Origin of the sequence: Cedecea neteri, assembly GCF_000758325.1 — a bacterium.
GTDB lineage: Bacteria > Pseudomonadota > Gammaproteobacteria > Enterobacterales > Enterobacteriaceae > Cedecea > Cedecea neteri_B.
Genome location: NZ_CP009459.1, coordinates 858069 through 973411, shown reverse-complemented (window position 1 = coordinate 973411; position 115343 = coordinate 858069). Strand labels below are relative to the sequence as shown.

Annotated in this window: 106 protein-coding genes, 1 tRNA gene and 1 pseudogene (2 of these 108 cut by a window edge); 55 read left to right on the top strand and 53 right to left on the bottom strand. The window is 56.6% G+C overall.

What is annotated here, in order from left to right; all coding sequences use genetic code 11:
* Positions 1-799 carry the final stretch of an AsmA family protein gene (locus LH86_RS04645; RefSeq protein ID WP_039298789.1) on the top strand. 1268 nt of this gene lie to the left of the window's left edge, so the window shows 799 of its 2067 coding nt (coding positions 1269-2067); its start codon lies off the left edge, out of view; it ends in the stop codon at positions 797-799.
* A 138-nt stretch (positions 800-937) separates the two neighbouring features.
* Here LH86_RS04645 and LH86_RS04640 read toward each other — a convergent pair whose 3' ends face one another.
* The 4 genes from LH86_RS04640 to LH86_RS04625 form a co-directional block, all read right to left on the bottom strand.
* Complete coding sequence (locus LH86_RS04640) at positions 938-2263, bottom strand: MFS transporter (RefSeq protein WP_039288941.1); 1326 nt, start codon at positions 2261-2263, stop codon at positions 938-940.
* Between the two features lie 196 nt (positions 2264-2459).
* Complete coding sequence (locus tag LH86_RS04635) at positions 2460-3116, bottom strand: DapH/DapD/GlmU-related protein (protein WP_039298786.1); 657 nt, start codon at positions 3114-3116, stop codon at positions 2460-2462.
* A gap of 89 nt (positions 3117-3205) precedes the next feature.
* Positions 3206-4264 (bottom strand): inner membrane protein YhjD, encoded by a 1059-nt coding sequence (yhjD, locus tag LH86_RS04630; RefSeq protein ID WP_039298783.1) that lies wholly within the window; start codon positions 4262-4264, stop codon positions 3206-3208.
* 55 nt (positions 4265-4319) lie between these two features.
* Complete coding sequence (locus tag LH86_RS04625; RefSeq protein ID WP_039298780.1) at positions 4320-5219, bottom strand: LysR family transcriptional regulator; 900 nt, start codon at positions 5217-5219, stop codon at positions 4320-4322.
* Between the two features lie 119 nt (positions 5220-5338).
* Here LH86_RS04625 and LH86_RS04620 point away from each other — a divergent pair, with 119 nt between their 5' ends.
* Positions 5339-6097: an SDR family NAD(P)-dependent oxidoreductase gene (locus tag LH86_RS04620; RefSeq protein WP_039298778.1), complete on the top strand. Its 759-nt coding sequence runs from the start codon at positions 5339-5341 to the stop codon at positions 6095-6097.
* Positions 6098-6174: 77 nt separating this feature from the next.
* Here LH86_RS04620 and yieH read toward each other — a convergent pair whose 3' ends face one another.
* Positions 6175-6840 (bottom strand): 6-phosphogluconate phosphatase, encoded by a 666-nt coding sequence (gene yieH / locus LH86_RS04615; protein ID WP_039298774.1) that lies wholly within the window; start codon positions 6838-6840, stop codon positions 6175-6177.
* 168 nt (positions 6841-7008) lie between these two features.
* Between yieH and LH86_RS04610 the strand changes: the two genes are divergently transcribed.
* Complete coding sequence (locus LH86_RS04610) at positions 7009-8340, top strand: NCS2 family permease (RefSeq protein ID WP_039288928.1); 1332 nt, start codon at positions 7009-7011, stop codon at positions 8338-8340.
* Between the two features lie 57 nt (positions 8341-8397).
* Here the strand turns inward: LH86_RS04610 and LH86_RS04605 are convergent, their stop codons facing one another.
* The 7 genes from LH86_RS04605 to rpmH form a co-directional block, all read right to left on the bottom strand.
* Positions 8398-8964 carry an NADPH-dependent FMN reductase gene (locus LH86_RS04605; RefSeq protein WP_039298771.1) on the bottom strand — a complete coding sequence of 189 codons (567 nt, stop codon included), beginning with the start codon at positions 8962-8964 and terminating at the stop codon, positions 8398-8400.
* Positions 8965-8981: 17 nt separating this feature from the next.
* Positions 8982-9740, bottom strand: coding sequence for a 4'-phosphopantetheinyl transferase family protein (locus tag LH86_RS04600; RefSeq protein ID WP_039298768.1), 759 nt, complete (start codon positions 9738-9740; stop codon positions 8982-8984).
* 319 nt (positions 9741-10059) lie between these two features.
* Positions 10060-11424, bottom strand: coding sequence for a tRNA uridine-5-carboxymethylaminomethyl(34) synthesis GTPase MnmE (gene mnmE, locus LH86_RS04595; RefSeq protein WP_039298765.1), 1365 nt, complete (start codon positions 11422-11424; stop codon positions 10060-10062).
* 77 nt (positions 11425-11501) lie between these two features.
* On the bottom strand, positions 11502-13145 hold the full coding sequence (gene yidC / locus LH86_RS04590; protein WP_039298762.1) for a membrane protein insertase YidC: 1644 nt from the start codon (positions 13143-13145) through the stop codon (positions 11502-11504).
* 2 nt (positions 13146-13147) lie between these two features.
* A complete protein-coding gene (yidD, locus tag LH86_RS21905) occupies positions 13148-13405 on the bottom strand; it encodes a membrane protein insertion efficiency factor YidD (protein WP_071530513.1) in 258 nt (85 codons plus the stop codon).
* Positions 13369-13728, bottom strand: coding sequence for a ribonuclease P protein component (gene rnpA / locus LH86_RS21900; protein WP_071842695.1), 360 nt, complete (start codon positions 13726-13728; stop codon positions 13369-13371). The genes yidD and rnpA overlap by 37 nt, the downstream gene beginning before the upstream one ends.
* Before the next feature lie 17 nt (positions 13729-13745).
* Entirely contained in the window at positions 13746-13886 is a 141-nt protein-coding gene (gene rpmH, locus LH86_RS21895) for a 50S ribosomal protein L34 (RefSeq protein WP_000831330.1), read from the bottom strand.
* A 593-nt stretch (positions 13887-14479) separates the two neighbouring features.
* Between rpmH and dnaA the strand changes: the two genes are divergently transcribed.
* The 11 genes and pseudogenes from dnaA to LH86_RS04530 all read left to right on the top strand — a co-directional run bounded on the left by dnaA (position 14480) and on the right by LH86_RS04530 (position 26890).
* Entirely contained in the window at positions 14480-15862 is a 1383-nt protein-coding gene (dnaA, locus tag LH86_RS04580) for a chromosomal replication initiator protein DnaA (RefSeq protein WP_039305924.1), read from the top strand.
* Positions 15863-15866: 4 nt separating this feature from the next.
* A complete protein-coding gene (gene dnaN / locus LH86_RS04575; protein WP_008460651.1) occupies positions 15867-16967 on the top strand; it encodes a DNA polymerase III subunit beta in 1101 nt (366 codons plus the stop codon).
* The gene (gene recF, locus LH86_RS04570) at positions 16968-18041 is read left to right on the top strand and encodes a DNA replication/repair protein RecF (protein ID WP_039298758.1); all 1074 of its coding nucleotides are present in this window, start codon (positions 16968-16970) and stop codon (positions 18039-18041) included.
* 28 nt (positions 18042-18069) lie between these two features.
* Positions 18070-20484: a DNA topoisomerase (ATP-hydrolyzing) subunit B gene (gene gyrB, locus LH86_RS04565; protein ID WP_039298756.1), complete on the top strand. Its 2415-nt coding sequence runs from the start codon at positions 18070-18072 to the stop codon at positions 20482-20484.
* 101 nt (positions 20485-20585) lie between these two features.
* Positions 20586-20984, top strand: coding sequence for a YidB family protein (locus LH86_RS04560; protein ID WP_039298753.1), 399 nt, complete (start codon positions 20586-20588; stop codon positions 20982-20984).
* Between the two features lie 148 nt (positions 20985-21132).
* On the top strand, positions 21133-21945 hold the full coding sequence (gene yidA / locus LH86_RS04555) for a sugar-phosphatase (RefSeq protein WP_039298751.1): 813 nt from the start codon (positions 21133-21135) through the stop codon (positions 21943-21945).
* A 226-nt stretch (positions 21946-22171) separates the two neighbouring features.
* The gene (gene dgoR / locus LH86_RS04550) at positions 22172-22861 is read left to right on the top strand and encodes a D-galactonate utilization transcriptional regulator DgoR (RefSeq protein ID WP_039298749.1); all 690 of its coding nucleotides are present in this window, start codon (positions 22172-22174) and stop codon (positions 22859-22861) included.
* The gene (locus tag LH86_RS04545; protein WP_039298747.1) at positions 22858-23742 is read left to right on the top strand and encodes a 2-dehydro-3-deoxygalactonokinase; all 885 of its coding nucleotides are present in this window, start codon (positions 22858-22860) and stop codon (positions 23740-23742) included. Before dgoR ends, LH86_RS04545 begins: the two co-directional genes overlap by 4 nt.
* A complete protein-coding gene (locus LH86_RS04540) occupies positions 23726-24343 on the top strand; it encodes a 2-dehydro-3-deoxy-6-phosphogalactonate aldolase (RefSeq protein WP_039298745.1) in 618 nt (205 codons plus the stop codon). Before LH86_RS04545 ends, LH86_RS04540 begins: the two co-directional genes overlap by 17 nt.
* Positions 24340-25488, top strand: a complete 1149-nt coding sequence (gene dgoD / locus LH86_RS04535; RefSeq protein ID WP_039298742.1) for a galactonate dehydratase — start codon at positions 24340-24342, stop codon at positions 25486-25488. Before LH86_RS04540 ends, dgoD begins: the two co-directional genes overlap by 4 nt.
* Before the next feature lie 65 nt (positions 25489-25553).
* A pseudogene (locus LH86_RS04530) lies at positions 25554-26890 on the top strand (MFS transporter).
* 32 nt (positions 26891-26922) lie between these two features.
* Here the strand turns inward: LH86_RS04530 and LH86_RS04525 are convergent.
* Entirely contained in the window at positions 26923-28044 is a 1122-nt protein-coding gene (locus LH86_RS04525) for an agmatine deiminase family protein (RefSeq protein ID WP_039298738.1), read from the bottom strand.
* Positions 28045-28173: 129 nt separating this feature from the next.
* Between LH86_RS04525 and LH86_RS04520 the strand changes: the two genes are divergently transcribed.
* Positions 28174-29049, top strand: a complete 876-nt coding sequence (locus tag LH86_RS04520; RefSeq protein WP_039298736.1) for a LysR substrate-binding domain-containing protein — start codon at positions 28174-28176, stop codon at positions 29047-29049.
* Positions 29050-29094: 45 nt separating this feature from the next.
* Positions 29095-30360 carry a DUF3748 domain-containing protein gene (locus LH86_RS04515; RefSeq protein ID WP_039305921.1) on the top strand — a complete coding sequence of 422 codons (1266 nt, stop codon included), beginning with the start codon at positions 29095-29097 and terminating at the stop codon, positions 30358-30360.
* A 5-nt stretch (positions 30361-30365) separates the two neighbouring features.
* Here LH86_RS04515 and LH86_RS04510 read toward each other — a convergent pair whose 3' ends face one another.
* A complete protein-coding gene (locus LH86_RS04510; RefSeq protein ID WP_081942994.1) occupies positions 30366-30698 on the bottom strand; it encodes a YceK/YidQ family lipoprotein in 333 nt (110 codons plus the stop codon).
* A 314-nt stretch (positions 30699-31012) separates the two neighbouring features.
* On the opposite strand from LH86_RS04510, the gene ibpA reads away from it, so the two are divergent.
* The 3 genes from ibpA (at position 31013) to LH86_RS04495 (ending at position 33748) form a co-directional block, all read left to right on the top strand.
* Complete coding sequence (gene ibpA / locus LH86_RS04505) at positions 31013-31426, top strand: small heat shock chaperone IbpA (RefSeq protein WP_008460663.1); 414 nt, start codon at positions 31013-31015, stop codon at positions 31424-31426.
* Positions 31427-31539: 113 nt separating this feature from the next.
* Positions 31540-31968: a small heat shock chaperone IbpB gene (ibpB, locus tag LH86_RS04500; protein WP_039298731.1), complete on the top strand. Its 429-nt coding sequence runs from the start codon at positions 31540-31542 to the stop codon at positions 31966-31968.
* A 121-nt stretch (positions 31969-32089) separates the two neighbouring features.
* Positions 32090-33748, top strand: coding sequence for a putative transporter (locus LH86_RS04495; protein WP_039298728.1), 1659 nt, complete (start codon positions 32090-32092; stop codon positions 33746-33748).
* 15 nt (positions 33749-33763) lie between these two features.
* Here the strand turns inward: LH86_RS04495 and LH86_RS04490 are convergent, their stop codons facing one another.
* Positions 33764-34486: a GntR family transcriptional regulator gene (locus LH86_RS04490; RefSeq protein ID WP_039298725.1), complete on the bottom strand. Its 723-nt coding sequence runs from the start codon at positions 34484-34486 to the stop codon at positions 33764-33766.
* A 224-nt stretch (positions 34487-34710) separates the two neighbouring features.
* On the opposite strand from LH86_RS04490, the gene LH86_RS04485 reads away from it, so the two are divergent.
* From LH86_RS04485 to LH86_RS04450, 8 genes are all read left to right on the top strand, one after another.
* On the top strand, positions 34711-36333 hold the full coding sequence (locus LH86_RS04485) for an alpha-glucoside-specific PTS transporter subunit IIBC (protein WP_039298722.1): 1623 nt from the start codon (positions 34711-34713) through the stop codon (positions 36331-36333).
* On the top strand, positions 36330-37652 hold the full coding sequence (locus tag LH86_RS04480; protein ID WP_039298719.1) for a 6-phospho-alpha-glucosidase: 1323 nt from the start codon (positions 36330-36332) through the stop codon (positions 37650-37652). The genes LH86_RS04485 and LH86_RS04480 overlap by 4 nt, the downstream gene beginning before the upstream one ends.
* 162 nt (positions 37653-37814) lie before the next feature.
* Complete coding sequence (locus LH86_RS22405; protein WP_052045547.1) at positions 37815-38624, top strand: hypothetical protein; 810 nt, start codon at positions 37815-37817, stop codon at positions 38622-38624.
* Complete coding sequence (locus LH86_RS04470) at positions 38608-39321, top strand: RES family NAD+ phosphorylase (protein WP_039298717.1); 714 nt, start codon at positions 38608-38610, stop codon at positions 39319-39321. Before LH86_RS22405 ends, LH86_RS04470 begins: the two co-directional genes overlap by 17 nt.
* A gap of 121 nt (positions 39322-39442) precedes the next feature.
* On the top strand, positions 39443-40411 hold the full coding sequence (locus tag LH86_RS04465) for a cellulase family glycosylhydrolase (RefSeq protein ID WP_039305916.1): 969 nt from the start codon (positions 39443-39445) through the stop codon (positions 40409-40411).
* 113 nt (positions 40412-40524) lie between these two features.
* On the top strand, positions 40525-41289 hold the full coding sequence (locus LH86_RS04460) for a basic amino acid ABC transporter substrate-binding protein (protein ID WP_156107059.1): 765 nt from the start codon (positions 40525-40527) through the stop codon (positions 41287-41289).
* 39 nt (positions 41290-41328) lie between these two features.
* The gene (locus tag LH86_RS04455; protein ID WP_008460679.1) at positions 41329-42093 is read left to right on the top strand and encodes an amino acid ABC transporter permease; all 765 of its coding nucleotides are present in this window, start codon (positions 41329-41331) and stop codon (positions 42091-42093) included.
* Entirely contained in the window at positions 42080-42802 is a 723-nt protein-coding gene (locus tag LH86_RS04450; protein ID WP_008460680.1) for an amino acid ABC transporter ATP-binding protein, read from the top strand. The genes LH86_RS04455 and LH86_RS04450 overlap by 14 nt, the downstream gene beginning before the upstream one ends.
* A 189-nt stretch (positions 42803-42991) precedes the next feature.
* On the opposite strand, the gene LH86_RS04445 is transcribed toward LH86_RS04450, so the two are convergent.
* The 5 genes from LH86_RS04445 to dsdX all read right to left on the bottom strand — a co-directional run bounded on the left by LH86_RS04445 (position 42992) and on the right by dsdX (position 49498).
* Complete coding sequence (locus LH86_RS04445; protein WP_039298710.1) at positions 42992-43975, bottom strand: nucleoside hydrolase; 984 nt, start codon at positions 43973-43975, stop codon at positions 42992-42994.
* Position 43976: 1 nt separating this feature from the next.
* Positions 43977-45008: a LacI family DNA-binding transcriptional regulator gene (locus LH86_RS04440; RefSeq protein WP_039298708.1), complete on the bottom strand. Its 1032-nt coding sequence runs from the start codon at positions 45006-45008 to the stop codon at positions 43977-43979.
* A gap of 91 nt (positions 45009-45099) precedes the next feature.
* Entirely contained in the window at positions 45100-46494 is a 1395-nt protein-coding gene (locus LH86_RS04435) for an MFS transporter (protein ID WP_039298705.1), read from the bottom strand.
* A gap of 320 nt (positions 46495-46814) precedes the next feature.
* Entirely contained in the window at positions 46815-48143 is a 1329-nt protein-coding gene (gene dsdA, locus LH86_RS04430; protein WP_039298704.1) for a D-serine ammonia-lyase, read from the bottom strand.
* Between the two features lie 17 nt (positions 48144-48160).
* Positions 48161-49498, bottom strand: a complete 1338-nt coding sequence (gene dsdX, locus LH86_RS04425; RefSeq protein WP_039298702.1) for a D-serine transporter DsdX — start codon at positions 49496-49498, stop codon at positions 48161-48163.
* A gap of 224 nt (positions 49499-49722) precedes the next feature.
* Between dsdX and dsdC the strand changes: the two genes are divergently transcribed.
* Complete coding sequence (gene dsdC / locus LH86_RS04420) at positions 49723-50658, top strand: DNA-binding transcriptional regulator DsdC (RefSeq protein ID WP_039298700.1); 936 nt, start codon at positions 49723-49725, stop codon at positions 50656-50658.
* On the opposite strand, the gene emrD is transcribed toward dsdC, so the two are convergent.
* Positions 50659-51843, bottom strand: coding sequence for a multidrug efflux MFS transporter EmrD (gene emrD / locus LH86_RS04415; RefSeq protein ID WP_039298699.1), 1185 nt, complete (start codon positions 51841-51843; stop codon positions 50659-50661).
* Between the two features lie 360 nt (positions 51844-52203).
* Between emrD and fhuE the strand changes: the two genes are divergently transcribed.
* Complete coding sequence (gene fhuE / locus LH86_RS04410) at positions 52204-54369, top strand: ferric-rhodotorulic acid/ferric-coprogen receptor FhuE (RefSeq protein ID WP_039298697.1); 2166 nt, start codon at positions 52204-52206, stop codon at positions 54367-54369.
* Positions 54370-54383: 14 nt separating this feature from the next.
* Here fhuE and LH86_RS04405 read toward each other — a convergent pair whose 3' ends face one another.
* Complete coding sequence (locus tag LH86_RS04405) at positions 54384-55286, bottom strand: LysR family transcriptional regulator (protein ID WP_039298695.1); 903 nt, start codon at positions 55284-55286, stop codon at positions 54384-54386.
* Positions 55287-55395: 109 nt separating this feature from the next.
* Here LH86_RS04405 and LH86_RS04400 point away from each other — a divergent pair, with 109 nt between their 5' ends.
* The gene (locus LH86_RS04400; protein WP_039298693.1) at positions 55396-56175 is read left to right on the top strand and encodes an SDR family oxidoreductase; all 780 of its coding nucleotides are present in this window, start codon (positions 55396-55398) and stop codon (positions 56173-56175) included.
* Here the strand turns inward: LH86_RS04400 and LH86_RS04395 are convergent.
* The 3 genes from LH86_RS04395 to LH86_RS04385 form a co-directional block, all read right to left on the bottom strand.
* Positions 56172-56450, bottom strand: coding sequence for a hypothetical protein (locus LH86_RS04395; protein WP_039298691.1), 279 nt, complete (start codon positions 56448-56450; stop codon positions 56172-56174). The two genes, LH86_RS04400 and LH86_RS04395, sit on opposite strands and share 4 nt — an antisense overlap.
* Positions 56451-56562: 112 nt before the next feature.
* Complete coding sequence (locus LH86_RS04390) at positions 56563-57345, bottom strand: metallophosphoesterase family protein (protein ID WP_052045546.1); 783 nt, start codon at positions 57343-57345, stop codon at positions 56563-56565.
* Positions 57342-58874, bottom strand: a complete 1533-nt coding sequence (locus LH86_RS04385) for an MFS transporter (protein ID WP_039298689.1) — start codon at positions 58872-58874, stop codon at positions 57342-57344. Before LH86_RS04385 ends, LH86_RS04390 begins: the two co-directional genes overlap by 4 nt.
* 114 nt (positions 58875-58988) lie before the next feature.
* Here LH86_RS04385 and LH86_RS04380 point away from each other — a divergent pair, with 114 nt between their 5' ends.
* Together LH86_RS04380 and LH86_RS04375 are read left to right on the top strand one after the other, a co-directional pair.
* The gene (locus tag LH86_RS04380) at positions 58989-59882 is read left to right on the top strand and encodes a LysR family transcriptional regulator (RefSeq protein ID WP_039298687.1); all 894 of its coding nucleotides are present in this window, start codon (positions 58989-58991) and stop codon (positions 59880-59882) included.
* Positions 59883-59966: 84 nt separating this feature from the next.
* Positions 59967-60578, top strand: a complete 612-nt coding sequence (locus LH86_RS04375; RefSeq protein ID WP_039288852.1) for a hypothetical protein — start codon at positions 59967-59969, stop codon at positions 60576-60578.
* 91 nt (positions 60579-60669) lie between these two features.
* Here LH86_RS04375 and LH86_RS04370 read toward each other — a convergent pair whose 3' ends face one another.
* Positions 60670-61200 (bottom strand): hypothetical protein, encoded by a 531-nt coding sequence (locus LH86_RS04370; protein ID WP_039298685.1) that lies wholly within the window; start codon positions 61198-61200, stop codon positions 60670-60672.
* 136 nt (positions 61201-61336) lie between these two features.
* Between LH86_RS04370 and LH86_RS04365 the strand changes: the two genes are divergently transcribed.
* A complete protein-coding gene (locus tag LH86_RS04365; protein WP_039298684.1) occupies positions 61337-61516 on the top strand; it encodes a toxin-antitoxin system HicB family antitoxin in 180 nt (59 codons plus the stop codon).
* 989 nt (positions 61517-62505) lie between these two features.
* Here LH86_RS04365 and LH86_RS04360 read toward each other — a convergent pair.
* Positions 62506-63468, bottom strand: coding sequence for a GlxA family transcriptional regulator (locus tag LH86_RS04360; RefSeq protein WP_039298682.1), 963 nt, complete (start codon positions 63466-63468; stop codon positions 62506-62508).
* A gap of 100 nt (positions 63469-63568) precedes the next feature.
* On the opposite strand from LH86_RS04360, the gene LH86_RS04355 reads away from it, so the two are divergent.
* Positions 63569-63976, top strand: coding sequence for an MAPEG family protein (locus tag LH86_RS04355; protein WP_039298680.1), 408 nt, complete (start codon positions 63569-63571; stop codon positions 63974-63976).
* An 8-nt stretch (positions 63977-63984) separates the two neighbouring features.
* Positions 63985-64677: a GNAT family N-acetyltransferase gene (locus tag LH86_RS04350; protein ID WP_039298677.1), complete on the top strand. Its 693-nt coding sequence runs from the start codon at positions 63985-63987 to the stop codon at positions 64675-64677.
* Between the two features lie 477 nt (positions 64678-65154).
* Here the strand turns inward: LH86_RS04350 and LH86_RS22540 are convergent.
* From LH86_RS22540 to LH86_RS04340, 3 genes are all read right to left on the bottom strand, one after another.
* A tRNA-Sec gene (locus LH86_RS22540) sits at positions 65155-65249 on the bottom strand.
* 129 nt (positions 65250-65378) lie between these two features.
* The gene (locus tag LH86_RS04345; protein WP_039298674.1) at positions 65379-66293 is read right to left on the bottom strand and encodes an alpha/beta hydrolase; all 915 of its coding nucleotides are present in this window, start codon (positions 66291-66293) and stop codon (positions 65379-65381) included.
* A gap of 83 nt (positions 66294-66376) precedes the next feature.
* Entirely contained in the window at positions 66377-66712 is a 336-nt protein-coding gene (locus tag LH86_RS04340) for a nuclear transport factor 2 family protein (RefSeq protein WP_039298672.1), read from the bottom strand.
* A gap of 233 nt (positions 66713-66945) precedes the next feature.
* On the opposite strand from LH86_RS04340, the gene LH86_RS04335 reads away from it, so the two are divergent.
* Positions 66946-67167 carry a YgdI/YgdR family lipoprotein gene (locus LH86_RS04335; RefSeq protein ID WP_039298669.1) on the top strand — a complete coding sequence of 74 codons (222 nt, stop codon included), beginning with the start codon at positions 66946-66948 and terminating at the stop codon, positions 67165-67167.
* 50 nt (positions 67168-67217) lie between these two features.
* On the opposite strand, the gene fdhE is transcribed toward LH86_RS04335, so the two are convergent.
* From fdhE to fdnG, 4 genes are read right to left on the bottom strand one after another with little or no spacing between them, the layout of a single operon-like run.
* Positions 67218-68147 carry a formate dehydrogenase accessory protein FdhE gene (gene fdhE / locus LH86_RS04330; RefSeq protein ID WP_039298665.1) on the bottom strand — a complete coding sequence of 310 codons (930 nt, stop codon included), beginning with the start codon at positions 68145-68147 and terminating at the stop codon, positions 67218-67220.
* The gene (gene fdoI, locus LH86_RS04325) at positions 68144-68779 is read right to left on the bottom strand and encodes a formate dehydrogenase cytochrome b556 subunit (RefSeq protein ID WP_039288836.1); all 636 of its coding nucleotides are present in this window, start codon (positions 68777-68779) and stop codon (positions 68144-68146) included. Before fdoI ends, fdhE begins: the two co-directional genes overlap by 4 nt.
* Positions 68776-69678, bottom strand: a complete 903-nt coding sequence (gene fdxH, locus LH86_RS04320; protein ID WP_008458719.1) for a formate dehydrogenase subunit beta — start codon at positions 69676-69678, stop codon at positions 68776-68778. Before fdxH ends, fdoI begins: the two co-directional genes overlap by 4 nt.
* Before the next feature lie 12 nt (positions 69679-69690).
* On the bottom strand, positions 69691-72741 hold the full coding sequence (gene fdnG, locus LH86_RS04315; protein ID WP_156107008.1) for a formate dehydrogenase-N subunit alpha: 3051 nt from the start codon (positions 72739-72741) through the stop codon (positions 69691-69693).
* Positions 72742-72921: 180 nt separating this feature from the next.
* Here fdnG and fdhD point away from each other — a divergent pair, with 180 nt between their 5' ends.
* Complete coding sequence (fdhD, locus tag LH86_RS04305) at positions 72922-73746, top strand: formate dehydrogenase accessory sulfurtransferase FdhD (protein ID WP_039298663.1); 825 nt, start codon at positions 72922-72924, stop codon at positions 73744-73746.
* 207 nt (positions 73747-73953) lie between these two features.
* Here the strand turns inward: fdhD and LH86_RS04300 are convergent, their stop codons facing one another.
* The 5 genes from LH86_RS04300 to LH86_RS04280 all read right to left on the bottom strand — a co-directional run bounded on the left by LH86_RS04300 (position 73954) and on the right by LH86_RS04280 (position 80484).
* Positions 73954-75492: an aldehyde dehydrogenase family protein gene (locus LH86_RS04300; protein ID WP_039298661.1), complete on the bottom strand. Its 1539-nt coding sequence runs from the start codon at positions 75490-75492 to the stop codon at positions 73954-73956.
* A 137-nt stretch (positions 75493-75629) separates the two neighbouring features.
* Positions 75630-77465: a selenocysteine-specific translation elongation factor gene (gene selB, locus LH86_RS04295; RefSeq protein WP_039298658.1), complete on the bottom strand. Its 1836-nt coding sequence runs from the start codon at positions 77463-77465 to the stop codon at positions 75630-75632.
* Complete coding sequence (gene selA, locus LH86_RS04290; RefSeq protein WP_039298656.1) at positions 77462-78850, bottom strand: L-seryl-tRNA(Sec) selenium transferase; 1389 nt, start codon at positions 78848-78850, stop codon at positions 77462-77464. The genes selB and selA overlap by 4 nt, the downstream gene beginning before the upstream one ends.
* 69 nt (positions 78851-78919) lie before the next feature.
* On the bottom strand, positions 78920-79528 hold the full coding sequence (locus LH86_RS04285; protein WP_039298653.1) for a glutathione S-transferase: 609 nt from the start codon (positions 79526-79528) through the stop codon (positions 78920-78922).
* Positions 79529-79593: 65 nt separating this feature from the next.
* Entirely contained in the window at positions 79594-80484 is an 891-nt protein-coding gene (locus LH86_RS04280; RefSeq protein ID WP_039298651.1) for a LysR family transcriptional regulator, read from the bottom strand.
* A 100-nt stretch (positions 80485-80584) separates the two neighbouring features.
* Between LH86_RS04280 and LH86_RS04275 the strand changes: the two genes are divergently transcribed.
* The 7 genes from LH86_RS04275 (at position 80585) to LH86_RS04245 (ending at position 89821) form a co-directional block, all read left to right on the top strand.
* Positions 80585-81184 carry an NAD(P)H oxidoreductase gene (locus LH86_RS04275; RefSeq protein WP_039298649.1) on the top strand — a complete coding sequence of 200 codons (600 nt, stop codon included), beginning with the start codon at positions 80585-80587 and terminating at the stop codon, positions 81182-81184.
* A 466-nt stretch (positions 81185-81650) separates the two neighbouring features.
* Complete coding sequence (locus tag LH86_RS04270) at positions 81651-83570, top strand: PTS mannitol transporter subunit IICBA (RefSeq protein ID WP_039298646.1); 1920 nt, start codon at positions 81651-81653, stop codon at positions 83568-83570.
* Between the two features lie 215 nt (positions 83571-83785).
* A complete protein-coding gene (gene mtlD, locus LH86_RS04265; RefSeq protein WP_039298643.1) occupies positions 83786-84934 on the top strand; it encodes a mannitol-1-phosphate 5-dehydrogenase in 1149 nt (382 codons plus the stop codon).
* Between the two features lie 45 nt (positions 84935-84979).
* Complete coding sequence (gene mtlR, locus LH86_RS04260) at positions 84980-85519, top strand: mannitol operon repressor MtlR (protein ID WP_008458691.1); 540 nt, start codon at positions 84980-84982, stop codon at positions 85517-85519.
* 71 nt (positions 85520-85590) lie between these two features.
* Positions 85591-85953, top strand: coding sequence for a YibL family ribosome-associated protein (locus LH86_RS04255; protein WP_008458687.1), 363 nt, complete (start codon positions 85591-85593; stop codon positions 85951-85953).
* 196 nt (positions 85954-86149) lie between these two features.
* Complete coding sequence (locus tag LH86_RS04250) at positions 86150-89413, top strand: autotransporter outer membrane beta-barrel domain-containing protein (protein WP_197061701.1); 3264 nt, start codon at positions 86150-86152, stop codon at positions 89411-89413.
* A 162-nt stretch (positions 89414-89575) separates the two neighbouring features.
* Positions 89576-89821 carry a DUF1471 domain-containing protein gene (locus LH86_RS04245; protein WP_008458685.1) on the top strand — a complete coding sequence of 82 codons (246 nt, stop codon included), beginning with the start codon at positions 89576-89578 and terminating at the stop codon, positions 89819-89821.
* Positions 89822-89864: 43 nt separating this feature from the next.
* Here the strand turns inward: LH86_RS04245 and LH86_RS04240 are convergent, their stop codons facing one another.
* Both LH86_RS04240 and LH86_RS21875 read right to left on the bottom strand, forming a co-directional pair.
* Entirely contained in the window at positions 89865-90389 is a 525-nt protein-coding gene (locus LH86_RS04240; protein WP_039298639.1) for a GNAT family N-acetyltransferase, read from the bottom strand.
* Between the two features lie 83 nt (positions 90390-90472).
* A complete protein-coding gene (locus LH86_RS21875) occupies positions 90473-90646 on the bottom strand; it encodes a DUF1127 domain-containing protein (RefSeq protein ID WP_008458678.1) in 174 nt (57 codons plus the stop codon).
* Positions 90647-90823: 177 nt separating this feature from the next.
* On the opposite strand from LH86_RS21875, the gene LH86_RS04235 reads away from it, so the two are divergent.
* Together LH86_RS04235 and LH86_RS04230 are read left to right on the top strand one after the other, a co-directional pair.
* Entirely contained in the window at positions 90824-92233 is a 1410-nt protein-coding gene (locus LH86_RS04235) for a PLP-dependent aminotransferase family protein (protein ID WP_039298636.1), read from the top strand.
* Positions 92234-92414: 181 nt separating this feature from the next.
* Positions 92415-94052 (top strand): STY4199 family HEPN domain-containing protein, encoded by a 1638-nt coding sequence (locus LH86_RS04230; protein WP_039298633.1) that lies wholly within the window; start codon positions 92415-92417, stop codon positions 94050-94052.
* Between the two features lie 33 nt (positions 94053-94085).
* Here the strand turns inward: LH86_RS04230 and nudI are convergent, their stop codons facing one another.
* Positions 94086-94511 (bottom strand): nucleoside triphosphatase NudI, encoded by a 426-nt coding sequence (nudI, locus tag LH86_RS04225; protein ID WP_039298630.1) that lies wholly within the window; start codon positions 94509-94511, stop codon positions 94086-94088.
* A gap of 103 nt (positions 94512-94614) precedes the next feature.
* A complete protein-coding gene (locus LH86_RS04220) occupies positions 94615-95547 on the bottom strand; it encodes an omptin family outer membrane protease (protein ID WP_039298629.1) in 933 nt (310 codons plus the stop codon).
* 517 nt (positions 95548-96064) lie between these two features.
* On the opposite strand from LH86_RS04220, the gene LH86_RS04215 reads away from it, so the two are divergent.
* The gene (locus LH86_RS04215; protein ID WP_039298627.1) at positions 96065-96601 is read left to right on the top strand and encodes a GNAT family N-acetyltransferase; all 537 of its coding nucleotides are present in this window, start codon (positions 96065-96067) and stop codon (positions 96599-96601) included.
* Between the two features lie 303 nt (positions 96602-96904).
* Positions 96905-97798 (top strand): Kdo hydroxylase family protein, encoded by an 894-nt coding sequence (locus LH86_RS04210; RefSeq protein WP_039298624.1) that lies wholly within the window; start codon positions 96905-96907, stop codon positions 97796-97798.
* Between the two features lie 65 nt (positions 97799-97863).
* Here LH86_RS04210 and gorA read toward each other — a convergent pair whose 3' ends face one another.
* Both gorA and LH86_RS04200 read right to left on the bottom strand, forming a co-directional pair.
* Positions 97864-99216 (bottom strand): glutathione-disulfide reductase, encoded by a 1353-nt coding sequence (gene gorA / locus LH86_RS04205; RefSeq protein WP_039288737.1) that lies wholly within the window; start codon positions 99214-99216, stop codon positions 97864-97866.
* An 86-nt stretch (positions 99217-99302) separates the two neighbouring features.
* On the bottom strand, positions 99303-100145 hold the full coding sequence (locus LH86_RS04200; RefSeq protein ID WP_039298622.1) for a 23S rRNA (adenine(2030)-N(6))-methyltransferase RlmJ: 843 nt from the start codon (positions 100143-100145) through the stop codon (positions 99303-99305).
* A 195-nt stretch (positions 100146-100340) separates the two neighbouring features.
* Here LH86_RS04200 and LH86_RS04195 point away from each other — a divergent pair, with 195 nt between their 5' ends.
* The 4 genes from LH86_RS04195 (at position 100341) to LH86_RS04180 (ending at position 104989) form a co-directional block, all read left to right on the top strand.
* Entirely contained in the window at positions 100341-101612 is a 1272-nt protein-coding gene (locus LH86_RS04195) for an acid phosphatase (protein ID WP_039298620.1), read from the top strand.
* A gap of 153 nt (positions 101613-101765) precedes the next feature.
* Entirely contained in the window at positions 101766-103808 is a 2043-nt protein-coding gene (gene prlC, locus LH86_RS04190; protein ID WP_039298617.1) for an oligopeptidase A, read from the top strand.
* An 8-nt stretch (positions 103809-103816) separates the two neighbouring features.
* Positions 103817-104569 (top strand): 16S rRNA (guanine(1516)-N(2))-methyltransferase RsmJ, encoded by a 753-nt coding sequence (gene rsmJ / locus LH86_RS04185; protein WP_039298614.1) that lies wholly within the window; start codon positions 103817-103819, stop codon positions 104567-104569.
* Positions 104570-104650: 81 nt separating this feature from the next.
* Positions 104651-104989 carry an endonuclease domain-containing protein gene (locus LH86_RS04180; RefSeq protein ID WP_039298611.1) on the top strand — a complete coding sequence of 113 codons (339 nt, stop codon included), beginning with the start codon at positions 104651-104653 and terminating at the stop codon, positions 104987-104989.
* 579 nt (positions 104990-105568) lie between these two features.
* On the opposite strand, the gene uspA is transcribed toward LH86_RS04180, so the two are convergent.
* Positions 105569-106006 (bottom strand): universal stress protein UspA, encoded by a 438-nt coding sequence (gene uspA / locus LH86_RS04175; RefSeq protein WP_039298608.1) that lies wholly within the window; start codon positions 106004-106006, stop codon positions 105569-105571.
* A gap of 366 nt (positions 106007-106372) precedes the next feature.
* Here uspA and uspB point away from each other — a divergent pair, with 366 nt between their 5' ends.
* Positions 106373-106708, top strand: coding sequence for a universal stress protein UspB (uspB, locus tag LH86_RS04170; RefSeq protein WP_039298606.1), 336 nt, complete (start codon positions 106373-106375; stop codon positions 106706-106708).
* Positions 106709-106783: 75 nt separating this feature from the next.
* On the opposite strand, the gene pitA is transcribed toward uspB, so the two are convergent.
* Positions 106784-108280 (bottom strand): inorganic phosphate transporter PitA, encoded by a 1497-nt coding sequence (gene pitA, locus LH86_RS04165; RefSeq protein WP_039298603.1) that lies wholly within the window; start codon positions 108278-108280, stop codon positions 106784-106786.
* Between the two features lie 229 nt (positions 108281-108509).
* Here pitA and LH86_RS04160 point away from each other — a divergent pair, with 229 nt between their 5' ends.
* Together LH86_RS04160 and LH86_RS04155 are read left to right on the top strand one after the other, a co-directional pair.
* The gene (locus tag LH86_RS04160; protein WP_039298601.1) at positions 108510-109703 is read left to right on the top strand and encodes an NAD(P)/FAD-dependent oxidoreductase; all 1194 of its coding nucleotides are present in this window, start codon (positions 108510-108512) and stop codon (positions 109701-109703) included.
* A 72-nt stretch (positions 109704-109775) separates the two neighbouring features.
* Positions 109776-110540, top strand: a complete 765-nt coding sequence (locus LH86_RS04155) for a DeoR/GlpR family DNA-binding transcription regulator (RefSeq protein WP_039298597.1) — start codon at positions 109776-109778, stop codon at positions 110538-110540.
* Between the two features lie 30 nt (positions 110541-110570).
* Here the strand turns inward: LH86_RS04155 and LH86_RS04150 are convergent, their stop codons facing one another.
* The 6 genes from LH86_RS04150 to LH86_RS04125 all read right to left on the bottom strand — a co-directional run.
* Positions 110571-111377, bottom strand: coding sequence for an HAD-IIB family hydrolase (locus tag LH86_RS04150; RefSeq protein WP_039298595.1), 807 nt, complete (start codon positions 111375-111377; stop codon positions 110571-110573).
* A gap of 34 nt (positions 111378-111411) precedes the next feature.
* Positions 111412-111900 carry a phosphoribosyltransferase gene (locus tag LH86_RS04145; RefSeq protein ID WP_039298592.1) on the bottom strand — a complete coding sequence of 163 codons (489 nt, stop codon included), beginning with the start codon at positions 111898-111900 and terminating at the stop codon, positions 111412-111414.
* A gap of 198 nt (positions 111901-112098) precedes the next feature.
* The gene (locus tag LH86_RS04140) at positions 112099-112896 is read right to left on the bottom strand and encodes an energy transducer TonB (RefSeq protein WP_039298589.1); all 798 of its coding nucleotides are present in this window, start codon (positions 112894-112896) and stop codon (positions 112099-112101) included.
* A gap of 133 nt (positions 112897-113029) precedes the next feature.
* Positions 113030-114019, bottom strand: a complete 990-nt coding sequence (locus tag LH86_RS04135) for a FecR domain-containing protein (RefSeq protein WP_039298587.1) — start codon at positions 114017-114019, stop codon at positions 113030-113032.
* On the bottom strand, positions 114016-114513 hold the full coding sequence (locus tag LH86_RS04130) for a sigma-70 family RNA polymerase sigma factor (RefSeq protein ID WP_039288684.1): 498 nt from the start codon (positions 114511-114513) through the stop codon (positions 114016-114018). Before LH86_RS04130 ends, LH86_RS04135 begins: the two co-directional genes overlap by 4 nt.
* 162 nt (positions 114514-114675) lie before the next feature.
* On the bottom strand, positions 114676-115343 hold the final stretch of the coding sequence (locus LH86_RS04125) for a TonB-dependent receptor (protein WP_039298584.1). It continues 1885 nt past the right edge of the window; only the last 668 of its 2553 coding nucleotides appear in the window; the start codon falls outside the window, past its right edge; it ends in the stop codon at positions 114676-114678.

Sequence of the window (115343 nt, the reverse complement as noted above, 5' to 3'; positions counted from 1 at the left end):
GCAGCGCATTGAACACAGCGGCACACTGCCGCTGAGCGACCTCACCACCCACGTGATTCTGAATAACGCTGACCTGCGCCTTCAGCCGCTGAAATTCGGCATGGCTGGCGGCTCCATCAATGCCAACATCCACCTTGAAGGTGACAAAAAGCCGATGCAGGGGAAGGCGGATATTCAGGCACGTCGCCTACAGTTGAAGCAGCTTATGCCGAAGGTTGAGTCGATGCAGAAAACGCTGGGCGAGTTGAACGGCGACGCCAACCTGAGCGGGCGCGGTAACTCAGTCGCCGCGCTGCTGGGCACCAGCAACGGCAGCCTGAAGCTGTTGATGAATGACGGGCTCATCAGCCGTAACCTGATGGAAATCGTCGGCCTTAACGTGGGCAACTACATTGTCGGCAAGATTTTTGGCGATGATGAGGTGCGGATCAACTGTGCCGCCGCGAATCTGGATTTACGCAACGGGATCGCGACGCCGAGGATTTTCGCCTTCGATACAGAAAACGCGCTTATTAACGTTACCGGGAGCTCCAACTTTGCAAGCGAACGTCTGGATTTAACCATCGATCCTGAGAGCAAAGGTATTCGCATTATTACTCTGCGTTCTCCGCTCTATGTGCGCGGCACGTTCGAGAGTCCTGATGCGGGCGTGAAGCCAGGGCCATTGATTATTCGTGGTGCCGTGGCTGCCGCACTTGCCACGCTGGTGACTCCGGCGGCGGCGCTGGCTGCGCTGATATCGCCTTCTGAAGGCAGTGAAAATCAGTGCCGGACGATTCTGGGGCAGATGAAGAAGTGAGGCGGCCCCTCACCCCGGAGGGGCGAGGGGGAAAAGGAAAAGGTCAACAGAGGAGGCAAAACTGACATTTCCTCTCTCTTTTAGCCAGCTTTCTCCGTTCTTCCCCTCTCCCTTTTAGGGAGAGGGTGAGGGTAAAAATTACAGCGACTGGTGGCGGGTCTCTTTACTCAGCAACAGCGCAATCAGCGTCAGTGCCGACATCGCCGCCAGATACACACCGACATAGAACAGGCCGTAGTTAGCCTGCAGCCAGGTCGCGATATACGGCGCGACAGACGCGCCAAGAATGGACGCCACGTTATAAGAGAATGAAGCGCCGGTGTAGCGGACTTCCGTCGGGAACATCTCCGGCAGCAGCGCCCCCATTGGGCCAAAAGTCAGCCCCATCAGGCTCAGGCCAATCAGCAGGTAGGCCATCACCAACGCCTGGTTCCCGGAACCCAGCAGCGGCGGGAAGACGAACAGTGCAAACAGAATCATCAGGCTGGTGATCACAATCATGCTCTTGCGGCGGCCAAAAGCATCCGCCAGATAACCCGCAATCGGCACCATCACGCCAAAGCCAATCACCGCCATCATCAGCATCCACAGCACTTCGTTGCGCGAGAAGCCAAGTCCCGCCGGCACTGGCGCGGTGCTGAAGGTCATGGAGTAGACCGTCATGATATAGAACAGCGTATAGGTGGCCAGCATGATGAAGGTGCCGAGGATTGTCGCCTTCAAATGTTTGGTCAGCAGCGTGCCCAGCGGGACCTTAACCTGCTTCCCGGCTTTAGCAATCTTCGCGAATACCGGCGTTTCATGCAGCGAAACGCGGACATAAAGCCCGATAATGACCAGAACCGCAGAGAGAATGAACGGCACGCGCCAGCCCCAGGACATGAACTGCTCGTCGGTCAGCAGCCATGAAAGCAGCAGGAAGGTGCCGTTGGCGAAGAAGAAGCCAATCGGCGCGCCCAGCTGCGGGAACGAGCCATACAGTGCGCGTTTGCGCGGCGGGGCGTTCTCCGTGGCCAGCAATGCCGCGCCACCCCATTCACCACCCAGGCCAAGGCCCTGGCCAAAACGGGCCAGCGCCAGCAGAAGCGGGGCGAAGATACCAATGCTGGCATAGCCCGGCAGCAGGCCGATGACGACGGTCGAGATCCCCATAGTGAGCAGGGAAGCGACCAGCGTAACTTTGCGACCGACGCGGTCACCGAAGTGGCCGAATAGCGCTGAACCAATCGGGCGAGCCACAAAGGCGATGGCAAAAGTGGCGAGAGACTGTAGCGTGGCGGCCGTCGGGTCACCCTGCGGGAAGAAGATGTGCGGGAAGACAATCACCGCCGCGGTGGCATAGATGTAGAAGTCGAAGAATTCGATGGCCGTGCCGACCAGCGAAGCAACAACGACTTTTCCGCGTGAGTTTACGGGCGTAGCGTCAGCCCCGGTATCGAGAGTTGTGGCAACGGATGCTTGCATAGATTTTTCTTATTTATGGCGAACGAAAGTCCATTTACGCATAGCAAAAGAAGCATTTCAACGCGCTGCGCCGGGCGAAATAGCTCAAAAAACGCGCATTAAGTGGATAATTTTTAAGCCTGCCCGTAACCTTCTATGAAATGCTTCACAAAATTTTCAAAATAGAGAATAAAACTGGTTTTAGGTTAAATAAAAGTTACCAGTTAGATTTATCTGCTGAGTTGCTTGCCTTGTCCCAGCGAGCGCAAAAACGGACTATCTCCCCGGACTGAAATTCCGGCAGGTGCGCCATTAATTTCTCCAGCGGCCAGTCCCACCAGGCGATGCGCCCCAGGCTTTCAACCACCTCCTGCGGGAAACGGCTGCGAATGGGTTTAGCTGGCACGCCGCCAACGATGGTGTATGGCGGCACATTTTTGCTGACCACTGCCCCCGCGGCAAGTACAGCGCCGTCGCCGACCGTCACGCCAGGCAGGACGATAACGCCGTGGCCAATCCACACATCGTTGCCAATGATCACCCGGTCTTCGCGGCGATCAGCAAAGAACGAAGTATCCCGCCCGACGTCGGTCGCGTAGTACTCGGGGCAGTAGGTAAAGCGGTGCTGGGAGGGGCGATCCATCGGGTGATTGGGGGCGCCAAGTCGGACATGGTTGGCAATGGCAGTGAATTTGCCGATCTCGCTGTCGGCCACGCAGCAATGTTCCCCGAGGTAGGAGAAGTCACCGAGGGTGCTGTACTCCAGCACGCTGTTGGCGAGTATTTCGCACTGTTCGCCGATGTGTGTTTCGCGCAGGCGAACGCTGGGATCAATAACGGTTTTCTGGAGTTTGGGTACGGAGGCAGTTGTCATGGCATGTTCTCTGGTCGGAGGTTTGGACAAGTGGGCCTGCTAACCTGTGGTCGGCAGGCAACCTATCCTGACCGGAAATCATGACAGGATTATTTATGCGTTTTCCCCGGCATCCTCGGGTCGTCTTTGTATTCTGCGGTGGCAATCCAGGCCGCGCAGAACAGCGTCAGGCGGGCGAAGAAGTAGAAGAAGGCCATCAGTCCCAGCACCGAGCCAAAAGCGGCCCCGGAAGGCGAGCTTACAAGCTTCGGCAGGCTGTAAGTCATGATGATTTTAATCACCTCAAAGCCGATGGCCGCAATCAGTGTGCCTCGGATCAGCGCTTTACGGCGCGGGCGGTGGCGCGGCAGACGCCAGAAGATCCAGAAGAACAGCAGATAGTTAGCAAAAATCGAAATGGCCAGGCCGACCAGATGCCAGACCGGTTTTAGCCATTCAATATCGCCCAGGTGCAGCAGGCCGATCAGCAGCGTCTGGGCCGAGCCGGAAATCGAGGTAATAGACAGGGTGACGATCAGTGCAATCAGCAGGCCAATCAATGAGATAAAATCACGCAGGTATTTTACCCAGAATTTTTCCTGATCCTGCGGGCTGCGTTCCCACTTATCCCTCGACTGAGCGCGCACTGCTTCACGGAGATTGCCCATCCAGTTGATGCCGGAGTAAAGCGCAATCAGCAGCCCGACAAGGCCAACGGTGGTGCGCTGCTGAACCGCGGTATTGATGGTGTTTTTCAGCGTGGCGGCAAGCGTCGGGTCACTGACGTTCTCAAGGATTTTGGCAAAAATGTCTTCAAGCAGCGTCGGGTGCGAGGCGAGCACGTAGCCGCCTGCCGCGAAGGCCACCATCATGATGGGGATCAGCGACAGAAATGAGAAGTAGGTAATGGCGGCACCAAACTGGTTCCCAAGCCGGTCATTAAAGCGTTCTGCGGCGCGAAGCAGGTGGGCAATTATCGGCTGCCTGACCGTTTTGTTGACCGCGGATATGGTGCTGTTCACCGCGGCGTTGCTGGTTTTAAGCTTCACCAGCGGTTCATTCTCTGCGGCCTCGCTTTGCGCTTCATCCTGCTGGGTTTCGATGGGTACAACTGGCTCATACTCGAGCTCGTGGCTTGGGCGTTTTTCGCGGTTATCCGGCGTCGTCATCGGGTCAATTTTCCTTTTGCTGTGGCAGGATCTTAAGGAAATTATAGCCATAACGCTAATCGACATAGGCTTTGAGTACGTCAGTGAGCCATTCCATAAACAAATGTACCCGCCGGGAGAGGTTGCGGCGATGCGGATAAAGCAGCGAAATCGGCATCGGCTCGGCGCGGTACTGGGGCAAAATTTCCACCAGAGTGCCCTCTTTGAGCTGGGTTTTCACACCCACGCGAGGCACCTGAATGATCCCCAGCCCGGCGACACAGGCGGCCTGGTAGGTTTCCGTGCTGTTGACGGTGATCAGGCCACCGGTTTTCACCCACTGCGTTGTTTTATCCAGCCAGACTTCAAAGCCTTGTGGGCGGGTGCCGAGATTTTGGGCGTAATGCACCAGTGCGTGCGAAGCCAGGTCGTCCAGGCTTTCGGGATAGCCAAAGCGGCTGAGGTAGTCGGGGCTGGCGCAGTTGATCATGGTGAATTTCCCCAGCGGCCGTGCCACCAGGCCTGAGTCTTTGAGTTGACCCACGCGCACCACGCAGTCAAACCCTTCCCGGACGACATCCACCATTCTGTCGCTGCTGCTAAGCTCTAGCTCTATGCCTGGATATTGCTGCAAAAATCCCGGCAGTTTCGGAATGATCAAGCCGCGCGCCAGCGTAACGGGCATATCGACCCTGATGCGCCCGCTGACGCTGGCGGGATCGGTCTGGAAAAGGCCGTCGAGTTCATCGAGGTTAGTTAACAGATCGCGGCAACGTTCGTAATAGACCATGCCGTCCTGAGTGAGCTGAACCCGGCGAGTGGTGCGGTGCAACAGGCGTGTGCCGAGTGACGTTTCCAGCGCCTGGACCTGGCGAGAAACGCTGCCCTTCGGCAGCCCAAGCGTGTCTGCGGCGCGGGTAAAGCTCTCCAGCTCCGCAACCCGCACGAAAAGCTGCATTGCGTGTATTTTATCCATCTTATCACCGCATTGTTGTTGCTAATGAAACAGTGAGGCGCATCTGGCCGTATTTATTGATTTTGTATCAGCTAATAAGCTGTATCTCAATGTCCTGACAGCCAAATAAGGGGTTTATCATGAGTCAACGCATTGCTTTAGTGACCGGCGGCAGCCGTGGTTTAGGTAAAAACGCAGCGCTGAAGCTGGCCGCACGCGGAATCGGTATTCTGCTGACCTATAATAGCCAGCGTCAGGAAGCCGAAGATGTTGTGCGCAAAATTGAGCAAAAAGGCGTGAAAGCGGCCGCAATTCAGCTCAACGTCGGCGATTCTTCTACCTTCGCCGGGTTTGTTGGGCAGGTGAAAGAAACGCTGCACCGTGTCTGGCAGCGAGATACGTTTGATTATTTATTGAACAACGCGGGGATCGGTCTTGAAGCGTCATTCGCCGAGACTACCGAAGCGCAGTTCGATGAAATTATGAACATCCATCTGAAAGGGCCTTTCTTCCTGACTCAGCGCCTGCTGCCGGTGATTAAAGACGGCGGCCGCATTCTGAATGTCTCCACCGGGCTGACCCGCTTCTCGCTGCCGGGTAAAGCTGCCTACGCCACGATGAAAGGGGCGATGGAAGTGCTGACCAAGTACCAGGCCAAAGAGCTGGGATCGCGTGGGATTGCGGTGAATATCATTGCGCCGGGCGCTATCGCTACCGATTTCAGCGGCGGTATTGTACGTGACAACGAGCATGTTTCGAAGGCGATTGCGGCACAAACCGCATTGGGGCGAGTAGGGCAGCCGGACGATATCGGCGATGCGATTGCGGCGATTCTTAGCGATGAGACGGGCTGGATGAACGCGCAGCGGATTGAGGTTTCCGGCGGGATGTTCCTTTAGTTTTTGATCGCTCCCGACAGGTGACCCTCACCCTAACCCTCACCCTCTCCCTAAAAGGGAGAGGGGATTAAAAAAATCTACGCCGTAATTTCCCAGCCGCGCGCTTTCCACAAGCCCGGTAACTCGGCCAAATCGGTAAACGTCGTAACTTTTGGATGGTCTATCGGCTTGTTATGCGGATCGGCACAGAAGTAAAACACCTCCATGCCTGCCGCAATGCCCGACTGCGCACCCGCCATAGAATCATCCACCAGAATGCAGTGCTCTACGTCCATGTTCATCTGTTCCGCCGCGTGGAACATCAGGGCCGGGTCGGGCTTCCAGCGCTGAATGTCGTAACCGCTGTACAGGGCATTCGGGAAGTAGTTGAGCATCCCGGTCTTGCCGAGAGAGTGCTGCATTTTGCTGACCGGGCCGTTGGACACCACGCACATTGGCCTGTTGATTTGCGCCAGCAGCGTGTTTGCCCCGGCGATTTCCTGAAGTTCGCTGTCAAACAGGCGGGCAACTTCGGCGCGGTAAATCGCTTCCAGCTCGAGCTTGGGCAGGCTGGTGCCGTACTCAGCGTTGATGGTGTCGATAATTTCGTAGAGTTTGACGCCTTTGAAGGCCTTGAAGACATCTTCGAGCGCAAGATGAATACCATATTGCGCAAACATATGTACGTAGGCTTTGGAGCAGATGACCTCGCTGTCGACCAGCGTTCCATCGCAGTCAAAAAACACCGCTTCTATCCGGGACATGCCATTTCCTTTCTCTCAGGTTTAACGTTTACTCTATGCTTTTTGCGCAACGCAATCGATCCCGTTGCGGTAATTTCAGCGAAAAAAGTGGATGATTTGCGTTATCCCCTGCCAATTTTGGTATAGGATAGCGGCGTATTTTTTCCTCTTTTAGTTCGGAAACCGATAATGAGCCAACCACAGTCCACTCCGGAAACAACCCCGGGGCTGCTCGAACGCGCGTTCAAATTACGCGAACACGGTACTAACGCCCGCACCGAGGTGATCGCCGGGTTCACCACCTTCCTGACGATGGTGTACATCGTTTTTGTTAACCCACAAATCCTCGGCGCAGCCGGGATGGATACCCAGGCGGTATTCGTCACCACCTGCCTGATAGCCGCCTTTGGCAGCATCCTGATGGGGATTTTTGCCAACCTGCCAGTGGCGCTGGCACCGGCGATGGGCCTGAATGCCTTCTTCGCTTTCGTGGTTGTTGGCGCGATGGGCCTGTCCTGGCAAGTCGGCATGGGCGCGATTTTCTGGGGCGCCGTAGGTCTGCTGCTGCTGACCATTTTCCGCGTTCGCTACTGGATGATCGCGAATATCCCGCTTGGCCTGCGCGTTGGCATCACCAGCGGTATCGGCCTGTTTATCGGCATGATGGGGCTGAAAAATGCCGGGATCATCGTGGCCAATAAAGAGACGCTGGTCAGCATAGGTAACCTGACTTCCCACAGCGTGCTGCTGGGGGCGCTGGGCTTCTTTATCATTGCGATTCTCGCTTCCCGTAATATTCACGCGGCGGTGCTGGTTTCTATCGTGGTGACCACGCTGCTGGGCTGGCTGCTGGGCGACGTGCAGTATCACGGCATCGTGTCTGCGCCGCCGAGCGTGAGCAGCGTTGTCGGACAGGTGGATTTAGCCGGGTCGCTGAATCTGGGCCTTGCAGGCGTCATCTTCTCCTTCATGCTGGTGAACCTGTTTGACTCCTCCGGCACCCTGATTGGCGTCACGGACAAAGCCGGGTTAACCGACGAGAAGGGCAAGTTCCCGCGCATGAAGCAGGCGCTGTTCGTGGACAGTATCTCTTCCGTGACCGGCTCATTCTTCGGCACCTCTTCCGTTACCGCTTACATCGAAAGCTCATCCGGCGTTTCCGTCGGGGGCCGCACCGGCCTGACCGCGATTGTGGTTGGCCTGCTGTTCCTGCTGGTTATCTTCCTGTCACCGCTGGCGGGCATGGTGCCTGCATACGCGGCCGCAGGCGCACTGATTTACGTTGGTGTGCTGATGACTTCCAGCCTGGCTCGCGTGAAATGGGATGACCTGACCGAAGCGGTACCGGCGTTTGTTACCGCCGTGATGATGCCGTTCAGCTTCTCCATTACCGAAGGCATCGCGCTGGGCTTTATTTCCTACTGTGTGATGAAGCTGGGGACTGGCCGCTGGCGCGAGCTGAGCCCGTGCGTGATCATCGTGGCGCTACTGTTTGTGCTGAAAATCGTATTTGTAGACTAAGCCAGACGCTAAAAATAACAACGCCAGTCATGTGACTGGCGTTTTTTTGGCCTGGAATCAGGCTTTGACGCGCTTGATGTAATCGCCAAAGGCGGTTAGCTGCCCGGTCAGATGGTCAAGCGTGCTTTGATCCACCACTTCGCCGCTCTGCGGATCAACTTTGTTCTGAATCACGCCGCCCATAAACTCAGGCTTGTTCATCACCATCGCATCCAGGAAAACGAGGATCTGGCGCAGGTGATACTGGCAGCGCGCGCCGCCAATAGCGCCCATGGAGCTGGTTTGAATCAGCACTGGCTTGCCCGCGAGCGGCTGCTCAGGCAGCCGGGAAAGCCAGTCGATGGCGTTTTTCAGGCCACCCGGCACGGAATAGTTGTATTCAGGGGTCACAATTACCACGCCATCCGCCTGGTGGATTTGCTCGGCAATGGCTTCCACGCTCTGCGGAAAACCGTCTTCCTGCTGGATGTCGGCATCGTACAGCGGGATATCGCCGATGGAAGGCAGGGCGTCTATCTGCATGCCTGCCGGGGCGATGTTCGGCAGCGTACGGGCGACCATCGCGTTAAATGAACCCTTACGCAGGCTCCCCAGTAAAGTCACTATCTTCAACGAATCAGACATTGGTACTCCTTTATGTGTCAGGACGTTCGGGAAAATGTGTTATGTGGCGTTGCTGCCTCTGATGATATACCCGTCAGGCGAATGATGCGCGCCTGAGCGCTTCGGCTGCGAGCTTCGGCATCCGGCAGGGCGTTCCAGCCCTGTTGGCCGTCGAACTCCCACAGCTTCAGGCGCTCCACGCCCGGCGCCACGGCACAGCCCCAGATGAGGATATCTTCCGCATCGCTAATAGCTTCAATATGAGGCTCGTTTATGACGCGCAGACGACCAGAACCTGGCAATAATTGTAGTGCGCTAAGGCTGGTCTGGGGATTGTCCGTCAGTTTCAGGACGCTACGGCGCAGCGTATGCAGCTGGGTTCTGGCTTCGTTGGGATCGTTTTGGTTGTTGATCCAGGTAATTTCGCTGCTGCTGGTCTGAGATGGCGGCACTACCGGGGACGGGGCCTGGAAACTGCGGCGGAGCTCCATGTCCAGCCCGCAGCGCCCTTCGGTCGCCAGCAGCACGCCCACCATGTTACCGGCATAGGCGATGCTGAAATCCGGCAGTTCGGCGTCGGCAAAGCGTGGGCGGCCTGCGGTAGAGGTAATAATTTGCGGCAGGCGTTGGGTGCCGTACAGCATAAACATCATCTCTGCGACCAGCGTACGCGACGCGAGATAGCGCGTGCGGCGATGTTCTGGCATCAGGCTGGCGGCGTTAAGAATTTCGTCGTTCAGTCGGGGTGAAGTGAGGTTGGGAGGATTCAGAGCCCATCTTGCAAAATGCGTCGCCATTTGTCGCTCCTTGATAATGGTCAGTCGATGTCATGCTGTTTCGGGGGCTGAAACAGCGCTCCGTTTCCGATCCTGAATCTTGTCAGGGATCGAATAGTAGTCTCTGGCTCAATGCGCTGTCATTGATGCTCTTCAATAGCATGAACTATTTTTTGAGCAATATATTATATATTCAATCCTGGGGAAATTCTTAGTGGTTTGCGTAAGTGGAGCACTTAAAAATGTCGTTTTGAAGACATCGTCTTGAAATAATGAAGTATTTTAAATATGAGGAAAATGCCCCGCATCCTGAAGTGTGACGCGGGGCGGCGGTAAGGGGTTATTTCCCGATACAGAAGCTCGAGAAGATGCGCCCTAACAGATCGTCAGAGCTAAATTCGCCGGTAATTTCACTTAAGTTCTGCTGCGCCAGACGCAGCTCTTCTGCCAGTAATTCTCCGGCCCAGGCACCCAGCAGCTGGGCTTTGCCCTGTTGCAGGTGTTCTGCGGCTTGCTCCAGTGCCTGCAGGTGACGGCGGCGGGCAAGGAAGCCGCCTTCCATATTGGTTTCAAAGCCCATGCTCTCTTTCAGATGCGCGCGCAGCACGTCGACACCTTCCCCGGTACGGGCGGAGAGCCTGACAAGTGAGTGACCATTTACTTCGCTCAGGCCAAGCGTTTCGCCCGTGACGTCAGCTTTATTGCGCACCACGGTGATCGGCAAACGCTCCGGCAGACGAGCGATGAAATCTGGCCAAATCGCCGTCGGGTCAACGGCGTCGGTGGTGGTGCCGTCCACCATGAACAACACGCGATCCGCCTGTTCAATTTCGTTCCAGGCGCGCTCAATCCCGATGCGTTCAACTTCGTCGCTGGCTTCGCGCAGGCCCGCGGTATCGATGATATGCAGCGGCATGCCGTCGATATGAATATGTTCGCGCAGGACGTCACGTGTGGTGCCGGCGATATCGGTGACGATAGCCGCCTCGCGCCCGGCCAGCGCATTCAGCAGGCTGGATTTACCGGCGTTTGGACGCCCGGCAATAACGACTTTCATGCCTTCACGCAGCAGGCTACCCTGGCGGGCTTCCGCGCGCACCGCGTCAAGATCGCCCATAACCTGATGCAGCTGGGCTTCGATTTTGCCGTCGGAGAGGAAGTCGATCTCTTCGTCCGGGAAGTCGATAGCCGCTTCCACGTAGATACGCAGGTGAGTCAGCGCTTCCACCAGATGGTTAATACGTGAGGAGAAAGCCCCCTGTAGCGAATTAAGCGCTGAGCGAGCGGCCTGCTCGGAGCTGGCATCGATCAAGTCTGCAATCGCCTCTGCCTGCGCCAGGTCGAGTTTATCGTTCAGGAATGCGCGTTCGGAAAACTCACCGGGGTTGGCGATGCGCAAACCCGGCAGAGCCAGAATGCGTTTTAGCAGCAGGTCGAGAATAACCGGACCGCCGTGCCCCTGCAGTTCGAGAACATCTTCACCGGTGAAGGAATTCGGGCCAGGAAACCACAGCGCGATGCCCTGATCCAGCGCGCTACCGTCGGCATCGCGGAAGGGAAGGTAATCCGCGTAGCGCGGCTTCGGCAGCTTGCCGAGCACCGCTTCTGCGACCTCGCGCGCCTGACGGCCGGAAATACGCAGGATGCCTACGCCGCCACGCCCCGGCGGAGTAGCCTGGGCAATGATAGTGTCATGATTGCTCATCGTTTATCTCAGACCTTGAATCAAAAAGAAAAAGGCGGTCTATTGACCGCCTTTCGTAAGCTGTAAGCTAAATATTATCAGGTCTTTTTCTTGTCGCGGCTATGCAGGCCGCGCTTTTCCAGACCGCGATAAATCAGCTGCTGCTGAAGGATGGTCACCAGGTTGCTGACGATATAGTACAGCACCAGACCTGACGGGAACCACAGGAAGAACACGGTGAAGATGACCGGCATAAAGGTCATGATCTTCTGCTGCATCGGGTCGGTTACGGTGGTCGGCGACATCTTCTGGATGAAGAACATCGTGGCGCCCATCAGAATCGGCAGGATGTAGTACGGGTCCTGTGCAGACAGGTCGTGGATCCACAGTGCAAACGGCGCGTGGCGCAGTTCAACGGAGCCCATCAGCATGTAGTACAGTGCCAGGAAGATTGGCATCTGGATGATCAGCGGGAAGCAGCCGCCCAGCGGGTTAACCTTCTCAGCTTTGTACAGCGCCATCATTTCCTGGCTCATACGCTGCTTGTCGTCACCGATACGCTCACGCATGGCCGCCAGTTTTGGCTGCAGCATACGCATTTTGGCCATCGAGGTGTACTGCGCTTTGGTCAGCGGGTACATGATGCCACGAACGATAAAGGTGATAACGATAATGGAGAAGCCCCAGTTACCGATGAAGCTGTGGATAAATTTCAGCAGCTTAAACAGCGGCTGAGAGATGAACCACAGCCAGCCGTAATCTACGGTCAGGTCAAGGTGTGGCGCAACGGCTGCCATTTTGTCCTGAATCTCTGGACCTACCCACAGAGTGCTGCCCATCTGAGCGGTCTGGCCTGGCTGGACGATCTGCGAGGCAGACTTATAGCCAATCGCCGCAACGTCGTTGTTCAGCTTGGTGGTGTAGAAGTTGTTCGCGCCCTGAGTATGCGGCACCCATGCGGTAGCAAAGTACTGCTGCAGCATCGCCACCCAACCGCTGTTGGCGTTGACGTTCAGGTTTTCACCGTCAGCGATGTTGTCGAACTTAACTTTTTCGTATTTCGCGTCCGGGGTGGAGTAAGCCGCACCACGGAAGGTGTGCAGCGCAAAGTTGCTGCTGCCGGTGTCGCGATGAGAAGGCAGATTGATGGACTGCTTCAGCTGACCAAAGGTCGCCAGCTCCAGCGGTTTCTCGCCCACGTTCTTCACGTTGTAGTCCACACCGACAGAGAACTCACCGCGTTTCAGGGTGAAGGTCTTGGTGAAGGTGTTGCCAGCGGCGTCGGTAAACGTCATCGGGACAACCAGTTCGTTCTGGCCATCCGCCAGCGCGAAGGTAGCGGCAGTGACGTTATACAGTGGACGATCGCCGTTTGCCGGGTTATCTGGGCCATCACGACCGGTCAGGCCGCTCTGCGCCTGGTAGATAAATTCAGGCGTGGTTTCCAGCAGTTGGAACGGCTCTGCGGATTTCAACTCTTTCGGGTAGGTTGGCAACAGCGCTTGTTCTACATCACCACCGCGGGTGTTGATGGTCAGTTCAAGAACGTCAGTTTTAACCGTAATGAGTTTTCCCTGGCCACTGGCCGGCACACCCTGGTTAGCGGCGTTACCCTGGCTGTTCGTGGTCTGCGTGGTCTGCTGCACCTGAGGTTGAGGAGCGTGGTCCTGCTCCCAGGCTTTCCAGATCATGAAAGACACGAACAACAAAGCGATGAGAAAAAGATTGCGTTGCGAATCCATCGTTAGTGTTCTCTGGTATCAAAAGGTCCGGGCGGAACGGGATCGTCTCCACCAGGGTTCAAAGGGTGGCATTTTAGTACGCGTTTCATCGTTAACCAACTGCCTTTTAACACTCCAAACCTGCGCAAGGCCTCAATTCCGTAGTGAGAACAGGTTGGGGTGAAACGGCAATGCGGCCCGAGAAGCGGACTAATCAGGCGTTGATAGACCCTGATAAGGGCTATCAGGACCCGCGAGCCTGGCGACAATGGCGGCGCCATAACTTTTCCAATGCTTCCGATAAAGCCTGGTTATCCAGATCGGCAACCCCTTTTTTCGCTACTACCACGAAATCCATTGGTGGCAGTTCGTGCTGACGCAGACGGAAGCTTTCACGCGTCAGACGTTTAATCCGATTGCGTTCGTGGGCGCGTTTTACGTTTTTCTTAGCGACTGTGAGACCGATGCGGGGATGCCCCAGCGAATTAAGGCGGCCGAGAATGGTGATTTGCGGCGTGCCAGCCCGTTGTGGCTGCTGGAAGACGAATGTGAAATGATTGGGAGTTAACAAACGTAACTCCCTGGGAAAAGCTAGCTTAACCACTCAGGGGTTAGCTTTTATTACTTAGAAACGGTCAGACGAGCGCGGCCTTTAGCACGACGACGTGCCAGAACCTGACGACCATTTTTAGTAGCCATACGAGCACGGAAGCCGTGAGAACGGTTGCGCTTCAGTACAGACGGTTGAAAAGTGCGTTTCATGGCGATTTCTACCTAAACTATTAAATTTCACTGGATTTGCGTAACGCCCTACAGGGTCTGCGAACGACTTACGCTTCAGTGTGGCTGATTAAAGAGGCCGGATTGTAATAATTGTACACTCCGGAGTCAATTCAATTCCCTTACTGCTGCGCCCTTTTTGACCCCGAAAAGAGGCCCGGATCTCCGCTGAAGTACAGCGGCATTACGCGACGGGTGGAGAATTATACGGGCTTACCGTGAAAGCGCAAGGATCCGCGAGGATCTTCATCAGATCTCTTTAGCGATATTTGTGCGCTAGTCATTAAATTTTCCAATATGAGACGGTTATACGCTGCACGTGCGGCAGGATCGATTACACTTAACCCGCTCAAAACTTCCCTGTGGATAATTCGTGAAGAATCTGTGAGAAACAGAAGATCTCTGCCGCGCTTTAGGCTATGATCCGCGGTCCCGATCGTGATCCAGCCTTCACCGGGGAAACCGCAAATAGCGGTTCGCGCGCCTCCCACAGCCTGAGAGCGCGTGTCAACAATCATGAATGTATAACTTTCAGTCTTCGTCTTTTTATCGACTTTGTTCGAGTGGAGTCCGCCGTGTCACTTTCGCTTTGGCAGCAGTGTCTTGCCCGATTGCAGGATGAGTTACCAGCCACAGAATTCAGTATGTGGATACGCCCCCTACAGGCGGAACTGAGCGATAACACGCTGGCTTTGTACGCGCCTAATCGTTTTGTGCTCGACTGGGTGCGGGATAAGTACCTTAATAATATCAATGGCCTGCTCAACGACTTCTGCGGCACCGACGCCCCTTTGCTGCGTTTTGAAGTGGGCAGCAAGCCCGTGACCCAGCCCGTTGCAGAGCTGGCTACTGCTGCAGCCCCTGCCCAGGTTGCGCGCGCTGCGGCACCGATGCGCCCAAGCTGGGATAACATGCCTGCGCCTGCTGAGCCGTCCTACCGTTCTAACGTTAACCTGAAACACACCTTTGATAACTTCGTTGAAGGTAAATCGAACCAGCTGGCCCGCGCGGCGGCACGCCAGGTGGCCGATAACCCAGGCGGCGCGTATAACCCGCTCTTCCTTTATGGCGGCACCGGTTTAGGTAAAACGCACCTTTTACATGCGGTGGGTAACGGGATCATGGCCCGCAAGCCGAATGCTAAAGTGGTGTACATGCACTCTGAGCGTTTTGTTCAGGACATGGTTAAAGCGCTGCAGAACAACGCCATCGAAGAGTTCAAACGCTACTACCGTTCGGTGGATGCGCTACTTATCGATGACATCCAGTTTTTTGCCAATAAAGAGCGTTCACAGGAAGAGTTTTTCCACACCTTTAATGCCCTGCTGGAAGGGAATCAACAGATCATTCTGACGTCGGATCGCTATCCAAAAGAGATCAACGGCGTGGAGGATCGTTTGAAATCCCGTTTCGGCTGGGGGCTGACGGTAGCGATCGAGCCGCCGGAGCTTGAAACCCGCGTGGCGATCCTGATGAAAAAGGCCGACGAGAACGATATCCGTCTGCCGGGCGAAGTGGCCTTCTTTATTGCCAAGCGACTGCGCTCCAACGTCCGCGAGCTGGAAGGGGCGCTGAACCGCGTAATCGCCAACGCCAACTTTACCGGCCGGGCGATTACCATCGACTTCGTGCGTGAAGCGCTGCGCGATCTGCTTGCGCTTCAGGAGAAGCTGGTCACCATCGATAATATTCAGAAAACGGTGGCCGAGTATTATAAAATTAAGGTCGCTGACTTGCTGTCCAAGCGTCGCTCCCGTTCCGTTGCCCGTCCGCGCCAGATGGCGATGGCGCTGGCAAAAGAGCTGACCAACCATAGCCTGCCGGAAATTGGCGATGCTTTTGGTGGACGCGACCACACCACGGTTTTACATGCCTGCCGCAAGATTGAGCAGTTGCGTGAAGAAAGCCACGATATCAAAGAAGATTTCTCCAATTTAATCAGAACATTATCTTCGTGACGCTATGAAATTTACCGTTGAACGTGAACATTTATTAAAACCGCTGCAGCAGGTAAGTGGCCCTCTCGGAGGCCGCCCGACTCTGCCTATCCTGGGCAACCTGTTGTTGCAGGTGGCTGAAGGTGCACTCTCTTTAACCGGTACCGATCTGGAAATGGAGATGGTGGCGCGCGTGGCGCTGGTACAGCCTCATGAACCTGGGGCAACAACCGTACCTGCACGTAAATTCTTCGATATCTGCCGTGGCCTCCCGGAAGGGGCTGAAATTGCGGTACAGCTGGAGGGCGACCGTATGCTGGTGCGCTCCGGGCGTAGCCGCTTCTCGCTTTCCACGCTGCCGGCGGCGGACTTCCCGAACCTGGACGACTGGCAGAGCGAGGTAGAATTTACCCTGCCGCAGGCGACCATGAAGCGCCTGATCGAAGCCACGCAGTTCTCTATGGCGCATCAGGACGTTCGCTATTACCTGAACGGCATGCTGTTCGAAACCGAAGGCGAAGACCTGCGTACCGTTGCAACGGACGGCCACCGCCTGGCGGTCTGTTCCATGCCGGTGGGCCAGCCTTTGCCAAACCATTCGGTTATCGTGCCGCGTAAAGGCGTGATTGAGCTTATGCGTATGCTTGACGGCGGTGAAACCCCGCTGCACGTACAAATCGGCAGCAATAACATTCGCGCACACGTCGGCGACTTCATCTTTACCTCCAAGCTGGTAGATGGCCGCTTCCCGGATTACCGTCGCGTGCTGCCGAAGAACCCGGATAAACACCTCGATGCAGGCTGCGATCTGCTGAAGCAGGCGTTTGCCCGTGCGGCGATTCTGTCGAACGAGAAATTCCGCGGTGTGCGCCTGTTCGTCAGCGAAAACCAGCTGAAAATAACGGCAAACAACCCCGAGCAGGAAGAAGCAGAAGAGATTCTGGACGTTTCCTACGACGGTACCGAGATGGAAATCGGCTTCAACGTCAGCTATGTGCTGGACGTGCTGAACGCCCTGAAGTGCGAGAACGTCCGCATTTTGCTGACCGACTCCGTTTCCAGCGTGCAGATTGAAGACGCGGCCAGCCAGGCGGCGGCCTATGTTGTTATGCCAATGAGACTGTAGATGTCACTTACGCGTTTGCTGATTAAAGACTTTCGCAACATCGAAAACGCGGATCTCGCTCTTTCTCCTGGCTTTAATTTTCTGGTCGGTGCTAACGGCAGCGGCAAAACCAGCGTGCTTGAGGCGATTTATACCCTCGGGCACGGTCGCGCTTTTCGCAGCCTGAAAATTGAACGCGTGATCCGCCATGAACAGGACGCTTTTGTTTTGCACGGGCGGCTTCAGGACGGTGAAAGGGAAACCTCAATCGGCCTGACCAAAGACCGCACCGGCGATAGCAAAGTGCGCATTGACGGCAGCGACGGCCACAAAATCGCCGAACTGGCGATGATGATGCCGATGCAGCTGATTACCCCGGAGGGGTTTACTTTGCTGGGCGGCGGCCCCAAATACCGTAGAGCTTTCCTTGATTGGGGCTGCTTTCACAATGAACCCGGCTTTTTTGTGGCCTGGAGTAATCTCAAACGCCTGCTGAAGCAACGTAACGCCGCGTTGCGCCAGGTGACACGCTACGCGCAGCTGCGCCCGTGGGATCAGGAGCTGATTCCGCTGGCCGAGCAAATCAGCCGCTGGCGCGCCGACTACAGCGCCGCCATTGCGGAAGATATGGCCGATACCTGCGCACAGTTTTTACCGGAATTTGCCCTGAGCTTCTCCTTCCAGCGCGGCTGGGAGAAAGAGAGCGACTATAGCGAAGTGCTGGAGCGTAATTTCGAACGCGACCGGATGCTGACCTATACCGCGCACGGCCCGCATAAAGCAGATTTTCGTATTCGTGCCGACGGGGCTCCGGTGGAAGACACGCTCTCGCGCGGGCAGCTTAAATTACTGATGTGCGCCTTACGACTGGCGCAGGGTGAGTTTCTCACCCGGCAGAACGGGCGGCGTTGCCTGTATCTGATAGATGATTTTGCCTCTGAACTGGATGACGCCAGGCGCGGCCTGTTGGCCAGCCGGTTAAAGGCCACGGAGTCACAAGTTTTTGTTAGCGCGATCAGCGCCGAACATGTGATGGATATGGCGGACAAAAATTCAAAGATGTTCGCCGTGGATCAGGGTAAAATAGCGGATTAACCCAAGATTAAATGAGCGAGAAACGTTGATGTCGAATTCTTATGACTCCTCCAGTATCAAAGTCCTTAAGGGGCTGGATGCGGTACGTAAGCGCCCGGGCATGTATATCGGCGATACGGATGACGGCACCGGTCTGCACCACATGGTATTTGAGGTCGTGGATAACGCTATCGACGAAGCGCTCGCGGGCCACTGTAAAGACATCGTGGTCACTATCCACGCGGATAACTCCGTCTCGGTAACCGATGATGGCCGTGGTATTCCTACCGGTATTCACCCGGAAGAGGGCGTCTCTGCGGCGCAGGTTATCATGACCGTACTGCACGCCGGCGGGAAGTTCGATGACAACTCCTATAAGGTGTCCGGCGGCCTGCACGGCGTAGGCGTCTCGGTGGTTAACGCCCTGTCCCAGAAGCTTGAGCTGGTCATTCGCCGCGAAGGTAAAGTGCATCAGCAAACCTACATCCACGGTGAGCCTCAGGCTCCGCTGGCAGTGACCGGTGACGCCGATGTGACCGGGACTCAGGTGCGTTTCTGGCCGAGCCATGAAACCTTCACCAACGTAACCGAATTCGAATACGAAATCCTGGCTAAGCGTCTGCGTGAGCTGTCGTTCCTGAACTCTGGCGTGTCTATCCGCCTGGTCGACAAGCGCGACGGCAAACAGGATCACTTCCACTACGAAGGCGGTATCAAGGCTTTCGTTGAGTACCTCAACAAGAACAAAACCCCGATTCACCCGAACGTGTTCTATTTCAGCACTGAAAAAGACGGGATCGGCGTGGAAGTGGCGCTGCAGTGGAACGACGGTTTCCAGGAAAACATCTACTGCTTCACCAACAACATCCCTCAGCGCGACGGCGGTACTCACCTTGCGGGCTTCCGCGCGGCGATGACTCGTACCCTGAACGCCTACATGGACAAAGAAGGCTACAGCAAAAAAGCCAAAGTCAGCGCCACCGGTGACGATGCGCGTGAAGGCCTGATTGCAGTAGTTTCCGTGAAAGTGCCGGATCCTAAATTCTCTTCCCAGACCAAAGACAAGCTGGTTTCTTCGGAAGTGAAATCCGCGGTTGAGCAGCAGATGAACGAACTGCTGGCCGAATACCTGCTGGAAAACCCGTCTGACGCGAAAATCGTTGTCGGCAAAATTATTGATGCTGCACGTGCCCGTGAAGCTGCACGTCGCGCACGTGAAATGACCCGCCGTAAAGGTGCGCTGGATCTGGCTGGCCTGCCGGGCAAGCTGGCGGACTGCCAGGAACGCGATCCGGCGCTGTCTGAACTGTACCTTGTGGAAGGGGACTCTGCGGGCGGCTCTGCAAAACAGGGGCGTAACCGTAAGAACCAGGCGATCCTGCCGCTAAAAGGTAAAATCCTTAACGTTGAGAAGGCGCGCTTCGACAAGATGCTCTCTTCTCAGGAAGTGGCGACGCTTATCACCGCATTGGGCTGCGGCATTGGCCGTGACGAGTACAACCCGGACAAGCTGCGCTACCACAGCATCATCATCATGACCGATGCCGACGTCGACGGCTCTCACATTCGTACGCTGCTGCTGACCTTCTTCTACCGTCAGATGCCGGAAATCGTTGAGCGTGGCCACGTCTACATCGCTCAGCCGCCGCTGTACAAAGTGAAGAAAGGCAAGCAGGAACAGTACATCAAAGATGATGAGGCGATGGACCAGTACCAGATCGCTATCGCCCTTGACGGTGCAACCCTGCACACCAACGCCAGTGCACCTGCGCTGGCTGGCGAACCACTCGAGAAGCTGGTGGCGGAATACAACACCGCGCAGAAAATGATTGGCCGCATGGAGCGTCGTTATCCACGCAACCTGCTGAATAACCTGGTTTATCACCCGACGCTGCAGGTGGCCGACCTGGCCGATGAAGCGAAAGTGACGCAGTGGATTTCTGCGCTGACCGCGACGCTGAACGAAAAAGAGCAACACGGCAGCACCTGGAAATACGATATTCACCATAACAGCGAGCTGAACGTGTTTGAGCCGATTGTACGCGTGCGTACTCACGGCGTGGACACCGACTACGTGCTGGAAAAAGAGTTTGTGGAAGGGGGCGAATATGGCCGTCTTTGCGCACTCGGTGAGAAGCTGCGTGGTCTGATTGAAGAAGATGCCTTTATCGAACGTGGCGAACGTCGTCAGCCGGTAGCCAGCTTCGAGCAGGCGCTGGAGTGGCTGCAGAAAGAGTCACGTCGTGGCCTCGCTATCCAGCGCTATAAAGGCCTGGGTGAAATGAACCCGGATCAGCTGTGGGAAACCACTATGGATCCTGACAGCCGCCGCATGCTGCGCGTGACCGTTAAAGACGCGATTGCCGCGGACCAGCTGTTCACTACCCTGATGGGCGATGCGGTTGAACCACGCCGTGCATTTATCGAAGAGAACGCCCTGAAAGCGGCGAACATCGATATCTAAGGCCAGCCCAGCCAGACTAAAGAGCCGTGCTTTTAGCACGGCTTTTTTTATGGGCGCTATACTTTCCGGTGTCGATTTTCTACATCACAGAGGGAAACCCCATGGGACTTTTTGATCAGGTTGCGGGCTCGCTGCTGAACGGCGACGCCGGTAAATATCAGGCCATTTTAAGCTGGGTGGAACAGCAGGGGGGCATTCAGGCGCTGCTGGACAAACTGCGGCAGGGGGGATTAAGCGATATTGTTTCCTCCTGGCTTAGCAGCAATACGACAAACCAGTCGCTTAGCGGCGAGCAGATAACTCAGGCTTTGGGTTCGCCTTCCGTTGCCGCACTGGGTGAGAAGCTGGGTGTTGATACGGGGTCTGCCTCCGCTTTGCTGGCGGAATACCTGCCGAAGGTGATAGACGCGCTGTCGCCCAACGGCGAAGTGACGCCGGAAGCCCATAACGATCTGCTAAGCGCTGGCGTTAACCTTTTGAAAGGTAAGTTGTTCAGTTAACTTTTTTGTTGGCCCCGGCTGTCTGTCCGGGGCTTTGAAAAGAGGAGTTTGTCCGCCGCCTTTCATCCTCCTTTTCCCCGGTGTTTACTGCTGTTTTTTGAGCGGAATCGCGTTAGCATGAGGTAAATCCATTACCTCTGAAGATCCCATGGCCATAAAACTGATTGCAATTGATATGGATGGCACGCTGCTGCTGCCAGACCACACTATCTCTCCGGCGGTAAAACAGGCCGTTGCGGCGGCGCGAGAGCGCGGCGTGAACGTCGTGATCTGTACCGGTCGTCCGTTTGCTGGCGTTGAAAGCTACCTGCGTGAACTGCAGATGGATAAGCCTGGCGACTACTGCATTACCTACAACGGCGCGCTGGTGCAGAAGGCGAGCGACGGCAGCACCGTCGCCCAGACGGCGCTGAACTATGACGACTATCGTTTCCTGGAAAACCTGTCCCGCGAAGTGGGCTCACACTTCCATGCGCTGGATCGCCATACTCTGTACACCGCGAACCGCGATATCAGCTACTACACGGTGCATGAGTCCTTTATCGCCAGTATTCCTCTGGTGTTCTGCGAAGCGGAAAACATGGATAAAAACGGCGAGTTCTTAAAAGTCATGATGATTGACGAGCCGGCCATTCTCGATGAAGCCATCACCCGAATCCCGGCCGACGTCTTTGAGCGCTATACGCTGCTGAAAAGCTCGCCTTACTTCCTGGAGATCCTCGACAAGCGCGTCAACAAAGGCACCGGCGTGAAGTCACTGGCGGAGAAACTGGGCATTAAGCCGGAAGAAGTGATGACCATCGGTGACCAGGAAAACGACATCGCAATGCTGGAATATGCGGGCATGGGTGTGGCGATGGACAACGCGACCGACAAAGTGAAAGCCGTCAGCAACTTCGTTACCAAATCCAACCTGGAAGACGGCGTGGCCTACGCTATCGAGAAGTTTGTGCTGAATTAACGACTGCTTCTCATGCCTGCTGCCCTGGCTCTGCCGGGGCTTTTTTTACCCTTTCGATCGTCAATTGCCTATTATGTGATCCATATTGTAGTACAACATGAGTATATTGTACTACATTGAGCGCAATGGAACGGCATTTGGCCTCACATTTGTACTTCAAAAATGCGGTGAAATTCGCCGGGAGCGGTAAAGTAACGGGTAAGACTTTATGAACAAGGAACCCGTCATGACCCTCAATAAAACCGACCGCATTATCGTCACGCTGGGCCAGCAAATCGTGAGTGGCAAATACGCGCCGGGCGCGGCATTACCGGCAGAAGCCGAGCTGTGCGAAGAGTTTGAAACATCGCGGAACATCATTCGGGAAGTGTTTCGCTCGCTGATGGCAAAGCGGCTGATTGAAATGAAGCGTTATCGCGGCGCGTTCGTTCAGCCCCGTAACCAGTGGAACTATCTTGATACCGAGGTGTTGCAGTGGGTGCTGGCGAACGACTACGACCCGCGCCTCATTGCCGCGATGAGTGAAGTGCGAAATCTGGTTGAACCCGCTATTGCTCGCTGGGCGGCGGAGCGCGCGACATCGAATGATCTGGCCCGGATAGAAGGTGCTTTGAACGACATGGTGGCGAATAACCAGAACCGTGACGCGTTTAACGAGGCGGATATCCGCTACCACGAAGCGGTGTTGGAGTCCGTACATAACCCGGTTTTACAGCAGTTGAGTATTGCTATCAGCTCCCTGCAACGGGCCGTTTTTGAGCGAACCTGGATGGGCGATGAGGCCAACATGCCGAGAACCCTTCAGGAACATAAAGCGCTGTATGACGCGATCCGTCATCAAGACAGCGCAGCAGCGGAGCAGGCGGCACTCACCATGATCGCCAGCTCCACTAAACGACTAAAGGACATTACATGACATCTCGCTACATCGCCATTGACTGGGGGTCGACCAACCTTCGCACCTGGCTCTACCAGGACGGGGAATGCATCGACAGCCGCAAAAGTACTTCAGGCGTGACGCGCCTGGGCGGCAAGTCCCCGGAGGCGGTGTTTAGTGAGGTTGTTGCAGGTTGGCGAGATACGCTCACGCCGGCGCTGATGGCCGGTATGGTTGGTAGTAATGCGGGCTGGAAAATTGCCCCGTATCTGCCTTGCCCCGCTCGCTTTGCTACTTTCAGCGAGCAAATGACCGCCGTGGCTGAGCAGGTGTGGATAGTCCCAGGCCTGTGCGTGCAGCGCGAAGACAACCAAAACGTGATGCGTGGCGAAGAGACCCAGCTGCTGGGTGCCCGCGCGCTGCAGCCTGCTCCGCTTTATATTATGCCTGGTACCCACTGCAAATGGGTGCAAACGGATGAAGAGTCGGTACTCGATTTCCGCACCGTATTGACCGGCGAACTGCATCATCTGCTGCTTCAGCATTCCCTGATTGGTACTGGCCTGCCAGAACAACAGGCCAGCCCTGAGGCGTTTAACGCCGGGCTCGAGCGCGGGATCAATGATGGCGACCTGCTGCCTCAGCTCTTTGAGGTACGCGCCGCGCATGTGCTGGGCCAGCTACCGCGAGAGCAGGTAAGCGATTTCCTTTCCGGGCTGTTGATTGGCAGCGAAGTGGCGACGATGACGCGCCGTTTTGCCTGTCCGGTCGGGCAGCCTGTCACCATTGTGGCCAATCCCGCGCTTAGCGCTCGCTATCAGGCAGCTTTATCCCTGCTCGGCTTTAGCAGCCAGGTGGTGGATGGCGACAATGCTTTCCAGGCAGGAATAAGGAGTATTGCAAATGCAGTGGCAAACTAAGCTTCCGCTGATCGCGATTTTACGCGGCATCACCCCGCAGGAGGTCCAGGCGCACGTAATCGCGCTGTTGGACGCCGGGTTTGATGCGGTGGAAATTCCCCTCAACTCACCGCTGTGGCAGCAAAGCATCGCCTCTATGGTCGCAGAATTCGGCGATAAAGCGCTGATCGGGGCGGGCACTGTACTCAAGGTGGATCAGGTAGACGAACTGGCGGCAATGGGCAGCAAGCTGATGGTCACGCCGAACACACAGCCGGACGTGATCCGCCGCGCCGTGGCAAGCGGTATGACGGTTTGTGCGGGCTGTGCAACGGCCTCCGAGGCTTTTTCCGCGCTGGAGGCGGGCGCGCAGACGCTGAAAATTTTCCCTTCTTCTGCCTTCGGGCCGGACTACATCAAAGCGCTGAAAGCCGTGCTTCCGCCGGACGTGCCGGTGTTTGCCGTCGGCGGCGTTACGCCGGAAAACCTGCATATCTGGCTGCAGGCTGGCTGCGCTGGGGCGGGGTTGGGCAGCGATTTATACCGTGCCGGGCAGCCGGTGAGCCGCACCAGCGAAAGGGCAAAAGCATTTGTTAAAGCGTATCAAGAGGCCGTGCAATGAAAATTACCAAACTGACGACGTACCGTTTACCGCCGCGCTGGATGTTCCTGAAAATTGAGACTGACGAGGGTGTAGTGGGCTGGGGGGAACCGGTTATCGAGGGGCGCGCCCGCAGCGTTGAGGCAGCGGTGCATGAACTAAGCGAATACCTGATTGGACAGGATCCGGCCCGCATTAACGACCTGTGGCAGGTGATGTATCGCGGCGGGTTCTATCGCGGTGGCCCGATTCTGATGAGCGCCATTGCCGGGATCGATCAGGCGCTGTGGGATATTAAAGGTAAGGTGCTTAACGCGCCGGTATGGCAGCTTATGGGCGGCCTGGTGCGCGATAAAATTAAAGCCTACAGCTGGGTTGGCGGCGACCGCCCGGCAGAAGTGATCGACGGAATTAAATCCTTACGCAAAATTGGTTTCGATACCTTTAAATTAAATGGCTGCGAGGAGATGGGCATTATTGATAATTCCCGTGCCGTTGACGCCGCCGTAAATACGGTGGCTCAAATTCGCGAAACCTTCGGCAATGAAATTGAATTTGGCCTGGATTTCCATGGGCGGGTAAGCGCCCCGATGGCTAAAGTATTAATTAAAGAACTGGAGCCGTATCGCCCTCTGTTTATTGAAGAACCGGTTCTGGCGGAACAGGCGGAATATTATCCACGCCTGGCGGCGCAAACGCACATTCCTATCGCGGCAGGCGAACGCATGTTCTCCCGCTTTGAATTTAAGCGCGTGCTGGAAGCGGGCGGTATTGCCATTCTGCAGCCGGATCTCTCCCACGCAGGCGGCATCACCGAATGCTATAAAATTGCCGGTATGGCAGAAGCTTACGATGTTTCTCTCGCGCCGCACTGTCCGCTGGGACCGATTGCGCTGGCCGCCTGCTTGCATATCGACTTTGTTTCCCGTAACGCGGTATTCCAGGAGCAAAGCATGGGTATCCACTATAACAAAGGTGCCGAGCTACTCGACTTCGTGAAAAACAAAGAAGACTTTAAAATGGACGGCGGTTATTTCCTGCCGCTGATGAAACCGGGGCTTGGGGTTGAAATTGACGAAGAGCAGGTGATTGCCCGCAGTAAAAATGCTACCGACTGGCGAAACCCTTTATGGCGTCACGCCGACGGTTCCGTGGCTGAATGGTAAAAAAATAACGTCAGAAGTCAGCAGTAAATAATAAAACATTATAAACACCCTCTGTATCACAGGGCATGGTGATGAGATTCGCCATGCCATATTCTGGAGATGAAATATCATGGATATTTCTGTAACGACAGTGAAACCTACGCGCCGCCGTTATTTAACGCTGGTGATGATCTTTATTACGGTGGTGATTTGCTACGTTGACCGCGCCAACCTCGCGGTTGCCTCAGCCCATATTCAGGAAGAGTTTGGTATCACCAAAACGGAAATGGGCTATATCTTCTCGGCCTTTGCCTGGCTTTATACCCTGTGCCAGATCCCGGGCGGCTGGTTTCTCGACCGCGTGGGTTCCCGACTGACCTATTTTATTGCCATCATGGGGTGGTCCGTTGCCACTTTGTTCCAGGGGTTTGCGACCGGTCTGCTGTCGCTGATTGGCCTGCGCGCGATTACCGGTATTTTTGAAGCACCGGCGTTCCCGACCAATAACCGGATGGTGACAAGCTGGTTCCCGGAGCACGAGCGTGCGTCTGCGGTGGGCTTTTACACCTCCGGGCAGTTTGTTGGCCTGGCATTCCTTACGCCACTGCTGATCTGGATTCAGGAGCTTTTAAGCTGGCATTGGGTGTTTATCGTAACCGGCGGGGTCGGCATCATCTGGTCGATTATCTGGTTTAAGGTTTATCAGCCGCCGCGTAAGAGCAAAGGCATTAACGCCGCTGAGCTGGACTACATTCGCGAAGGCGGTGGCCTTGTGGACGGCGATGCTCCAGTAGAAAAGAAAGCGCGTAAGCCGCTGAGCGCCGCCGACTGGAAACTGGTGTTCCACCGTAAGCTGGTAGGTGTTTATTTGGGCCAGTTCGCGGTAGCTTCAACGCTATGGTTTTTCCTGACCTGGTTCCCGAACTACCTGACGCAGGAAAAAGGCATTACCGCTCTGAAGGCTGGTTTTATGACCACGGTGCCATTTCTGGCGGCCTTCTTTGGCGTACTGCTGTCCGGTTGGGTAGCGGACCGCCTGGTGCGGAAAGGGTATTCGCTGGGAATTGCGCGTAAAACACCCATCATTTGCGGTTTGCTGCTCTCAACCTGCATCATGGGAGCTAACTACACTGAGGATCCGGTGTGGATTATGACGCTGATGGCGATTGCCTTCTTCGGTAACGGCTTTGCGTCCATCACCTGGTCGCTGGTGTCCTCCCTGGCACCAATGCGCCTGATTGGCCTGACGGGCGGCGTGTTTAACTTTATCGGCGGCCTCGGCGGGATCACCGTGCCCCTGGTCATTGGCTATCTCGCTCAAAGCTACGGTTTTGCGCCGGCGTTGGTATATATCGCGGCGGTCGCTTTTCTTGGCGCACTTTCCTACATACTGCTGGTGGGGAAAGTGGAAAGGGTGGGTTAAATAAGAGGGAGCGCCTGGTGCGCTCCCTTTTGTTATTTCACTGCGGGTAACTGATTCGTCACGCAGTGAATCCCTCCGCCTCCGGCGGCAATCGCGTCGATGTTCAACTGCACGACCTCACGCTCAGGGTAAAGCGTCGACAGCAGGCGAAATGCCGCCTCATCGGTCTCTTCATCGCCAAATTCCGGGGCGATAATCGCGCCATTTATCACGAAGTAGTTAATGTACCCGGCGGCAAAATCCGGGTTCTCTTCGCTGAAGCGGCTTGCGCGTGGGGCCTGTGGCGGCGTGACGCTGTGCACCTGTAGCCTGCGGCCATCGGCGTCTGTTGCCTGCCTGAGGATCTCCAGATGCGCCTGGGTCACCTTGTGGTCCCAGGAATCCGGGTCGGGATCGAGGTTGGCGATCACCACGCCTGGCTTTACAAAGCGGGCGTAAAAATCGACGTGGGCGTCGGTGATATCTTTGCCTTTGATGCCCGGCAGCCAGATAATCTTCCTCAGACCAAGCTGCGTTTTCAGCTCCTGTTCGACCCGGTCACGGCTCCAGTCCGGGTTACGGTTGGCGTTTACCCAGCTACTTTCGGTCATGATGCCGGTGCCGTGCCCGTCCACTTCAATGCCGCCACCTTCGCCCGTCAGCGCGCTGCGGATGAACGGCACCGCATCGTATTTTTTGGCCATAAACGCCGCCAGCTTCGTGTCTTTGCTGTGCCGCTGTTTATTGCCCCAGCCGTTGAAGTTAAAGCCCACGGCGGCGAGTTTGCCATCCGGCGAAGTGACAAAGCACGCGCCGGTGTCCCGCATCCAGATGTCGTCCAGCTCGGTCACCACGTAGGTTACGTTGTGGCTGCCGCATTTTTCCTCAGCCAGGGTGCGTTCGTGCTCCCGGCAGAATACCGTCAACGGCTGGTAACCGGCGATGGCGTGCGCGATGCGGCCCAGGGCATCCTGCACGTCAGGGGTAAAATCTTTCCAGATGGATCGCTGAGCGCCAAACGCGATAAATGCACGCTGCTGCAGCTCGCCTTCGTCAGGCATGCGCCAGCCAGGGCTGGCGGCCGCGAAGGCGGAAACAGGCAGCCCGAAAGAGCCCGCCATGCCCATCCCGGCCAGCACCGAGGCACATTTGATAAATTCACGACGCGTTGACATACCGGACTCCCGTATAGCTGTTTAACGTAAGAAATTCTGCTCAGTGTTACAGGTTGATATTCCACCACTGGCTGAATTCAGCTTCCAACGATATATTTAGCGGACACCTGATTAGCTCGGCTTATCGATATGTTAAAACACTGGCCACCGTTAAATGCCCTGCGTGGGTTTGAAGCCGCCGCGCGCTTGGGGAGCTTTCATCAAGCTGCCGCGGAATTGCACCTGACTCAATCGGCCATCAGCCAGCAAATCCGCAGTCTGGAGGCTTACCTGGAGCAACCGCTGTTCTTTCGCAGCGGGCGTAGCGTCAGCCTTACGGACGCCGGCCAGGATCTCTACAGCACCGCGCAGGTTATGCTGCAACAGCTGGCTGTGGGTATCCGTCGGCTCGATCAGTACCGCAAGCCGAACCAGCTTATCGTGAACACCACCCCCGCTTTCGCCAGGCACTGGCTGTTGCCCAATCTGGCGGACTTTAATCGCCGGTATCCGCAGACCGATCTTTGGCTGTTCACCAGTTTTGACCCGCCGGACATGGCCAGCGAAACCATCGACGTGGCTATCCGGGACGACCTCAGCCAGCAGGCGGAATGCCTTTTTGAGGTGTTGTACAAGGATAGACTTTATCCGGCCTGTCATCCCGCCGTGCAGGCTATGCCGGTGGAACAGCGAATAACGCTGCACGGCGAACGTGAGATGAGCTGGGAGCACTGGAGCGTGGCTGGCGGGGTGGACGTCGGCCAGCAAAGCCAGGGGATGAATTTCTCCGATGCTGGATTGTTGCTTGACGCCGCTGCAGAGGGACTGGGTATTGCGCTTGTCAGCCAACTGCTGGCAGAAAGAAAAAGGGAAAATGAGCAACTTAGCCCGCTGGTGGAGCAAACCGTACGTGGCGCTGACTGGGCGTGGCTTATCCATCGTGAAAGCGAAAATGACCCGCTAACCCGCCAGTTTTGCGCGTGGCTTCGGGGCAGGCTGCCTGGCAAAGTGGAAAGGCCTGGCTAATTCTTTTACCCTGAGGCGTACTCAGCGCTTCAGGGCAAAACCGTGATTAAACAACTCACCTTCGCACCGCGTCATCATCAGCTTACCAACGTTAATACCTGGACGCCGGACAGCCAGTGGCTGGCCTTCGACGTGCGGCCATCGGGTGCTTCTTTTACCGGCACAACCATCGAGCGAGTTAATACCCAGAACGGTGATGTCGAGGTAGTTTATCGCGCCCCAGAAGGTGCCCACGTTGGCGTGGTGACCGTGAGCCCACGGCAGCCTGAGCGTTACGTTTTCATCCACGGCCCGGAAAACCCGGACACTGACTGGCACTATGACTTCCACCACCGCCGTGGCGTGGTTGTGGCGCAGGGTGAGGCCAGAAACCTTGATGCGATGGACATCACCTCGCCTTATACCCCTGGCGCGCTGCGCGGCGGCAGCCATGTTCACGTCTGGAGTCCGGACGGCAGCCGCCTGAGCTTCACCTACAACGACCACGTTATGCATGAGTTTGATACGCGCTTAGATCTACGTAACGTCGGCATCGCGCTGCCTTTTGGCCCCGTAACGCCGCCAAAACAGCATCCACGAGAATACGGCGGGAGCCATTATTGCGTGCTGGTGAGCCGCACAACGGCAGAGCCACAGCCCGGCAGCGATGAGATTAACCGTGCCTACGAAGAAGGCTGGGTCGGGGAGCATGGCTACCGAAAGCCAGACGGTAGCGTTCAGCGCTGGGCGCTGGCATTTATTGGCGATACCTGGTCGGCAAACGGCGAGAAGGTGCCTGAGCTGTTTATCGTCGATCTGCCCGATGAGCCGCAGGCGTACCAGCAAGCTGGAAGTGAACCGCTGTGTGGCACCGCCACGACGCTGCCAGCGCCGCCAAAAGGTGTGGTGCAGCGCCGGCTGACTTTTACCCATGAGCGCAGCTATCCGGGCCTGGTGAATCAGCCCCGGCACTGGATCCGCAGCAGCCCGGACGGTAGCCAGCTTGCCTTCCTGATGCGCGACGACAGCGGCGTGGTGCAGCTTTGGATGATTTCCCCGAACGGCGGTGAGCCACGGCAGATTACCCACGGTGAGCACGGCATTCAGTCGGCCTTTAACTGGCATCCTTCCGGCAAAGCCCTTGGGTTTGTGCAGCAGGGCCGTGTGGTGCTGTGTGACGCGCAAAGCGGAGCGATTACGGCATTAGGTGCAGCGGAAGGGGAAGCGCCTTCCGGGGACGCTATCGTCTTTTCCCCAAACGGCAAGCAGGTTGCCTGGATGCAGGACATCGATGGTTTCCGCCAGCTATGGTGTGCGGAAACCGGTCTGTAAATGATTCAGTGAGGCAGTTCTGCCGGTGGGATAACGGAGTTAGTGGCCAGATTCTGTTGCTCGCTGGCTTCCACACGCGATCTCACCGAGTTGTCTTTACGGAACATATCCCACGGCAGCAGCACCGTATCGAGCACGGCGGTAAACGGCAGATCCAGCGCAACCAGTGGTTTTATAGCCCAGCTTGTTTCATCGTCGCCAAGCGTTGCTGCGCTGGCTCGCGTGCCCGGATACAAACCTTCTTTGCCGCCGCTGTGTGACATCATACTGGAGCAGCCGGTCAGTAATAACAGCCCGCTGCTAATCACCAGAGTTGGAAACCAGTTTCTCATTATCATTTTGCTGTCATCTTCAATGGTTGGCGGAGTACCAGCCCCAGCGGAGTTATAACATCCGCCTGTGATTTAAAAATGCCCATCGTTCCGCTCTGCGGCGGCTATCGCATATTTTTAACCTTTTATGCTGTTTGCCAGTCTATGTAAGGAAACCTCAGGACGCAAAAAATTTGCAGTAAAGCGCCTTGAAAAATTTTAAGCGAGCCACATTTTAGTAGGGTAACCAAAACGAGTACGCCGATTGGGTGCTCAGGTTCATGGCCTGTCCGACTGGAAGGCTTTTACCATTTACTCGCTGATTTCAGGAGCTTTTTATTATGCGTAACTTCGATCTTTCTCCGTTGTACCGTTCCGCCATTGGTTTCGACCGTCTGTTTAATCTGCTGGAAAGCAACCAGAGCCAAAGTAACGGCGGCTACCCTCCGTACAACGTTGAATTAGTGGACGAAAACCACTATCGGATTGCTATCGCCGTCGCCGGTTTCGCGGAAAGCGAACTTGAGATCACTGCCCAGGATAATTTGCTTATCGTCAAAGGGGCACACGCGGGCGAGCAGCAAGAGCGTACTTACCTCTACCAGGGCATTGCCGAACGCAACTTCGAGCGCAAATTCCAGCTGGCGGAAAACATCCACGTTCGTGGCGCAAACCTTGTCAACGGCCTGCTGTACATCAGCCTGGAACGTGAAATTCCAGAATCGATGAAGCCTCGCCGCATCGAAATCAACTAATTCATGGGGTCGCGCCGCGCGCGGCCCGTCATCAAGCTGGCTTGCCGTCAGGGAGCCAATGCCCGTTCGCATGCGGGCAGGTTATTTCTTGCTTCAAAGAAGGAGAAAACACTATGCGTAACTACGACTTATCCCCACTTCTGCGTCAATGGATCGGCTTCGATAAACTGGCCAACGCGCTGCAGTCCAGTGGTGAAAGCCAGAGCTTCCCGCCGTACAACATCGAAAAAAGCGACGATAATCATTACCGCATTACGCTGGCTTTGGCCGGTTTCCGCCAGGAAGATCTTGATATCGAGCTGGAAGGTACCCGCCTGAGCGTGAAGGGCACGCCGGTTAAACCGGAAAAAGAGATCAACTGGCTGCATCAGGGGCTGGTGACTCAGCCGTTCAGTCTGAGCTTCACCCTGGCCGAGCATATGAAGGTCTCAGGGGCAACGTTCACCCACGGCTTGCTGCACATTGACCTGGTGCGCGACATCCCAGAAGAAGTTGCTCCGCAGCGGATCGCCATTAGCGAACGTCCGGCGCTGAATAGCTAATTCAGTCTCCCTTATCAAGGCCCCTGAAAATGGGGCCTTTTTTGTGCTCCGCGCCCCATTATCCGCCCTTCAGCTCTGCCAGAATCCTTAATAACAATAATGTTATTCACAGGGATTATATATGAGTGGAATAGCGTTAACCGTCAGTATGCTGGCGCTGGTCGCCGTCGTGGGATTGTGGATCGGCAATATCAAGATCCGCGGGGTAGGATTCGGGATCGGAGGCGTGCTGTTCGGCGGTATTATTGTCGGCCACTTTGTCAATCAGGCCGGGATTGGCCTGAATGGCGACATGCTGCACTTTATCCAGGAGTTTGGGCTGATCCTGTTTGTTTACACGATAGGTATCCAGGTCGGGCCCGGTTTCTTCTCATCCCTGCGCGTTTCCGGCCTGCGGCTAAATCTGTTCGCTATACTCATCGTCGTGCTTGGCGCACTGGTCACCGCCGTGGTCTATAAGCTATTCAATGTGCCATTGCCGGTGGTGCTGGGGATCTTCTCCGGTGCCGTCACCAATACCCCAGCGCTGGGTGCCGGGCAGCAGATCCTCACCGATCTCGGTACGCCGGGACAATTGGTTGACCAAATGGGGATGAGCTATGCGATGGCCTATCCGTTTGGGATTTGCGGTATCCTGCTGACCATGTGGCTGTTACGTATGGCTTTTCGCGTCAGCGTTGACAAAGAAGCGCAGCAGTTTGAGGCCAGCAGCGGCCAAAATCACGCCCAGCTGCACACCATGAATATCTGCGTCGCCAACCCAAACCTGAACGGGCTGGCGATTCAGGACGTGCCGATTCTTAACAGCGACGAAATTATCTGCTCCCGGCTCAAGCGCGGAGAGCTGTTAATGGTGCCTTCTCCGGGGACGATCGTTCAGACTGGCGACCTGTTACACCTGGTTGGGGCCGAAAAGGATCTGCATAAAGCGCTGCTGGTGATCGGCAACGAAGTCGACACCTCGCTATCAACCCGGGGTACGGATCTGCGGGTTGAGCGCGTGGTGGTGACCAACGAAAAGGTTCTGGGCAAGAAGATCCGCGACCTGCATCTGAAGCAGAAATATGACGTGGTGATATCTCGCCTTAACCGCGCCGGGGTCGAGCTGGTGGCCAGCAGCAACGCCAGCCTGCAGTTTGGCGATATCCTCAATCTGGTCGGACGGCCTCAATCGATAGATGCGGTTGCGGCAGAAGTCGGTAACGCGCAGCACAAGCTGCAGCAGGTGCAAATGCTGCCGGTGTTCATCGGTATCGGGCTTGGTGTGCTGCTGGGCTCCATTCCGCTGTTTATCCCCGGCTTCCCGGCGGCGCTGCGCCTTGGCCTGGCTGGCGGGCCGCTGATTATGGCGCTGATCCTCGGACGTATCGGCAGCATCGGCAAGCTCTACTGGTTTATGCCGCCGAGTGCGAACCTGGCGCTGCGTGAGCTGGGCATCGTCCTGTTTCTGGCGGTGGTTGGGCTCAAGTCCGGCGGGGATTTTATCGACACGCTGCTGGTGGGCGACGGCATAAGCTGGATTGGTTACGGCATTCTGATTACAGCGGTGCCGCTGATTACCGTTGGCCTGCTTGCTCGCCTGCTGGTGAAGATGAACTACCTGACGCTGTGCGGCATGCTGGCGGGCTCGATGACCGACCCGCCTGCGCTGGCCTTTGCAAACGGGCTGCATGCGACCAGCGGAGCCGCCGCGCTTTCTTACGCCACGGTTTACCCGCTGGTGATGTTCCTGCGCATCATCACTCCTCAGCTGCTGGCACTGCTCTTCTGGGGGCTATAGCTCATCGCCGCCCGACTACTCGGGCGGCACCCTCGTATGATCCCTGCGCAAGTGATAATCCACCTGATATTCGCTGGCATTTCTGAACATCACCGAATAGTTAAGAAACTCGCCTTTGTCGCTGTAGGAGAGCGAGGTGATGCGCAAAATCGGCGTTGCCTCCGCGATGTTCAGCAGCCTGGCCGTTTTGGCGTCGGCGAGCACCGGCGTCAGCGTTTCATAGTTGCCGCTGATAACTATCTGGCATTCATCTTCGATATAGCTGAATTTTGACCCCTCAAGGTGGGCCAGCGACAGGTTGCGAAAGAGTTTGACCGGCATATAGCTGTCTTCCACCATCAGCGGCTTGCCGCCTACGGCACGCACGCGGCGGGAGTAATAAATTTTTTCGTCGATCTTAATGCGCAGCAGGCTGGCTATCGCCGGGGGGGCGGGCATCACGTTAAATTCCAGCACCTCGCTCAGCACCTCTTTGCCCTGGCTGCGCATCACTTCCACAAAACCCGTGAGGTTGGTGGTTTCGTGGTGAACATCTTTTTTGGTGACCCAGGTGCCGCTGCCCTGGCGGCGATTAACCAGCCCCCAACCCACAAGCAAGTCCACCGCTTTGCGAATCGTCATGCGCGACACGCCAAATTCTTCAGCCAGCTTCTTTTCCCCAGGCAGGGGGCTGCCGATGGTGTAATCGGCAGAATTAAGCCGCAGCCTTAGTCGGTCAGCAATGGATTTGTAGATCATAGCTGGACATCTCCAGGCGTTATCCCGCCGTTATATGTCGGTTAATTGTCTAGTTTTAACATTAAAAGTAGACAACTTTGGCCAAATAAAAACCATGAATACGATCACGAATCGCTGCGCCTGGCGCGGCGAGCCACCGCCCGCGCTCATATCCTCAGCTTCAGGCCAACTAAAAAAATAAGGCCGCCTCTTACTCTACGAAGTTGTTACATGAGGATTTAAAAATGCTCAGTCAAATACAACGCTTTGGTGGTGCAATGTTTACCCCGGTTCTGCTGTTCCCCTTCGCCGGGATCGTGGTCGGGCTTGCCATCATGCTGCGCAACCCGCTGTTTGTTGGCGAAGCGCTCACCGCCCCCGATACTCTGTTTGCTCAAATTGTTCATATCATCGAGGAAGGCGGCTGGACGGTGTTCCGCAACATGCCGCTGATTTTTGCCGTGGGTTTGCCTATCGGTCTGGCGAAGCAGGCCCAGGGGCGCGCCTGTCTGGCGGTGCTGGTGAGCTTCTTAACCTGGAACTACTTCATCAACGCGATGGGGATGACGTGGGGGCACTACTTCGGCGTCGACTTTAGTCTCGAACCGACGGCGGGCAGCGGCCTGACGATGATGGCCGGGATTAAAACGCTCGACACCAGCATCATCGGGGCGATTGTTATCTCCGGCATCGTCACCGCCATTCACAACCGCTATTTCGATAAGCCGCTGCCGGTGTTCCTCGGTATTTTCCAGGGCAGCTCTTTCGTGGTGATTGTGGCCTTCCTGGTGATGATCCCCTGTGCCTGGTTGACGCTGCTCGGCTGGCCAAAAGTGCAGCTCGGCATCGAATCTCTACAGGCGTTTTTACGCAGTGCCGGGGCGCTCGGCGTCTGGGTATACACTTTCCTCGAGCGCATTCTGATCCCTACCGGGCTGCACCACTTCGTCTATGGCCCGTTCATCTTCGGCCCGGCGGCGGTTGAAGGCGGGATTCAGGTGTACTGGGCGCAGCACCTGCAGGAGTTCAGCCAGAGCACCGCTTCGCTGAAATCCCTGTTCCCGGAAGGCGGCTTCGCCCTGCACGGCAACTCGAAGGTGTTTGGCTCGGTGGGTATCGCGCTGGCGCTCTACTACACCGCCTCGCCGCAGAACCGCGTGAAGGTTGCCGGGTTGCTGATCCCCGCGACGCTGACAGCCATGCTGGTCGGCATCACCGAACCGCTGGAATTCACCTTCCTGTTTATCTCTCCGCTGCTGTTCGCCGTTCACGCTTTCCTGGCCGCCTCGATGGCAACGGTGATGTACATGGCGGGTGTGGTGGGCAACATGGGCGGCGGCCTGCTGGACCAGTTCCTGCCGCAAAACTGGATCCCCATGTTCCATAACCACGCGTCGATGGTCTTTACCCAGATAGGCATCGGCATCGCCTTTACCGGCGTCTACTTCGTGGTTTTCCGCGCTCTGATTCTGCGCTTCAACCTGAAAACGCCGGGCCGGGAAGACAGCGAGATCAAACTCTACAGCAAGGCCGACTACCAGGCGGCACGGCAACAAACCAGTGCGGCAGTCAGCCAGGACGCAAAGCACGGGCAGGCGCATGGCTTCCTGCAGGCGCTTGGCGGCGCGGCGAACATCGCCAGCCTGAACAACTGCGCTACTCGCCTGCGTATCACGCTCGCCGATATGGCGCTAACCGAAGCTGACGAAGTGTTCAAAGCCCTTGGCGCCCACGGCGTGGTGCGCAGCGGCAACGGCATTCAGGTGATTGTCGGGCTGCATGTCCCGCAAATTCGCGACCAGATTGAAACCCTTATCAAAGAGCAAACTTCAGACGAACATCCATCCATGACGGAGGCAGTATCATGAAAAAATTCTCGGTAGTTGTAGCAGGTGGCGGCAGTACTTTTACCCCAGGCATCGTGCTGATGCTGTTGGCTAACCAGAACCGCTTCCCGCTGCGGGCGCTGAAGTTCTACGATAACGACGGCGCACGTCAGGAGACCATCGCCGAGGCCTGCAAAATCATCCTGAAAGAGCAGGCCCCGGATATCGACTTCAGCTATACCACCGACCCGCAGGAAGCGTTCAGTGACGTAGATTTTGTGATGGCGCACATCCGCGTGGGCAAATATCCGATGCGCGAAAAAGACGAGAAAATCCCGTTGCGCCACGGCGTGCTCGGGCAGGAAACCTGCGGCCCGGGCGGGATAGCCTACGGCATGCGCTCCATCGGTGGCGTGCTGGAGCTGGTGGATTACATGGAAAAATATTCGCCGAACGCCTGGATGCTGAACTACTCCAACCCGGCGGCCATTGTGGCGGAAGCGACCCGCCGCCTGCGTCCGAACTCAAAAATCCTGAATATCTGCGATATGCCTATCGGCATCGAAAGCCGTATGGCGCAGATTGTGGGCTTGAAGGATCGCAAAGAGATGAAGGTGCGTTATTACGGCCTGAATCACTTTGGCTGGTGGACCCACGTAGAAGATAAAGACGGCAATGACTTGATGCCAAAAATTCGCGAACATGTGGCTAAATATGGCTATGTACCGCCAAAAGATGAGCATGGCACCGAAGCAAGCTGGAACGACACGTTTGCCAAAGCTAAAGATGTCTGGGCACTCGACCCCGACACACTGCCGAACACTTACCTGAAATACTACCTGTATCCGGATTACGTAGTGCAGCACTCCAACCCGGAGCGCACCAGGGCGAACGAAGTGATGGATCACCGCGAGAAGCATGTGTTTGGTTCCTGTAACGCCATTATCAGCGCCGGGAAATCCTCTGCGGGCGAGCTGGAAATTGACGAACACGCCTCTTACATCGTCGATCTTGCGACGGCAATTGCCTTTAACACCCAGGAGCGGATGCTGCTGATTGTGCCGAATAACGGGGCCATCAATAACTTCGACCCGGAAGCAATGGTGGAAATCCCTTGTCTGGTGGGCAAAGATGGGCCGGAACCGCTGGTCGTGGGGAATATCCCTCAGTTCCAGAAAGGATTGATGAGCCAGCAGGTCGCCGTCGAAAAACTGGTGGTGGATGCCTGGGAGCACCGCTCTTATCAGAAACTGTGGCAGGCGATCACCCTGTCGAAAACCGTGCCGAGCGCCTCCGTTGCCAAAGCGATTCTTGATGATTTGGTTGAAGCGAACAAAGGCTACTGGCCTGAGTTGAAATAAGTTTTATTCAGCGACTGGAAAGCGCGGCAGAGACGTCGCGCTTTTTTTATGGCGATGCTTTCCAGATTACCGTCTCCAGTCTGGACATTTTTTATACTCATCTGTACAGTTGTTAGGGTTATTGAAGTTAGTTTGGTTAGTTAGGTTATTTGGGAGGGCGCTATGGTATCAAGGCAAACCGGGCGTATTGAGAAGAAAAAAGACCGGGTGCTGTTTGACAGCGAGAGCGTGAAACTCACGCTTGCAAAAGGCGTTCGCGAGCAAAACAGTAAGCGCGAAGCCGGGCTGACCCTACAGCTTGCGCTTCGCGGTGGCGTTTCCGGGCTGGAAGCGCTGCATACCCAGCTCACTCATCTGCTAGAGGCAACCGAAGAGCTACAAACGCAGCAGCAGGCGCTGGAGCTTAATGACGGTTATGAAAAGCTGGTGGAACTCTATGGCGAGAAGCTTATCGGTGAGGGCATGCTTGTCGCCCATGAACCGACGGCAAGCTACACTGCAGATTCGTCAAAGCGTTACGCGACACAAAGCAGTTTTCTGCCTCCGGCTCAGCAGCATGAGGTGATTAACCAGGCCCGTCTGGTACAGGCGCGGGACAGGTTAACGGACGAAGGCTGGCTGACCACCCATGAAATCGCCATGCTGGGCGGCTACTCGACAAAAAATGTTTCGGCTCAGCCAACGCGCTGGAAGGCGGCTGGCAAAATTTTCTCAGTCATTAAACGCGGCGTTGGGAACGTCTATCCTCGCTATGGTCTGGATGAAAACTACCGTCCTCTGCCTGTGATGAAAGTTCTTCTGGATACCTTCGCTCTGCACAAAACGGCCTGGGGGCTGGCAGAATGGTTTGCTACCTCTAACGGCCTGCTGGCGGGGAAAACACCTGCCGAAATGGTATCTGCGTATCCGGCGAACGTGCTACAGGCCGCTGAATACGAGGTCAGGAGGCTGCAGGATGGCGCCGAAGGATGAGGCTAAAACGAGAGCACTTTTTGGTGAGCCTGCGCTGCTTGCCCCTGAACTCCCTGAGCCAGGGAACACGATCCCGATTTTTAAAGAAACATTACCGGCGGGAAAGATCCTTTATCGCTGTCATGCCCTGACCTGGCCTGGAAACAGTTTTAATCCAGGACGTGAACTGACCGGCAACGATTACGGTGCAAGGTTCAGTCCCTTTAAAGATATACAGGGGCGGCTGGTGCCGAGCCTGTATGCGGCAGACAGTATGGCAGGGGCGCTGGCCGAAACGCTTTTTCACGACCTGATTGGCGGCGAGCGGCGGGGGTTTTTATCCATCAGGCCGTGGCGGCACTGGGGAATGAGTCAACTGGTGCTCAGGCGAGAGCTGACGCTGGTGACGCTAAAAACAGCAGACCTTTACCGGATGGGATTATCAAAGCAGTTTTTTCTGTTAAGCGACCGCCTGGTTTACCCGCAAACGCAGCGCTGGGCGCGCGCGATTCACGATCAAAATCCCACCATTGACGGCATGGTCTGGAAATCCCGACAGCATGATGACAGCAGTGCTTTCCTTTTTTATGGCGACAGAACTCGTCCTGAGGATTTAGCGTTTCAGCGTGAAGCTTGTGGGATATTTTCAACGCCAGAAGTGGTTGAAGAGATTGTGAAGATGGCCGGCAGGCTCGGCATTGTGCTCAGCGACGAGTAGTTCGCTTTGGCAATCCTTCACACTCGGCATTACGATTAATTTTTTATTGCAATCCTCACTCCCCGCAAACGGGAAAAGCATGCTAAATATTAGTTTTCCTTCGCTAAGTAACGTGCCGCCGATGTTAAAGCCAACTCTTATTCTGGTTGCCCTCTCTTTCTGTGCCAGTTCGTTTGCTGCGCAGCAGGATGTTTTGCCGCCCACCTGGACCAGCCAGCTTGGGGTGGGAATGAACGTTGACTGGGCGGTAACAGAGCGAGGCATCCGCGAATTTGATCCTCTCACGGTGCGTGACTTTCAGCAGCGAGGCTTTGGCCATGTCCGTATTCGCGTTGCCGGGCCGATAACTCATCAGCAACTGGTGCATTTACGGCGCATCGTTGATGCCTGCGAGCAGTACCATATCGTGCCGGTGATCAGCTACCGGGCAGCGGAGCTGAAAGCAAAGCCGACCGCTGAAAATGCGGAAGATATTGTTGAGTGGTGGACGACCGTGGCGCGCTTTTTTGCCAAAAATGACGATTCGCTGGTGTTCGATATCATCGGGCAGCCGGAGGAGAAACTCAGCGCCAACCCTCAGTTACTCAACCAGATTTACGACAAAACCGTGAAGGCGATTCATAAAATCAGCCCTCAGCGCCATATCTTTGTTGCGCCACGCAACCACGCCTCCCCGGAAGCGCTGGCCACGCTTAAAATTCCTGAATCCCGCCACGGGCTGGTCATGGCTGACTGGCATCTGATGCCGGGCGGCCCAAAAAACTGGAACGGCAAAACCTGGAACGGAAAAAACCAGTGGACGACGGGAACGGATGCGGAAAAAGCGGCGATCCATGCCCGCATCGAAACTGCCGTGCACTGGCAGCAGAAAACCGGCCACCTTTCCTGGGTCGGGAACTGGTCTCCTGGCAGCAAACTGCCGGTCGATCAGCAGGTTGCGATGGCGACGTTTGTCGCCTGTGAATTACAAAAAGCGCAGATTCCGTATGCAGTTAACGGCGATGAAAAATTCTACGATGGGGAAGAGGGCGCCTGGCGGCCTGATATGGCGCCAGTGCTGGACGCCATTCTGAAGCCTCAGTGTCAGTAATTATCACTCAGCGTGAATTATCTGTTGCTGCATTTCGGGTAATTATGTATTTTTATGCACATTAACTGCATAAAAACATCATATATCCAGGGGCTTCTATGTTTACTAAAGCGATGAAATCAGTAGTGGCTGGCGGGTGTTTGCTCGCGGCATTGTTCAGTTCTGCTCAGGCGCTGGCGCAAACCTACGTTGTGGGTTCCGGCGGCACCTACCGTCCGTTTGAATACGAAAACAGCCAGAAACAGCTGGAAGGTTTCGATATCGACATCATCAAAGCCATCGCTAAAGCCGAAGGGTTTGATATCAAGCTGGTTAACACGCCGTGGGAAGGTATCTTCGCCACGCTGAACTCCGGCGATCGCGACATCATCATTTCCGGTATCACCATTACCGACAAGCGTAAAGCAATGGTCGATTTCTCCACGCCGTACTTCCCGGCGGAGCAATCCATCGTGGTGCCGACCGACTCTAAAGTGGACTCCGTTGCTTCCCTGAAAGGCAAAAAAGTGGGCGTGGTTAACTCCAGCACCGGCGACATTGTGGTGTCCGACGTTCTGGGTAAAAACAGCACCGATATCAAGCGCTTTGACAACACGCCGCTGATGCTGCAGGAACTGACTGAAGACGGTATCGACGCCGCCGTGGGCGACGTGGGCGTGGTGAAGTACTACATCAAATCCCACCCGGAAAAACCACTTAAGCTGGTGCCGGACAGCAAGTTTGAGCGCCAGTACTTCGGCATCGCGGTTGCCAAAGGTAACACCGAGCTGAAAGGCAAAATCGACGCCGGCCTGAAGAAAATCATCGCCGACGGCACCTACGCTAAAATTTACGCCACCTGGTTCGACAACAACGTTCCAACCCTCCCGGCAGAGTAATTATCAATCGGGGCCATTCCGGCCCCAAAAAGGACAGGTATGACCGGATTTCGCTGGGAGATAATCTCAGAATACGCGCCGTTGTTTATGCAGGGCGCGCTGATGACCATCAAGTGCACCATTATCTGCGTGATTTTAGGCACAACCTGGGGGCTGCTGCTGGGGCTTGGGCGTATGGCTCACGCCGATGACGGCCCGTGGAAGCACGTGCTGCGTTATGCCGTGCAGTGGCCGGTGCGCGTTTACGTCAGTGCGTTTCGCGGCACGCCTCTGTTTGTGCAGATCATGGTGGTTCACTTTGCGCTGGTACCGCTGTTTATTAACCCGCGCGACGGGATCATGATCACCAGCGGGATGATGTCCGTGGACTTTGCTCGTGACCTTCGTTCCGAATACGGCGCATTTCTTTCCTGCGTGGTGGCGATCACCCTCAACGCCGGGGCCTATGTGTCCGAGATTTTCCGCGCCGGGATTCAGTCCATCGACAAAGGGCAAATGGAAGCGTCACGCGCGCTGGGCATGGGCTGGGGCAAAACGATGCGTAAGGTTATCCTGCCGCAGGCGTTCCGCCGCATCCTGCCACCGCTGGGCAACAACGCCATCGCTATTGTGAAAGACTCGTCGCTGGCGTCCGCTATCGGCCTCGCCGATCTGGCCTACGCGGCGCGTACCGTTTCCGGCGCTTACGCGACTTACTGGGAACCGTACCTGACCATCTCCGTGGTGTACTGGGTGCTGACGTTCCTGCTTTCGCTGCTGGTGCAACATATGGAAAAGAGGTTTGGCAAAAGTGATTCACGTTAAGGATTTACAGAAACAGTTTGGCAAAACTCACGTACTGCGCGGCATCTCCTGCGATATCGCACCTCAGGAAGTGGTTTGCGTGATTGGCCCTTCCGGCTCCGGCAAAAGTACGTTTCTGCGATGCCTGAACGCGCTGGAAAAACCGGACGGCGGCGAAGTTGTGGTTAACGGTTTTGCGGTACACGACCCAAAAACCAACCTCAACACGCTGCGCGAAGGCGTGGGCATGGTGTTCCAGCGTTTTAATCTGTTCCCGCACATGACGGTGCTGGAAAACCTGATCATGGCACCCATGTCGCTGAAAGGGCTGTCCAAAGCGGAAGCGGTAAACCGCGCAGAAAAGCTGCTGCAAAAGGTGGGGCTGCTGGACAAAATCGACGCCTGGCCTTCGAGCCTTTCCGGCGGCCAGCAGCAGCGCGTGGCCATTGCCCGTGCGCTGGCGATGGAGCCGTCGATAATTCTGTTTGATGAGCCCACTTCGGCGCTGGATCCTGAACTTGTCGGCGAAGTGCTGGCGGTGATGAAACAGCTGGCGCAGGAAGGGATGACGATGATTATCGTAACCCACGAAATGGGCTTTGCCCGCGAAGTGGCGGACCGGGTGATCTTCATTGACCAGGGCGTGATTCAGGAACAGGGCGTGCCCGCACAGATCTTTAGCGCGCCGCAAAACCCGCGAACTCAGGCCTTCCTCAGCAAGGTTCTGTAAAAAAGGGCGCCTATGCGCCCTTTGATGTTGCTGACAAAGAGGGAAAAAGCGTGGTTTTTCCCTCTTTGTGGTTATCAGCCGAAAATCAACGAATTGATTTTCCTGTTTTTTAACGAGTCGTCTGGTGTTTCTTCTATCACCAAAGTTTGTTAGCAGTATGAAAGGGCGCCTATGCGCCCTTTCTCTTTTCTATGCAAACTGGCGGATATGCCGGTCGATAAGCGCCAGCAGTTTCTGGTTATCCACGGTTTGCAGCAGCTTCACCGGCTTGCCTTGAGGCGCGTCAACGTTCACCGCCAGCCGCAAATGTTCCGGGCCATAGCGCAGGGTTCTGCCGCGGCTCAGTCCGTTCAGGCTTACATCCACGTAATCTTCCGTCCAGCTCACCAGCTCCGGCTCAAGCAGCCAGGCGACGGTCAGCACGTCGTGGATCCAGCAGCCAGGCAATTGGCGAGTTTGCATAGAAAAATCCATCCACGGGCGAATGGTGTCCACGAGAAAACGGCTCAGGCGGTTATCGCAGGTGGCCAGCGCATCCAAATCGCTATGGGTCATCATGGTTTGGGTGGTCACGTCCATCGGCACCAGAACGATGTTTGCGCCGCTGGTTAGCACGGCGTGTGCGGCTTCAGGGTCGACGCCAAAGTTGGTGTCCTTCAGGTAGCCGTCAACGTGAAAGACGCCGCCCATGATCACAATCTCTTTCACCGCGCTCGCCATCTGCGGGTAAAGCTGCAAAGCCAGCGCCACGTTGGTCAACGGGCCGATGGCAATCAGCGTGATTTCACCGGGATTCGTGCAGATAAGTTCGCCCATCTTATGCACCGCCAGCGGGGCCACTTCGGCCAGCATTTGCGGGGCAGTAACGTTTTTCCACAGGTGGCGCAGGCCCACTTTATCGACTTTATGATCCAGGTGTTCGCGCCACGGCGCTGAAGGTTCAATCAGCGCGCGAGAAGCGCCGCGGGCGACCTCCACGGGCATACCCAGGCGAGCAACTAAATCAGACGCCACGGCGTAGCCCACTTCGCTTGGCGTATTGCCGGATACGGTGGTAATCAGCTCCAGAGAAATCTCCGGGGCCGCCAGCGCCAGCGCGAGGGCCAGACCGTCGTCTACGTTAGCCCCGGCAACGCCGTTCCCCGGATCGCAATCAATAATTAAACGCTTCATGTTACCTGTGACTTCCTGCTGTGGTGAGGGAGCGGCAGCCGCAGGACTCGCCAATCTCCAGCTCAAAATCGAATTCGTGTTTATGCGGCTGCCCGTCCCACTTTTTCAGCATCTCGATGGCCTTCTTCGCCATCTGCTTGACCGGCTGGCGAACCGTCGTTAAAGAGGGCACGTTGAAGGCCGATTCGAGGGTGCCGTTGAAGCACACCAGGGCCAGGTCTTTCGGCGCGGAAAGCCCGTGTTCAGACAGCGCTCGCAGGCAGCCAAAGGCCTGTTGTTCATTGGTGGCAAACAGCGCGCGGGGTAATTCGCCCGCCAGCATTTGCTTTGTGGCGTCGTAGCCGCCCTGGCGGGTGTAATCCGTTGAAAAAATCCAGTCAGGGCGCACGGTAAGACCTGCTTCTTGCAGCGCCAGCCGCCAGCCGCTGATGCGATCCTGAGTGTTCAGCATCTCCTGCGGCCCGCAAATAATGGCGATATCACGATAGCCATGCTCAATCAGATGGCGGGTTGCGCGCCGCGCGGCGTTCTGCTCGTTAACCTGAATCGAGCAAACGTTCAGCTCCGGCTCAACCCTGTCCAGCATCACGCATGGCGTACCGCTGGCCTGGATAAGATCGATGTAAGGGTGCCTGTCGACGCTGGTATAAATCAGCCCGTCTACCTGGCGATGCAGCAGGTTATTGATAAGCTCCAGCTCGCGGGCGCGGTCATCGCCGGAATCCCCCAGCAAGAGCACTCTGCCATCGGCAAAAGCCTCCTGCTGGAGCGCATGTGCCATGGACGAGATAAACGGGTTGGCAATATTGGGAACGACTAAACCGTAGGTGCGCGTGGTACCGCTGGCCAAAGCCCTCGCAATGCCGTTTGGGCGGTAGCCGGTTTTCTTGATGGCGGCGAGCACGCGCTCACGCGTCGCCTGCGCGACCGGGCGCGGGCCGTTGTTAATCACGTAGCTGACGACCGCGACGGAAGTCCCTGCTTCTTTGGCGACTTCAGCGCGGGTAACGCGGTGTACTTGAGGCTTAGTCACTGAATACCTGCTTTATTTGGCTGGCGGGCGATAAACGGAGCCACAGCATAAAGCTTTGCTCCGTAAAAATCGCCGTCAACTCTGTGACAAATCAAATAGCGTCTTCCGGCAGATTAAGGTCGCGCCCCCGGGTTTCCGGCGCAAAGAAGGTGGTCACCAGCCCGATGCCCGCCATCACCGCAAAGTAGAGCGCGATAGGCCACCAGTGCCCGGTCCAGGAGAGCAGCGCGGCGGCAATCAGCGGGGCAGTTCCGCCGGAAAGCATTGACCCCAACTCTTTGGCAAACGCCATCTTGGTATAGCGGTTTGTCACGCCGAAAAGTTCCACGCCCCAGGCCGCCTGCACGCCAAAAATGCCCAGTGAAGCCAGCCCCATGCCGACAACGATGGTTGGAATAACGATCATCGGCTCGCGAGAGTCCAGCAACATAAAGGCTGGGAAAGCGTAGATAATCAGCAGCAGGCAGAACCAGCGGTAAACTATCCGGCGGCCAAAGCGGTCGGAGAGCCAGCCGGCAAAAGGAATAATGGCGAAGCCCAGCACCGAGGCGATCAGCACCGCCAGCGTGGGAACGGATTTATCTACCGCCAGCACTTTGGCGACGTAGCCAATGATAAAACCCTGGGCAAGATAAGAAGGGCCGTTTTCACCAATGCGTAGCCCGACCATGGTCCAGAAAGCACGGGTCCGCTGCCAGAAGCTACGCTGGTCTTTCTGCTGCTCGGCCAGCCCCTTTTCCCGTACCTGTTTACGCTTGGCTTCCAGCAGCGCTTTTTGGCGTTCAAACACCGGGGTTTCACGCAGATGCTGACGAATAATCAGGGCAACAGCGGCAATCAACATGCTGCACAGGAACGGAATACGCCAGCCCCAGGCAAGCAGCGTCTCTTTATCCATCTGCAGCACCAGCAGCCAGGTCAGAGAAGCCAACAGCGTGCCGCTGTTGGAGCCCAGGCCGATAATGGATGACACCAGGCCACGACGTTTCACCGGCGCATATTCACCCAGCATAACGGTGCCGCCGGACAGTTCTGCACCTGCGCCAAGCCCCTGGGCAAAACGCAGAATAACGAGGCAGGTTGGCGCCCAGACGCCAATTTGCGCGTAACTCGGGATCAGGCCAATAAGCGTGGTGGAGCAGCCCATCAGCGCAATGGTAATGACCATCACCATTTTCCTGCCGTAGCGGTCGCCCAGCCAGCCAAACAGCAGGGCGCCTATTGGCCGGGCAACAAAGCCCACGGAGTAAGCGGCAAAGCTGGATAGCAGCGCCATGACGGGCGTGGCATCCGGGAAGAACACATCGCCAAAGATGATCCCGGCCGCCAGGCCATACAGCGCGAAGTCCGCGTATTCCATCGTGGTACCGAGCCAGCAGGAGAAGGTGGCGCGAATAAAATCACGTTTACCTTCCGGCGTGGCCAGGCGCTCTTCCGCCGCGTGCTGCGCATTGGCCGGAGGAGGGGAAAAAGTGTTTGTCGTCATTAGAGTTCTCACAGAGATCGAACGTTATCTGTTGGCGAAGATGCCATTTTTAATCATTTCTCGCAGTGTATCTACGCGCGTAGATTGATCAAATAATTAAACCGGAAGTGAGAGTAAGGTAACTAAATGACAAAAATATGACGGGGAAGATGACCCTCACCCTAACCCTCTCCCTGGAAGGGAGAGGGGATGGAACAGCATCCAGGCCAAAGATGTGGGTTTTCTTCCGGCCCCTATTAGATGAGTGTTCGATCAGGAGCGAAATATGCCGGGTTTTCTCCCTCGCCCCTTTGGGGAGAGGGTCGGGGTGAGGGGAAAGATCAGCGAGCCTTCGCTAAATACTGCGCCATCTCAGCCTCAGGAACCATACCGCCCCCGGTGGCCCAGACCAGGTGCGTTGCGTTATCAAGCTGCCGGGCGCTGAAGCCCTGCATCTCATGATAAGGCACCGCCGAACACACGCGCTGTGGCCCGGCCATGCCGGCCAGTGCCGACGGTTCCAGACGAATACCTTCCTCTTCTGCCAGCCAGCCGAGCATGTTGTACAGCGTTTGATCGTCCACGGTGTAGAAGCCGTCCAGCAGTCTTTGCATCGCTCTGCCGACAAAGCCGGAAGCCCGCCCCACGGCAAGGCCATCGGCGGCGGTCAGGTTATCGATGCCGATATCCTGAACGGAAAGAGCATCATGCAGGCCGGTATAAACGCCCAACAGCATGCAGGGGGAGTGCGTTGGCTCGGCAAAAACACAATGAACGTGGTCGCCGAACGCCAGCTTCAGCCCAAACGCCACGCCACCGGGGCCGCCGCCGACGCCGCAGGGCAGATAGACGAACAAAGGATGCTGCTCATCGACGGTAATCGACTGCTGTGAAAATTGTTCTTTCAGTCTTTGCCCGGCGACAGCGTAGCCAAGGAACAGCGTGCGGGAGTTTTCATCATCGATAAAGAAACAGTTAGCATCTGCTTCGGCGGCTTTTCGCCCTTGCTCAACGGCGACGCCGTAATCTTCCGCGTATTCAACCACCTCCACGCCGTGGCTGCGCAGTTTGGCTTTTTTCCATTCGCGGGCGTCGGCGGACATATGCACCGTGACGCGGAAGCCAATTCGGGCGCTGATGATACCAATCGACAGACCCAGGTTGCCGGTAGAGCCCACGGCGATGCTGTAGCGGCTGAAAAACTCGCGTAATTCAGGAGAAAGCAACTTGCTGTAGTCATCTTCAGGAGTCAGTAGCCCGGCCTCGATAGCCAGTTTTTCCGCGTGGGTCAGGACTTCATAAATGCCCCCACGCGCCTTAATTGAGCCAGAAATAGGCAGATGGCTGTCTTTTTTCAGCCACAGCTTGCCGCAGATTTTTTGCCCATTTTCTTTTTCCAGCCGTGCTTGCATCGCCGGGATAACCACCAACTCCGACTCAATAATACCGCCGGTTGCGGCGGTTTCCGGGAAAGCTTTGGCCAGGTAAGGCGCAAAGCGAGCCAGCCTGGCGTGCGCTTCTTTGACGTCCTGCTCCGTCAGGCCAACATGCGGTAAGCCTTCGGCAAGGGGTGTGGTTCCGGGGTTAAACCAGGCCGTTTCGTTCAGGGCAGTAAGCTCGCAGAGCAGCGGAAATTTTTCGGTTAATGCGTGTAATTCTGTCGATGTCATAACGAGCCTCCTGGCGCTCAGATGATAAAGGAAAGCAGGAATGTGCCAGCCAGTGCAACTAAAGAAGCGATGAACGTCGCCGTGGTGTAGTACTTGAAGGTTTCATGGAGCGTGGCGCCGCAGTACTGCTTCACCAGCCAGAAAAGTGAGTCGGTCACAATGGTGCAGCCGATAGCACCGGAGCCGATGGCGAGCGTCACAATCTCGGGGCTGACATTGGGGTAGAGCGGCAGCAGCGGGGCAACGATAGCTGTGGCACCCATCATCGCCACGGTAGCGGAGCCCACGGCGGCGTGAAGGATAAGGGCTACCAGCCAGGCCAGCAGAATGGGGTGTAGATGCAGGCTGGAAAGGCTCAATGCCAGGCTGTCCGCCATGCCGCTTGCCTTAAGAATGGCGTTAAACGCCCCGCCTGCCCCGATGATCATCAGGATATTCGCGATGGAGCCAAAGCCAGTCTCGGTGTGGCTTAACAGCGTCGCGATACCCATATTCTGGCGCAGGCCCAGCAGATAATAGGCCACGAAAACGGCGATAAACATCGCGGTAATCGGGTTGCCGATAAACTCCAGCGCGGTGTAAGTCGTGCTGCCCGGCGTCATGTTCAGTTCCGCCAGCGTCTTCGCCAGCATCAGAAAAATAGGCAGCAGCACGGTAAACAGCGTGGCGCTCAAAGACGGCAGAGAGGCCGCATCGCGCGTTTGCAGATCTGAGAATTCGACAGGAACGGATTTAAACGGCAGACGATTGCCCAGGCACTTCAGGAAGAGCGGGCCACCCACCAAAGACGCCAGCAGGCCAACCGCTAAGCCATATACAATCACGGTGCCTACATCGGCGCCGAGCTTATTGGTCACGAACAGCGCCGCCGGGTGCGGCGGAACTACGCAGTGAACTGCCATCAACGCGGTACACAGCGGGATCGCAAGTTTCAGCAAAGACGTGTGGGTCTTTTTGGCGATGGAAAAGGCCAGTGGGATAAGCAGCACCACGCCAACCTCAACGAACAGCGTAATACCGCAAATCAGGCCGACCAGCACCATAATCACGTCGGCGGAAAGCCAGCGGCAGCGCTGCAGCGCCAGACCAATGCGCTCGGCAGCCCCGGAAACCTCCATCATTTTTCCCAGAATGGTGCCCAGCCCGATGACCGCGGCTAAAAAGCCCAGCGTGCCGCCGATGCCGCTTTCCACCGCGTTAACCATGTCCAGCGGGCCCATGCCCATCATCACGCCGACGAAAAAGCTCGCCATCAGCAGCGCGAGGAAAGGATGAAGCTTCAGTTTTACGATGGTCAACACGATTAACACTATGCTGGCAAGCAGCGTACCCACCACCCAGATTTGCGATCCCATTAGCCCTTCTCCTGTGCATCATTTGCGGGCTATTGGATAAAAATCCATCCGGGCTGACAAACGATAAAATTGGCCTTTCACATGAGGTAAATCGAATCAGAAAGGTGATTTGCGTCGGAATAAAGCGATGAAATGCGCAGTAGGTTTTAATTTTCTCAACTAAATGCTGCTGACCGACGACAGTTTTTTTAAACTCGGCTGGCTGAATTGAGAGAGAGGTCACGATGGAAACGTCGCGCGAGGGGCGAAATCGGTTATTAAACGGCTGGCAACTGTCGAAGCTGTATACCTTTGAGGTGGCAGCGCGGCATGAATCTTTTGCACTGGCGGCAGAGGAACTGTCGCTCAGCCCCAGCGCGGTTAGCCACCGGATTAACCAACTGGAAGAGGAGCTGGGGATCCAGCTTTTTGTTCGCTCGCACCGCAAAGTGGAGCTAACGCATGAAGGCAAGCAGGTGTTCTGGGCGCTGAAGTCGTCTCTGGGCACATTGAACCAGGAGATTCTGGATATCAAAAACCAGGAACTCTCGGGGACGCTGACCGTGTACTCAAGGCCGTCGATTGCCCAGTGCTGGCTGGTGCCCGCGCTCGGGGATTTTACCCAGCGCTACCCTTCTATCTCGCTAACCATTCTGACGGGGAACGACAACCTGAATTTACAGCGCGCCGGTATCGATCTGGCGCTCTATTTTGACGATGCCCCTTCCTCGCAGCTGAGCCACCATTTTCTGATGGATGAGGCGATTCTGCCGGTTTGCAGCCCGGAATATGCCCGTCGATTTGAGCTTCATTCCCGGCCTTCTCAACTGCGCCACTGTACTTTGCTGCATGACCGGCAGGCGTGGAGCAATGATTCCGGCACCGATGAGTGGCACAGCTGGGCGCAGCAGTTTGGCATTGAGCTACCCGCCTCGACGGGCATCGGCTTCGATCGCTCTGACCTGGCGGTGATTGCCGCGATGAACCACGTTGGCGTGGCGATGGGGCGAAAAAGGCTGGTGCAAAAGCGGCTGGAGCGGGGCGAGTTGATCGCCCCGTTTGGTGACAAAACGTTAAAATGCCATCAGCATTACTATATTTCGACCCTTAGTGGCCGACAATGGCCGAAGATTGATGCTTTTATCGGCTGGCTTAAAAATCTTGCCGAACCGGCAACCTAACTAAACTGTCTCGCCATGATGCTGGAACCGTTGCGCCAGCGGCAGCCAGCAGCACAGGATCAGCACGCCCATCGCGGTCATCAGCATTCCGATGCTGTATTGCCCGGTTTGCGGCATCAGCGCGGAGAACCAGGCCATCACGCCGGAGCCGATATTTTGCAGGCCGCCAACCAGCGCCCCTGCGGTACCGGCGAGGAACGGGAACGGCTCCATCGCGCCGCTGGTCGCCAGCGGGAATAGCATGCCCGCGCCGAAGAAGAACAGCGCCGCAGGCACCAGTAACGTCCAGATATTCATGATGCCGAACCAGCCAGGGATCCACATGAAAATCCCGGCGAACAGGCAGCTCAATACCGCCTGCCACATCAGGCTGGAGAAACGCACGTTCTGGCGGCCCGCGTACCAGGAGCCGAAAAATGCCGCCGGAATGGGCAGAATAAACAGAATGCTGACCACCACGCCGTTCAGGCCAAGTACGCCGCCCATTAGCACGCCGGAACAGGCTTCAAACACCGCCACGCCCGCCAGGCCACCGACCAGCATCAGCAGATAGCAGTTGAAGGAGATATTGCCGAGCAGCATTTTGTAGCTGCGCATCAGGCGAGGCGGCGCGGCGTCTGCCGGGCGGGTTTCGGGCAGCCAGCGCCACATAGAAAACGCCACAATGGCACACAGCAGCAGCAGGAAGCCGTAACAGGCCCGCCAGCCCCAGACGCTGTCCAGCATCCCGCCAATAACCGGTGCCAGCAGCGGACTCACCAGAATACCCATATTCAGCAGGCTGTTGGCCTGGCGTAAATCACCGCCTTCGTAGAGATCGCGCGGCATGGTTCTAGCCATCACGCCTGCAACCCCGGTGCCCATGCCCTGCAGGGCGCTCGCCAGAACCAGAATATGCAAATTGGTGGTAAACAGCGCGCCGAGCGTCGCCAGCATGAAAATCACCATACCGGCGAGGATCACCGGGCGGCGGCCAATGCGATCGGAAAGTGGGCCATAAAACAGCTGAGACACGCCGTAGGTAAACAAATAGGCCGCCATCACGCGCTGAATCGCGCCGCTGCGCACGCCCATTTCATGAGCCATATCGGGAATAGAAGGAATATAAATCGTCTGTGTCATCTGCCCGACAGCAACCAGCAGAATCAACATCATCAGCAGGTGGATATTGGCTAACTTTCTCATGGCGTCCGATCGTTTACCTGAAAAAAGAGAGAGGCTTCGCAGCGTATTTTGCTGTGTATGTTTTGAAAGCGAGAGGAATCTATCACAATCTAAGCAATAAGCCAGATGATGAGGCTGTTTTAACAACAGATTTGCGTGTTGCTTTGTAAAGCGAAAGCGGCAATTTTTATTGCCACCAAAGGCCGTTTTTGCCCCGCAACGGTGCAATCTCCGTTAACCCTCAGGGAATTACATTTGTTTACAGGTTAAATACAAATGCGTATATTTCTCATCCGCATTTAATGGTGCGCGTCTTTATAAAAATCAAAAAAAGTGCCGGCCACGGAAAACGCCGCAGCACTGCAAAAATGAGGGTTTAACATGGCATTGGTTAACTTCTCCAGGGATCGGTTCACGTTACGGGCAGGCGGCCCATCACTCCTGGCTGCGGCCATTGCGCTGGCGCTACTGCCTTCTGCGCAGGCAGAAGACACCATCACGGTAAATACTCAGGCGGACAATCCGCTGGCGGGACAGGAACAGGATTACAGCGTCAAAACCACTACCACCGGCACCAAGCTGCTGCTGATTCCGCGTGATATCCCGCAATCCGTCAGCGTCATCAGCCAGCAGCGTATTCAGGATCAGAACCTGCAAACCATCGGCGACGTGCTGGATAACGCCACCGGTATCAGCACCAAGCTGGTGGACAGCAGCCGTGCCACTTACTTTGCGCGCGGCTTCTTCATCAGCAACTATGCCTACGACGACATGCCCACTCAGGTTAGCGACGTCTGGGACTTCGGCGATACCGGTTCGGATACCGCCGTGTTTGAAAATATTGAAGTGGTGCGCGGCGCGGCGGGGCTGATGAGCGGTAGCGGCAACCCTTCGGCGTACATCAATATGGTGCGCAAGCACGCCGACAGCCGTGAATTTAAAGGCAACGTCTCCGCCAGCTACGGCAGTTGGGACAAGCAGCGCTATGTGGCGGATCTCTCCGCGCCGCTGAGTGAGTCCGGCAACGTGCGGGGCCGCGTGGTCACCGGCTACCAGGACAACGATACCTGGCTCGATAAAAGCCATTACCGCAAGAAATTCATCTACGCCGTAGTGGATGCCGATTTGACCGATTCCACCACGCTTTCCGTCGGCTACGACTACCAGGAAAGCAATGACGACAGCCCGACCTGGGGCGGCCTGCCCACCTGGTATGCCGACGGCAGCCGGACAAACTTTAGCCGCAGCGCCACCACCGCGCCGGACTGGGCCTATTCCAACAAAGACGCCACCAAAGTGTTCGCCAACCTGGTGCAGCGCTTTGATAACGGCTGGGAAGCGCGAATCAACACGCTGCACGCCGAAACCAACTTCGACTCTAAGCTGATGTACGTCACCGGCTTCCCGGATAAAGTGACCGGGGCAGGCACCAGCGCCTACGGCGGCTGGAACCGGGGCGAGCGTAAACAGGATTCGGTGGATGCGTTTGTGCGCGGCGGTTTTGATCTGTTTGGCCGCCAGCACGAGCTGATGTTCGGCGGCAGCTACAGCCGCCAGCGTAACCACTACGACAACGCGATGCCGAACACCGGCTTGCCTTACGGCGGCATCGCGATGGACAGCTTCTACAGTAACGTTGTAGACCCAAGCTGGTCAGCCTTCTCGCTGTATAGCAAAGATGTGGTGCGCCAGCAGTCTGCCTACACTGCCGCGCGTTTCTCGCTGGCCGATCCGCTGCACCTGATTGTGGGCGCTCGCTACACCGAATGGGATGCAGACTACAACCCGTCCACTGCGCCGCAAACCAGCCTGAGCAGCAAAAAGCATGACGTCACGCCGTACGCGGGCCTGGTTTACGACATCAACGACACCTGGTCGGCCTACACCAGCTACACCTCCATCTTCCAGCCGACCGACAAGCGCGACGTTAACGGCGATTACCTCGACCCAACCACCGGGAAGAGTTATGAAGCGGGCGTGAAAGCGGACTGGTTTAACACGCGCCTGACGACCTCGTTGGCGGTATTCCGCATCGAGCAGGATAAAGTTGCTCAGGCGCTTGGCACGCCGGTTAACGGCAACCCTGGCGAAACGGCGTATAAGTCCGTGAACGGCACCGTAAGCCGCGGCGTGGAGTTTGAGCTGAACGGCGCGCTGACCGATAACTGGCAGCTTACCTTCGGCGCTTCCCGCTATGTGGCGGACGACAATAACGGCGAGGCAGTGAACCCGGACCAACCGCGCACCACGCTGAAGCTGTTTACCCGCTACCAGCTGCCGATGCTGCCGGAAGTGACCGTGGGCGGTGGAGTGAACTGGCAGGGTAAAACCTGGCAGGATACTTCCGGCCCGGACGGCGACACCCGTATCAAACAGGGCAGCTACGCGCTGGTGGATCTCTTCACCCGCTACCAGGTGACGAAAAACTTTGCCGTACAGGGCAACATCAACAACCTGTTTGACAAAGAATATGAATCCTGGCTTTCCGACTATGTGGTTTATGGTGCCCCGCGCAGCTTCTCGCTGACGGCAAACTACAGCTTCTAAGTGCTACGGGGAGGTCAGTGGCCTCCCTGACTGTTTTCCCGTGCCAGTGCCAGGAAAGCGGCAAGCCCGGCAGAAGGATGCCGCCTGCCGGAATAGTATAGGCAAAGCCCAGGGAAGGGTGGCGTCCAGGTTTCCAGCAGGCGCACCAGCTTGCCGGAGCGGATTTCGTCGGCGACGTTTTGCTCCATGAAAAAGCCAATCCCGACACCTTCCAGCACCGCCTCCCGCGCCAGCGAGGCTTCGTCCAGCGTCAGCGGCCCCCGCACGTCGACTTGCGCGACTTCACCCTGCTTTTCCAGATGCCAGCGGTAGAGCGAGCCGTCCGGTAGCCGGACGCGAATACAGGCGTGATTCAGCAAGTCGCCCGGCGTTAGCGGCGCGCCGTGCTCTGACAGATAAGCCGGAGACGCGACAACGGCAAAGCGCTGCGGTTGGCCGAGAGAAAGCGCAATCATATCGGCAGGCACCAGCCCGGCCACGCGCACGCCAAGATCGAATCCTTCTGCCACGATATCGACCAGCTTTCCTTCGGTCACCATATCGACCTGCATCTCCGGATAGCGGCGTAAAAACTCAAAAATCAGCGACGAAAGCACCTGGCGAGCGGCAAAAGGCGGTGCGTTGATGCGCAGCACGCCGGACGGTGTATCGCGGTGCGCCCGCACACTTTCAAGGGCGTCGTTCAGCCCCTGAAGAGACGGGCTAACTCGCTCGATGAACAACCTCCCGGCCTCCGTCAGCGACACGCTGCGGGTGGTGCGATTGAACAGACGCACGCCAAGTTCGGCCTCAAACTTTGCCAGCGTATGGCTGAGCGCCGTGGTTGAAACGCCGAGGTCGATAGCCGCCGCGCGGAAAGATCCCCGGCGGGCGATGGCCTGCACGGCTTCGATATCGTCGAGGGCTATACGCGACATTGTCCCGATTCCTTCATCATTTCATCCCGGTTTGTCCCAATTGTTTAAATTATACCGCGTTCTTAGAGTAGTGATACGGCAGGTATATCGACTTTCTGGAGAACGTAAGATGACTGACTTTTTGACACTGAAGGGCAAGAGAGCGCTGGTGACATCCGGCACGAAGGGGGCTGGGGCGGCGACCGTGGCGCTGTTCCGCGAGCTAGGCGCGCAGGTCATGACCGTGGCTCGCCATGCGCCTGAAAACGTTCATGATGATGAGTTTTTTGCGGCGGATCTCGCCACGCGTGAGGGCTGCGAGCAACTGGTAAAAGCGGTGCAGGCGCGTCTCGGGGGTGTGGATATCATCGTGCATATGCTCGGCGGCTCATCATCTCCCGCCGGAGGCTATGCGACGCTGGACGAAGCGCAGTGGCAGCGCGAGCTGGCGCTTAACCTTTTCCCGGCGGTGCGGCTGGACAGGGCGTTGCTGCCGGGCATGACGGCGCAGGGCTCAGGCGTGATTATCCACGTCTCTTCGATTCAACGGATTTTACCGCTGCCGGAGGCAACCACGGCCTATGCCGCAGCCAAAGCAGCGCTTTCCGCCTATAGCAAAAGCCTGTCGAAAGAGGTTTCCCCGCAGGGCGTGCGGGTGCTGCGCGTGGCGCCGGGCTGGATTGAAACAGAGGCCTCTGTCCGCCTGGCGGAGCGGTTGGCGCTGCAGGCGGGCACGGATTATGAGGGCGGGAAGCAGATCATTATGGATTCGCTGGGCGGGATCCCGCTTGGCCGCCCGGCTAAACCTGAAGAAGTGGCTAACCTGATTGCCTTCCTGGCCTCAGACCGTGCCGCCGTGATTACCGGCACGGAGTACATTATTGACGGCGGAACGGTGCCGACCGTTTAGAAATGCACCGGCTGGCCAAAACCGTCGCCGCTGTCGGTGCTGTTATCCCGGCGGCCTCTGGCTTCCAGCTGGTCGGCGCGAATGCGGTCGCGAATGTCCTGGCGCTGTTCCGGCGTCAGGTAGCGGCTGTTGTAGTAGGGATCGGGCCACGGCGAGCGGATAAAGCTGTCGTCCAGCCGCTGCCGGTCCTGGCGATCCATCCCTGAGTTGTCCGATGAGGAACAGGCCGCCAGTAGCAGCGGAGCCAGCAGAACAAGTGCGTATTTAAAGGCCATTTTTCTTCCTGAAGCGGCAAGCAATGAAAGTGAGGCAGTATTGCGCATCAACCTGGTGATGGGCGTTATCTGTCGCCAATATTGCGCAGCTTATCACGAAATAGTCAGCCGCTCAGAATGCAGACAGCGCCCGCGAGCAGGTCATGCCGTGTTGATACAGCTCCTCCGCGTAAAAGTCAGGCACCGGGCTGTTTTTAATCGCCTGGGCCACGGCGGCGACGTCATAATTTACCGTTTGAATAGTCAGTTTTAGCTTCCCGTGCCGGTAATGCCCCCTCAGCCAGGTAGCCTGCGGCTCGCCGGGTTTGATTCGACCGACGGCACCGGTATTGGCGACGATTAACCTGCGGCCATCGCTGCGCACTAATTCGCGAATATCCGCGTAGTGCGTATGCCCGGAAACCATCACATCGAACTGATGCGTGGTTTGCCACTTCATGAGCTGGCTGCAGGAGAACTGGCGGTGCACATACTCGGACAGCGAATCCGGGCTGGCGTGAACCAGCAGAATTCTGAGCGGCCCGGCGTGAAACGCTCTTGACCGGGGCAGGGCGCTGAGCCAGCGGCGGTTCTCCTCAGTTAGCGTGCGTTTGCTCAAGGCTATCGCCTGTTCACGAGCCTGTTGTTCTGCAGCGGAGTGTTTGGCAAGCGGTGTGACCGGCTCGTCCATTGCCACGCGGCGGTCGTGGTTGCCCATCACTACTGGAATGCCGCGGCCGCGAATCAGGTTTATCACTTCATTCGGCCACGGCGCAAAATCCACCAGATCGCCCAGGCACCAAATTTGGTTGATGTGGTGGCGGTCAATGTCCTGCAAAACGGCCTCGAGTGCTGGTAAATTGGCGTGAACATCGCTGAAAAGTGCAAAACGGAAGTCAACGTCGATAGCATTCATTTTGGCTGACTCCCGGCGTGGTCCCGAACGGTGAAAACGACAACCAGCGCAATGAAGAAAGCGAACAGCGCGGCGCAAACCAGCATCAGCGAGAAGCCGCTGGCGTAGCTGTGGCGGATCAGTGTGCTTAGCGTTTGAGCCTGTTGCTCCGGCCACAGCGCGAGGGCTCGCTGCACATCTCCGGCCACGACCTGAGTAATAAAATCGTCGTGTACCGGCAGGTTGTTGGCCTGCATTACGGAGGTCAGCGTATGGCGCGTATGCCCGGCCAGAATGGCCCCCAGCAGCGCAAAACCTTGCAGAATGCCGGAGAAGCGCGCCGTGGTGCTGATGCCCGAAGCCATGCCTGCTCGTTCGTGAGGCACGGTGCCCATAATCGCCTTCTGTGTTTCACCATTAAGAATGCCGCCGCCGCTGCCCAGCACGGCCATCCCGGCGATAACCAGCCAGGGCCACTGCGCCAGCACGCCGCTGGCGATAATCAGGTTGCCGACGCCAACCAGCCCTAACCCGGCGGCTAAGATCCAGCGGGCGGCCATGCGGTGTGCCATCCAGCGGGCCACCATCGGGAAGAACAGCATGGCGAGCGCGAACGGTAGCATACCCACCCCGGACGCCAGGGCGGTTTTCCCCTCGACGTTTTGCAGCATCAGCGGCAGCAGCGAGGTCATCACCTGCGCCGTGGCCGCATAGGTGAACATGGCCAGCACCGCGCCAATAAACGGCAGCGAACGGAACAGGCGTAAATCCAGCATTGGCTGGGTTTTGTAGCGTTCAACCAGCGCAAAGAACAGAAAGAACCAGGCTGAGGCGATAAAACGCCCCATCACTTCGGGGCTGCCCCAGCCGTGCTCCGGGGCGAGGATCAGCGCCCAGGTGAGAGAAAACATGGCGGCGATAAACAGCGAAATGCCGTGTACGTCCGGCTTACCGGCGGCTGGATTACTGGATTCTTCAATGGTGCGCAGCACCGCCATCGCCAGCAGCAGGCAAATGGGGATGTTGATGTAGAACGCCCAGCGCCAGCCGAAATACGCGCTGATGATGCCGCCTGCCAGCGGCGCGAGCACCATGGTGATACCCATCATGCCGCCCCAGATGGCCCAGGCGCGGCCTCTGGCCTGCGGTTCGCGGAAGGTGTGGCCGATGATCGCCAGCGCCGGTGCCAGCAAGAACGCCGAGCCTACACCCTGGAGTGCGCGGGCAATATTTAGCATCAGGATGGTGGTGGCTGCCCCGCAGGCGAGAGACGCCAGGGCAAACAGGGCGATGCCGAATAAAAAGATCCGTCGCCTGCCGAAGCGGTCTGCCAGCGAACCGGCGGGCAGTAGCAGGGAAGAGAAGCAAAGCACGTAAGCGCCGATCACCCACTCCATCTCGGCAAACGTGGCGTCCAGCCCGCGGGCGATGGTCGGCAACACGACGCCAACGATATTCGTGTCGATGACCGTCATCGCGCAGCCCATGGAAGCAACCAGCAGCACGGTGGTGTCGTTTTTGGCCACGGGCGCGGCCAGCACAGTAGACATAAAAGCTCCGAAAACGCGGAAAGTACACGCCTTAAGCTTCACGATCCGGGGCGCGGTATTCAATTTCCACGTTCGGCATTATTATTAGTTAATACCTAATAATCAGGAGTAAACATGGAGCTTCGCCATCTGCGGTATTTCCTCGAAGTTGCCCGAACGCTCCATTTTGGCGCGGCGGCGGAAACGCTGAATATCTCCACGCCTACGCTCTCGGTGCAAATCAGCCAGCTTGAACGGGAGTTCGGTACCCCGCTGTTTTTACGCACCAAAAGGCGCGTGCAGCTGACCCAGGCCGGGGAGATTTTCCGTGAAGAGGCGGAAGCCACGCTGCGCCAGGCTGAACTGACGCGTGAACGGGTACTGAGCGCCGCACGCGGCGAGCAGGGCTACATTCGCGTCGGTTATGTAGCGTCTTCGCTTTGGTCGGGGACGCTTAGCTCGGTGATGGGGGCGTTTCGGGGGCGATATCCTGATATCTCGCTTGGCGCACGAGAAGTGCTGATGGATAGCATGGCGGCGGCGCTGGTGGAGGGCAAAATCGACGTTGGGTTTGTGCGCGCCCCGGTTGCGCTGCCGTCGGAAGTCGGGCATCTGCTGGTGCAAAGCGACTGTTTTTGCCTGGCGCTGCCCGCTTCCCACCGCCTTGCTTCCGACAAGGACGCTATCGACCCTGCTGCTCTGGCCGGGGAAAGCTTTATTCTGCCGGAGCAGACTTCCGGCTCGCATGAAGTCGCCCGCCGCGGCGGATTTGTGCTCAACGATGCCATCCGTTCCAGTACGCTGACCGAAGTGCTGGCGCATATCGCGTTGGGCAACGGCATCGCGGTTATCCCGGAGATCATGGCGAAAACTATCGGCGTGCCGGACGTGGTCTATCGACCGATTGCCGGGGCAGAAATCCCTTCGGCTATCTGGATGCTTTACCGCAAGCGGGAACGCACGCCGCTGATTAAGCGCCTTATTCGCTTCGCAAAAGAGCACGTTTCGGGTGGTTCAGGAAACGTTTGAACACACTCTTTCACCCCCGGGATTCATTTGGCGGTTAATCTTGATCCAGAGCAGTTCTTAACCTGACCTGAACCTGGAGAAAGCATGATCAAGCCTCGTTTGTTTATCCCGGCCTTAAGCCTCCTGCTGCTGAGCGTGGGCGCAGCGGCAGCGGACAATGTCATTACCCCGGTGCGCGGCACCATTGACGCGGTCAATGATTCCTCATTGCAAATCACTACCCGGCAGGGGGAAAAGCTCTCCGTTGGCCTGACGGACAAAACCCGCATCAACGGCGTGAGTGAAGCGAAGATGAGCGACATCAAGCCCGACAGCTTTATTGGCACCGCCGCCGTGCCGCAGGCGGACGGCACGTTGAAGGCGCTGGAAGTGCATGTTTTTGCCCCGAGCCTGCGCGGTTCCGGGGAAGGGTTTAATCCGTTTGAATCCGCCAACGGCCAGGTGAACACCATGACCAACGGCACGGTCGGCACCCTCGTGAACAGCCACGGGCGCACGATGACGGTGAAATTCCACGGCCAGCAGAAAACCGTGCAGGTACCGGACGACGTGCCGGTGGTGCTGATTAGCCCCGCCGATAAATCCGTGCTGAAGCCGGGCGCGAAAGTGGTGCTGTTCGCCACCAAAGACGACAAAGGTCAGGCCGTGGCGCGCGGGATTTCCGCCGGGGTTAACGGGCTGACGCCGCCGATGTAATTTATGGTGATGCTTGTTTAGATCTATACAGGCTGAATCGCTGAGCTGTATTTTTCCCTCTCCCTTTCAGGGAGAGGGCCAGGGTGAGGGTCTAGTGAAGATTATTTCCGGCCAGGCTATCGATTATTGCCAGACCGGAATCTGTGCGTACAAAGCGGGGCGCTCGCAGGCTGTCGTTCAGGACGTTAATCAGCTCGAATAACAGGCCGGTAATCGTGCCCTGTTGCTCGGCGGACTCCTGCTGGTTCAGCAGCACGAGCGTCAGGGCGCTGCAATATTCCCGCAGGAGGTCAGACTCAGCCGTCAGGGTCCAGTTATCATCCTTAATCTCGCTCTTTTCAGCGGTGAGAGATGCAATCAGATGTTCCGGCAGCGGTTTATCCAGCACAACTTTCAACACTTCCAGCCCGGCATACAGGCGGCCACATAGCGCCATGCGCTCGACGATGTCTTTATTCTCAATCAGGACTTCAGCGTATCGCTCGCAAATATCCAGCACCTGAAAGAGGTCGTGAGAGGTACCGAGCGGGGTTTTTAAGAGGGCTGAGATCTCAGATTGGGTAACTGGTTGAAAGCCCAGGCTTTGGGGATTAGCGGTTGTGGTACTATCGTGGTTAGCCATGGCGTTGTTCCTTTACGTAGAACGTTGTGGCTAAACGCTCCGGCATGTGTTGCTGCACTGCCGGGGCGTTGCTCTATACCGCGTATCGTTATAATGTACGTACGCGATAAGCACATACTGAGGATTACGTACGTACATGTCAACTATCAAACGCGATAAAAGTCCTAAGGGAAAGGGGTTATCTCCGACATTTCAGATACGTATCACACCGGAACTGAAAGCCCAGTTTGAAGTTGCAGCGAAAGACGCTGGCATGAGCCTTGGGAATTGGTTGAAGGAACTGGGGCGGAAGGAGTTGGAGCGGTTGAAGTGTTAATATAAAAGCGTAGGAAGTTTAATTTAAGAAGTAAGAACACAGTTAGGCTTCACTCTCACTGTGTTCTGATTAAGTTATTTTTTCAGTACAACAGGGTTTATCCAGTTCCACTTTATAAGTGCGATGTTTTCTGTTTGTTTAATTTGACAATCGATAAAATCTTTTAAGCTTGATAAATTATATTTCATTAGATCTATATCTGTTTGATCGAGAGTTAAACTAAATACATTACTCTCAAGTGTGAAGGAATTCGGTGATTTAATATTAAGTTTTATAGTGTACTCATCTTTTTTCCACCAAAAATAGTTTTTTCTATATGAAGTTAGATTATGTGTTTGAGTTGATTCCAATGCTTCATTAATGAAGTTTGAATGTAACTTTCCTTTTAAATAATTAATGTGAGAATGTAATTCATTTTGCAATATTTTGTCTTGCTCTTGAAATTTAATGAATTTCTCAGTAAGTAGTTCTTGCGGAAGATTTAGCGCGATAGCGGGTTGATCTTTTGTGATAATTTGCTTATTACCATTCTGATCATGGATTTCACTTTGTGTTTCAGTAATGCCAACCCATTTCAGATAGTGCGTATCGCCATCAGCGTGTTTTATTTCAATTGATATATCTTCTAATAAAAGATTTTTTTCTCAGATAATAAATTCATTCTTATATTTAGAATGGGACCAAATGATGTATAACTAATCTCGACAGTATTATTAAAGAAAATCCTTAGTTTTGCTTTTTTTAACTGTCTATAAAATAAAAATCTGTGGTAGCCATGCGGCAGCCCCAATATATGCAATGATATCTCCAGAGTTCATACATCCCACCTTTATATAGTAAATAACTATATAAATTAAAATCTATTATATCTACTGTAAAGGAGTTTTTGAGTTTTATTGGAGTCAGGAGAGACTAATTGGCGGAAAGTCACAGTAATCAAACCCGCCCAACGCCTAACCGGCACCAACGCCCCCTCCGCGCCTGTATCTCTACCTCGAACCTGTGCGAAGCTCCCGGATACCCCGACCTGTTTTCCGGCGCAGCAGAGTGCGCAATGTGGCGGCCTCGGCATAGCCCACCTCTGCGGCGACCACCTCGATATTCTTCCCTTCCGCGATCAGCTGCTTTGCCCGCTCGGTGCGTAAATCCTGGAAAAAAGCCAGCGGCGACTTGCCTAACACAGCTTCTGTCCGGCGCTGCAGCGTGCGTGGGTGAACGTGGAGTGCTCCAGCTGCTGCCTGCAATGAAAACCCCTGCGACAGGTGCCGCCGCGACCACTGTTCGAAGTCGCTGATTAACGGGTCAGCGTGAGCCAGGTAATCCGGAATGATATAGGGAGCCTGAGAGGCGCGATGGTCAACCAGCATAAACTTAGCGACGGTGTCGGCGAGTGATTGACTTGAGCGGCGCACCAGCCAAAGCGCAAGGTCGAGATGGCCCATCATCGCCCCGGCGGTGACATAGCGGCCTGACGCGACGATCAACTGCTCATCCTGCAGATGTATGGCCGGGAAAAGCTGGCGAAAAAGCGGGGCCATCAGCCAGGTTGTGGTGGCACTTTGCCCGTTTAGCAGGCCGCTATCCGCCAGCAAAAAGGTGCCCAGACAGGCCGCCGCGATGTGGACGCCGTCTGCATCCATTTTACGTAAATACGTTTTGGCTTCGCAGACGTCTTTTCTGTTCAGCGAGTCCAGCAATTGCTGCGGTTGTTTCGTATTCAGGGCGGGCAAAACGACCCAGTCGGGGCGCGGGAGTGATTTAACTTGGGTGACAGGAAGCCGCAGCCCGTGGGCGGAGTGAACGCGTTTTTTTATCCCAGCCAGATGAACATCAAAGGGCGGCGATGGGCTGCCCTGTGCCAGGGCCAGTTCATTGGCGGTGGCAAAAGTATCCAGCATGGCCGTTAAGCCGGTATCGAAAACGCCATCCAGCGCCAGGATTGTTATTCTCATGTCGTAAATGATGCCAATAATGTCATTTATGAATATGGCTGTAGCATAGCCTGAATCTTACACTCTTGCGCATCAGGATATCTTTTGCGGAGAAAAACAGATGAAATACTCGCCCGAACTGCACCTGCTGGTGCTGACTTGCTTTGCCACCGCGCTGATGTGGCTCCCCTATGTTGCGGCCAGAGGCAAAACGCTCGGGCCGCTGTCGGCGATGGGCAATCCCGGCCCTGCTTTTTTTGGTGTGCCGACCTGGGCGCAGCGTGCTAAAGCTGCCCATGCCAATGCGGTGGAGAACCTTGTCGTGTTTGCGCCTTTGGTGCTTATTGCTGCGGCTATCGGGATCAGCACGCCTGCCACGGCGCTGGCGTCAAAGATTTACTTTGGGGCAAGAGTGGTGCATTACGTGGTGTATACGGCAGGTGTGCCCGTTGTTCGCACGCTGGCCTTTTTGTCCGGGTTTGGCGCGACCGTGACGTTTTCGGTTGTGATTCTGCGTTCTGTTATGTAAGGGCTTTTATGGCAATCGTCGATTTCAGCGGCCTGAATAATCCTGTCTGGGCTGCGTTAACAGGCGCGCATGCGCATCTGGCGGAAGGGCAAGGTTTAGCCCGGTTGTATCCACATGAGATCAGCCCGTTCGCGGGGATCTGCTCGCCTGAACCGGAAGCGTTAAGTGCCCTGAAAGCATTATTGTTGCCGGGTAGTGCCGCCGTGGTTGTGGCTACAGAGGCGTTGCCTGCTGTGCCGGGGCTTAGCCTGGAGCCGATGTTTAAAGTCCGGCAGATGATCGACACTCGGCCCCCGGCGGATGACCTGCCAGAGACGTTTATCCGGCTTGGCTCCCAGGATGCGCCAGAAATGCTGGACCTGGCGCAGCGAACAAAGCCGGGGCCTTTTGGGCTCCGCACGCTGGAAATGGGCAACTATATTGGGTTGCGCCACGAAGGACAGCTGATCGCGATGGCTGGCGAACGTTTTCGCCTTGAAGGCTACACCGAAATCAGCGCGGTTTGCGTGGACGATGCCTGGCGAGGCCGGGGCATTGCCCGCCGCCTGATGAGTCAGCTGCGAAAAGAAATTCACGCCCGGGGAGAAACGCCGTTCCTGCATGTGCGTGACGACAGCCAGCCGACAATTAGCCTGTATGAGCGCCTTGGCTTTAGCACGCGGACGGTGTTCCAGCTCTATAAGGCCAGCCGGACGCTTTAAGCTGTTCCGGCATCCAAAAATGCTCATCTGGCCGGGGGCCACCTAATCTAATACATCTTAAAAGTTTATTCGGGCTTCTTCGACGGTAAATGCCCGCATGATTTGAGCTGTATTTCCCCTCTCTCTCCTTCAAGGAGAGGGCAGGGTGAGAGTCTAGTGAATATTATTTCCGGCAGGGCTATCGATTATTGCCAGACCTGAATCTGTGCGTACAAAGCGGGGCGCTCGCAGGCTGTCGTTCAGAAGGTTAAACATCGGGATTAACAGAGCGTTGCAATATTTCCGTACCTGAAAGTGGCCGGCATCATCTATGAATGTATAAGATTTTTATCGCACTGGAAATGAATAAGACGTACTGCGGATTTCTGGACGACTGCATGAAATAAATTGCACTCTAAAACATTAATGTGCTTTGGTGGAAATATTTTAATATTCTCAACCAATTATTTTATTTAGATGTTTTTGATATTTTAATTTTGGCGGAAAGCCACAGGAGTCGAACCTGCCCGGCGCCGCTGGCGGCACCAACTGGAGTTGAAGTCCAGCCGCCTCACCGGAGACGACGACCTTCCGCGCCTTCATTGCTACATGGAGGCGGGGCGGAGTATACCGGGTTTCCTGCTGCTACCCAATGGGTCAGTAAGAATATATCCTGCGCCTAAAGTGAAATTCTTTACTAAATCAGTCTAACAGCCTGGGAATCACCCTGTTGACGCGGTTCGCCAGGCGATGTCTCGCATGGCATCTCTTGCCGCCAGGCTAATACCGCCCAGTTGGAAGAAGCCGTGGATCACGCCCAAATAACGCTGGCAACTTGCGGTCACACCTTGTTCTGTAAGGTGGGAATAAAGTCGCTCACCTTCATCGCGCAGGGGATCGTATTCGGCGGTGATGATATGCACCGGTGGCAGCCCGGCAAAATCCTCGCGCCACAGTGGGCTGGCTTCCGGGTGCATCACATCCGTTCCCGGGAAATAAGCTTCAAAGCCGCTGAGCAAGGTATCGCGGGTGATGACATAGTCTTCGCCGTTCTGCCGGTAGCTTGGCAGCGTGGCACCGGCGTCGAGCATGGGATAAATCAGTATCAGGCTGGCCGGGAGCCATTCCCCGGCGGCTTTCAGGCGCAGGGAAGTTACCAGGGCGATTTGCCCGCCCGCGCTGTCTCCGGCAAGCGTGATACGCTCACTATCGACGCCTAAATTCATGGCGTGCTGCCTGATTAATATGGCGGCACGTTCGGCATCATCATGGGCGGCAGGGTAAGTGTGTTCAGGGGCCAGGCGATACTGTACGGCAATGATCCGGCATCCGCTGTGAAAAGCTAACTGGCGGAGCTGATTATCGTGAGTGGCAAACCCACCGCTGACAAAGCAGCCGCCGTGATAATAAATCACCGTCGGCAGTGTTCCACTGGCGTCGAGTGGAGACACGACCCGTAACGGTATTCCCTCCAGGGATATATCTTCCACCTGAACTCTGGTTTCCGTTTCACCGGCCAGCACGGTACTGGCGACATATCCCGCCCGGCGTTCGGCAAAACTTTGCTGGCGGGAAGAGGGGCGACCGGCGGCAATAAAGTCATCCACCAGCCGGGCAATAGCGGGTTCAAGAGCCATAATACGTCCTTTTACTGGATGAATATACATATCCTATGCCGACAAACTGGTCGGGTAAACCCATTATTTATGGCTGGCAGGGTTCAGCCAAAAAAGAACCAGGCCGTTTTGATCAATCCGTTTTCTACTTCGAAAACCGCCATGCTTTCAATCGGTTCATCGCTCAGGCCGTGGATCTTCTCGTGGTCGAACACCTTGTTGCCCAGCGCGGTACGGGAAATGATTTCTGCTCGCAGGGCCGGGTTATTGAAGCGATGTTCTTTATAGAAAGCATAAAGGGCATCACGTCCTTCCAGCGAAGGCGTGGTGGCAGGTGGGCGGTAAGCGATGAAGTCTTCGCTAAAACAGGCGGCAAAGGCCTCGAGATCGTGAGCATTGTACGCCTCATACTGGCGGATGACGGGTTCTGTGACTGACATAGATAATATCCTGATAAGAGAAAGTGACGGACTGTCAGAGTGTTGTGGTGTGCGCTGACAGAGTCTCTTGCCGAGTGGAAAATGTCTAATGGAAGAAGAGGGCAGATTGTGCGGTGGCATGAGCTGCTACGGAGACGCCTCTTCCCCAGTCTCCCTTAGCAATACTCGTTAACAACCGGTTGCATTTCATCCAGCTACAATCCGGCGTCTAAAACAATAACGGGTTGGCAAAAATGAACAAACTGTTCGGGGTGATGTTGGTGGGCGTGGTTGCGCTGTCGGCGGTGGCTTGTTCAAGTAGCTACGTGATGTCGACTAAAACGGGCGAAATGATCGTGACCAAAGGCAAGCCGGAGCTGGACAAGCAGACGGGGCTGACGCGTTACTACGACGCACAGGGCGTGGAGCATCAGATCCAAAACGATCAGGTTGTGCAGATGATTAAGCGCGGCTGATTGCCGGGAACGAAATTACCGGCCAGTGAAGGCTGGCCGGTAGGGCAGATTTATTCCCCTTCGCCGGGGAATAAGAACGGGTTGATGCTGCTGCGGGCGAAGCCTTCCTGCTCCATGCGGGCATCGAGCACCAGCGAGGCCAGGTCGTCGGCGACGGCTTCCACTTTCGGGTCCTTCTCCTGATAGAGAATTTTCAGGTAGGTGCCGCAGTCGCCGCAGCTTTCGGCTTTGATCGCCGCCTGTTCGCTGTCCAGCGACCAGTAGTTTAAGTCGCGGGTCTGCTCGCAGTTGCTGCACTTCACGCGCACCACGTGCCATTCGGTTTCGCACAGGTTGCAGTGCAAATAACGCAGGCCGTTGGTGGTGCCGATGTGCACCATGCTGGAAACCGGGATCGAGCCGCAAACCGGGCAGAACTGGCGCTGTTCGCCGTATTCGGCTTTGGCTTTGCCGGGGATAAGCGTCGCCATTTGCGCCCAGTAGAGCGACAGCGCAGCCCAGATAAACGGTGCCTTGTCGCTGCTGACCAGCGCGAAGTCGGCGTTGAACAGCGCGGTGGCCATCTCTTCCAGCTCCTGCGAAGAAGCCTTTTCAAGATTTTCAATCACCGCTAACGCCGGGCCGTCCATTTCTGGCTTCAGTTCGGCAATCAGCGACTGCAGCAGGCGCTGCCAGTGCGGGTCGCGCGGCAGGACGTGAATATCCAGCGGCGGCTTGCCGGTTTTGGCCGACTCGGCAATCAGGGCGGTTAAATCCATCTCCAGCGGGTGGTCGTACAGCACCACTTCCTGCGCGTGGGCAATCAGCGCGGCAAAGCGCAGATAATCGCCCAGTGGGTTGCTGGCAGCCAGCTCGCGCAGGCGTTCAGCGCGGCGGTTGTAGAGATTTTTGAGCCTGGGGAATAATAACGGCGGAATCACTTCCGCCGTGCGTTTCTCGCTCTTCTCCAGCTGATCTTGCGGGATTATGCGAATACTCATTCAGATGACTTTTCCTGTTTCTGGCGGACTTCGCGGTACCATTTCGGGTGATGTTTCTTCGCCCACGTCGTGGTAACCCAGCCCTCCACCATCGCGGTGATGGTGCCTTTTACCCAAAGGGCGGCGTAAATATGCACCATGATAACCACAATTAACGCTACCGCGGCAAATGAATGCAGCATTAACGCAAATCGAATAACCGGAATTGGGAAGACTGGCGCAAAGTAAGGACGCCAGATAATCACGCCGCTCACCAGCAACAGCACCAGGAAAATAATCGCCGCCCAGAACACGCATTTCTGGCCGAAGTTATAGCGCCCGGTGTCTCCCACTTCCTCGTTGACGACGATCTTACGAATATTCTTCGCCCAAAAGATATCATCCCGATTGATTAGGTTGTGGTGCCAGTAACGGAAAAACATGATGATGAAGGAGGCGAACATCACCACCCCAACGAACGGGTGGAGGATGCGTGCCAGCTGCGGCGTGCCGAGAATGCCCATCAGCCAGTTGAAGGACGGGAAGAAAAAGCCCAGTCCGCTCACCGCCGCCAGCACGAAGCAGAAGGCGGTGATCCAGTGGTTGATGCGCTCCGGCGCGCTGTAACGCTGAATGGTCGGTTGCTTTTTCATTTACGCACCTCGTCGTCGTCATGGTGCAGATTATCGTCCTCTTCATCGGCACGGTTCGGGCCGACCCCAACGTAGTGGAAGACGCTGGCGGCAAAGGTCGCCGCAAAGCCGATGGCGGCCAGCGGTTTCCAGACGCCTTTCCAGAACTTCACGGTTGGGCTGATGGACGGGTTCTCCGGCAGGCCGTGATACAGCGTCGGCTTGTCCGCATGGTGCAGCACGTACATGACGTGCGTCCCGCCAACGCCTGCCGGATCGTACAAACCTGCGTTGTCATAACCACGGGTTTTCAGTTCCGCCACGCGCTCGCCGGCGAGGGTCTTCATATCCTCTTTCGAGCCGAAATGAATCGCCCCGGTCGGGCAGGTTTTCACGCATGCAGGCTCCTGGCCCACGGTGACACGGTCCACGCATAGGGTACATTTGTAGACGCGGTTGTCCTCCGGGTTCAGGCGCGGCACGTCGAACGGGCAGCCCGCAATGCAATAGCCGCAGCCGATGCACTGTTCGGACTGGAAGTCGACGATGCCGTTGGCATACTGAATAATAGCCCCTTCCGACGGGCACGCCTTCAGGCAGCCCGGATCCGCGCAGTGCATACAGCCGTCTTTGCGGATCAGCCATTCCAGTTTGTCGTTCTGCTCCACTTCCGAGAAGCGCATCACCGTCCAGGATTTGGCGGTCAGGTCCGCCGGGTTGTCGTACACCCCGACGTTGTGCCCCACTTCATCACGGATGTCGTTCCACTCCGAGCACGCCACCTGGCAGGCCTTACAGCCGATGCAGGTGGTGACGTCGATAAGCTTGGCGACCTCTTGCTGGTGATCCCGCGCCTGAGGCGCGGGCGTGAAGCCGTTAGTGGCGGAACGACGGATAATGTCCTGAGATTGATAAGCCATAATTCGTCTCCGTTACACCTTTTCCACGTTGACCAGGAACGCCTTAAACTCTGGCGTTTGCGTGTTGGCATCCCCGACAAACGGCGTCAGGGTATTGGCGATAAAGCCTTTCTTCGCCACGCCTTCGTAACCCCAGTGAATCGGGATCCCGATGGTGTCCACCTTCTGACCGTGAACGTCCAGCGTGCGGATACGCTTGGTCACCACCGCTTTGGCCTTGATATAGCCGCGGTTGGAGGAGACCTTCACCGTGTCGCCGTGGGCGATGCCGAGCTTGTTGGCAAGCTTCTCGCCAATCTCGACAAACTGCTCCGGCTGCGCGATGGCGTTCAGCAGCGCATGTTTGGTCCAGTAGTGGAAATGCTCCGTCAGACGATAGGTGGTGCCGACATACGGGAACTTGTCGTGCGTGCCCATTGCTTCCAGGTCATCTTTAAACACGCGGGCTGCCGGGTTGGAGACCACGTTCGGGTGCAGCGGGTTGGTGCCCAGCGGTGTTTCAAACGGCTCGTAGTGTTCCGGGAACGGCCCTTCTGCCATCTTGTCGAGGGCAAACAGGCGACCCAGCCCTTCCGGCTGCATGATAAACGGCCCGACGCCGCTGTCCGGCGCGGCGGTGCTGTAGTCCGGCACGTCGATGCCCCCCCATTTCGCGCCATCCCAGGAGATCAGGCGGCGTTTTTCATCCCACGGTTTACCCGACGGATCGGCGGAGGCACGGTTATACAGAATGCGGCGGTTAAGCGGCCACGCCCATGCCCAGCCGAGCGTGTTGCCCAGGCCTGACGGGTCGGCGTTGTCGCGGCGTGCCATCTGGTTACCGTCCGGCGTCCAGCTCCCGGCGAAGATCCAGCAGCCGCTGGACGTTGTCCCGTCGTCGCGCAGCTGAGCAAAGGAGCTGAGCTGTTGCCCTTTTTTCACCAGCACCGCGCCGGTGGCCGGGTCAATCAGGTCTGCCAGCGCCTTGCCGTTGCTTTCCATGGCCACTTCTTCCGGCGCCGGGTTGTCCGGCGTCAGGTACTGCCAGGTCATGTTCAGCACCTGCTCAGGCACTTTGCCGCCGTCGCGTTCGTACATGTGGCGCAGGCGGGTGAAGATGCCGGAGAGGATTTCGCCGTCGTTCAGCGCTTCCCCTGGCGCATCCGCCCCTTTCCAGTGCCACTGCAGCCAGCGGCCGGAGTTGACGATGGAGCCGTTCTCTTCTGCGAAGCAGGTGGACGGCAGGCGGAACACCTCGGTCTGGATTTGCGACGGATCAACGTCGTTCATCTCGCCGTGGTTCTGCCAGAAGTTGGAGGTTTCGGTGTTCAGCGGGTCAATGGTGACCAGGAACTTCAGCTTCGAGAGCGAGGCCACGACCTTGTTCTTGTTAGGGAACGAGGCCACCGGGTTAAAGCCCTGGCACAGATAGCCGTTGACCTTGCCCTGGCTCATCATCTCGAAGTACTGCAGCACGTCGTAGCCTTTGTCCCACTTCGGCAACCAGTCGTAGCCCCAGCTGTTCTCCTTCGTCGCTTTGTCGCCAAAGAAGGCTTTCATCATCGAGACGAAGAATTTCGGGTAGTTGCCCCAGTAGTTCACCTGGCCTTTCAGCAGCGGTTTCGGCGTGTTGGCCGCCAGATAGCTGTCGATATCCACCTGTTTTTCGCTCGGCAGGTTCATGTAACCCGGCAGGCTGGTGGAAAGCAGGCCGAGATCGGTCAGACCCTGAATGTTGGAGTGGCCACGCAGGGCGTTAACGCCGCCGCCTGCCATCCCCATGTTGCCGAGCAGCAGCTGGATCATCGCCATGGTGCGGATGTTCTGCGCGCCGATGGAGTGCTGTGTCCAGCCCAGGGCGTACAGGAACGACGCGGTTTTGTCCGCCACGCTGGTTTCGGCGATGTACTCGCACACCTTCAGGAAGTCTTCTTTCGGCGTACCACAAATGCTGGTCACCACGTCCGGCGTGTAGCGGGAAATATGCTCTTTCAGCAAATTCCACACGCAGCGCGGGTGCTGAAGCGTCAGGTCGCGTTTGGCGAAGCCTTCTTCATCCAGCTCGTAGTTCCAGGTGGTTTTGTCGTACTTGCGGTTTGCCGCGTCGTAGCCGGTGAACAGGCCGTCGTCGAAGCCGAAGTCCTCACGCACAATCAGGTTGGCGTTGGTGTAAGACTCGACGTACTCGCGGTTGAATTTGTTGTTGTTTATCAGGTACAGCAGGACGCCCGACAGGAATGCAATGTCGGTCCCGGAACGGATAGGCGTGTAGAAATCCGCCACCGAAGCGGTTCGCGTAAAGCGAGGATCGATCACAATCAGCTTCGCGCCGTTGTGAATTTTGGCTTCCATCGCCCAGCGGAATCCCACCGGATGCGCTTCTGCCGCGTTCCCACCCATCACCACGATGAGGTTGGCGTTTTTGATATCAACCCAGTGGTTGGTCATCGCACCGCGACCAAATGTTGGAGCAAGACTTGCTACCGTTGGTCCGTGTCAGACACGCGCCTGGTTATCCACGGCAAGCATGCCGAGGGCGCGGGAAAATTTCTGGGTTAAATAGCCGGTTTCGTTGCTGGACGCGGAGGCGCAAAGCATCCCCGTGGAGAGCCAGCGGTTGACCGTGGTGCCCTGTTCGTTCTTTTCGATGAAGTTGGCGTCGCGGTCTTCTTTCATCAGCTTCGCGATGCGGTCAAAGGCATCGTCCCAGCTAATTGACTGCCATTTATCAGAGCCTGGCGCACGGTAAGAAGGCGTTTTCAGGCGGCTTTCGGAGTGGATGAAGTCCACCAGACCGGCCCCTTTCGGGCACAGCGCGCCGCGGTTTACCGGGTGGTCCGGGTCACCTTCGATATGGAAAATTGAGGCTTTTGCGTTTTTTGCACCGTCGCCGAGGCTATACATCAATAGCCCACAGCCCACGGAGCAGTATGTGCAGGTGTTACGGGTTTCACGGGTGCGCAGCAGCTTGTACTGCCGGGTTTCCGCGAGCGCAGCGCCTGGGGCAAAGCCCAGTGCTGCTGCCGTGGTGCCTGCCATACCGCCAGCACAGATCTTAAAGAACTGCCTTCTGCTGACCTGCATGGATCGCTCCTTACATTTCGACATTTCACATTGCTTAGGATTTATTTTTGCGGGGTTACCCGCAAAGGTTCACAATTGGAACCAATATAGATTTTGATGGCTTACTTCCCTTCATCCGGAAGGGGTATTAAGTAGAATACCACATTGGTACTGAGGGTGTTCTCGAATGGTTAAAACAAAGTGAACAAATTTCACCACTCTGAAAAAGAAACTGTGGCGCAGATCGCAGGTGCCAGCACCGTTGAGCTTTGGCACCGGGGCAATCTCACCGTAGCCGAAACCGACTGGCTGGCGGAGGAAGTCCCTGTCGCGCTGGTTTACAACGGTATTTCACACGTTGTGATGATGGCTTCGCCCAAAGACCTCGAAGCGTTTGCGCTCGGGTTTTCGCTGTCAGAAGGCATCATCGAAAATCCTGCGGAGATTTACGGGATGGACGTGTCGCCGTCCTGCAACGGCATTGAAGTACAGATTGAGCTGTCCAGCCGCCGCTTTATGGGGCTGAAAGAGCGCCGCCGGGCGTTGGCCGGGCGAACCGGCTGCGGCGTGTGCGGCGTCGAGCAGTTAAACGATATTGGCCGCCCGGTGCCGCCGCTGTCGTTTACCCAGACGTTTGCCCTGGAAAACCTGGATGCGGCGCTGAAGAACATGCGCGACTACCAGCCTGTCGGCGAGCTAACCGGCTGTACCCATGCGGCGCTATGGCTCGATCCTGATGGGCAGATCCTCGACGGGCGGGAAGATATCGGCCGCCATGTGGCGCTGGATAAAATGCTGGGTATTCGCAGCCGTAATCCCTGGCACAACGGCGCTGCGCTGGTGTCGAGCCGTGCGAGCTATGAAATGGTGCAGAAGGCCGCGATGTGCGGCATTGAAATCCTGTTCGCGGTGTCTGCGGCGACCTCATTGGCGGTTGAGGTTGCGCAGCGTACAAATCTGACGCTGGTGGGCTTTAATCGGCCAGGACGGGCGACGGTTTATACGCATCCTGAGCGGCTGCGCTAGATTTTCCCCCTCACCCCGGCCCTCTCCCCAAAGGGGAGAGGGCGGAAAGAAGTGAAAGGTGGAGCAGTCTTCTCCCCGGATGAGCCAGGGGAAGAAGTGGAAGGTGAAGCAATCCTCTCCTCAGGCGAGGCAGGGAAAATATCTAACAGGCAACGCTAAATCGTTCCCTCTCCCTTCCAGGGAGAGGGTTAGGGTGAGGGTCAATCCTCAGAACAAGCCCAGCGGCTTATCGGAATAGCTCACCAGCAGGCACTTCGTCTGCTGATAATGCTCCAGCATCATCTTATGGGTCTCGCGCCCGATCCCGGACTGTTTATAGCCCCCGAACGCCGCGTGTGCCGGGTAGGCGTGGTAACAGTTGGTCCACACGCGCCCGGCCTGAATACCGCGCCCCATTTTGTACGCCAGGCTGCCGTTGCGGCTCCACACGCCCGCGCCCAGGCCGTATTCGGTGTCGTTCGCCAGCTCCAGTGCCTCCTCCACGGTTTTAAACGTGGTGACGGCGAGCACCGGCCCGAAAATTTCCTCCTGAAACACACGCATGTTGTTTTTACCGAACAGGATGGTCGGCTCAAGGTAGTAGCCCGCCTGCAGGTCGCCCGTCATCGCTTTTCTGCGCCCGCCGGTCAGTACGTCCGCGCCTTCTTTCTTGCCGATGTCGATGTAGTTGAGGATGGTTTCCATCTGCCCCTGAGACACCTGCGCGCCCATCTGGGTGCGGCTGTCCAGCGGGTTGCCGCTGCGGATGGCTTCCACCCGGCGAATGGCTCGCTCGATAAAGCGCTCATAGATAGACTCCTGCACCAGCGCGCGGCTCGGGCAGGTACAGACCTCGCCCTGGTTGAAGGCGAACAGCGCAAAGCCTTCCAGCGCCTTGTCGAAAAAGGCGTCTTCCTCTTCCATCACGTCGGCGAAGAAGATGTTCGGGGATTTTCCGCCCAGTTCCAGCGTGACCGGGATGATGTTCTGAGTGGCGTACTGCATGATCTGCTGGCCGACTTCGGTGGAGCCGGTAAACGCCACTTTAGCGATGCGTTTGGAGGTTGCCAGGTATTCACCTATTTCGCCGCCCGCGCCGTTCACAACGTTAACCACGCCCGGCGGCAGAAGGTCACCAACCAGCTCCATCAGCAGCAGCACGGAGAGCGGGGTCAGTCGCGCAGGCTTCAGTACAATACAGTTACCTGCCGCCAGAGCCGGGGCCATTTTCCAGCTCGCCATCAGCAACGGGAAGTTCCACGGGATAATTTGCGCCACCACGCCAAGCGGTTCGTGGAAGTGATAGGCGACGGTGTCTTTATCCACCTCACTTATGCCGCCTTCCTGGGCTCGAATACAGGAGGCGAAGTAGCGGAAGTGGTCGATAGCCAGCGGCACGTCGGCGGCGCTGGTTTCGCGAATCGGTTTGCCGTTGTCCCAGGTTTCTGCCGTCGCCAGCAGCTCAATGTTTTGCTCCATGCGGTCGGCAATTTTCAGCAGGATGGTGGCGCGCTCCTGCACGGACATCTGCCCCCAGCCCTTTTTAGCTGCATGGGCGGCGTCCAGCGCCAGGTCGATGTCGGCCTTGCCGGAGCTGGCGATTTCGCACAGCGGCTGGCCGGTTACCGGGGTGAGGTTTTCATAGTACTGGCCGCCAACCGGGGCAATCCACTGGCCGCCGATGTAGTTGTCGTAACGGGGTTTGAGTTTGAGCGGGAAACCATACTCGCCGGGGATAATACGGGTATCGGGAGGATTGTTTGTCATGGCCGTCTCCTTGTGATGGTTCACTCACAAGGGTAGTTCGGGCTGCCTGTTTCTTCGCCATTTCGCGTCGGCTTTACGACACGCTTCACGGATTCCCTGCGGAGAAGAGAGCAGACCTCTTCCCGCAGAATGGAATGTTACGCCGGTAAAAATAACGCCTTATCGCGCAGCAGATGGTCGTTGCCGCGCCGCCGGGTGAAGCCAATTTTGTCGAAATATTCCAGAATCTGAATCGCCAGCTTGCGGCCCACGCCCAACCTGTCGCGGAAGTCAGCGGCATTGGTCGTGCCGTGGGTTTGATCCAGTTCGCGGATCAGATCGGCAAACGCCTGCAGGCGATCGTTGCGGTAATAACGATCTTTCAGAATCGCGGTGACCAGCCCTTGCTGAGCGGCGGATCTTAGCAGCTGCCGCATGGCCTGTTCTTCTTCACCGGTTTCTTTGGCCAGGTCGCGTACCCACCACGGCTCGTCGCCAAACAGGGCGTCGACTTTATCCCACACGGCCTGCTGTGCCGCGGAAAACCCAGGCTCATGCCCCGGCAGATGCAGCCAGCCCTGGCGGCTCATTAGCAGGCCTTCACCGCGCATTTTTTCGATGAGCGACAGCACCAGGCCTTCGTCTTCTGTGGGCAACGCCATACGGCGCAGGCGCTCTCTCCCCGGCCCTGGCTGATCGTCATGCTGCTGGTGGTAACGCGTCAGCGCGTCGAGCAGTTTTTGCTGCCAGGCAGCGGCCACGTCCGGGCTTAGCAGCGCATTGCCCGCCTGCAAATAGCCTGGCTGTGCAAGCAGGGCCTGAAGCCCTTGCGCCGTTAGCTGGCGCGCCCAGCTAAATTCGTTGAGCAGCACGGCTCCGCGAGTCAGATGTGTTTCCAGCGCCTGTTGATCATCGGTGGTTTCTGCCAGTTCACCCAGCCAGTTCAGGAAAGCAGCTTGGCGTTTGCCGCGGCGTGGCGCATGAAGCAGCACGGTACGGGCACCAGCGAGCGTGGTGCGGGCGCTGATATCGCGCAGCACCAGGCGGTCGTTATCCGCCAGCCACAGCGGGACATCCAGCACCAGCTCGGCCAGATTACCTTCCAGCAGGGAAACTCGCCCGGTTACGTGGCGGGCAGAATGGTGAATATGCAGCGGCTGCCACTGCTGAAGCGGCTGCAGCGTTTGCAGCTCGACGATGACACGCTCAACCGGCTGCAGCGGTTTGTCGCTCAGTAGCCAGTCGCCCCGGCTGATGTCGGTTTTTTCCGCGTCACCGCTGATGTTCAGCGCAATACGTTGCCCGGCCATCGCGCGGGTTACCGGCTGATTTTGAGCATGGAGGCCGCGCACGCGCATCGGTTTTTCTGCGCCAGTCAGCCAGAGTGAATCGCCGATATTGATTTCGCCGCTCAGCGCCGTGCCGGTCACAACCAGCCCTGCGCCCTTCACCGTAAAGGCGCGGTCGATGGCAAGGCGGAAGCGATGTGCAGTGGCGTGAGGGCGTTCGCGCAGCCCAATAAGATGCTGCTGCAGTGCCTCTATACCTTCACCGCTGGTGGCGGCGGTCACAAAAATAGCGGCCTGGGTATCGCCCAGCAGCGCGGCGACTTCATCGCGGACTTCCGCAATACGACTGTCGCTCACCCGATCGGCTTTAGTCAGCGCGACGGTGATTTGCGGGTTACCCGTCAGCTGTAAAATCGCCAGATGTTCGCGGGTTTGCGCCATCACGCCATCGTCGCAGGCGATGACCAGCAGGGCATGATCGATGCCGCCGACGCCAGCCAGCATGTTGGCGAGAAACTTTTCATGCCCGGGCACGTCGATAAAGCCGATAACCCGGCCATCCGGCTGCGGCCAGTAGGCGTAGCCGAGGTCAATGGTCATGCCGCGTTTTTTCTCTTCCGGCAGGCGGTCTGCGTTTACGCCGGTCAGCGCCTGAAGCAGGGTGGTTTTGCCGTGGTCGACGTGCCCGGCGGTGGCGATAATCACTGGGCGAGTCCCTCCAGCAATAGCGCTTCGTTTTCCAGGCAGCGTAAATCCAGCCACAGACGGCCCTCGGCAATGCGGCCAATGACCGGTCTTTCCAGCTCGCGTAGGGTTTGCGTCAGCGAGGCGAGCGTTGTGCCACGTCCGTCTTTCGGCGTGAAAGTCAGAGCCGCGCCTGGCAGGCGATCAACGGGCAAAGAGCCGCTGCCGATTTGCGACAGGCACGCCTCAACGCGCACGTCGAACTGCTCGCCAAAACGCTGCTCAAATGCGGGCTGCAGGCGGCTGGCCTGCAGCTGGATATCTTCGGCGCTGCGGGTCAGCAGGCGCAGGGTTGGCAGGCGTTCAATAAGAGTTTCCGGGTGCTGGTACAGCCGCAGGGTGGCTTCCAGCGCCGCCAGCGTCATTTTGTCGGCCCGCAGCGCGCGCTTCAGCGGGTGGCTCTGAATGCGCTCGATCAGCGCCTTTTTGCCGACGATGATCCCGGCCTGCGGGCCGCCGAGCAGTTTGTCGCCGGAGAAACTCACCAGGCTCACGCCGTCGGCAATCAGCTGCTGCGGCATCGGCTCAGGCGGCAGACCCCACTGGCTTAAATCCACCAGCGAACCGCTGCCCAGGTCGGTGACGACCGGCAGGTTGAGTTCGTTGCCTAGCGTAACCAGCTCGGCCTCGCTAACCGCTTTGGTGAAGCCTTCAATGTGGTAATTGCTGGTGTGAACCTTCATCAGCAGCGAGGTGTTTTCACCCGCTGCCGCGCGGTAATCTTTCAGGTGTGTACGGTTGGTGGTGCCAACTTCAACCAGCGTGCAGCCCGCCTGGCGCATGACGTCGGGGATGCGAAACGCGCCGCCAATCTCCACCAGTTCGCCGCGCGAAACCAGCACTTCACCGCCGTTGGCACAGGCCGCCAGCATCAGCAGCACCGCCGCCGCATTGTTGTTGACGATGCAGGCATCTTCCGCCCCGGTCAGCTCACAAAGCAGGTCGGCAATGGCGCGATCGCGGTGGCCGCGTCCGGCGTCGTCCAGCGAATATTCCAGCGTGACGGCTGAGCGCATGGCCTCCGTCACTGCCGCAATCGCCTCTTCTGCCTGCAATGCCCGGCCAAGATTGGTGTGCAGTACGGTGCCGGTGAGGTTGAACACGGGCTGGAGAGCGCTGCGCTGGCCTGCCTCGAGCACGCTGCGCGTTTTCTTCGCCCAGTCCTCGCTCCAGTCCGGCAGCTTGCTTGCCGAGCGGATGTGCTCGCGCGCTTCGTTTTGCAGTGTTCTCAGCGTGGCAACCACGCGGGTGTGGCCGAACTCGGCAAGCAGGGCGGTAAAGGCGGCATCGCGCAGCAGGCGGTCGGTCGCCGGAAGATGGCTAAAAAGTGTTTGAGCTGTCGTCATGGCAGGGGCTGAATTAAGAAATTTGTGGGCGATATTACAGGGGACTACGTCCCCTGTCCTGGCCGCAGATCATGCCGCGGGCGGTTCGGTACGGGCAAAACTCTCGCGCTGGAACAGCTGTTCCACCAGCTTGACCAGGTGAGGGCGATTCACGCACCAGCCCGGTGAAACGGGGCGGAAATTGAGATAGCCCACTGCGCAGGCCGCAGAAATACTGGCCAGATTGAGCGGCTCTGCGGTTAGCGTACCGTCGGCGGCGTATTCTTCCAGCAGGTCGAGGGCGCGGCCAATTTTCTCGCGCTGGCGCACCAGGACTTCTTCAGACTGTTGTTCTGCCGGGCGCAATTTCTCACGCACTGACGTTAACGCGGCGTCCAGAATGCCGTCGGAAAGCGCCTCAAGCTGGCGCACTTTCAGTGCCGCTTTTGGGTCGTGCGGGATCAGCGTTGGTGCAATGTTCAGTAACTCAAGGTATTGGGCGATGATCGGCGAATCAAACCAGCGCTCGCCTTCATCGGTGATGAGCGTTGGGACTTTGCCTAGTGGGTTGTATTGCGGGGCGGGGCTGTCACCAACCCACGGGTTGACGTTAATAAATTCAAAACTGAGGCCTTTTTCAAGCAGGATGACCGAGATCTTTCGCACGTAGGGGCTGGTGTAGTTACCGATCAGTTTCATGACATTATCCGTTTTTGCCAACTTGAGGTAAGTATGAAACAGATACCCAACATTGGTGAAAAAGTCTACGCCTGCGGCGCTTTTATGTAATCGACAAAGGCGCGGAGCGCGCTGGGCATGTACTGGCGGTTTGGGTAATAGAACTGGAACGGCGGCAGCTCAGGCAGCCAGTCTTCGAGCATAGACACCAGCCTGCCGCTCGCCAGATGGTCTTCGACCTGTTGTTGGTAGAGATAGCCGATACCTGCGCCGCATAACACCGCCTCCAGCTCGGAGTCGAGATCGTCCACGATGATGTTGCCGCAGGGAGTCACTTCCAGCTTGCCTTCGGGCCCGTAAAACTCCCAGCAATAAGGGCGGCCGCTGTGAAAGCGGAAGATGACGCTGCAGTGATTCACCAGCTCGCGAGGGTGTACTGGCGTAGGGTTTTGCGCCAGGTATTCCGGCGTGGCAACCACGCAAATCCTCGTTTTTGGGCCGATAGAAACGGCAATCATGTCTTTTTCCACCGTGGTGCTCAGCCGTATCCCGGCGTCGTACTCCTGCTTCACGATATCCACCAGCCTGTCGTCGGTGGTCACTTCGACTTTGATGTCGGGATAGCGGGCGGTAAACCCGGCTACCAGCGGCATCAGCACAAGGCGTGAAGCCAGCCGCGAGCTGTTGATTTTGAGCGTGCCCATCGGCGTGTCGCGAAACGAGTTCACCTCATCGAGAATGGTATGAATTTCGTCGCAGGCCGGGCGCAGGCGCTCGTAGAGGTTGTTGCCAGCCTCGGTCAGCGAGACGCTGCGGGTGGTGCGGTTGAACAGCCGAATTTTCAGGCGCTGTTCGAGCTGCTTGATGCCGTGGCTGATGGCCGAAGGAGACAGCCCCAGCTCGTCCCCGGCGGCGCGAAAGCTTTTGTGCCGCGCCACGGCGATAAAGGTCGCGAAGTCGGTAAAATTCAGCGCCATTAGTGAAAATCCTTCATTAACCCATTTCAAATACTACGTTTTACAGAATTATCCAGCGGTCGTAAAGTGAACGCACATCCCCACTGGCTGAGATAACTCCATGAAATCAGAGAATATGTATATTGTTTGGGCGCACCCGCGCAGTGAGTCGCTAACCGCGCAGGTGGTGCAGGAAATTCAGGGCGAAGCGGCTGAGCGCGGCATTAACGTTTCCTCCCTCGATCTGTACCGCAGCGGCTTTAACCCGGCGCTGGGCGTGGAGGACGAACCGGACTGGAGCAACCCGCAGAAACAGTACTCCCCGGAAGTTCATCGCTTGTTTGGCGAGTTAGAAAGTAAAGACACCGTGGTCGTGGTGTTCCCCGTGTGGTGGTACAGCTTCCCGGCGATGCTCAAAGGCTATCTGGATCGCGTGTGGAACTACGGCCTGGGCTACGGGCCAGGCAGCACGCTGGGCAATAAGAAAATCCGCTGGGTGGCGCTGGTCGGCGGTTCTCACGAAGGCTTTGTGAAATATGGCTGGGAAAAAAACATGGCCGATTACATTCATGGCTCAATGGGGTATCTGGGCGTGGAAGATGCAAAAATTGAGTTCCTCTATAACACCATCGGCGTGGAAGAAGGGATCGGCGACAGCGACGCCCATTACCAGCAGCTGTTTGCTCAGGCGCGCGGCATTGTCGCGGATTTAGATAACTAACTTTTCATTCCAGCGCGGCATTCAACGCCGCGCTTTCTGCCAGCCGCTTCGCTGTAATTTACTTTCATCCTTTTCTTGCCCGCCGTTTTTTGTCAACGCCCAGATTTTAACTGGATCACATTAGGATTAATCTGCCCCAAAATACTTTGTGAAGTAGATCACAAATGAATAACAAAGACGTCATAACAAAATGTGATTTTAGTCACATTAAAAGGTCAATCAGGGTTAAAAATCCCCCGGTGTACTTTTTTTACACTGCGATTATGTGATCACCATCACTCAATGTGGATGGGTGATCCCTGAATATTAGTGATCTATCTCACATAATTAGGCGGTTGCTGGACAGCTTAACGATTCAGTGCCAGATTCGCGTCACTTTACTGAATAAGGCCGGCGACCCTGCCGCTACGTTAACAATAAACCTCGGGCTGCTTTTCAGCGCGGAACACCAACAAGGGGTATGTGTATGTCATCCGATATCAAGATCAAAGTGCAAAGCTTTGGTCGTTTCCTCAGCAATATGGTTATGCCAAATATCGGGGCGTTTATCGCCTGGGGTATTATCACGGCCTTATTTATTCCTACCGGATGGTTGCCAAACGAAACGCTGGCGAAGCTGGTAGGCCCGATGATCACTTACCTGCTGCCGCTGCTGATCGGTTTTACCGGTGGTCGCCTGATTGGCGGTGACCGCGGCGGCGTAGTCGGTGCTATCACCACCATGGGCGTTATCGTTGGTGCAGATATGCCGATGTTCCTCGGCGCAATGATTGCGGGTCCTCTGGGCGGCTGGGCAATCAAGCACTTCGACAAATGGGTCGACGGTAAAATCAAATCCGGCTTTGAAATGCTGGTGAACAACTTCTCTGCCGGTATCATCGGGATGATCCTGGCGATTCTGGCATTCCTCGGCATCGGCCCTGCGGTTGAAGTCCTGTCCAAAGTTCTGGCAGCAGGCGTTAACTTCATGGTTGTGCACGACATGCTGCCGCTGGCGTCTATCTTTGTAGAACCGGCGAAAATCCTGTTCCTGAACAACGCCATCAACCACGGTATCTTCTCGCCGCTGGGTATTCAGCAGTCCCACGAGCTGGGCAAATCCATCTTCTTCCTGATTGAAGCGAACCCGGGTCCGGGTATGGGTGTTCTGCTGGCGTACATGTTCTTTGGGCGCGGTAACGCCAAGCAGTCTGCTGGCGGCGCGGCTATCATCCACTTCCTGGGCGGTATCCACGAAATTTACTTCCCGTACGTGCTGATGAACCCACGTCTGATCCTGGCCGTAATCCTCGGCGGTATGACCGGCGTGTTCACCCTGACCGTGCTGAACGGCGGCCTGGTGTCTCCGGCATCCCCTGGTTCCATCCTGGCGGTACTGGCAATGACGCCGAAAGGCGCGTACTTCGCTAACATCGCGGCTATCTGTGCGGCAATGATTGTTTCCTTCGTGGTCTCCGCCATCCTGCTGAAAACCAGCAAAGTGAAAGAAGAAGACGACATCGAAGCTGCGGCTCGCCGTATGCAGGAAATGAAAGCCGAATCCAAAGGTGGCGCAGCGCCGCTGGCGGTAGGTGCTGGCCTGTCTAACGACCTGAGCCACGTGCGTAAAATCATCGTTGCCTGTGACGCAGGTATGGGCTCCAGCGCCATGGGCGCAGGCGTGCTGCGTAAGAAAGTGAGCGACGCTGGTCTGAAAAATATCTCCGTGACCAACTGCGCGATCAACAGCCTGCCGGACGACGTTGACCTGGTGATTACCCACCGCGACCTGACCGAGCGTGCGATGCGCCAGGTGCCGCAGGCGCAGCATATCTCCCTGACCAATTTCCTCGACAGCAGCCTGTACGCCAACCTGGTTGAGCGTCTGCTAGCTTCTCAGAATCTGAGTCAGAAAGAAGAAAAAGTCATGCACAGCCTGGAAGACAGCTTTGTTTCCAGCGAAGACGCAGTGTTCAAGCTGGGCGCGGGTAACGTGTTCCTTGGCCTGAAAGCCAGCAACAAAGAAGAAGCGATTCGCTTTGCCGGTGAGCAACTGGTGAACGGCGGCTACGTGCAGCCGGAATACGTGGACGCGATGTTTGAGCGCGAAAAACTGACCCCGACCTACCTGGGCGAAGGTATCGCGGTTCCTCACGGCACCGTAGAAGCAAAAGACCGCGTGCTGAAAACCGGCGTGGTGTTCTGCCAGTACCCGGAAGGCGTTCACTTTGGTGAAGAGCCGGAAGACGTGGCCCGCCTGGTGATCGGGATTGCTGCCCGCAATAACGAACACATCCAGGTGATCACCAGCCTGACCAACGCGCTGGATGATGAGTCGGTGATTGAGCGCCTGGCGCACACCACCAGCGTCCAGGAAGTGCTGGATTTGCTGGCCGGTAAGAAGTAAGGGCTTGCCCCTCACCCCGACCCTCTCCCCGGAGGGGCGAGGGGGAAAAGAGGGGGAGTTCTGGATGTTCCCTCTCCCCTTGGGGAAGAGGCGATATCGAGATGTTGGTCTGTCTATTCCCTCTCCCCTTTGGGGAGAGGGCTAGGGTGAGGGGATTCGCATAAAGTATCCTTACCCCAGCCCTCACGGGTGAAATAATCAGGAAGGTTAACGCAATGAAAGCATTACATTTTGGTGCAGGTAATATCGGTCGTGGCTTTATCGGTAAACTGCTGGCAGACGCCGGTCTGCAGCTGACTTTTGCCGACGTAAACCAGGTGGTTCTGGATGCCCTGAACGCGCGTCACAGCTACCAGGTTCACGTAGTGGGCGAGCAGCAGCAGATTGATACCGTCTCCAACGTGAATGCCGTCAGCAGCATTGGCGACGACGTTGTGGCCCTTATCGCTCAGGTTGATCTGATCACCACCGCCGTTGGCCCGGTTGTGCTGGAACGCATCGCGCCAACGCTTGCCAAAGGCCTGGAGCTGCGCCGCGCGAACGGCAACGAAACGCCGCTGAACATCATCGCCTGTGAAAACATGGTGCGCGGTACCAGCCAGCTGAAAGAGCACGTCAAGAAAGCGCTGTCTGCCGAGGCGTGGGCCTGGGTTGAGCAGCACGTTGGCTTTGTCGATTCTGCGGTTGACCGCATCGTGCCGCCGTCTGAATCCGCCACCAACGATCCGCTGGAAGTGACCGTGGAGACCTTCAGCGAGTGGATTGTCGATAAAACCCAGTTTAAAGGTGACCTGCCGAACATTCCTGGCATGGAACTTACTGATAATCTTATGGCGTTTGTCGAGCGCAAGCTCTTCACGCTGAATACCGGGCATGCTATAACCGCGTACCTCGGTCAGCTGGCCGGGCACCAGACTATCCGCGATGCCATTCTTGATGAGAAAGTGCGCGCCGTAGTGAAAGGGGCGATGGAAGAGAGCGGCGCGGTGCTGATTAAGCGCTACGGCTTTGAAGCCGACAAACACGCCGCGTACATCAAGAAAATCCTTGGCCGTTTCGAAAACCCGTATCTGAAGGATGACGTGGAACGCGTTGGCCGCCAGCCGCTGCGTAAACTCAGCGCGGGTGACCGCCTGGTTAAGCCACTGCTGGGCACGATTGAGTACGGCTTGCCTCACGTGAACCTGATCAAAGGGATTGCGGCGGCAATGCACTACCACAGCGAGCAGGACCCGCAGGCGCAGGAGCTGAAACAGCTGCTGGCCGCGAAAGGTCCGCAGGCGGCGCTGGCGGAAGTGTCCGGTCTGGATGCGAACAGCGAAGCCGTGGCTGAGGCGGTGAAGGCGTATAACGCCATAGCGTAACCCTATGCAGGCGCGGTGGATGCCGCGCCTGAAACATGTTTAGTGATGCAGGCAAAAATGGAAGAAACCCAGGCCTTTGAAAACCGCGTGCTTGAGCGACTGAATGCCGGCAAAACCGTAAGAAGCCTGCTGATTGCTGCCGTCGAGCTGTTAACCGAAGCGGTAAATATCCTGGTGCTGCAGGTGTTCCGCAAGGACGACTACGCGGTGAAATATGCGGTTGAGCCACTGCTGGACGGCGACGGCCCGCTGGGCGACCTGTCGGTACGCCTGAAGCTTATCTACGGGCTGGGCGTGCTGAACCGCGCCGAGTATGAAGACTGCGAGCTGCTCATGGCGCTCCGGGAAGAGCTGAACCACGACGGCAACGAGTACAGCTTCACCGATGATGAAATGCTTGGCCCGTTTGGCGAGCTGCACTGCGTCACGGCGCTGCCGCCGACGCCGACCTTCGTTGACGGCAGCGATCCTGAGCTGCTGGCGATGCAGCGTCAGCGCTACATGCAAATCGTTCGTTCCACAATGGTCCTTTCCCTGACAGAGCTGATCTCCCGGATCAGCTTAAAAAAAGCCTTCCAGAAATAGCCGCTTTTCGCCCTGTCCCTCAGGATCGTGTATCCTTGCCAGCAAGCCATCTTTATTCACGGTAAGTCAAAATGAAAGAAATCGAAAAAGCAGAAATTAAACGCCTTAGCGACCGTCTGGACGCTATCCGCCACGAAATGCCAGGCCTGCACCTGATCAACGAAGCGGAAAAATATGCCGAGCTGGAAAAAGAGCGGCAGAAGCTGGAAATCGAAATCGCTCGCCTGCAGGCGGTGCGCAACCAGAAACTGAGCAAAGAAGCGCAGAAGCTGGTGGCGCTGCCGTACAAGCGTGCAATTACCAAAAAAGAGCAGGCCGATATGGGCAAGCTCAAGAAAAGCGTGCGTGGCCTGGTGATTGTCCATCCGATGACCGCCCTGGGTCGCGAGATGGAACTGACCGAGATGACCGGCTTCTCCCGCACGGAATTCTGACCGCGCTCTCTTTTCGGTGAAATAAGCCGATAAAACCCGCCTCATCAGCCTCTTAAATCTCCACCTGGCTCTATAGTTAAGTGCCGGGTGCGGATTTCTTCTGCCCCAGGAACACCATTGGACAATTTGCCCGTCTCACCGCGAGGCCGCAGGGAACGCCAACCCTTTGTTTATCTTTCTTGCTGCGAGAGTAAACATGAAATACAAGGCTTTGACTCTGGTTCCCGTCTGTCTGGCCGGTTTAACCGGCGCGCTTCCCTTTTCTGCCACCGCCGCCTGTTCGTCGTCAACGCCGAATAGCGGGGACACCGTGACCTGTAGCGGCTCGGGTATTCCGCCGGTGGTTGCCACCGCAGGCAGCAATAACGTCACGATTAACCTCGATTCCACCGTGACCGGGAGTTACTCGCTGATTACCCAGGCGACGCCGTTTTCGGTGGACAGCGGCAGCAATATCAACAACGCCGGGGCGCTGACTCTCTCTGATAACGGCACGGGCGTGGCGAACCGTGGGGCGCTGTTGCTGGGCGTGAATAACGGTAATACGCTGACTAATGGTGCGACGGGCACGCTGACCACCACCGGGGCCTACAACGACGGCATGGCCGCTAACGGCAATAACAATACGCTGATCAATAACGGCACTATCACCACCAGCGGTAACAATTCTTACGGCATGACCGCGGCCTGGGGGCAGAGCAATCCTGGCGCTGCAGGAAATACCATCACCAATACCGGCACTATCTCCACATCAGGGAATAACGCCAGGGCTATTTCTCTGCTGGGCGGCAGCGGCACGGTGAACAACAGTGGGACGCTGACCACTTCCGGACGAGATGCGCCCACGGTGTTTTTGCAGGGCAACAACGCCACGCTAAATAACAGCGGCCTGATTCAGACCACGGGTACCGCCTCTTCCAGCGGCAGCGTGGACGGCGTGGTAGCGAACACGCTCGGCAGCAGTTTTAACACTACGATCAATAACCTGGCTGGCGGGCAGATCGTCAGCAATAACGGCATCGGTATTCGTTCGACTAACGGTAATATCACCATCACCAACGCCGGGCTGATTCAGGGCGGAAGCGGCACGGCAATTCTCAGCGGCAACGGCAGCATTTCGCTGATCCTCCAGACCGGCTCGCAAATTGTTGGCCTGGCCGATGGTGGGCGAGGCAATAACTCTGTGACATTAGAAGGGACGGGCACCTCCTCTAACGCCTTTACCAATTTCCAGACGCTGACCATGACCGGCAGCGACTGGACCTGGGCGGGTACTGGCTCGTTTACCACTGCCCTCGTGCAGAGCGGAACGTTGGATCTTACCGGCACGCTAGGTACCAGTACGGCTTCCGTAACAGCTTCGGTAAGCAACGGCGCGACTCTACAAGCGAACTCAACCAACTTGCCGCTTTCGGTCTCTAATGACGGGCTGGTGCGTTTCCTGCAAAACAGCGACGGCAGCTATTCGGGGAAGATTACCGGCAGCGGGTCTGTTGAGAAAAGCGGTGGCAGCCTGCTGCAGGTGACGGGGGCAAATACTTACAGCGGGGGGACGACGCTGACCGGCGGCACGCTGCAGGCTGCAACAGACAGTGCGCTCGGTGCAGCTACGGGTGGGCTTATCTTTAACGGTGGCACGCTTCAGCTCGGCAGTTCGTTCGATCTTGCGACATCCCGTGCGATGTCAGTGACTGCCAATAACGGGACGTTTGACACTCAGGGATTCACTTCCGTTGTTGGGCAGGGGATTACGGGGGCTGGTGCGTTAACTAAACTGGGCGGCGGTACGCTGGTGCTCAACGGCGTTAACAGCTATGCGGGTGGCACGGCTGTTAATGCCGGTACGCTGGTTTTAGGCGACAGCGCTCACACCTCTGCGGCAGCTGCAGGCGGCACCACCGTGGCGGCCGGAGCCACGCTGGGTGGTTATGGTACGGTGAATGGTGACGTGACGAACAGCGGAACTCTGGCGGTAGCAAATGCGCTGCCGATTCTTTCTGCTGGCCCGCAGGGCAATCTCCAGATTAACGGCAACCTGACCAACGTGGGGCTTGTTCAGCTGGCTGGTAGCGGGGTGGGGAATAGCCTGACCGTAGCCGGAAACTATAGCGGTCAGAACGGCGTGATTGCGCTGAATACGGTCCTGGCGAGTGATGGGGCTGCGTCTGATAAGCTTATCCTCATCGGCGGTAGCGCTTCGGGCAGCGGCACGCTGAAGGTCACTAATATCGGCGGTGCCGGGGCGCAAACTACGGCAGACGGTATTCAGGTGGTGCAGGCCACTAACGGCGCAACCAGCACGGCGAATGCCTTCAATCTTTCAGGGGGTACCGTCAGCGCCGGGGCATATTCCTATTACCTCGCCAGAGGCGGTGTCTCCGACGGCAGCGGCGGGAGCTGGTATCTGCGCAATACGGTTGTGCCGGATTCGACAACGTCGGTCACCCCGGCGGAAGAAACGCCTGAGTCCATCGTGGATGCCTCTCACGGCAATGAGACGCTGAACGTCTACCGGCCAGAAGTTGCGCTGTATGCCGAAGCGCCTGCCGTTGCCCGCCAGCTTAACCTGCAGCAGATCGACACCTTCCACGACCGTCAGGGCGAGCAGAGCCTGCTGAACGGCGATAACAAAGCCCCGGCCTTCTGGGCCAGAAGCTGGGGAAGCCACGCGGATATTCATCAAAGTGGAGATGTGAATCCGTCCTTCAATGGCACATTGTGGGGGCTGCAGCTGGGGCAGGATTTGTATACCGCCACTGAGGATAGTGGGGCGACGCATCACCTCGGTGTGCTGTTCGGATTCTCCAGAGCGACCGGGGATGTCGACGGCTTTGCACTGGCAAAACAGGGCATGCGCGTCGGCAAACTGCAGCTGAATAACTACAGCTACGGTGGCTATTGGACAAGGGTTGCGGCTTCCGGCTGGTATACGGACGCGGTGTTAATGGGCAGCGCGCTGCGGTTGAATACTAACTCGGTCAACGAGGTGAATGCTTCTTCCAACGGCAATGCGGTGACCGGCTCTGTTGAGACGGGGCTGCCCGTTTCCCTCGGCGAAGGGGTGACGCTTGAGCCCCAGGCACAGCTGGTCTGGCAAAGAACTTCGCTGGATTCGTTGAATGACGGTATCTCAGACATCCGCTGGAACAACGGCAATACCTGGCAGGGGCGGGTTGGAGCCCGGCTGCAGTGGGCCTTTGAGGCGAATGGCGTGAACTGGAAGCCTTATCTGCGCGCCAACGTGCTGCGGTCATTCGGCCAGGATGATGAAACGGCTTTCGATGGCAGCACAACGATCGCCAGCAATGTCGGGCAAACGGCCGGGCAAATCGGGGCGGGGCTGGTGGCGCAGATGAGCCAGAACGGCAGCCTTTATGCGACGACAGGCTACCTGACAAACTTCGGCGGCGAGCGCCAGCGGGTAGTGACCGGCAATGTCGGCGTGCGCTGGAATTGGTGACTGGGCTTTGCCTGTGTCGCTTTTATGATGGCTACTTTGTATTCAGTTTTTTTGAAATAGATAAGCGAATTGTTCCGCTAACAAACAAAGCACGGCGGCGCTATTCTTATCTCATCGAAGGCAGTCAGCCTTCCAACTAAACAAAACGCAAAGGTAACCATCATGAAAAGCATCAAATATTTTGCCGTAGTTATGACTCTCGCTGCTTCCTTCTCCGGCTTCGCTGCGGAAACCCAGCCAGCAGTCAGCCAGAAAATGGGCACCGTATCGGTCAGCGGCGCGTCTAACCTCGACAGCCTGCAACACCAGCTGCAGCAGAAAGCCGAGCAGGCAGGCGCGAAGTCTATCCGCATTGTTTCCGCCGGCGGTGATAACAAAATGTACGGCGTGGCTGAAATCTACAACTAAGTCTTGAATCACGCAGTATGGGCCGCCTTGTGCGGCCCGTGTTTTATATGAATTCCCGAGCCAACAGGCCAAAAATCCAGTCATCCTGCCAGCGTCCATTCAGCCAATAGTTCTCCCGCAGCGTACCTTCCTGCTGAAACCCGACTTTTTCCAGCACTTTCTTCGACGGAATATTTCCGGCGGTGACCGTGGCCACAAGCTTGCGGATGCCGACCTCCGCAAACGCAAAGGCACACACCTCGTACAGCGATTCATACCCATAGCCCTGGCCGTGAAACGACGGGTCGAGTAAAAAGCCGACCTCCGCGATATCGTCCTCGCGCAGGATAAAACCGGTAACGCCAATTGGCACGCCGGTTTTGCGGTGGCGCATCACCATACAGAGCCAGTGGCGGCTGCCCGGCTGCCAGTCGGGAAGACGGGCGTCAAAAGCCTGGCGGATCTCTGCTTCCGGTAGGTTATCAGCCACGTAGCGCATTACCTCCGGCTGTTGCTGCAGGTAGTTGAAGAGTGGCCAGTCAGCTTCAGTGATTTGGCTGAGCGCCAGGCGAGAGGTGAGAAGTTGCATGGAGCTGTGACTCATTTTTACTGGGGGTGCTCTTTGATAGCAGTAAATAAAAAACGGTGCCAGCGTGTGGCACCGCTTATGTGTTATTCCCAGCGGGATAAATCATCCCTCGTCAGCCCCATATCCCTGAGTTGTTCCGGGCTAAGCTCGCGCAGCGCCCGTAAAGTCTGGCGGCGCTGGCGGCTGCGGCGAAAATACTGGTAAAGCATTACCAGGCCATAAAACGGTCTGCGATGGTGGTTCTCTTCAAAACCCATGCTGTGACTCCTCGCGGTTTGCCTGGGAGTAATCATGGGGCCAGCGGGCAAAAGCAGACAGATTCAAAAATTACTTTTCTTTAACATACAGAAGGGCTAAAACATGAGCTGAATGGCATTTTTTGCGCCATTCTGTATCGGTTTTTCCTTCTGTATGGTTTCCGGTGAGGATACAGCATGACGCGTTACCAACATCTCGCCACGCTGCTGGCTGAGCGTATTGAGCAGGGGCTTTATCAAAGCGGGGAGCGTTTGCCCTCGGTGCGGAGCCTGAGCAGCGAACACGGCGTCAGTATCAGCACCGTGCAACAGGCGTATCACGTCCTGGAAGACCAGCAGCTGATTTCCCCTCAACCACGTTCCGGCTACTTTGTTTCGCCGCGCAAAGCCGTGCCGCCTGTGCCGCGCCTAACGCGTCCCGTGCAGCGCCCGGTGGAAGTGACGCAGTGGGATGCGGTGCTGGAATTGGTGAACTCCCGGCAGGATTGCGAAGTGATCGCCTTCGGCAGCGGATCGCCGGATCTCACCCAGTCGACGATGAAACCGCTGTGGCGAGAAATGGGGCGGCTCGCGCAGTACCAGGAGCCTGAGCTGCTGGGCTACGACGGCATGTTCGGCGTGAAAGCCCTGCGTGAGCAAATTGCCCGCCTGATGCTGGACAGCAACTGCGTGGTGAATGCCGATGAGATCGTGGTAACCAACGGCTGCCATGAAGCACTGTCGATTGCGATTCGCGCGGTGTGTGAGCCGGGGGACATAGTGGCGGTTGAGTCGCCTTCATTCCACGGCACCATGCAGATGCTGCGCGGTTACGGTGTTAAAGTAGTTGAAATTCCTACTGATTCCGTTACCGGTATTAGCCTGGAAGCACTCGAGCTGGCGCTGGAACAGTGGCCCATCAAAGCCGTGATTCTGGTACCCAATTGCAATAATCCTCTTGGCTTCATCATGCCGGAGGCGCGTAAAAAAGCGGTGATGAACCTTGCCCGGCGCTTTGATATTGCCATCATCGAGGATGATGTCTACGGCGAGCTGGCCTATGAATACCCGCGCCCGATGACGATCAAATCCCTGGATGTGGATGGCCGCGTCCTGCTGTGCAGTTCGTTTTCAAAAACGCTGGCACCGGGGCTGCGCGTGGGCTGGATTGTGCCGGGACGCTACCTCGACCGCACGCTGCACACCAAGTATATCGGCACCGGCAGCAGCGCGACCTTCACCCAGCAGGCGGTAGCGGCCTTTATTCGCAACGGGCATTACCACCGCCATATCCGGCGTATGCGCCAGCACTATCAGCGCAATCTGGAGGTGTTTACCTGCCGCGTGCGGCAATATTTCCCCTGCGGGATCTGCGTCAGTCGGCCTCAGGGGGGCTTTTTGATGTGGATTGAACTCCCGGAAGAAGTCGATGCGGTGCGGCTGGGCAGCGCATTGAAAGCGGCAAAAATCCATATTGCGAGCGGCTCGCTGTTTTCGGCCTCTGGAAAATATCGCCATTGCCTGCGGTTGAACTATTCTTTGCCGTTCAACGCCGTTACCGAGGCGGCCCTGAAAAGATTGGGCGAAATCGTCGAATGTGAGATTTGAAAATGCCCGGCTAAATCGCTCTTTTTATCGCCATTGATTCCTGCCGGGCTGTTTTACACTCGGCTGTAATGGCGAAGTTTGGCCTTGGCATTAATAACCATAAAAAATAGCCGCCTGGGGCGGAAAAAAGCCGTTTTTTCTGCGTTCGGCAACAAAGGCCGGACATCGACAAAGGACTATCATGAGCAGCGCAACATTGCAGATGCGGGAGCACTTTGAGACGTGTCTGGGGATTATTCGGCAGGCTTCGCTTCAGATCCTGCCGTTACTGAATATTCGTGCCGCCGAAGGCAAAGATCCGCAATGGTTTTTCCAGCAACTGGAGCAGGCTCGTATGGCGCTCGGCAGCTGGGGGGCGGTGGCCAAGCGGCTGAATCTTAACGACGCTGAGATTTCACAATTCACGCTGCTGCTGCGCCATTTGCAGCAGCTGGTGCCGCAGTACGAAAGCGGGCAGGAGGTTAGCCAGAACCAGCTCCTCGCCGCCCTGCGGTTCACCAGTTACCTGGAGCATGTGCGCTTCAAGCAGCCCTTGCTGGGCTATTCCACCGAGCTTTCCTCCGACGTTGACGGGCTACAGAAAGGCGCCCAGCAGCAGATGCGCGCCATTGAACTGATGCTGAAAGGGCTGGTCAATCAGGCGTGGGAAAACCAGGCGGAGCTGGTTAATCAGCTAAAAAGCCAGTTTGGGGCTGACAAAGTTCGCCGCTGGCTGAAGCGAGGTGAGCGGGGCGACGTGCTGAGCGGCATGAAGTTCAGCGAGCTGGCGTTGATGCTGGTGGATAAGAAAGAGTTCGCCCATCACTACGCCAAAGTTTACCAAAACTCGCCTCAGCTGGGTTTTCTTATCGACCAGCGTAAAACCCTGCAAATTTTCCTCGATGGCACCCGTCAAATCCGCAACGACCTGATGCACAAGCAGCCGCTGACGAGCGTGCAGGTGGCTTTGCTGGATAGCTACTACGGTGAAATCAGCGGCCCGGTACAAAAAGCCTTTAGTGAAGGCCGCACTAAAGTGAATCCTTCCTCGCTGCTGGACGCGGATGATGTGGCGCTGCAAAGCTACCTTGAACAGGCGCGTAAAAATCATGCGGCCCAGGGCGGCGATCCGGCAGAGATCAGAGAATCCATTGAGCGTTATGACCCGCGCACGGCCAAAAAACAGCATGATACTACCGACATGATCTCTACCGCGCTGTGGGCATCGGTAGGGATTGTGGTGGTGGCAGTGGCGGTGATTGGCCTCTATCTGTTGAGTGATGCCTCTTCGAAGCCTGAGGTGACGGTGGCTCCGCCAATTGTGAGTACGCCGGTGCAGCAGAAAGAGCGGCCGGAGGCCAACAGCCCGCGGGATATGCTCGCCAATATGGGCATCACCTGGGACGAAAATAACCTGCGGGCGGCGATTAACCGTAACGACGCCCGCATTGTGCGCCTGTTTATGCAGGGCGGAATGAACTGGAAAGTCTATTTTGCCGAGCAGGCGCTGGCGGCAGACGACCGCGATGTGCTGACCATTTTGCTGCAATACCGCCCGCAAATGGATGAAACCCGGCCCTGCCGCAGGCTGATTGGCTCTACTGAGTTAGGCATGAAGAAAGGGCAAAAACTGACTTCGCTGAGAAAGCAATTTCTCGCCAGCTTCTGCAGCTCGGCCCCTGCAGTACAGCGTCAAAAAGAGGAGGTAGAGCGCGCTCAGCTGCGCCTGGCGGCGCAGAAGCAGCGCTATGAAGATGCGACTGCCCAGGGGTTGGAGCCGGAGCCGGTGGATGAGCAGACCGTCAAAATTCAGCAGGCGATATACAACGCAATGCGCTAGTCGTACCGGGCAGCTTTCGGGCTGCCCAATGCTTTAAAGCAGCCCCTTATCGCGGAGCGTCGCGGCTGTGGCTTCGTTCAGATCGTAGTTCGCCAGATCCTGCGGGCTGACCCACGCGTACTGCTCAAACTCTTCGTTAAGGATTATCTCGCGGTTTTCGCTGATGCAGTCGAACATCAGGTAAATCATGTACACCTGCTCCCGGCTGCCGTCGGCGTAGGTTTTCACTCGCACGTCGTCGCGGAAGGTCCACGGCTCGATGTGCGAGATAATAAGCGCTTCGCCCAGCTCTTCCCTGATCTCACGCCGCAGTCCTTCTGCCATGGTTTCACCTGGCTCAATGCCGCCGCCGGACAGCGCCCACTGGCCGGGAAACACCCCGCGATCTTGTGGCATTTTGCACAGCAAATATTGACCCTGATTCTGGATAATCGGGCAGGCAATCACTCTTTGTCGCATGGTCATCTCCCTGAAAATAAGCCGCTGAGTTATAGCACAGATAGGAAAAAGGGTCTGCGCGCTGGCAGACCCCTGATGAATAAAACCATTTAGTAGCAGTCTTTTAGAAGCGATACTGCACGCCGACGCCATAGGTGTAGCTGTCGTTACTCAGGCCTGCTGACCCGCTGCTCTGAGACCAGGTTTCTCCGGTATTATTATTGCGGGTTTTGGTTGAAGCTTTTGCTTCGGAAAAACGCGTCCAGGTTAATTCCGTGTACAGCCGGGTATTTGGCGTGACGTAATAACCGGCGGAGACGGTTGCGGCGTAATAATTAGAATGATTACTTTTTTCGCTAAAGCTAAGCTGACGCATATAGTGCTCGTCATTATCCTGGGCATTAACCAGCGGGCTGAATTTAAATTGCCCTGCAATATCAAAATCCTGATAGCGGTAGCTACTGGTCAGCCCAATATAAGGCACGCTGAATTTCTGGCTATAACCAATCCCCGGTTTCCCGGCGGGGAATTCACCGACAAGTTTGCCGTTGAAATAATTGTATGAGCCGCCTCTCGCTGTCCAGCTATAGCGCGTTTCCTGGTAACCGGTGACGATGCCGAGGTTATAAGCAGGTTCCTTTAACAGCCAGCCGGTCAGGTTAAGATCGAACTGGTTGGCATAATTCAGGCTGGTATCCGGGTGGGTAGATTTGTCGCTCCAGTGACTCTGGCCTGGCGTTTGCCAGTCATAGTCGGACATATGCGAGCCGCGAGAGGCGAAGGTTGTCCAGCCGTTAGCATTGAGGGTGATGTAGCGCTGTGCGTCCCAGCTAATACCGCCTTTAATAATAGGGGTATTTTTGATTTTCCATTTCAGTTCACTTAATTTACTGCCATCGCCTTGATTATAAACAAGCTCTTTAGATTCTCCGTTTAAAACGCTGGTGGAAATATTCGTGCTAACTGCATCGGGTGAAAAATTAAAGCTGGTTGAAGCTAGCAGCGCCGGGCTAAACAGCAATGCGGCGGCTACAGGCAGGTATTTTTGCTTGTGCATGATGTATCGTTCTGTTTTCTATAACATTGGTTTGGTGTTGCAAAAAATAAACCTGTACGGACAGGTTAAGGGCCGTAAAGGGTTATTGTTGCGCGATAAATTATGTTGTTGAAAATTATTATTAGTTTGTCTTGCCAGGCAAAACGGGAGCTATTTTATGGACTGTGACTTGACAGGGGAAAGATTATTTTCTACTGGCGAATATTTGAGCGGTGAATCGATTGATTTTAAAGAAGTTTAAAATTGTAGCTTTTTGTTACAAGGATATATCATAACTATTCATATGTATTTATTAAGAAAATTTAGCTTAAGTCGTATTTCGATAATTTAAATATGTAAGCGAACTAATAATTATTTGGCGACTGAAGCTCTGCTGCCCGTAGCATATTCATTTCATTCTTTTTTTTACATGATGCGTGCCATCGAGTAGCTGAGCACTCGGCGTAATATCGAAAAAATGTAAAGCTGCTACTCTGCATGCCGACACTACACCCAGACACTTTGACCAGGAACCATTATGGAGCCGTTACTGACCACCCCGCGCCTGACGCTGCGCAAGTTTACTCGTGCCGATTTACCCGTTTTTATTGAATACCGCAACCAGCCGGAAGTTGCACGCTACCAGAGCTGGGACGGCTATAGCGAAGCCGATGCGGAGGCGTTTTATACCCAGCAGGCACCGCTGGACTTTAATACCGATGAAAGCTGGTTTCAGATTGCGGTGGTGCGCAGCGAAGACCAGCGTTTATTGGGCGACGTTGCCGTTCACTTCTTCGATGAAGGCCAGCAGGCAGAGCTGGGCATGACCTTTGACGAGCGCCATCAGCGCCAGGGCTTTGCTTTTGAAGCTCTTCGCGGGGCGATTGAGCTGTTGTTCACCACCTTCAACAAGCATCGCCTGGTGGCGACGGTTGATGCCAGGAATGAAGCCGCTGCTGGCCTGCTGGAAAAACTGGGTTTTCGTCGCGAAGCACACTTTCACAAGAATATTTTCTTTAAAGGTGAGTGGGGGGATGAATATGCCTATGCGCTATTGCGCAGCGAATGGAAATAAACAATGGCCTGCTTAGCGGGCCATTTTATTTAGCAAAGTCTAATAGCCGATAATAGCAGTGAGCCAATGCAATATTCACTGAACGTTATTTTATGATTTTGTGCGTTTTAATTTAGTGCCTAAGGTGATGTTTATCTTTTGTTTAACTTTTAATTCACATTCTTACTATACTCGCTTCAACCCCTTTCAAGTATGCATTCGCTGTCTTCCGGCGGCATGCTTCAATTCGTCTTTCAAAAAATAAAATGTTCCGGAAATTCATCTGTTAAAGACATTGTCCGGAGCAGTGGCAAGGACATCAATATGTCAGATTTAAACATCACTCTTGATACCGCGGCCCTGACGCATCCGCTTTCTCAATGGGGCAATACGGCGGCTGAATCCGTTGTGAGCGAGCTGGAACAGGGCAAAGTTGTCTTTCTGCCGCAGCTGGCCTTTGCGCTGACTGAACAGGAAACCGAGCTGCTTAACCCGGCAGTTGTGGATCCAAAACGTAAAAACATCAGCTACCAGCCTCTGAAGGATAAGCTGACCGGCGTGGCCGTAGCTGAGCAGGAGCCAGAAGTTCGCGCCCTGCTAAAACGCCATTACGAATCCTGCCTGCAGCTGATTGCTATTCTTCTGCCTGAATACCAGCAGGTGCTGCATTCGCCGACCAACAGCCTGCGCCTGCACCCCGTTAAGCAGTGGACGCAGAACACCTCGTGGCGTAAGGACGACAGCCGCCTGCACGTGGACGCGTTCCCGTCCCGGCCTAACTACGGCGAGCGTATTTTGCGTATTTTCACCAACATTAATCCGACCGGTGAAAGCCGTAGCTGGCGCGTGGGCGAAGCCTTCCCGACGCTGGCCGAGCGTTTCCTCCCGCGACTGAAAAACTATTCCCCGGTAAGCAGCTGGCTACAGAACGCTGTCGGCATTACCAAAAGCCGCCGCAGCCACTACGACCACCTGATGCTGCAGATGCACGACGCCATGAAAGCCGATGCGTATTATCAGGAGCAGGGGCCGCAGGTGGCTATCGACTTCCCACCGGGCAGCAGCTGGATTTGTTTCTCTGACCAGACGCCGCATGCCGCGATGGGCGGGCAGTTTATGCTGGAGCAGACGTTCCTGTTGCCGGTGGCAGCCATGCAAAACCCGCAGCATTCCCCGCTGAAGGTGCTGGAAAGGTTGTTGCGTAAGCCGCTGATATAAAACGCTGAGCAACCAATAAAAAAGGCCAGAGTTACCCTGGCCTTTTTGGTCTATCCCGAGAGGGATTAACGCATAGTAACAAACTCTTCCGCTGCGGTCGGGTGGATCGCCACGGTGTTGTCGAAGTCTTTTTTGGTTGCGCCCATTTTCAGCGCCACGGCGAAGCCCTGCAGGATTTCATCCATGCCGAAGCCGATGCCGTGGATCCCGACGATTTTCTCGTCCGGGCCCGCGCAGACCAGCTTCATGCGGCACGGCTGGCGGTGAGAGGTCACGGCGGTGTACATGGCGGTGAAGGAGGATTTGTAGACCTTCACGTTATCGTCGCCGTACTGCTCGCGCGCCTGCGGCTCGGTCAGGCCAACTGTACCGATTGGCGGGTGGCTGAACACCACGGTCGGCACGTTGCTGTAGTCCAGATGCTCGTCCGGCTTGTTGTTAAACAGACGCTCGGACAGGCGACGACCGGCGGCAACTGCCACAGGGGTCAGCTCAACTGCACCGGTGTTATCGCCCACCGCATAAATCCCCGGCACGCTAGTGTTCTGGAACTTATCAACCTTGATGTAGCCTTTGGCGTCCAGCTCAACGCCGGTCACCTGCAGGTTGAAGTTGTCGTTAGCCGGTTCGCGGCCAATCGCCCAAATCAGGGTGTCGACGGTTTCCGCGCGGCCATCTTCCAGCTCCAGCGTCAGGCTGCCGTCTGCATTTTTCACTACCGCTTTCGGAATCGCGTTGGTGTGCAGGGTTGGGCCTTCTGCTTCGATGACTTCCAGCAGCGTTTCAACGATCAGCGGGTCGAAGGTGCGCAGCGGCGCATGTTTGCGCACGAACAGGTGCGTTTCTGAACCCAGCGCGTTAATCACGCCCGCGATTTCCACCGCAATGTAGCCTGCGCCAACCACAGCCACGCGTTTTGGCAGGCCCGGCAGCTCGAAGAAGCCGTCGGAGTCAATGCCGTATTCAGCGCCAGGGATGTTCGGGTGGCTTGGACGGCCGCCGGTGGCGATCAGAATATGGTCTGCGGTGATGGTTTCGCCGTTCACTTCCACGGTGTGGGCATCTACAAACTTCGCGAAGCCGCGAATCACGTCCACGTTATTCTTGCCTAATACGTTGTCGTAAGAGGTATGAATGCGGTCGATATAGGCGGTGCGGCTGGCGATCAGCTTGTCCCAGTCGAAGTGATTCAGCGTGGTGTCAAAGCCGTAGTCCGGGCCGTAGTTGTGGATCGCCTCGGCGATCTGCGCCGCGTGCCACATCACTTTTTTAGGTACACAGCCGACGTTCACGCAGGTGCCGCCCAGATCCTTCGCCTCAATCAGTGCGCATTTCTGCCCATACATTGCCGCACGGTTAATCGAGGCGATACCGCCGCTGCCGCCGCCAATGGCGAGGTAGTCATAATGTTTGGTCATGATGTTTCCCTTTTGAGTCGAAAATTAGGCGCGATTGTAGCGCGCCGGGATAAAGGTTCTACCGATTGTTGTAAAAGGGATGGCCGTTATTCAGGCACAACCCAGCTCAGCGTGGTGGAGCCGGTCCCCGTTGGCACCAGCTTTTTGTGCAGCCACGGCAGGACGTTCGCCATCTGCTGTTCCAGCTTCCACGGCGGGTTAATCACAATCATGCCGGAAGCCGTCATGCCGCGCTGATCGCTGTCCGGGCGAACCGCCAGCTCGATCTGCAGGATGCGGCGGATGCCGGTCTCTTCCAGGTCGCGGATCATGCGTTTGATTTGCTGACGCAGCACCACTGGGTACCACAGCGCGTAGGTGCCTGTCGCAAAACGCTTATAGCCTTCGGCAATCCCTTTCACCACGTGCTGGTAGTCGGTTTTGATCTCATACGGTGGGTCGATGAGGATCAGCCCGCGGCGGGAAACCGGCGGGAGCTTCGCTTTCAGCTGCTGGTAGCCGTCGGCGCGCTCCACGCGGGCGCGGTTGTCTTTCTGGAACTCCGAGCGCAGCAGCGGGAAGTCGGACGGGTGCAGCTCGGTCAGCTGCAGGCTGTCCTGCTCGCGCAGCAGGTGGCGGGCGATCAGCGGGGATCCCGGGTAATAACGCAGGTTGCCGCTGCGGTTCAGATGCTGCACCGCGCCAATGTAGGCTTCCAGCTCGGCAGGCAAATCGTCCTGCTGCCAGATGCGCGCGATACCTTCCAGATACTCGCCGGTGCGCTCCGCATGCTCGCTGCTCAGCTGGTAACGACCGGCGCCTGCGTGAGTGTCGAGATAGAGAAACGGTTTCTCCTTCTCTTTAAGCGATTCAATAATCAGGCTTTGAACGGTGTGTTTTAGTACGTCGGCATGGTTACCGGCGTGAAAGCTGTGGCGATAGCTGAGCATGAGGGATGGTGTTCCACGAATAAGAAAACAAATTTCCCACAGTTTACCGCAGATTGCGGCGGATTACCGCCCGGGCGCGGGGCTGTTTCAGTCGGGGAGAAAGCGTTTCAAAACATAACGGTGTCATAAAAACGTCAAATTACCAGGTTAGCGTCGCTGCCAGGCAAGGTAATCGTTTGAATAAAAGGAAAAATAATGAAACTTCGTATTTCTATGCTGGCCGCCGCGTTAGCCGTCTCTCTGCCCGCGTTGGCGAAGGATGTGTCTCTTCCTCAGGCCGCGGCGATAGCCAATAGCGTGACCCCGGCCAACAGCAGCCAGGCGTTTGATGAGCTTGAAACGCAGTCCCTGGCGGCGCTGCGCGCTGCCCTGAAAGGCGATGCGGATAAACTGACCCGCGACCAGCTGGATAAAGCGAAGCAAAGCAAAAAGCTGGCGGATACCGCCTGGCTGAAGGCGAGCGGCTATGACTTCCAGACCAAAACTAACCAGAAGGCGGGTATTGAGCTGCTGTCTGCCTTCAGCAAGCTGCCGGACTCGGTGATTAAGCAGAACCTTGAAACCGTCACCAACATCAACCTGAACGCCGTGCAGACTTCGCGTCATCAGGCGCTGGCGGATGCCGAGGGCATCAACCACCTTTACTTCCTGAGCGACGCCATGGGGCCGCGCCTGGGGAAAGCCTTCCTCGCCGCCTACGATAAAGGCGAGCTGAGCAAAGCCGCGGCGCTGATTAAAGCCTCCGAAGTCAGCACCAGCGCGGCGAAGAAGCACTTCAATAACCCGCGTCCGTTCCTGATCCAGGGCAACACCATTCACCTCGTGCCGGACGATGTGGTGATTAAAGACAACAAACTGTACACCGCAGACGGCGGCTCCTTCCCAAGTGGCCACACCAACACCGGCTACACCGACGCGCTGCTGATGGCCGAAATGGTGCCGGAGCGCTTTGAACCCCTGGTTGAGCGCGGCGCGCGCTATGGTTACTCGCGCATTGTGCTGGGCGTGCATTACCCGCTGGACGTGATGGGCTCCCGCATGGTGGCGCAGCGCAACGTCGCCAACTACCTGAACGACCCGAAATACCGCGCGTTGTTTAACGAAGCCCGCGATCAGCTGCGTGCCGCGCTGGAAAAAGAGTGCGGCACCTCTTTGGCTGAATGTGCGAAATCTTCCGCGAAAGACGATCCTTACCGCGCCCCGGCGATGAAAGAACTTTACCGCTTCACCATGACTTACGACCTGCCGCAGCAGAAGGGCGAGAAGCAAGCCCTGCAAGTGCCGCAAGGGGCAGAAGTCCTGCTGGAAGCCGCGCTGCCTAAGCTTTCCGCTGCCCAGCGCCGCGACCTGATGGTGAAAACCGCGCTGCCAGCGGGCTACCCGCTTTCCGGCACGACGGCAGACCAGCAGTTCTGGCAGCGCCTGAACCTGCCAGCGGCCTACGCAATGGCCACTAAATCCCACTGATTGACCGCCCGGGGCAGCGCCTGCTGCCCCATTTCCCGGCTAGCTCAGCGCAACGCCCGGGATTGAAATTCGCTACACTTAACCCCATGCTAGACTCCATGCACAAAGCGCCGCTTGAGCGCTTCTCTCTCCCTTTTAATCAGGAACGCGCTTATGACCAATCCTTTACTGACCTCTTTTGAGCTGCCGCCGTTTTCCGCCATCAAACCAGAGCATGTTGTTCCGGCTGTGACGAAAGCGCTGGACGACTGCCGTGCGGCGGTGGAAAGCGTGGTTGCGCAGGGCGCGCCTTATAGCTGGCAGAACATGGTTCAGCCGCTGGCAGAAGTGGACGATCGCCTGGGCCGCCTGTTCTCCCCGGTCAGCCATTTGAACTCGGTACAGAACAGCCCGGAGCTGCGCGAAGCCTATGAGCAAACGCTGCCGCTGCTGTCCGAATACAGCACCTGGGTTGGCCAGCACGAAGGCCTGTATAACGCCTATCGCGACCTGCGCGACGGGGCGAATTACGCCAGCCTGAGCGTCGCCGAGAAGAAAGCGGTGGATAACGCCCTGCGCGACTTCGAACTGTCCGGGATTGGTCTGCCAAAAGACAAACAGCAGCGCTATGGGGAGATCTCCGCTCGCCTGTCCGAGCTGGGGTCTACCTACAGCAACAACGTGCTTGATGCCACCATGGGCTGGAGCAAACTGATTACCGACGAAGCCGAGCTTGCCGGCATGCCGGAAAGCGCCTTAGCCGCAGCGCGCGCTCAGGCGGAAGCCAAAGAGCAGGATGGCTGGCTGCTGACGCTGGATATCCCAAGCTACCTGCCGGTGCTGACCTACTGCGACAACCGCGAATTGCGCGAAGAAATGTACCGCGCCTATTCCACGCGTGCTTCTGACCAGGGGCCAAATGCCGGGAAGTGGGATAACACCCCGGTGATGGAAGAAATTCTGGCGCTGCGCCACGAGCTGGCACAGCTGTTGGGCTTTGGCAACTACGCGGAAAAATCCCTCGCCACCAAAATGGCAGAAAATCCGCAGCAGGTGCTGGAGTTCTTGTCTGACCTGGCCAAACGCGCCCGTCCGCAGGGCGAAGCCGAGCTGGCTCAGCTGCGCGCCTATGCGAAAGAGCATTACGGTGTGGAAGAGCTGGAGCCGTGGGACATTACCTGGTACAGCGAAAAACAGAAACAGCATCTCTACAGCATCAGCGACGAACAGCTGCGCCCGTACTTCCCTGAAGAGCGCGCGGTAAATGGCCTGTTCGAAGTCGTGAAGCGCATTTATGGCATCACCGCTAAAGAGCGGAAAGATATCGACGTCTGGCACCCGGATGTACGCTTCTTCGAGCTGTATGACGACCAGGGCGAGCTGCGCGGCAGCTTCTATCTCGACCTTTACGCCCGTGAGCACAAACGCGGCGGGGCGTGGATGGATGACTGCGTGGGCAAAATGCGCCGCGCCGATGGCTCGCTGCAAAAACCGGTGGCCTACCTGACCTGTAACTTCAACCGCCCGGTGAACGGCAAACCTGCGCTGTTTACCCACGATGAAGTGATCACCCTGTTCCATGAGTTTGGCCACGGCCTGCATCACATGCTGACCAAAATCGAAACCGCAGGCGTGTCCGGCATTAACGGCGTGCCGTGGGATGCGGTCGAGCTGCCGAGCCAGTTTATGGAAAACTGGTGCTGGGAGCCGGAAGCGCTGGCGTTTATCTCCGGCCACTATGAAACCGGCGAATCTCTGCCTGTCGAGCTGCTGGAAAAAATGCTGGCGGCGAAGAACTACCAGGCAGCGCTGTTTATCCTGCGCCAGCTGGAGTTCGGCCTGTTCGACTTCCTCCTGCATGCGGAATTCAACCCGGAGCAGGGCGCGAAAGTGCTGCAGACGCTGGCCGAAATTAAGAAACAGGTTGCCGTGGTGCCGGGGCCGAGCTGGGGCCGCTTCCCGCACGCCTTCAGCCACATCTTTGCCGGCGGCTACGCGGCGGGCTACTACAGCTATCTGTGGGCCGACGTGCTGGCGGCGGATGCCTTCTCTCGCTTCGAAGAAGAGGGCATTTTCAACCGTGAAACTGGCCAGTCGTTCCTCGACAACATCCTGACCCGTGGCGGTTCGGAAGAGCCGATGGAACTGTTCAAACGCTTCCGCGGGCGTGAGCCGCAGCTGGACGCGATGCTGGATCACTACGGTATTCAGGGTTAAGCCACCACGTGAAAATCTGTTTACTGACTGAAGCAGGCGCCGACTCCGGCGCCTTATCTGTTTTGAGCGAGCGCTGGCAGCTCGAGCATGATGAAGAGGCGCTGATGGCGCTGGTGCTGACGCCTGAAAGGCTGGAGCTGCGCAAACGCGACGAGCCAAAGCTCGGCGGCATCTTCGTTGATTTTGTCTCTGGGGCGATGGCGCACCGCCGTAAGTTTGGCGGCGGACGTGGCGAAGCGGTAGCAAAAGCCGTGGGCGTTAAAGGCAGCTATCTGCCGGATGTTGTAGACGCAACTGCAGGGCTGGGGCGCGATGCGTTTGTGTTGGCGTCCGTCGGCTGCCGCGTGCGGATGCTGGAGCGTAATCCTGTCGTGGCCGCGCTGCTCGATGACGGCCTGCGCCGTGGCTACGAAGATCCGGAAATCGGCGGCTGGCTGCAGGAGCGATTGCAGCTCATTCATGCCTCAAGCCTGACGGCGCTCAGCGATATTACGCCGAGACCGGACGTGGTTTATCTCGACCCGATGTTCCCCCACAAGCAGAAAAGCGCGCTGGTGAAGAAAGAGATGCGTGTTTTCCAGTCTTTGGTGGGGCCGGATGAGGACGCGGACGGGCTGCTGGCCCCGGCCAGAGCGCTGGCGAAGAAAAGGGTCGTTGTGAAGCGCCCGGACTACGCACCGCCGCTTGCCGACGTTGCCACGCAGAATGCGGTGGTGACCAAAGGGCATCGGTTTGATATTTACGCCGGGACGCCGGAGTAATTACTAAAACGCTGGAAAGTACCTCGCAGAAGAGATTGCTTCCCCTCGCCACTTTACGGCTGCATTGGCATGTTGTAGGCCATGCAGCCGATCCGACGTTATGCCCGCCAGCTCAGGCGGCAGATGACTCCCGAAGAGAACTTGCTGTGGTATCAACTCCGCAGCAGGCGTTTTGCCACGTATAAGTTTCGGCGGCAGCATCCGATTGGGCTTTATATCGTGGACTTTGCCTGCTGCGCTGCTCGCCTGGTGATCGAACTGGACGGCGGGCAGCATGAGATGCAAAGGGGCTATGATGAACGAAGAACGAAGTATCTGAATGAGCAAGGGTGGCGGGTGAGGCGATTCTGGAATAACGAGCTGCGGGAGAATCTGGAGGGGGTGTTGACGGTGATTTTGCAGGATCTGAGTGAGCTGTGACCCTCACCCCGACCCTCTCCCTGGAAGGGAGAGGGGGAAAATCAAAGGCTTGTGCTCTATCAAGTCCCCTCTCCCCTTTGGGGAGAGGGCTAGAGTGAGGGGTTAATGCTTACCGCAATTCAATCCCCTTTCCCCTTTGGGGAGAGGGTTAGGGTGAGGGGTTAATGCTTACCGCAATTCAATCCCCTTTCCCCTTTGGGGAGAGGGCTAGAGTGAGGGGTAATGCTTACCGCAATTCAAGTCCCCTCTCCCCTTTGGGGAGAGGGCTAGAGTGAGGGGTAATGCTTACCGCAATTCAATCCCCTTTCCCCTTTGGGGAGAGGGCTAGAGTGAGGGGTAATGCTTACCGCAATTCAATCCCCTTTCCCCTTTGGGGAGAGGGCTAGAGTGAGGGGTTAATGCTTACCGCAATTCAATCCCCTTTCCCCTTTGGGGAGAAGGGCTAGAGTGAGGGGTTAATGCTTACCGCAATTCAATCCCCTTTCCCCTTTGGGGATAGGGTTAGGGTGAGGGGTTAATGCTTACCGCAATTCAGTCCCCTCTCCCCTTTGGGGAGAGGGTTAGGGTGAGGGGAAAATGTTACTCGTCTTCGTCATCACGCAGCGGAACAATCAGCATATCCACATGCACGGTATTGATCAGCTGGCGCGCAGAGGACATCAGCTTGCTCCAGAAATCCTGGTGGTGACCACAAACCACTAGATCCATATCGTATTTTTTAATGGCATCGACCAGCACCTGGCCCAGATCGCCGCTGCCGCTCAGGGTTTCGGTAATCGGGTAACCTGCCCCGGTAGACAGCTCGGTGAGCGCGTGGTGAGTCTCTTCGGAAATGCGTTTCTGCATATCGCCCAGATTGACATCAATCAGCCCGGTATACAGATCGGAGTAATTCACATCGACATGAATCAGGGAAACTTTCGCGTTGTAAGGCCGAGCCATTGAGACGGCTTTTTCTACCAGGACTTTACTCTCAGGGGAGAGGTCAACCGCGATCAGAATGTGTTTGTAAGCCATAATGTTACTCCTTCCATAAGTTATCGATGACTCTCGCCGTCATCTTTTAAACCGTAGCGGCATGAGCTACGGTCACCCGATCTAAAGACTTCAATTGTAGATGGTATTTCGCTTTTATCGAACCTTCTTCAGCCCGACAATGCGCCATCCCTTAATCACATTCAAGCGAAAAATGAATGCGGCCACTTTGATAAAGATTAACGCGGTGGTAAAAAAATTAAGGGATCTCCTACACTATTAAATGAGCCGGGCGGGAAGAGATCTGTGACCTGTATCGGTTATTCGTTGCAGGATTGTCTGACAAGGTTTTCGGGGAGAGCGGTTGTCCCGAAGCAATGGCTTCGAGGGCTTCGCCGGGAGGGGTACATGATCAGCACCGTCGCGCTGTTCTGGGCGCTTTGTGTAGTTTGTGTCGTGAATATGGCGCGCTATTACTCTTCACTGCGCGCGTTACTGGTGGTGCTGCGTGGGTGCGATCCACTGCTGTATCAGTACGTTGATGGCGGCGGTTTTTTCACCTCACATGGTCAACCCAGCAAGCAGGTCAGGCTGGTGCGTTACATTTACGGCCAGCGCTATGTCGATCATCATGATGAGGAGTTTATTCGCCGCTGTGAGCGCCTGCGCCGCCAGTTTATTCTGACGAGTTCGCTGTGTGGTCTGGTGGTGATTAGCCTGGTTGGATTAATTATCTGGCACTAGTTTGTAGGGCAGCGTTATGGACAAGCATAAAAAAAGCGGGCCAGTTTCCTGACCCGCTTTTTCTTTGGCTACGGCTTACACGAAGCGCAGCGCAATCCAGTACAGCCCGCCGGAAAGCAGAATCGAAGCCGGTAAGGTGAATATCCATGCCATCAGGATATTGGTTACCGTCTTACGCTGCAGGCCGCCGCCGTCCACGATCATTGTCCCCGCCACGGAGGAAGAGAGCACGTGGGTGGTGGAAACCGGCATCCCGGTGTAGCTTGCCAGACCGATAGAAACAGCGGCAGTCATCTGCGCGGACATCCCTTGCGCATAGGTCATGCCTTTCTTACCGATCTTCTCACCGATGGTGGTCGCCACGCGACGCCAGCCGATCATCGTACCCAGACCAAGAGCCAGAGCCACCGCCAGAATAATCCAGACCGGCGCGTACTCGATGGTGCTAAGCATGTCGCCTTTCAGTTTCTTCAGCAGGCGCTGGTCGTCGGCGCTGACTTCAGGCAGCTTCACCACTTTATCGGTGGTATCGGAGATGCACAGCATGATGCGACGCAGCTGGCTACGTTGCTCAATGGTGAGCTTGTCGTAGCTTTCGATGTCGGTCAGCATTAGCTTCGCGCGGTCCAGCGCGTTAATCGCGTTGGCCGGGTGGCAGTGGAACTGAGCCGGTTCAGTCGCGCCCGCTTCCGGAGAAGGGATCAGCTGTTCCGTGCCGGTGGCTTTCTTCAGCAGGTCAGGACGTTGCTGGAAGAAAGTTTCGACGTTGTTCACCGCATCGCGAGTACGGGTGATTTCGTAGCCGGAAGCATTCATGTTAACCACGAAGCCCGCCGGTGCGACGCCAATCAGCACCAGCATAATCAGACCGATGCCTTTCTGGCCGTCGTTAGCGCCGTGAGAGAAGCTCACGCCGATAGCGGACAGGATCAGCGCGATACGCGTCCAGAAAGGCGGCTTTTTCTTGCCGTCTTGCTTTTCACGTTCCGCAGGCGTCAGGTGAATACGCTGCTTTTTCTTGGTGTTGCTCCAGTAACGACGCAGCAGGAAAATCAACCCACCGGCTATCACCAGCCCGACAATCGGGGACAGAATTAAGGAAGCGAAGATCCCAATGACTTTTGGGATATTCAGCGCGTCGACAACCGAGGTGCCGGTCAGCAGCGCGTTGGTCAAACCGATACCGATGATGGCACCGATAAGCGTATGGGAGCTGGAGGCCGGCAGACCAAAATACCAGGTGCCGAGGTTCCAGATAATAGCGGCCAGTAACATAGAGAACACCATGGCGAGACCATGAGAAGACCCTACGTTTAACAGCAGATCTGTAGGCAGCATATGCACAATGGCATAGGCCACGCTCAGCCCACCGAGCAGAACGCCGAAGAAGTTAAACAACGCAGCCATTGCCACCGCAAGTTGCGATCGCATAGCGCGGGTATAAATTACCGTTGCTACTGCGTTGGCCGTATCGTGGAAACCATTAATGGCTTCGTAGAACAGCACAAATGCCAGAGCAAGCAAAAGTAAAAGCCCGGTATGAAGATCCAGGCCGGCAAACAAATGTAGCATAGACGTTACGCCATTTTGAGGACATGAACGCGGCGCATTATGTAAGACAACCTCCACCGCGGCAAAGTGAAATCTGGACTTTTTTTGATTTTAGTCGCCATCTGGCGCACAGGTGGAATGATTTACATTTTGTTTATCAATCACCTGCATTTGTTATTCACCTTAAAGCTGGTGCGACCAGCCTCAGGTCTTTACAATCCGTTGCCTTAAGCATAGTCGGGAGTCGGTCGTGGAAAAGTTTGATGCCATTATTATAGGTGCGGGTGCAGCGGGAATGTTTTGTGCGGCGGTTGCCGGGCAGGCGGGCAGCCGCGTATTGCTGATTGATAATGGTAAAAAACCGGGCCGGAAAATCCTGATGTCCGGCGGCGGGCGATGCAACTTTACCAATCTTTATGTCGAGCCTGCGGCGTATCTGAGCCAGAACCCGCATTTTTGTAAATCTGCGCTGGCGCGTTACACCCAGTGGGACTTTATCGACATGGTAGGCAAGCACGGCATCGCCTGGCATGAGAAAACCCTTGGGCAGCTGTTCTGCGACGATTCTGCCCAGCAGGTGGTCGATATGCTGGTGGCCGAATGCGAGAAAGGCAAAGTGACGATGCGCTTGCGCAGCGAAGTGCTGAATATTGAACGCGACGAGCAGGGTTACACCCTGCAGCTCAACGGCTGCAGCGTACAGGGCGCGAAACTGGTTATCGCCAGCGGCGGTCTGTCGATGCCGGGGCTGGGTGCGACGCCGTTCGGCTATAAAGTCGCCGAGCAGTTTGGCCTGAAGGTACTGCCGACCCGTGCGGGCCTGGTGCCGTTCACGCTGCATAAACCTTTGCTCGAACAGCTGCAGGTGCTGTCCGGCGTCTCTGTGCCGTCCGTCATCACCGCAGAAAACGGCGTCAGCTTCCGCGAAAGCCTGTTGTTTACCCATCGCGGCCTTTCTGGCCCTGCGGTGCTGCAGCTTTCCAGCTACTGGCAGCCGGGTGAGTTCGTCAGCGTCAACTTGCTGCCCGACACAGACCTGGACGTTTTTATCAATGAGCAGCGTAAAGCGCACCCAAATCAGAGCCTGAAAAACACGCTGGCGATGGTGCTGCCTAAACGTCTGGTCGAGTGTTTGCAACAGCTGGGACAAATCCCGGACGTGACGCTGAAGCAGCTTAACAGCCGCCAGCAAAGCGAGCTGGTTGACACCCTGCAAGCCTGGCGCGTGCAGCCGAACGGCACCGAAGGCTACCGCACGGCGGAAGTGACCCTCGGCGGCGTGGACACCAATGAACTCTCTTCCCGCACCATGGAAGCCAAAAAAGCCCCAGGCCTTTATTTTATCGGCGAAGTGATGGACGTCAGCGGCTGGCTGGGCGGCTATAACTTCCAGTGGGCCTGGAGCTCCGCCTGGGCGTGCGCGCAGGCGCTGGTTGAAGGCTAACGCACCGCTTTTCGAGTGCCGATGATAGATTGTGATATGTTATGCACAATTGCAGCTATTTAAGGGCTAAACGTGACTGATTATGACGCATTGCCTGAACAGCGCCAGGCGATGATCCACCAGATCCTGACCGAAACGGGCAGGGTGATCGGGGCCGATGTGGCGCGGAAGCTGGGTGTGTCCGAGCACACCATCCGCCGGGATCTGCAGGAGTTGGCGCGTCGTGGCCTGTGCAAAAAGGTCTACGGCGGCGCCATCAGCCAGTTCCAGCAGTCTGCCAGCTTCGAAACGCGCGTGTCCCAGGATGTGGGTGAGAAAACCCAGGTGGCGCGGAAGTGCGCCGGGATGATCAAAGCCAATACCTGTGTGTTTCTCGACGCCGGTTCAACCTATCTGGCGATGGTGGAATTTATCCCCGAAGAGCTGGATCTCACCATTGTCACCAATTCCCCGCAGATTGCTGCGGCACTGAGCGGGCGCACGCGCGGTGAGCTGATTCTGTTGGGTGGCAAAGTTAACCCGCTGACTGGCAGCACGCTGGGTTCCGACACGGTCAATCAGCTGCGTGGTATGGTTTTCGATCAGACCTTTATCGGCGTGTGCGGGCTGGACCCGCAGGCTGGTCTGAGCGCGGTTTATTACGAAGATGCCTGTTTTAAACGGGAAGTGCTGAGCCAGAGCAACGAGGTGATCGCCGCCGTGACGGCCAATAAAATGTCCCAGGTGGCTCGCTACAAAGTGGCGCCCTGCGAAGACATTGATATTGCGGTGGTCAGCGCCGAAACCAAAATTGCCGATTTCGGCGGCGTTAATTTGCGGATTGAAATCGCGGGCTAGAGAAACAGGCGGCATGTATGCCGCCTTTCTTCAGACTTTGCTTTGCAGCGCCAGCAGACTTTTTATCGTGTTCTGGACCGCGCTTTCATCATTGCTGCCGGTAATAAATCGGGCCGCGGCTTTGGTCTCTTCAAACGCATTACGCATCGCGAAGCTGTATTCCGCCTGGGCCAGCAGCTCCAGGTCGTTGTACCCGTCGCCAAAGGCGAGAGTTTCCGCCGGGCTGACGTTCAGTAACTGCTGGAGCCTTTGCACCGTTGTTCCTTTATGAACGCCGTAATCGGCAATATCTATCCACGCTGCTTCGGACACCACGATGTAGACATCCTGCTCAAACGGCCTGAGAACCGGGCGAGTCTGCGGGCAGTTTCCGACTTCGTCATAGACGCTGATCTTCACGAAATCACACTCGAGTTCGGCCAAAGAGTCCACCAGCGCCAGGCTGGCGTAGGACTGGCGCATTTTGTCCTGCAGCCGCTGCGGCACGTCTTTACGAACAAACGCGCTTTCGCTGCCGCAGGCAACAATCACGTGGCTGTCGCTGGCGGCCTCCAGCGTGTCGATAATGCGTAATCCCAGCGCATTATTGATCAGCGACTCGTAGACATATTCGCCGTTTCTTTTGATGCGTGTGGCGCTGTCGCCGATGATCCATAAATCCTCGCGGTAATCGGTGAACAGCTCTTCTACCCGCTGGCACTGCTTGCCGGTACAGGCGGCAAAATGGACGCCTTGCTCGGCCATTAAGCGGTGGGTTTGGGCAAATAATTCACGGTCATAGTCGCCGTGGCTATTGAGAAAAGTGCCGTCCAGGTCGGTAATAATTAGCTTTATCATGTTGTTATCCCATCGGTAAGTGTTCTGTAGGCGTTTATATTTTTAGTTTTGAAACGAACGGCAGGTTGCGGTACTTGTTTTGCCACGGCATGCCGTAGCCAATGAGCAGATCGTCGTTGTCCATGATGTAGGCATAACATTGCTCCACGGGGATCTCTACGCGACCAGGCTTCACAAATAAGGTGGCAATGGAGAGTGATTTCGGGGCGTAATGATCGATTAAATGCTCGACCAGCCGCTTCATGGTGCCGCCGGACTCAATGGCGTCATCCACCAGGATTACGTCTTTCCCCCTGATGCCAATGTTGTCGTGGTAAACGATGGTAGAGCTGTTATTTCTGTCGCCGGGCGTGTGCGGGCAGGAAATATAGTCCATTGAAATATCGAAAGTTAACTGTCTGACCAGATCGGCGGTAAACAGGATCCCACCGGGCACGACCGTGATCACTACCGCTTCGTGATAGCGACTGTTCAACTGCCGGGCGACTTTGGTGACGCCATCGGCAATCGTCGACTCATTCATCACTATGTGTCCTACATGATTGTTTCTCACTGCTGCATCCTCGCTAAAATGTCATTGCTCGTTGTTGCTCGATTAAAATAAGATCGAATGCTCGATTGTGCAATGTTAGCGTGATATTAGCGTATTTTTTGTGATCAAAAACGATCGCACAGGAAGGTGATGCTCAATGCTGCATTATCGAGCATTGAGCAAAGGAATTTACTGGCGGAGATCGAACCGGATCGGCAGCGTGAGGGTTATTTGCGCCTGGCCTGGGGCGATATCGTCCGTGGGGGCGGGCAGCGGAACCGCACGAGTCGGCAGGGCAAGGGCTTCCCGATCCAGCGTTGGTGTGCCGCTGCTTTTTTCCAGCGCCACGCTAAGGACCTGGCCCTCCCGGTTCAGCGTCAGGCTCAGGTAAACCACGCCCTGCGCCTGCTGGCGTAAAGCCTGAGCCGGGTAGCGTTTGAAGCGGTCGAGCCGCTGGCGCAGCAGCCCGACCCAGTTCACTTCGCCTGGGCTGGGGGCACTCACCGCGCTGCTTCCTGCTCTGCCGGCGCTTTGCTGCGGGTGGCTGGCTGGGGCATGGGTTTCAGGTGCAGGTGGCGCAGGGGCTGGCGGCACTTCCGCATCGTGCGGCTTAACCGGCTGAGGTTTGGTGATGACTTTATGGCGCACTTTTTTGGCCACAACGATCTCCGGGTTCGGGGCCTCCACGCTCTTCACCTCCTCCTTCGACTCGGCCTTTTCCTGAGGTGCCGCCGACTGGGTCTGCTTGATCTTATCGGGTTGCTTTGCTGGCGTGGCGACAGAGGCCGGATCGTCTGTCGGGAGGATCATCAGCGCAATCGGCGGTGGCGCGGTGGCCGGCTGCTCCTGCGTGGGCCGGTTGGTCAGCCAGAGAAAAATGCCCGCGTGCAGCAAGAGCGCCAGCACCAGCCCGATGCTGCGGCGTGAGGGAGGCAGGCCGTCGGACCAGGCAGGAAAAGGCTGTCTTATCGGCAGGGTAGAAGGCATGACAAAATACTCCGCAGCCGGGCTAAGGGCTGTTGTTTCAGTGGGGATAAGAGAGAGGACACGCGAAACGCCCAAAGGGGCAGGCTGACATGAATAACGAGACAACTGACATGGATTACCCTGTTACGAAGCATTATTCACTGCGTGAAAGGCTGACCCAGTAACGAGATAACGTATTTATTCTGACAGGCAGGACGCGGGGTAACGCAGCCAGAATCTGGTCAGTATCCGCCAGCGGGAAAACGCCGGACAGCCGCAGGGCCGCAATATCTTCGTCGCAGCGCAGGACGCCGGGGCGGTAGCGATTAACTTCCCGCAGGAAATCGCCCAGCGGCATATTGTCGGCCAGCAGTTTGCCGTGCACCCAGCCAGGCTCTTTTTCACCGCCGTGCAGGCCCCCGGATCCCGCCCCGCTTAGCCACGCGCCCTGGCCCGCCGCGAGCTGTAGCCCGGCAAGGCCTGAGCTGCGCGGATAAAGCCGGACTGCGCCGTGGTAAACCGCCACGCGGGTAAGCCCCGGCTCCAGCTTCACCCGGAATTGGGTGCCCAGCGCGAGCACTTTGCCCTGTGGCGTCGTCACGCTAAAAGGCCGGGGCCATGCCGCCAGCTTTTCCTTCTGCCCGGTCGTAATCAGCAGGTCGCCGCCGAGCAGCTCAATCTGGCGCTGTTGCCCGGTAAAATGCACGTTCAGCGCGGTTTGAGTGTCCAGCAGCAGGCGGCTGCCTTCGCTGAGCTCAACCTGCCGCTGCTCGCCCGTCCCGGTGCGGTAATCGGCGATGAACGCTTCCCAGCCGTGCTGCTGTCGTCCCCATTCCAGCGAACCCCCGACCAGCAGCAGAGCGCCTAATCCTTTTAGCGCCCGACGCCTGCTGCTGTTTTTTAATGAAGACAGGCTCTGCCGCGCCAGTTTGCCGTCAACCTGCCGGAAGCTGGCGCAAACCGCCTCGACATGCTGCCAGGCACGCTGGTTTTCACTGCTGGCCGCCAGCCATTTTTGCCAGTCGGCTTTATCCTGCTCGCTAACGTCGTCCGACATCATCAGCGTCAGCCATGAAGCCGCGGCGTAGGCGCTGTCCCGGTCGATTGCTTGCCCGTTTTGGTCAATAAAAGGATGGGAGGTCATGAGCTGAGCGCGAAGAAGCAGTGCAGATTGGCGCGCTGAAGATACTGCTTCACGGAGCTGCTGGAAACGCGCAGGCGCTCGGCGATATCGCTATAGCGCATCCCCTGCAGGTGGGCCAGCAAAAAGGCTTCCCGCACCTGCGGCGGCAGGCCGTCCAGCGCCGCATCAATCTGTTCCAGCACTTCCAGAATCAACAGCCGGGTTTCAGGGGAAGGGTGTTCCATTTCCGGCTGAGTCGCCAGCGCCTCCAGCCAGGCCTCTTCGATTTTCTTGCGGCGGTAATGGTTGGCAATCAGCCGTCTGGCGACCGTGGCAAGAAAAGGACGTGGCTGGCGAATGGAGGCCAGATCGGGGCTGACCAGAATATTAATAAAGGTGTCCTGAGTCAGATCCTGCGCCTGTTCCGGGCAGCCGACTTTATTGCGAAGCCAGTGGTAAAGCCAGCGCTGATGATCGCAGTAAAGCTGCTGCGCAACCTGTTGGGAACGGGACATGATGTGACTCACCATTGATCGGTATCAGGGCGTGATAAACATTGAAATGATAATCATTATTATTTTCATTTCAATATTTTTATGTCAAGAGATTGCGAAGTATTAATGTATTTTTGCGGGCAACGAGAACGCAGCGCCAGAGCTGGCGCTGCGGGTAACACATTAGAATTTCTGAGAAATACTCAACTTAACGTTGCGGCCGATACCGGACACGGATTCACCCAGGTACGGGTAGTAGTCGGTGTTAAACAGGTTGTCGACGGCAATGCGGGCTTCCATGCCTTTCACCTGCTCCGGCTGCCAGGAAGCAAACAGGCCCTGCAGCGCGTAGCCGCTGGTTTTTGGCAACGCCCAGATGCCCGCTAACGGGTCGCCATCCTGCGGGGAGCGATCCTGTTTACGCACCATATCCATGGTCCAGCCGAACGTCATGTTCCACTCCGGGGCTTTTACGCCCAGCGTGGTGTGGGCGGTGACCGGTGGAATTTCTGCGATCCAGGTTTGGTTGCCCCACGGGTCGCGCGGGGAAGCGTCACGCTGCCCACGAATGGTAGAGAAAGAGAAACTGCCGAAAATACGGCGGCTGTCGTAAAACGACTCGATCTCCAGCCCCTGGATGGTGTAGCCCGGAAGGTTACGGTAGTTCGACAGCGGAGAACCGCAGTTAGCACCACTTTTCACCGACTGCGCCTCGCACAGCACGCCGCGGCGGTAGAAGATTTCGTCTTTGCCACGGTTGCGGAATAGCGTGGTGCGAATCTGGACGCTGTCGTCGTCCGCCAGCAGATTATTGAAGTTCAGGATCATCCCGCCGCGAACGCTGTTGATGG

Bases quoted from the DNA above. Each gene is read 5' to 3' on its own strand.
- LH86_RS04480 (WP_039298719.1), top strand. From the start codon at position 36,330: ATGAAAAAATTCTCGGTAGTTGTAGCAGGTGGCGGCAGTACTTTTACC.
- LH86_RS04460 (WP_156107059.1), top strand. From the start codon at position 40,525: ATGAAATCAGTAGTGGCTGGCGGGTGTTTGCTCGCGGCATTGTTCAGT.
- fdxH (WP_008458719.1), bottom strand. From the start codon at position 69,678: ATGGCTTATCAATCTCAGGACATTATCCGTCGTTCCGCCACTAACGGC.
- LH86_RS04610 (WP_039288928.1), top strand. From the start codon at position 7,009: ATGAGCCAACCACAGTCCACTCCGGAAACAACCCCGGGGCTGCTCGAA.
- uspA (WP_039298608.1), bottom strand. From the start codon at position 106,006: ATGGCTTACAAACACATTCTGATCGCGGTTGACCTCTCCCCTGAGAGT.
- LH86_RS04230 (WP_039298633.1), top strand. From the start codon at position 92,415: ATGAGCAGCGCAACATTGCAGATGCGGGAGCACTTTGAGACGTGTCTG.
- LH86_RS04355 (WP_039298680.1), top strand. From the start codon at position 63,569: ATGAAATACTCGCCCGAACTGCACCTGCTGGTGCTGACTTGCTTTGCC.
- LH86_RS04405 (WP_039298695.1), bottom strand. From the start codon at position 55,286: ATGTCGCGTATAGCCCTCGACGATATCGAAGCCGTGCAGGCCATCGCC.
- LH86_RS04270 (WP_039298646.1), top strand. From the start codon at position 81,651: ATGTCATCCGATATCAAGATCAAAGTGCAAAGCTTTGGTCGTTTCCTC.
- LH86_RS04395 (WP_039298691.1), bottom strand. From the start codon at position 56,450: ATGGCCTTTAAATACGCACTTGTTCTGCTGGCTCCGCTGCTACTGGCG.
- ibpA (WP_008460663.1), top strand. From the start codon at position 31,013: ATGCGTAACTTCGATCTTTCTCCGTTGTACCGTTCCGCCATTGGTTTC.
- LH86_RS04445 (WP_039298710.1), bottom strand. From the start codon at position 43,975: ATGAAGCGTTTAATTATTGATTGCGATCCGGGGAACGGCGTTGCCGGG.
- LH86_RS04635 (WP_039298786.1), bottom strand. From the start codon at position 3,116: ATGACAACTGCCTCCGTACCCAAACTCCAGAAAACCGTTATTGATCCC.
- pitA (WP_039298603.1), bottom strand. From the start codon at position 108,280: ATGCTACATTTGTTTGCCGGCCTGGATCTTCATACCGGGCTTTTACTT.
- gyrB (WP_039298756.1), top strand. From the start codon at position 18,070: ATGTCGAATTCTTATGACTCCTCCAGTATCAAAGTCCTTAAGGGGCTG.
- selA (WP_039298656.1), bottom strand. From the start codon at position 78,850: ATGACGACAGCTCAAACACTTTTTAGCCATCTTCCGGCGACCGACCGC.
- LH86_RS04210 (WP_039298624.1), top strand. From the start codon at position 96,905: ATGTCAGATTTAAACATCACTCTTGATACCGCGGCCCTGACGCATCCG.
- LH86_RS04465 (WP_039305916.1), top strand. From the start codon at position 39,443: ATGTTAAAGCCAACTCTTATTCTGGTTGCCCTCTCTTTCTGTGCCAGT.
- LH86_RS04620 (WP_039298778.1), top strand. From the start codon at position 5,339: ATGAGTCAACGCATTGCTTTAGTGACCGGCGGCAGCCGTGGTTTAGGT.
- uspB (WP_039298606.1), top strand. From the start codon at position 106,373: ATGATCAGCACCGTCGCGCTGTTCTGGGCGCTTTGTGTAGTTTGTGTC.
- LH86_RS04150 (WP_039298595.1), bottom strand. From the start codon at position 111,377: ATGATAAAGCTAATTATTACCGACCTGGACGGCACTTTTCTCAATAGC.
- LH86_RS04360 (WP_039298682.1), bottom strand. From the start codon at position 63,468: ATGAGAATAACAATCCTGGCGCTGGATGGCGTTTTCGATACCGGCTTA.
- LH86_RS04560 (WP_039298753.1), top strand. From the start codon at position 20,586: ATGGGACTTTTTGATCAGGTTGCGGGCTCGCTGCTGAACGGCGACGCC.
- dgoD (WP_039298742.1), top strand. From the start codon at position 24,340: ATGAAAATTACCAAACTGACGACGTACCGTTTACCGCCGCGCTGGATG.
- LH86_RS04245 (WP_008458685.1), top strand. From the start codon at position 89,576: ATGAAAAGCATCAAATATTTTGCCGTAGTTATGACTCTCGCTGCTTCC.
- dsdA (WP_039298704.1), bottom strand. From the start codon at position 48,143: ATGACATCGACAGAATTACACGCATTAACCGAAAAATTTCCGCTGCTC.
- LH86_RS04375 (WP_039288852.1), top strand. From the start codon at position 59,967: ATGATCAAGCCTCGTTTGTTTATCCCGGCCTTAAGCCTCCTGCTGCTG.
- LH86_RS04300 (WP_039298661.1), bottom strand. From the start codon at position 75,492: ATGACAAACAATCCTCCCGATACCCGTATTATCCCCGGCGAGTATGGT.
- prlC (WP_039298617.1), top strand. From the start codon at position 101,766: ATGACCAATCCTTTACTGACCTCTTTTGAGCTGCCGCCGTTTTCCGCC.
- mtlD (WP_039298643.1), top strand. From the start codon at position 83,786: ATGAAAGCATTACATTTTGGTGCAGGTAATATCGGTCGTGGCTTTATC.
- LH86_RS04220 (WP_039298629.1), bottom strand. From the start codon at position 95,547: ATGCACAAGCAAAAATACCTGCCTGTAGCCGCCGCATTGCTGTTTAGC.
- LH86_RS04250 (WP_197061701.1), top strand. From the start codon at position 86,150: ATGAAATACAAGGCTTTGACTCTGGTTCCCGTCTGTCTGGCCGGTTTA.
- mtlR (WP_008458691.1), top strand. From the start codon at position 84,980: ATGCAGGCAAAAATGGAAGAAACCCAGGCCTTTGAAAACCGCGTGCTT.
- LH86_RS21875 (WP_008458678.1), bottom strand. From the start codon at position 90,646: ATGGGTTTTGAAGAGAACCACCATCGCAGACCGTTTTATGGCCTGGTA.
- fdhE (WP_039298665.1), bottom strand. From the start codon at position 68,147: ATGAGTATTCGCATAATCCCGCAAGATCAGCTGGAGAAGAGCGAGAAA.
- LH86_RS22405 (WP_052045547.1), top strand. From the start codon at position 37,815: ATGGTATCAAGGCAAACCGGGCGTATTGAGAAGAAAAAAGACCGGGTG.
- emrD (WP_039298699.1), bottom strand. From the start codon at position 51,843: ATGAGAAAGTTAGCCAATATCCACCTGCTGATGATGTTGATTCTGCTG.
- gorA (WP_039288737.1), bottom strand. From the start codon at position 99,216: ATGACCAAACATTATGACTACCTCGCCATTGGCGGCGGCAGCGGCGGT.
- LH86_RS04340 (WP_039298672.1), bottom strand. From the start codon at position 66,712: ATGTCAGTCACAGAACCCGTCATCCGCCAGTATGAGGCGTACAATGCT.
- LH86_RS04370 (WP_039298685.1), bottom strand. From the start codon at position 61,200: ATGGCTAACCACGATAGTACCACAACCGCTAATCCCCAAAGCCTGGGC.
- LH86_RS04525 (WP_039298738.1), bottom strand. From the start codon at position 28,044: ATGTCAACGCGTCGTGAATTTATCAAATGTGCCTCGGTGCTGGCCGGG.
- LH86_RS04490 (WP_039298725.1), bottom strand. From the start codon at position 34,486: ATGATCTACAAATCCATTGCTGACCGACTAAGGCTGCGGCTTAATTCT.
- ibpB (WP_039298731.1), top strand. From the start codon at position 31,540: ATGCGTAACTACGACTTATCCCCACTTCTGCGTCAATGGATCGGCTTC.
- LH86_RS04470 (WP_039298717.1), top strand. From the start codon at position 38,608: ATGGCGCCGAAGGATGAGGCTAAAACGAGAGCACTTTTTGGTGAGCCT.
- LH86_RS04520 (WP_039298736.1), top strand. From the start codon at position 28,174: ATGTTAAAACACTGGCCACCGTTAAATGCCCTGCGTGGGTTTGAAGCC.
- LH86_RS04280 (WP_039298651.1), bottom strand. From the start codon at position 80,484: ATGGCGCTGAATTTTACCGACTTCGCGACCTTTATCGCCGTGGCGCGG.
- LH86_RS04180 (WP_039298611.1), top strand. From the start codon at position 104,651: ATGCAGCCGATCCGACGTTATGCCCGCCAGCTCAGGCGGCAGATGACT.
- LH86_RS04600 (WP_039298768.1), bottom strand. From the start codon at position 9,740: ATGGCGACGCATTTTGCAAGATGGGCTCTGAATCCTCCCAACCTCACT.
- LH86_RS04275 (WP_039298649.1), top strand. From the start codon at position 80,585: ATGAAATCAGAGAATATGTATATTGTTTGGGCGCACCCGCGCAGTGAG.
- LH86_RS04130 (WP_039288684.1), bottom strand. From the start codon at position 114,513: ATGTCCCGTTCCCAACAGGTTGCGCAGCAGCTTTACTGCGATCATCAG.
- dnaN (WP_008460651.1), top strand. From the start codon at position 15,867: ATGAAATTTACCGTTGAACGTGAACATTTATTAAAACCGCTGCAGCAG.
- dsdX (WP_039298702.1), bottom strand. From the start codon at position 49,498: ATGGGATCGCAAATCTGGGTGGTGGGTACGCTGCTTGCCAGCATAGTG.
- LH86_RS04365 (WP_039298684.1), top strand. From the start codon at position 61,337: ATGTCAACTATCAAACGCGATAAAAGTCCTAAGGGAAAGGGGTTATCT.
- LH86_RS04285 (WP_039298653.1), bottom strand. From the start codon at position 79,528: ATGAAACTGATCGGTAACTACACCAGCCCCTACGTGCGAAAGATCTCG.
- recF (WP_039298758.1), top strand. From the start codon at position 16,968: ATGTCACTTACGCGTTTGCTGATTAAAGACTTTCGCAACATCGAAAAC.
- LH86_RS04200 (WP_039298622.1), bottom strand. From the start codon at position 100,145: ATGCTCAGCTATCGCCACAGCTTTCACGCCGGTAACCATGCCGACGTA.
- LH86_RS04195 (WP_039298620.1), top strand. From the start codon at position 100,341: ATGAAACTTCGTATTTCTATGCTGGCCGCCGCGTTAGCCGTCTCTCTG.
- dsdC (WP_039298700.1), top strand. From the start codon at position 49,723: ATGGAAACGTCGCGCGAGGGGCGAAATCGGTTATTAAACGGCTGGCAA.
- LH86_RS04400 (WP_039298693.1), top strand. From the start codon at position 55,396: ATGACTGACTTTTTGACACTGAAGGGCAAGAGAGCGCTGGTGACATCC.
- LH86_RS04540 (WP_039298745.1), top strand. From the start codon at position 23,726: ATGCAGTGGCAAACTAAGCTTCCGCTGATCGCGATTTTACGCGGCATC.
- LH86_RS04240 (WP_039298639.1), bottom strand. From the start codon at position 90,389: ATGCAACTTCTCACCTCTCGCCTGGCGCTCAGCCAAATCACTGAAGCT.
- nudI (WP_039298630.1), bottom strand. From the start codon at position 94,511: ATGCGACAAAGAGTGATTGCCTGCCCGATTATCCAGAATCAGGGTCAA.
- yidD (WP_071530513.1), bottom strand. From the start codon at position 13,405: ATGGCGCCGCCATTGTCGCCAGGCTCGCGGGTCCTGATAGCCCTTATC.
- LH86_RS04140 (WP_039298589.1), bottom strand. From the start codon at position 112,896: ATGCCTTCTACCCTGCCGATAAGACAGCCTTTTCCTGCCTGGTCCGAC.
- LH86_RS04510 (WP_081942994.1), bottom strand. From the start codon at position 30,698: ATGATAATGAGAAACTGGTTTCCAACTCTGGTGATTAGCAGCGGGCTG.
- fhuE (WP_039298697.1), top strand. From the start codon at position 52,204: ATGGCATTGGTTAACTTCTCCAGGGATCGGTTCACGTTACGGGCAGGC.
- LH86_RS04145 (WP_039298592.1), bottom strand. From the start codon at position 111,900: ATGAATGAGTCGACGATTGCCGATGGCGTCACCAAAGTCGCCCGGCAG.
- LH86_RS04495 (WP_039298728.1), top strand. From the start codon at position 32,090: ATGAGTGGAATAGCGTTAACCGTCAGTATGCTGGCGCTGGTCGCCGTC.
- LH86_RS04640 (WP_039288941.1), bottom strand. From the start codon at position 2,263: ATGCAAGCATCCGTTGCCACAACTCTCGATACCGGGGCTGACGCTACG.
- LH86_RS04545 (WP_039298747.1), top strand. From the start codon at position 22,858: ATGACATCTCGCTACATCGCCATTGACTGGGGGTCGACCAACCTTCGC.
- LH86_RS04345 (WP_039298674.1), bottom strand. From the start codon at position 66,293: ATGGCTCTTGAACCCGCTATTGCCCGGCTGGTGGATGACTTTATTGCC.
- LH86_RS04335 (WP_039298669.1), top strand. From the start codon at position 66,946: ATGAACAAACTGTTCGGGGTGATGTTGGTGGGCGTGGTTGCGCTGTCG.
- LH86_RS04255 (WP_008458687.1), top strand. From the start codon at position 85,591: ATGAAAGAAATCGAAAAAGCAGAAATTAAACGCCTTAGCGACCGTCTG.
- yidA (WP_039298751.1), top strand. From the start codon at position 21,133: ATGGCCATAAAACTGATTGCAATTGATATGGATGGCACGCTGCTGCTG.
- LH86_RS04605 (WP_039298771.1), bottom strand. From the start codon at position 8,964: ATGTCTGATTCGTTGAAGATAGTGACTTTACTGGGGAGCCTGCGTAAG.
- LH86_RS04380 (WP_039298687.1), top strand. From the start codon at position 58,989: ATGGAGCTTCGCCATCTGCGGTATTTCCTCGAAGTTGCCCGAACGCTC.
- LH86_RS04455 (WP_008460679.1), top strand. From the start codon at position 41,329: ATGACCGGATTTCGCTGGGAGATAATCTCAGAATACGCGCCGTTGTTT.
- LH86_RS04435 (WP_039298705.1), bottom strand. From the start codon at position 46,494: ATGACGACAAACACTTTTTCCCCTCCTCCGGCCAATGCGCAGCACGCG.
- LH86_RS04135 (WP_039298587.1), bottom strand. From the start codon at position 114,019: ATGACCTCCCATCCTTTTATTGACCAAAACGGGCAAGCAATCGACCGG.
- rpmH (WP_000831330.1), bottom strand. From the start codon at position 13,886: ATGAAACGCACTTTTCAACCGTCTGTACTGAAGCGCAACCGTTCTCAC.
- LH86_RS04390 (WP_052045546.1), bottom strand. From the start codon at position 57,345: ATGAATGCTATCGACGTTGACTTCCGTTTTGCACTTTTCAGCGATGTT.
- LH86_RS04385 (WP_039298689.1), bottom strand. From the start codon at position 58,874: ATGTCTACTGTGCTGGCCGCGCCCGTGGCCAAAAACGACACCACCGTG.
- dgoR (WP_039298749.1), top strand. From the start codon at position 22,172: ATGACCCTCAATAAAACCGACCGCATTATCGTCACGCTGGGCCAGCAA.
- LH86_RS04215 (WP_039298627.1), top strand. From the start codon at position 96,065: ATGGAGCCGTTACTGACCACCCCGCGCCTGACGCTGCGCAAGTTTACT.
- fdoI (WP_039288836.1), bottom strand. From the start codon at position 68,779: ATGAAAAAGCAACCGACCATTCAGCGTTACAGCGCGCCGGAGCGCATC.
- LH86_RS04235 (WP_039298636.1), top strand. From the start codon at position 90,824: ATGACGCGTTACCAACATCTCGCCACGCTGCTGGCTGAGCGTATTGAG.
- yhjD (WP_039298783.1), bottom strand. From the start codon at position 4,264: ATGACGACGCCGGATAACCGCGAAAAACGCCCAAGCCACGAGCTCGAG.
- LH86_RS04485 (WP_039298722.1), top strand. From the start codon at position 34,711: ATGCTCAGTCAAATACAACGCTTTGGTGGTGCAATGTTTACCCCGGTT.
- mnmE (WP_039298765.1), bottom strand. From the start codon at position 11,424: ATGAGCAATCATGACACTATCATTGCCCAGGCTACTCCGCCGGGGCGT.
- yidC (WP_039298762.1), bottom strand. From the start codon at position 13,145: ATGGATTCGCAACGCAATCTTTTTCTCATCGCTTTGTTGTTCGTGTCT.
- LH86_RS04625 (WP_039298780.1), bottom strand. From the start codon at position 5,219: ATGGATAAAATACACGCAATGCAGCTTTTCGTGCGGGTTGCGGAGCTG.
- LH86_RS04350 (WP_039298677.1), top strand. From the start codon at position 63,985: ATGGCAATCGTCGATTTCAGCGGCCTGAATAATCCTGTCTGGGCTGCG.
- yieH (WP_039298774.1), bottom strand. From the start codon at position 6,840: ATGTCCCGGATAGAAGCGGTGTTTTTTGACTGCGATGGAACGCTGGTC.